This window comes from Oceanobacter sp. 3_MG-2023 (genome assembly GCF_030688925.1).
Lineage (GTDB): Bacteria > Pseudomonadota > Gammaproteobacteria > Pseudomonadales > Oceanobacteraceae > Oceanobacter.
Window position 1 is genome coordinate 57,672 of record NZ_JAUYVX010000007.1, and the last position, 115,343, is coordinate 173,014.

General features: G+C 53.9%; 94 protein-coding genes (1 of these 94 only partly in view). 60 read left to right on the forward strand and 34 right to left on the reverse strand.

Translation table 11 applies throughout. The annotated features are described in order from the left end of the window. The 11 genes from Q8W32_RS08260 to rpoS all read left to right on the forward strand — a co-directional run. Positions 1–831 carry the 3' portion of a CTP synthase gene (locus tag Q8W32_RS08260; protein ID WP_303432211.1) on the forward strand. The gene continues 798 nt to the left of window position 1, outside the view, so the window shows 831 of its 1,629 coding nt (coding positions 799–1,629); the start codon falls outside the window, past its left edge; the stop codon is at positions 829–831. A gap of 75 nt (positions 832–906) precedes the next feature. Continuing rightward, positions 907–2,199, forward strand: coding sequence for a phosphopyruvate hydratase (eno, locus tag Q8W32_RS08265; RefSeq protein ID WP_303432209.1), 1,293 nt, complete (start codon positions 907–909; stop codon positions 2,197–2,199). 69 nt (positions 2,200–2,268) lie between these two features. Continuing rightward, a complete protein-coding gene (locus Q8W32_RS08270) occupies positions 2,269–2,562 on the forward strand; it encodes a septum formation initiator family protein (protein WP_303432208.1) in 294 nt (97 codons plus the stop codon). Further along, positions 2,559–3,290, forward strand: a complete 732-nt coding sequence (gene ispD, locus Q8W32_RS08275) for a 2-C-methyl-D-erythritol 4-phosphate cytidylyltransferase (protein WP_305414483.1) — start codon at positions 2,559–2,561, stop codon at positions 3,288–3,290. Before Q8W32_RS08270 ends, ispD begins: the two co-directional genes overlap by 4 nt. Then, on the forward strand, positions 3,287–3,766 hold the full coding sequence (gene ispF / locus Q8W32_RS08280; RefSeq protein WP_303432206.1) for a 2-C-methyl-D-erythritol 2,4-cyclodiphosphate synthase: 480 nt from the start codon (positions 3,287–3,289) through the stop codon (positions 3,764–3,766). The genes ispD and ispF overlap by 4 nt, the downstream gene beginning before the upstream one ends. A 103-nt stretch (positions 3,767–3,869) precedes the next feature. After that, positions 3,870–4,964: a tRNA pseudouridine(13) synthase TruD gene (truD, locus tag Q8W32_RS08285; RefSeq protein WP_305414487.1), complete on the forward strand. Its 1,095-nt coding sequence runs from the start codon at positions 3,870–3,872 to the stop codon at positions 4,962–4,964. Continuing rightward, positions 4,961–5,701 (forward strand): 5'/3'-nucleotidase SurE, encoded by a 741-nt coding sequence (surE, locus tag Q8W32_RS08290; protein WP_303432203.1) that lies wholly within the window; start codon positions 4,961–4,963, stop codon positions 5,699–5,701. Before truD ends, surE begins: the two co-directional genes overlap by 4 nt. 43 nt (positions 5,702–5,744) lie before the next feature. Continuing rightward, complete coding sequence (locus Q8W32_RS08295; RefSeq protein WP_370693674.1) at positions 5,745–6,380, forward strand: protein-L-isoaspartate(D-aspartate) O-methyltransferase; 636 nt, start codon at positions 5,745–5,747, stop codon at positions 6,378–6,380. Between the two features lie 27 nt (positions 6,381–6,407). Next, on the forward strand, positions 6,408–7,313 hold the full coding sequence (locus tag Q8W32_RS08300) for a DUF368 domain-containing protein (RefSeq protein WP_305414491.1): 906 nt from the start codon (positions 6,408–6,410) through the stop codon (positions 7,311–7,313). A gap of 142 nt (positions 7,314–7,455) precedes the next feature. Continuing rightward, positions 7,456–8,370, forward strand: a complete 915-nt coding sequence (locus tag Q8W32_RS08305) for a peptidoglycan DD-metalloendopeptidase family protein (protein WP_305414493.1) — start codon at positions 7,456–7,458, stop codon at positions 8,368–8,370. A gap of 89 nt (positions 8,371–8,459) precedes the next feature. Next, complete coding sequence (gene rpoS, locus Q8W32_RS08310; RefSeq protein WP_303432197.1) at positions 8,460–9,383, forward strand: RNA polymerase sigma factor RpoS; 924 nt, start codon at positions 8,460–8,462, stop codon at positions 9,381–9,383. A gap of 145 nt (positions 9,384–9,528) precedes the next feature. Here the strand turns inward: rpoS and fdxA are convergent, their stop codons facing one another. The 4 genes from fdxA to Q8W32_RS08330 all read right to left on the reverse strand — a co-directional run bounded on the left by fdxA (position 9,529) and on the right by Q8W32_RS08330 (position 14,155). Then, on the reverse strand, positions 9,529–9,852 hold the full coding sequence (gene fdxA / locus Q8W32_RS08315; RefSeq protein ID WP_303432195.1) for a ferredoxin FdxA: 324 nt from the start codon (positions 9,850–9,852) through the stop codon (positions 9,529–9,531). 204 nt (positions 9,853–10,056) lie between these two features. Then, positions 10,057–12,651 carry a DNA mismatch repair protein MutS gene (gene mutS / locus Q8W32_RS08320; protein ID WP_303432194.1) on the reverse strand — a complete coding sequence of 865 codons (2,595 nt, stop codon included), beginning with the start codon at positions 12,649–12,651 and terminating at the stop codon, positions 10,057–10,059. A 279-nt stretch (positions 12,652–12,930) separates the two neighbouring features. Then, entirely contained in the window at positions 12,931–13,371 is a 441-nt protein-coding gene (gene arfB, locus Q8W32_RS08325; protein WP_303432192.1) for an alternative ribosome rescue aminoacyl-tRNA hydrolase ArfB, read from the reverse strand. Between the two features lie 76 nt (positions 13,372–13,447). Then, complete coding sequence (locus tag Q8W32_RS08330; RefSeq protein WP_305414499.1) at positions 13,448–14,155, reverse strand: hemolysin III family protein; 708 nt, start codon at positions 14,153–14,155, stop codon at positions 13,448–13,450. Between the two features lie 67 nt (positions 14,156–14,222). Here Q8W32_RS08330 and Q8W32_RS08335 point away from each other — a divergent pair, with 67 nt between their 5' ends. The 4 genes from Q8W32_RS08335 (at position 14,223) to gspD (ending at position 18,243) form a co-directional block, all read left to right on the forward strand. Beyond that, a complete protein-coding gene (locus Q8W32_RS08335) occupies positions 14,223–14,561 on the forward strand; it encodes a GIY-YIG nuclease family protein (RefSeq protein ID WP_303432189.1) in 339 nt (112 codons plus the stop codon). 141 nt (positions 14,562–14,702) lie between these two features. Beyond that, positions 14,703–15,464: a type II secretion system protein N gene (gspN, locus tag Q8W32_RS08340; protein ID WP_303432186.1), complete on the forward strand. Its 762-nt coding sequence runs from the start codon at positions 14,703–14,705 to the stop codon at positions 15,462–15,464. Between the two features lie 27 nt (positions 15,465–15,491). Next, positions 15,492–16,355, forward strand: coding sequence for a type II secretion system protein N (locus tag Q8W32_RS08345; RefSeq protein ID WP_303432185.1), 864 nt, complete (start codon positions 15,492–15,494; stop codon positions 16,353–16,355). 4 nt (positions 16,356–16,359) lie between these two features. Then, positions 16,360–18,243 (forward strand): type II secretion system secretin GspD, encoded by a 1,884-nt coding sequence (gspD, locus tag Q8W32_RS08350; protein ID WP_303432184.1) that lies wholly within the window; start codon positions 16,360–16,362, stop codon positions 18,241–18,243. 117 nt (positions 18,244–18,360) lie between these two features. On the opposite strand, the gene Q8W32_RS08355 is transcribed toward gspD, so the two are convergent. Continuing rightward, complete coding sequence (locus tag Q8W32_RS08355; RefSeq protein WP_303432182.1) at positions 18,361–18,969, reverse strand: nucleoside triphosphate pyrophosphatase; 609 nt, start codon at positions 18,967–18,969, stop codon at positions 18,361–18,363. A gap of 138 nt (positions 18,970–19,107) precedes the next feature. Continuing rightward, entirely contained in the window at positions 19,108–19,692 is a 585-nt protein-coding gene (gene sodB, locus Q8W32_RS08360) for a superoxide dismutase [Fe] (protein WP_303432180.1), read from the reverse strand. Between the two features lie 390 nt (positions 19,693–20,082). Here sodB and Q8W32_RS08365 point away from each other — a divergent pair, with 390 nt between their 5' ends. The 4 genes from Q8W32_RS08365 (at position 20,083) to Q8W32_RS08380 (ending at position 26,501) form a co-directional block, all read left to right on the forward strand. Further along, a complete protein-coding gene (locus Q8W32_RS08365; protein WP_305414506.1) occupies positions 20,083–20,838 on the forward strand; it encodes a hypothetical protein in 756 nt (251 codons plus the stop codon). A gap of 163 nt (positions 20,839–21,001) precedes the next feature. After that, positions 21,002–22,513, forward strand: a complete 1,512-nt coding sequence (locus tag Q8W32_RS08370) for a fumarate hydratase (protein ID WP_303432177.1) — start codon at positions 21,002–21,004, stop codon at positions 22,511–22,513. A gap of 365 nt (positions 22,514–22,878) precedes the next feature. Then, positions 22,879–24,741, forward strand: coding sequence for an alkaline phosphatase PhoX (locus Q8W32_RS08375; protein ID WP_303432175.1), 1,863 nt, complete (start codon positions 22,879–22,881; stop codon positions 24,739–24,741). Between the two features lie 344 nt (positions 24,742–25,085). Continuing rightward, on the forward strand, positions 25,086–26,501 hold the full coding sequence (locus Q8W32_RS08380; RefSeq protein ID WP_305414507.1) for a hypothetical protein: 1,416 nt from the start codon (positions 25,086–25,088) through the stop codon (positions 26,499–26,501). A 22-nt stretch (positions 26,502–26,523) separates the two neighbouring features. Here Q8W32_RS08380 and ppnN read toward each other — a convergent pair whose 3' ends face one another. After that, positions 26,524–27,906 carry a nucleotide 5'-monophosphate nucleosidase PpnN gene (ppnN, locus tag Q8W32_RS08385; protein WP_303432172.1) on the reverse strand — a complete coding sequence of 461 codons (1,383 nt, stop codon included), beginning with the start codon at positions 27,904–27,906 and terminating at the stop codon, positions 26,524–26,526. 424 nt (positions 27,907–28,330) lie between these two features. Between ppnN and Q8W32_RS08390 the strand changes: the two genes are divergently transcribed. The 3 genes from Q8W32_RS08390 to Q8W32_RS08400 are packed head-to-tail and all read left to right on the forward strand — an operon-like array spanning position 28,331 to position 34,375. Further along, positions 28,331–31,054: a hypothetical protein gene (locus tag Q8W32_RS08390; RefSeq protein ID WP_305414508.1), complete on the forward strand. Its 2,724-nt coding sequence runs from the start codon at positions 28,331–28,333 to the stop codon at positions 31,052–31,054. Between the two features lie 51 nt (positions 31,055–31,105). Further along, a complete protein-coding gene (locus Q8W32_RS08395; RefSeq protein ID WP_303432168.1) occupies positions 31,106–32,980 on the forward strand; it encodes a DUF1302 domain-containing protein in 1,875 nt (624 codons plus the stop codon). A gap of 33 nt (positions 32,981–33,013) precedes the next feature. Then, positions 33,014–34,375 (forward strand): DUF1329 domain-containing protein, encoded by a 1,362-nt coding sequence (locus Q8W32_RS08400; protein WP_305414509.1) that lies wholly within the window; start codon positions 33,014–33,016, stop codon positions 34,373–34,375. Between the two features lie 134 nt (positions 34,376–34,509). On the opposite strand, the gene Q8W32_RS08405 is transcribed toward Q8W32_RS08400, so the two are convergent. The 3 genes from Q8W32_RS08405 to Q8W32_RS08415 form a co-directional block, all read right to left on the reverse strand. Further along, positions 34,510–35,007 carry an outer membrane beta-barrel protein gene (locus Q8W32_RS08405; RefSeq protein WP_303432164.1) on the reverse strand — a complete coding sequence of 166 codons (498 nt, stop codon included), beginning with the start codon at positions 35,005–35,007 and terminating at the stop codon, positions 34,510–34,512. A gap of 105 nt (positions 35,008–35,112) precedes the next feature. Next, positions 35,113–36,096 carry a serine/threonine protein kinase gene (locus tag Q8W32_RS08410; RefSeq protein ID WP_303432161.1) on the reverse strand — a complete coding sequence of 328 codons (984 nt, stop codon included), beginning with the start codon at positions 36,094–36,096 and terminating at the stop codon, positions 35,113–35,115. Between the two features lie 30 nt (positions 36,097–36,126). Beyond that, a complete protein-coding gene (locus tag Q8W32_RS08415) occupies positions 36,127–36,945 on the reverse strand; it encodes a ComF family protein (protein ID WP_305414511.1) in 819 nt (272 codons plus the stop codon). 452 nt (positions 36,946–37,397) lie between these two features. Here Q8W32_RS08415 and Q8W32_RS08420 point away from each other — a divergent pair, with 452 nt between their 5' ends. Continuing rightward, positions 37,398–39,206, forward strand: a complete 1,809-nt coding sequence (locus tag Q8W32_RS08420; protein WP_305414512.1) for an acyl-CoA dehydrogenase C-terminal domain-containing protein — start codon at positions 37,398–37,400, stop codon at positions 39,204–39,206. A gap of 241 nt (positions 39,207–39,447) precedes the next feature. On the opposite strand, the gene Q8W32_RS08425 is transcribed toward Q8W32_RS08420, so the two are convergent. Continuing rightward, complete coding sequence (locus Q8W32_RS08425) at positions 39,448–39,810, reverse strand: HPF/RaiA family ribosome-associated protein (RefSeq protein WP_303432156.1); 363 nt, start codon at positions 39,808–39,810, stop codon at positions 39,448–39,450. Positions 39,811–40,268: 458 nt separating this feature from the next. Here Q8W32_RS08425 and Q8W32_RS08430 point away from each other — a divergent pair, with 458 nt between their 5' ends. The 5 genes from Q8W32_RS08430 (at position 40,269) to trpC (ending at position 45,201) form a co-directional block, all read left to right on the forward strand. Beyond that, on the forward strand, positions 40,269–40,946 hold the full coding sequence (locus Q8W32_RS08430; protein WP_303432155.1) for an HAD family phosphatase: 678 nt from the start codon (positions 40,269–40,271) through the stop codon (positions 40,944–40,946). A 214-nt stretch (positions 40,947–41,160) separates the two neighbouring features. Further along, positions 41,161–42,645 carry an anthranilate synthase component I gene (trpE, locus tag Q8W32_RS08435; RefSeq protein ID WP_303432153.1) on the forward strand — a complete coding sequence of 495 codons (1,485 nt, stop codon included), beginning with the start codon at positions 41,161–41,163 and terminating at the stop codon, positions 42,643–42,645. Positions 42,646–42,717: 72 nt separating this feature from the next. Beyond that, positions 42,718–43,305, forward strand: coding sequence for an aminodeoxychorismate/anthranilate synthase component II (locus Q8W32_RS08440; RefSeq protein ID WP_303432152.1), 588 nt, complete (start codon positions 42,718–42,720; stop codon positions 43,303–43,305). A 13-nt stretch (positions 43,306–43,318) separates the two neighbouring features. After that, the gene (gene trpD / locus Q8W32_RS08445) at positions 43,319–44,365 is read left to right on the forward strand and encodes an anthranilate phosphoribosyltransferase (RefSeq protein WP_305414514.1); all 1,047 of its coding nucleotides are present in this window, start codon (positions 43,319–43,321) and stop codon (positions 44,363–44,365) included. Between the two features lie 29 nt (positions 44,366–44,394). After that, the gene (gene trpC, locus Q8W32_RS08450; protein ID WP_303432149.1) at positions 44,395–45,201 is read left to right on the forward strand and encodes an indole-3-glycerol phosphate synthase TrpC; all 807 of its coding nucleotides are present in this window, start codon (positions 44,395–44,397) and stop codon (positions 45,199–45,201) included. 119 nt (positions 45,202–45,320) lie between these two features. On the opposite strand, the gene crp is transcribed toward trpC, so the two are convergent. Further along, complete coding sequence (gene crp, locus Q8W32_RS08455; RefSeq protein WP_303432147.1) at positions 45,321–45,959, reverse strand: cAMP-activated global transcriptional regulator CRP; 639 nt, start codon at positions 45,957–45,959, stop codon at positions 45,321–45,323. Between the two features lie 389 nt (positions 45,960–46,348). Between crp and Q8W32_RS08460 the strand changes: the two genes are divergently transcribed. Together Q8W32_RS08460 and speD are read left to right on the forward strand one after the other, a co-directional pair. Then, positions 46,349–46,768, forward strand: a complete 420-nt coding sequence (locus Q8W32_RS08460) for an OsmC family protein (RefSeq protein ID WP_303432145.1) — start codon at positions 46,349–46,351, stop codon at positions 46,766–46,768. 78 nt (positions 46,769–46,846) lie between these two features. Then, positions 46,847–47,641 carry an adenosylmethionine decarboxylase gene (speD, locus tag Q8W32_RS08465; protein WP_303432143.1) on the forward strand — a complete coding sequence of 265 codons (795 nt, stop codon included), beginning with the start codon at positions 46,847–46,849 and terminating at the stop codon, positions 47,639–47,641. Positions 47,642–47,754: 113 nt separating this feature from the next. Here speD and Q8W32_RS08470 read toward each other — a convergent pair whose 3' ends face one another. Genes Q8W32_RS08470 through Q8W32_RS08480 form a run of 3 tightly spaced genes read right to left on the reverse strand, consistent with a single transcriptional unit; the run spans position 47,755 to position 51,736 of the window. Next, positions 47,755–49,764, reverse strand: coding sequence for a TonB-dependent siderophore receptor (locus Q8W32_RS08470; RefSeq protein WP_305414515.1), 2,010 nt, complete (start codon positions 49,762–49,764; stop codon positions 47,755–47,757). Between the two features lie 35 nt (positions 49,765–49,799). Next, entirely contained in the window at positions 49,800–50,816 is a 1,017-nt protein-coding gene (locus Q8W32_RS08475; RefSeq protein WP_305414517.1) for a class I SAM-dependent methyltransferase, read from the reverse strand. Next, positions 50,813–51,736, reverse strand: a complete 924-nt coding sequence (locus Q8W32_RS08480) for a MerR family transcriptional regulator (protein WP_303432138.1) — start codon at positions 51,734–51,736, stop codon at positions 50,813–50,815. Before Q8W32_RS08480 ends, Q8W32_RS08475 begins: the two co-directional genes overlap by 4 nt. Before the next feature lie 223 nt (positions 51,737–51,959). On the opposite strand from Q8W32_RS08480, the gene Q8W32_RS08485 reads away from it, so the two are divergent. Beyond that, the gene (locus Q8W32_RS08485) at positions 51,960–52,424 is read left to right on the forward strand and encodes a PAS domain-containing protein (protein WP_303432137.1); all 465 of its coding nucleotides are present in this window, start codon (positions 51,960–51,962) and stop codon (positions 52,422–52,424) included. An 86-nt stretch (positions 52,425–52,510) separates the two neighbouring features. Here the strand turns inward: Q8W32_RS08485 and ppa are convergent, their stop codons facing one another. Then, positions 52,511–53,044 carry an inorganic diphosphatase gene (gene ppa, locus Q8W32_RS08490; protein ID WP_303432135.1) on the reverse strand — a complete coding sequence of 178 codons (534 nt, stop codon included), beginning with the start codon at positions 53,042–53,044 and terminating at the stop codon, positions 52,511–52,513. 155 nt (positions 53,045–53,199) lie between these two features. Here ppa and Q8W32_RS08495 point away from each other — a divergent pair, with 155 nt between their 5' ends. From Q8W32_RS08495 to Q8W32_RS08505, 3 genes are read left to right on the forward strand one after another with little or no spacing between them, the layout of a single operon-like run. Continuing rightward, positions 53,200–55,440 (forward strand): TonB-dependent siderophore receptor, encoded by a 2,241-nt coding sequence (locus Q8W32_RS08495; protein WP_305414520.1) that lies wholly within the window; start codon positions 53,200–53,202, stop codon positions 55,438–55,440. An 18-nt stretch (positions 55,441–55,458) separates the two neighbouring features. Further along, positions 55,459–56,361, forward strand: coding sequence for a hypothetical protein (locus Q8W32_RS08500; RefSeq protein ID WP_305414521.1), 903 nt, complete (start codon positions 55,459–55,461; stop codon positions 56,359–56,361). Further along, positions 56,358–58,265: a response regulator gene (locus tag Q8W32_RS08505; RefSeq protein WP_303432131.1), complete on the forward strand. Its 1,908-nt coding sequence runs from the start codon at positions 56,358–56,360 to the stop codon at positions 58,263–58,265. The genes Q8W32_RS08500 and Q8W32_RS08505 overlap by 4 nt, the downstream gene beginning before the upstream one ends. A gap of 29 nt (positions 58,266–58,294) precedes the next feature. On the opposite strand, the gene Q8W32_RS08510 is transcribed toward Q8W32_RS08505, so the two are convergent. Further along, entirely contained in the window at positions 58,295–59,263 is a 969-nt protein-coding gene (locus tag Q8W32_RS08510; protein ID WP_303432129.1) for a class 1 fructose-bisphosphatase, read from the reverse strand. A 201-nt stretch (positions 59,264–59,464) separates the two neighbouring features. Between Q8W32_RS08510 and mpl the strand changes: the two genes are divergently transcribed. Genes mpl through Q8W32_RS08525 form a run of 3 tightly spaced genes read left to right on the forward strand, consistent with a single transcriptional unit; the run spans position 59,465 to position 61,840 of the window. After that, positions 59,465–60,835, forward strand: a complete 1,371-nt coding sequence (gene mpl / locus Q8W32_RS08515) for a UDP-N-acetylmuramate:L-alanyl-gamma-D-glutamyl-meso-diaminopimelate ligase (protein WP_305414524.1) — start codon at positions 59,465–59,467, stop codon at positions 60,833–60,835. Then, positions 60,832–61,467, forward strand: a complete 636-nt coding sequence (locus tag Q8W32_RS08520) for a flavin prenyltransferase UbiX (RefSeq protein ID WP_303432126.1) — start codon at positions 60,832–60,834, stop codon at positions 61,465–61,467. The genes mpl and Q8W32_RS08520 overlap by 4 nt, the downstream gene beginning before the upstream one ends. Further along, positions 61,460–61,840, forward strand: coding sequence for a hypothetical protein (locus Q8W32_RS08525; protein ID WP_303432125.1), 381 nt, complete (start codon positions 61,460–61,462; stop codon positions 61,838–61,840). The genes Q8W32_RS08520 and Q8W32_RS08525 overlap by 8 nt, the downstream gene beginning before the upstream one ends. A 174-nt stretch (positions 61,841–62,014) precedes the next feature. Here Q8W32_RS08525 and Q8W32_RS08530 read toward each other — a convergent pair whose 3' ends face one another. Further along, entirely contained in the window at positions 62,015–62,755 is a 741-nt protein-coding gene (locus Q8W32_RS08530; RefSeq protein WP_303432123.1) for a glutathione peroxidase, read from the reverse strand. A gap of 209 nt (positions 62,756–62,964) precedes the next feature. Here Q8W32_RS08530 and Q8W32_RS08535 point away from each other — a divergent pair, with 209 nt between their 5' ends. Next, the gene (locus tag Q8W32_RS08535; protein WP_303432121.1) at positions 62,965–63,342 is read left to right on the forward strand and encodes a hypothetical protein; all 378 of its coding nucleotides are present in this window, start codon (positions 62,965–62,967) and stop codon (positions 63,340–63,342) included. A 27-nt stretch (positions 63,343–63,369) separates the two neighbouring features. Next, on the forward strand, positions 63,370–64,194 hold the full coding sequence (locus Q8W32_RS08540) for a sugar nucleotide-binding protein (protein ID WP_305414526.1): 825 nt from the start codon (positions 63,370–63,372) through the stop codon (positions 64,192–64,194). A gap of 89 nt (positions 64,195–64,283) precedes the next feature. On the opposite strand, the gene Q8W32_RS08545 is transcribed toward Q8W32_RS08540, so the two are convergent. From Q8W32_RS08545 to leuS, 4 genes are all read right to left on the reverse strand, one after another. After that, positions 64,284–64,877: a hypothetical protein gene (locus tag Q8W32_RS08545; protein WP_303432118.1), complete on the reverse strand. Its 594-nt coding sequence runs from the start codon at positions 64,875–64,877 to the stop codon at positions 64,284–64,286. A 242-nt stretch (positions 64,878–65,119) separates the two neighbouring features. Further along, positions 65,120–66,142, reverse strand: a complete 1,023-nt coding sequence (holA, locus tag Q8W32_RS08550; protein ID WP_303432116.1) for a DNA polymerase III subunit delta — start codon at positions 66,140–66,142, stop codon at positions 65,120–65,122. Next, positions 66,139–66,639 (reverse strand): LPS assembly lipoprotein LptE, encoded by a 501-nt coding sequence (gene lptE / locus Q8W32_RS08555; RefSeq protein ID WP_303432114.1) that lies wholly within the window; start codon positions 66,637–66,639, stop codon positions 66,139–66,141. The genes holA and lptE overlap by 4 nt, the downstream gene beginning before the upstream one ends. A gap of 14 nt (positions 66,640–66,653) precedes the next feature. Continuing rightward, positions 66,654–69,233 carry a leucine--tRNA ligase gene (gene leuS, locus Q8W32_RS08560; RefSeq protein ID WP_305414553.1) on the reverse strand — a complete coding sequence of 860 codons (2,580 nt, stop codon included), beginning with the start codon at positions 69,231–69,233 and terminating at the stop codon, positions 66,654–66,656. Positions 69,234–69,516: 283 nt separating this feature from the next. Here leuS and Q8W32_RS08565 point away from each other — a divergent pair, with 283 nt between their 5' ends. The 4 genes from Q8W32_RS08565 (at position 69,517) to Q8W32_RS08580 (ending at position 77,213) form a co-directional block, all read left to right on the forward strand. Beyond that, positions 69,517–70,158, forward strand: coding sequence for a c-type cytochrome (locus Q8W32_RS08565; RefSeq protein WP_305414529.1), 642 nt, complete (start codon positions 69,517–69,519; stop codon positions 70,156–70,158). Positions 70,159–70,200: 42 nt separating this feature from the next. After that, the gene (locus Q8W32_RS08570; RefSeq protein WP_305414530.1) at positions 70,201–73,986 is read left to right on the forward strand and encodes a hydantoinase B/oxoprolinase family protein; all 3,786 of its coding nucleotides are present in this window, start codon (positions 70,201–70,203) and stop codon (positions 73,984–73,986) included. 90 nt (positions 73,987–74,076) lie between these two features. Next, entirely contained in the window at positions 74,077–74,397 is a 321-nt protein-coding gene (gene grxD, locus Q8W32_RS08575; protein WP_303432107.1) for a Grx4 family monothiol glutaredoxin, read from the forward strand. A 221-nt stretch (positions 74,398–74,618) separates the two neighbouring features. Beyond that, positions 74,619–77,213 carry a LuxR C-terminal-related transcriptional regulator gene (locus tag Q8W32_RS08580; protein WP_305414532.1) on the forward strand — a complete coding sequence of 865 codons (2,595 nt, stop codon included), beginning with the start codon at positions 74,619–74,621 and terminating at the stop codon, positions 77,211–77,213. Between the two features lie 86 nt (positions 77,214–77,299). On the opposite strand, the gene Q8W32_RS08585 is transcribed toward Q8W32_RS08580, so the two are convergent. The 6 genes from Q8W32_RS08585 to Q8W32_RS08610 all read right to left on the reverse strand — a co-directional run bounded on the left by Q8W32_RS08585 (position 77,300) and on the right by Q8W32_RS08610 (position 84,670). After that, on the reverse strand, positions 77,300–78,268 hold the full coding sequence (locus tag Q8W32_RS08585) for a LysR family transcriptional regulator (RefSeq protein ID WP_303432103.1): 969 nt from the start codon (positions 78,266–78,268) through the stop codon (positions 77,300–77,302). Between the two features lie 172 nt (positions 78,269–78,440). Further along, a complete protein-coding gene (locus Q8W32_RS08590; RefSeq protein WP_305414534.1) occupies positions 78,441–80,516 on the reverse strand; it encodes a TonB-dependent siderophore receptor in 2,076 nt (691 codons plus the stop codon). A gap of 146 nt (positions 80,517–80,662) precedes the next feature. Beyond that, complete coding sequence (gene phrB / locus Q8W32_RS08595; protein WP_305414535.1) at positions 80,663–82,126, reverse strand: deoxyribodipyrimidine photo-lyase; 1,464 nt, start codon at positions 82,124–82,126, stop codon at positions 80,663–80,665. Next, entirely contained in the window at positions 82,119–83,015 is an 897-nt protein-coding gene (locus tag Q8W32_RS08600; protein WP_305414536.1) for a MerR family transcriptional regulator, read from the reverse strand. Before Q8W32_RS08600 ends, phrB begins: the two co-directional genes overlap by 8 nt. Next, on the reverse strand, positions 83,012–83,989 hold the full coding sequence (locus Q8W32_RS08605) for a DUF523 and DUF1722 domain-containing protein (RefSeq protein WP_305414538.1): 978 nt from the start codon (positions 83,987–83,989) through the stop codon (positions 83,012–83,014). Before Q8W32_RS08605 ends, Q8W32_RS08600 begins: the two co-directional genes overlap by 4 nt. Before the next feature lie 291 nt (positions 83,990–84,280). Then, positions 84,281–84,670 (reverse strand): sirohydrochlorin chelatase, encoded by a 390-nt coding sequence (locus Q8W32_RS08610; RefSeq protein ID WP_305414539.1) that lies wholly within the window; start codon positions 84,668–84,670, stop codon positions 84,281–84,283. A 595-nt stretch (positions 84,671–85,265) separates the two neighbouring features. Here Q8W32_RS08610 and Q8W32_RS08615 point away from each other — a divergent pair. The 16 genes from Q8W32_RS08615 to Q8W32_RS08690 all read left to right on the forward strand — a co-directional run bounded on the left by Q8W32_RS08615 (position 85,266) and on the right by Q8W32_RS08690 (position 107,908). Continuing rightward, positions 85,266–86,195, forward strand: a complete 930-nt coding sequence (locus tag Q8W32_RS08615; protein ID WP_305414540.1) for a TIGR01777 family oxidoreductase — start codon at positions 85,266–85,268, stop codon at positions 86,193–86,195. Positions 86,196–86,336: 141 nt separating this feature from the next. Then, positions 86,337–86,666 carry a hypothetical protein gene (locus Q8W32_RS08620; RefSeq protein WP_303432088.1) on the forward strand — a complete coding sequence of 110 codons (330 nt, stop codon included), beginning with the start codon at positions 86,337–86,339 and terminating at the stop codon, positions 86,664–86,666. A gap of 165 nt (positions 86,667–86,831) precedes the next feature. Then, positions 86,832–88,310 (forward strand): FMN-binding glutamate synthase family protein, encoded by a 1,479-nt coding sequence (locus tag Q8W32_RS08625; protein ID WP_303432292.1) that lies wholly within the window; start codon positions 86,832–86,834, stop codon positions 88,308–88,310. 480 nt (positions 88,311–88,790) lie between these two features. Beyond that, a complete protein-coding gene (locus Q8W32_RS08630) occupies positions 88,791–90,158 on the forward strand; it encodes a V-type ATP synthase subunit B (protein ID WP_305414541.1) in 1,368 nt (455 codons plus the stop codon). A gap of 1 nt (position 90,159) precedes the next feature. Then, positions 90,160–90,765: a V-type ATP synthase subunit D gene (locus Q8W32_RS08635; RefSeq protein WP_303432084.1), complete on the forward strand. Its 606-nt coding sequence runs from the start codon at positions 90,160–90,162 to the stop codon at positions 90,763–90,765. Next, a complete protein-coding gene (locus Q8W32_RS08640) occupies positions 90,762–92,618 on the forward strand; it encodes a V-type ATP synthase subunit I (RefSeq protein WP_305414543.1) in 1,857 nt (618 codons plus the stop codon). Before Q8W32_RS08635 ends, Q8W32_RS08640 begins: the two co-directional genes overlap by 4 nt. Continuing rightward, positions 92,611–93,069, forward strand: a complete 459-nt coding sequence (locus Q8W32_RS08645; protein WP_303432081.1) for an ATP synthase subunit C — start codon at positions 92,611–92,613, stop codon at positions 93,067–93,069. Before Q8W32_RS08640 ends, Q8W32_RS08645 begins: the two co-directional genes overlap by 8 nt. Before the next feature lie 57 nt (positions 93,070–93,126). Next, positions 93,127–93,816 carry an HrpE/YscL family type III secretion apparatus protein gene (locus Q8W32_RS08650; RefSeq protein ID WP_303432080.1) on the forward strand — a complete coding sequence of 230 codons (690 nt, stop codon included), beginning with the start codon at positions 93,127–93,129 and terminating at the stop codon, positions 93,814–93,816. A 24-nt stretch (positions 93,817–93,840) separates the two neighbouring features. Further along, positions 93,841–94,623 (forward strand): hypothetical protein, encoded by a 783-nt coding sequence (locus Q8W32_RS08655; protein ID WP_305414545.1) that lies wholly within the window; start codon positions 93,841–93,843, stop codon positions 94,621–94,623. Then, entirely contained in the window at positions 94,620–96,515 is a 1,896-nt protein-coding gene (locus Q8W32_RS08660; RefSeq protein ID WP_305414546.1) for a V-type ATP synthase subunit A, read from the forward strand. The genes Q8W32_RS08655 and Q8W32_RS08660 overlap by 4 nt, the downstream gene beginning before the upstream one ends. A 933-nt stretch (positions 96,516–97,448) precedes the next feature. Next, a complete protein-coding gene (locus tag Q8W32_RS08665) occupies positions 97,449–98,909 on the forward strand; it encodes a circularly permuted type 2 ATP-grasp protein (protein ID WP_303432076.1) in 1,461 nt (486 codons plus the stop codon). After that, positions 98,909–99,844, forward strand: coding sequence for an alpha-E domain-containing protein (locus Q8W32_RS08670; protein ID WP_303432075.1), 936 nt, complete (start codon positions 98,909–98,911; stop codon positions 99,842–99,844). The genes Q8W32_RS08665 and Q8W32_RS08670 overlap by 1 nt, the downstream gene beginning before the upstream one ends. Before the next feature lie 102 nt (positions 99,845–99,946). Beyond that, the gene (locus Q8W32_RS08675; RefSeq protein ID WP_303432074.1) at positions 99,947–103,324 is read left to right on the forward strand and encodes a DUF2126 domain-containing protein; all 3,378 of its coding nucleotides are present in this window, start codon (positions 99,947–99,949) and stop codon (positions 103,322–103,324) included. A 145-nt stretch (positions 103,325–103,469) separates the two neighbouring features. Beyond that, positions 103,470–106,007, forward strand: coding sequence for a circularly permuted type 2 ATP-grasp protein (locus Q8W32_RS08680; RefSeq protein WP_303432073.1), 2,538 nt, complete (start codon positions 103,470–103,472; stop codon positions 106,005–106,007). Further along, positions 106,007–106,888: a transglutaminase family protein gene (locus Q8W32_RS08685; RefSeq protein WP_303432072.1), complete on the forward strand. Its 882-nt coding sequence runs from the start codon at positions 106,007–106,009 to the stop codon at positions 106,886–106,888. The genes Q8W32_RS08680 and Q8W32_RS08685 overlap by 1 nt, the downstream gene beginning before the upstream one ends. Before the next feature lie 42 nt (positions 106,889–106,930). Next, positions 106,931–107,908, forward strand: coding sequence for a magnesium transporter CorA family protein (locus Q8W32_RS08690; protein WP_305414547.1), 978 nt, complete (start codon positions 106,931–106,933; stop codon positions 107,906–107,908). A 124-nt stretch (positions 107,909–108,032) separates the two neighbouring features. Here the strand turns inward: Q8W32_RS08690 and metG are convergent, their stop codons facing one another. Together metG and menA are read right to left on the reverse strand one after the other, a co-directional pair. After that, positions 108,033–110,150: a methionine--tRNA ligase gene (gene metG / locus Q8W32_RS08695; protein ID WP_305414548.1), complete on the reverse strand. Its 2,118-nt coding sequence runs from the start codon at positions 110,148–110,150 to the stop codon at positions 108,033–108,035. A gap of 109 nt (positions 110,151–110,259) precedes the next feature. Beyond that, positions 110,260–111,135, reverse strand: coding sequence for a 1,4-dihydroxy-2-naphthoate octaprenyltransferase (gene menA / locus Q8W32_RS08700; protein WP_303432069.1), 876 nt, complete (start codon positions 111,133–111,135; stop codon positions 110,260–110,262). 174 nt (positions 111,136–111,309) lie between these two features. Here menA and Q8W32_RS08705 point away from each other — a divergent pair, with 174 nt between their 5' ends. Beyond that, positions 111,310–112,197 (forward strand): bile acid:sodium symporter family protein, encoded by an 888-nt coding sequence (locus tag Q8W32_RS08705; RefSeq protein WP_305414549.1) that lies wholly within the window; start codon positions 111,310–111,312, stop codon positions 112,195–112,197. Positions 112,198–112,254: 57 nt separating this feature from the next. Here Q8W32_RS08705 and Q8W32_RS08710 read toward each other — a convergent pair whose 3' ends face one another. The 4 genes from Q8W32_RS08710 to Q8W32_RS08725 all read right to left on the reverse strand — a co-directional run bounded on the left by Q8W32_RS08710 (position 112,255) and on the right by Q8W32_RS08725 (position 115,239). Next, positions 112,255–113,547, reverse strand: coding sequence for an HlyC/CorC family transporter (locus Q8W32_RS08710; RefSeq protein ID WP_303432067.1), 1,293 nt, complete (start codon positions 113,545–113,547; stop codon positions 112,255–112,257). Between the two features lie 146 nt (positions 113,548–113,693). Then, positions 113,694–114,074 carry a hypothetical protein gene (locus tag Q8W32_RS08715; protein ID WP_303432065.1) on the reverse strand — a complete coding sequence of 127 codons (381 nt, stop codon included), beginning with the start codon at positions 114,072–114,074 and terminating at the stop codon, positions 113,694–113,696. Between the two features lie 53 nt (positions 114,075–114,127). Continuing rightward, complete coding sequence (locus Q8W32_RS08720; RefSeq protein ID WP_305414550.1) at positions 114,128–114,724, reverse strand: glutathione S-transferase family protein; 597 nt, start codon at positions 114,722–114,724, stop codon at positions 114,128–114,130. Between the two features lie 53 nt (positions 114,725–114,777). Then, on the reverse strand, positions 114,778–115,239 hold the full coding sequence (locus Q8W32_RS08725; RefSeq protein WP_303432062.1) for an EVE domain-containing protein: 462 nt from the start codon (positions 115,237–115,239) through the stop codon (positions 114,778–114,780). Positions 115,240–115,343: the final 104 nt, after the last annotated feature.

Below are 115,343 nucleotides of genomic sequence, written 5' to 3' on the forward strand. Positions count from 1 at the left end.
TGTAAAGACGCTGATTTGTCCGAGTGGGATGCGGTGGCCGATGCCAAGCTGAACCCGGAAAAAGAAGTCACCATTGCCATGGTCGGTAAGTACATGGATCTGCTGGATGCCTACAAATCGCTGATTGAGGCGATTGATCATGCCGGTATCCATCATCGCGCCAAAGTCCATATCCGTTATATCGATGCCGAAGATGTGGAACGTAAAGGGGTGGAAATCCTGTCGGATGTCGATGCCATTCTGGTGCCTGGCGGTTTCGGTAATCGCGGTGTCGAAGGCAAGATCCGTACGGTTCAGTATGCTCGTGAGAACAAGGTACCGTATCTGGGTATCTGTCTGGGCATGCAGGTGGCGGTAATTGAATTTGCTCGTCATGTTGTGGGTTGGGAAGACGCCCACTCATCAGAATTCAGCACCGAGACGACGCATCCGGTGGTGGGTTTGATCACTGAATGGACGACCGCTGAAGGTACAACCGAAGTGCGTAGCGAAGCCTCCGATCTGGGTGGCACGATGCGACTGGGCGGGCAGGAATGTGTTCTGCTGCCTGAGTCCACTACCTCGGCGGCCTACGGTCAGGATGTAGTGCTGGAACGTCACCGTCACCGTTATGAGGTGAACTCATCCCTGGTGCCGGAACTGGAAGCCGCGGGTTTGCGGATTTCCGGCCGCTCGGTTGATGGTGAGCTGGTAGAAGTAATCGAAGTGGCTGATCATCCCTGGTTTGTGGGTTGTCAGTTCCACCCGGAATTTACGTCCACTCCCCGTGATGGCCATGGCCTGTTTTCGGCCTTTATCAATGCAGCATTGATCCACAAAGAAAAAATATAACGACCGGCAATCCTGCCCGGCACATATGAGCCGGGTCAGGGCATCCAATTTGCCATTTACTCATGGAGAAACCTTATGGCTAAGATCGTAGACATCAAGGCACGCGAAGTGCTGGATTCCCGCGGTAACCCGACTATTGAAGCGGATGTTACCCTCGAAGGCGGTTTTTTTGGTACCGCTTGTGCTCCTTCTGGCGCATCAACAGGAACTCGTGAAGCACTTGAACTGCGTGATGGTGATAAAAGCCGTTACCTGGGCAAAGGCGTACTGACGGCCGTTGCTAACGTCAATGACATTATCAAGCCCGCTCTGATTGGCATGGACGCAACCGGGCAACGTGCCCTGGATGAAAAAATGCTCGAGCTGGACGGTACCGACAACAAAGCCAAATTGGGTGCTAACGCCATTCTGGCCGTGTCTCTGGCAGCTGCCAAAGCGGCGGCTGTGTCCAAGGGTGTTGAACTGTACGAACACATTGCTGATCTGAACGGTACCGCTGGCCAGTACTCCATGCCAGTACCCATGATGAACATCATCAATGGTGGTGAGCACGCCGACAACAACGTTGATATTCAGGAATTCATGGTTCAGCCCGTTGGCGCTGCAAGCTTTGCTGAAGCGTTACGTGCCGGTGCTGAAATCTTCCACAGCCTGAAAAAAGTGCTGGGCAACAAAGGCCTGAGCACTTCTGTTGGTGACGAAGGTGGTTTTGCTCCGGACCTGGCCTCCAACGCCGATGCCTTGGCCGCCATTCAGGAAGCGGTTGCCGGAGCCGGTTACGAACTGGGTAAAGACATCACTCTGGCACTCGACTGTGCTTCTTCTGAGTTCTACAAAGATGGCAAGTACGATCTGAAAGGCGAAGGTAAAGTCTTCACTGCAGAGGCGTTCTCGGATTACCTGTACGACCTGTGCGAACAGTATCCGATTGTCTCTATTGAAGACGGCCAGGATGAGTCCGACTGGGATGGCTGGAAATACCAGACTGAAAAACTTGGTGCCAAGGTGCAATTGGTTGGCGATGACCTGTTTGTTACCAATACCAAGATTCTGCAAGAAGGTATTGACAAGCACATTGCCAACTCCATCCTGATCAAGTTCAACCAGATCGGTTCTCTGACCGAAACACTGGAAGCCATTAAAATGGCCAAGGACGCCGGTTACACTGCAGTGATCTCGCATCGCTCTGGTGAAACGGAAGATACCACCATTGCCGATCTGGCCGTGGGTACCTGTGCTGGCCAGATCAAGACCGGTTCGCTGTGTCGCTCTGACCGTGTATCCAAGTACAACCGCCTGTTGCGAATCGAAGAGCAGCTGGGTGCCAAGGCCCCTTATAATGGCCTGAAAGAGATCAAGGGTCAGTAATCGACACCTGATCAAATAACAAAGCCGGGCGATTGCCCGGTTTTTGTTCGCCTGACTTCCGGAAATACCATGAGCACTACGACCCAGCGAGTCATGTTATTCACCGGTACCCTGTTGGTACTGGTGCTCCAGTACCGCATTTGGTGGGATGACAGTGGTATATTGGCCAGCCGGACGCTGGCGCATCTGATTGACCGTATCGCCGAAGATATCGATGTACTGGAAGGCCGTAACGATCAGTTAACACTGGAAGTCGACGATTTACGCCATGGCAGTGCCATTCTCGAAGAAAAGGCCCGTGAAGATCTTGGTCTGGTACAAGATGGCGAAACCCTGATCCTGTTTGTTGAGCCACAACCATGACGATCTGGCCATTAGTTGTTGCCGCAGGGGTTGGCCGCCGTATGCAGGCCGATCGCCCGAAACAATATTTACGTCTGAATCAGCGCCTGCTGATGGACTATACCCTTGATACCTTGCTGACCTATCCGGGCATAACACGCCTGGTACTGGTGCTGTCTGAATACGATCCTTACTGGCCTGATAGTGAATTTGCTGATAATGCGCGGATTCTGCGTGCCTGTGGTGGAGCGGAGCGGTGTGACTCGGTATTAAACGGCTTGCGCGCCTTGCAGACACTGGCAGCAGAAGATGACTGGGTGATGGTGCATGACGTGGCCCGTCCATGCCTGCAGCACAGTGATCTGGACGCCTTGCTGGAAGCGTTATGTTTTCCCGGTGCCATTCTGGCCAGCCCGACCCGCGATACCATGAAGCGTGGCCGGATCAACGCCCAGGGGCAGGCCGATATTGTCGCCACGGTGGAGCGGGAACAGCTCTGGCATGCGCTGACACCACAGGTGTTTCCGCTGGGGTTATTGATCCAGGCACTGGAGTACTGCCGGGCTGAAGGTCTGGCGGTGACCGATGAAGCCTCTGCCGTTGAACACTTGGGGTATGCGCCCAGGCTGGTCGAAGGCCGGGCAGATAACATCAAGGTCACTCGTCCTGCCGATCTGGCATTGGTGGCTTTTTATTTACAGCAGACCTCAGAGTCTGACCAGGCAATCAATAAACGAGGTGCGTTGTGAGAATTGGCCACGGTTTTGATGTTCATGCGTTTGAGGACGGTGACTGTATTACCCTGGGAGGCGTTACGATTCCTTATCATCAGGGCCTCAAGGCGCACTCGGATGGGGATGTAGCCTTGCATGCGTTAGCTGATGCACTACTGGGCGCTGCTGCCCTGGGGGATATTGGCCAGCACTTTCCGGATACCGATGCGCAGTGGGCCGGTGCCGACAGCCGCTTGCTGTTGCAACACGTGGTGAGTCTGTTGGCTGACCGAGGTTATGGCATTGGCAATGTGGATATTACGATTATTGCCCAGGCCCCGAAAATGGCGCCTCATATTGCCCGGATGCGTCAATTGATTGCCGCAGACCTGAATGTGCGGCTGGATGATGTCAACGTCAAAGCCACAACCACCGAGAAGCTGGGGTATGTGGGCCGCAAGGAAGGCATTGCGGTGCATGCTGTGGCACTGATTCTTGCGCTGCCCGGATAATCTCCGGCTATGGCTGTTGGCAAGTATATAATCGACCGTCTGTTTTAACTTCTTTGGTTTGGCCCCGGTGGCTACCAGAACTGATAACTGAGTAACTGATTCTTTGACTGATTCCATCGATAGCACTGCTGCTTCTGCTTCATCAGCAGAACCTGACGTCACCACGGCGAACCATCACTGGCCCATTGGTTGGCCTGCATCCTTACCGGACACCGCTGCCCACGGCATACTCAAGCAGGTGCCGGAGGACTTTATCGTTGATGAGCTGCCGCTGGCCTTGCCTCAGGGAGAAGGTGAACATATCTGGCTGTGGGTCGAAAAGCGTGGAGCCAATACCGCATGGGTGGCGTCGGAGCTGGCGCGTTACGCAGGTGTACGCGATATGGATGTCGGTTTTGCCGGCCTCAAGGATCGTTATGCGATCACCCGCCAGTGGTTCAGTGTGTATTTTCCCAAGGGAGAGACGCCGGACTTTCTGGCCCTGCAGCACGATGAATTCCGTGTGATGCAGCAGCAGCGCCACTCGAAAAAAATACGCCGGGGTGATTTGCTGGGCAACCGTTTTGAATTATTGCTCCGTGAGGTCGAAGGCTCCCAGGCAGCGATTGACGCCAACCTGACCGCTATTCGTGACCGGGGCTACCCCAACTATTTTGGTGCCCAGCGTTTTGGTCATGGCGGTGCGAATGTGCCTCAGGGGGTGGCCATGTTGCGCCGTGAAATCCGGGTACGGAATGCCAATAAAAAAGGCCTTTATCTATCGGCTGTTCGATCCTGGATGTTTAATCAGGTGGTGGCAGCACGAATTGTTGCCGGTGACTGGACAACGCCCATGTTGGGCGAACCCCTGACTCCAGCCGGTGAGACGACCGCACCGATGTGGGGGCGGGGCCGTTCGCTGGCCACGGAGGAGGCGCTGGCGTTTGAAGCAAAAGTCCTGGCCCCCTATAGCGACGTACTGGATGCTCTGGAACACAGCGGCTTGAGCCAGGAGCGGCGAGCGCTGGTGGTGAAACCGGAGCGCATGAGTTGGCAATGGCAGCAATGTGATGACGAGACATTGCAATTGCGAGTCTGTTTTTCGCTGGGAGCCGGGTATTATGCGACGTCACTATTACAAGAAGTACTGACAGTCCGTGAGCCGGACCGCATGGCGGCGGCTGTTATCGACACCACGGCAGCAGGAGAAATCCCATGAGCCGGTTGATGCTTTCCAACGACGATGGTGCCCATGCACCGGGGTTGCGGACTCTGGCGGAATATCTGCAACAGGCCGGCCATGAGTTATCGGTGATTGCCCCGGATCGTGATCGCAGCGGTGCCAGTAATTCCCTGACACTGGATGGCCCGTTACACCCGGTATTACTTGAAAACGGCTTTTATTGCGTTAACGGTACACCGACGGATTGTGTGCATCTGGGCACCAACGCCCTGTTTCGCGATCAGTGTGAACGGGTGGTTTCAGGCATCAATGCCGGGGCCAACCTGGGTGATGACGTATTGTATTCCGGCACCGTGGCAGCGGCGATGGAAGGTCGTTTTCTGGATAAGACACCGATTGCGATTTCCCTGGTGGGCAAACAGCATTTTGATACTGCTGCCCGTGTTCTGGTGGCATTGTTCCCCCAACTGGAACAGCTGCAGCTGCCTCCGCACTCGGTGATCAATATCAATGTGCCGGATCGACCATACGCTGAACTGAAAGGTCATCGGATAACCCGGTTGGGTCATCGCTACCGTTCGGATAACCCGGTGTTGGCGACCAATCCGCGGGGTAAAGAGTGTTACTGGATTTCTGCTGCTGGTGCTGTCGCGGATGCCGGGCCGGAAACCGATTTTTTTGCAATAGAAGCGGGGTATGTTTCGATTACCCCGATTCAAATGGACATGACTCGGCATGCGGTGCTGGAGCATATGCAATCAGTGCTTGGTTAATGGAGATAGGTGGTTGGATACGCAACAACTGAGTGGAATAGGAATGACATCCCAGCGCACCCGGAATCGGCTGGTGCAGCGCTTACGGGAAGCGGGTGTAAGTAATGAGCAGGTGCTCAGCGTGATAGCGTCAACGCCACGGCATGTATTTATCGATGAAGCCCTGGCACATCGGGCCTATGAAGACACTGCCTTGCCTATTGGTTATGGTCAGACCATCAGTCAGCCCTATACCGTGGCCCGGATGACGGAAATCCTGCTGGGTGATCAGCAACGTCTTGGGCGGGTACTGGAAGTTGGAACCGGCTGTGGTTATCAGGCGGCGGTCTTGTCACCGCTGGTGGATCGTCTCTTCAGTGTTGAGCGCATAGAACCACTGTTTTCTCGTGCCAGAAACCGTCTTTCTGAACTGGAATACCGTAATATCCATTGCTCATTATCGGATGGAAGTTGGGGACTGCCAGAAAAAGGCCCGTTTGACGGTATTATCGTTGCCGCGGCCCCGGAACAGGTGCCCAGTGCGCTACAGGAACAACTGGTCGATGGCGGCCGGATGGTGATTCCAGTAGGGGGGGAGCAGCAAAAACTGACTCTGATTACCCGTGATGGTGACACCTTTGTCACTGAGATTCTGGAAGATGTGTTGTTTGTCCCTTTTCTGTCCGGGATTCAGCGTTAGTTTTCCCTTTGTTAACAAGGATTTTACATGCACCACTTCTGGCTGTTTCTGAAAGGTATCGCGATGGGATCGGCCGATGTGGTTCCTGGCGTCTCTGGCGGTACGATCGCATTTGTCACCGGTATTTATGATCAGTTGCTGGGTTCTATCCGCAAGGTCGATGCCGAGGCGGTGAGGTTGTTGTTCAAGCAAGGCCCGAAAGCCGCCTGGCAGCATATCAATGGCACCTTTCTGGTTATTCTGGGAGCCGGGGTGCTGACTGCACTTCTGAGCCTGGCCAAAGGCATTCATTATTTGCTGGTGCATTACCCGGTCTGGTTGTGGGCTTTCTTTTTTGGTTTGATTATCGCGTCGGTGGTGCATGTTGGTCGTGAGATTCGTCAATGGAATGCGCCCACTCTGTTATTACTGGCGGCAGGAGCCGTGGTGGCAGGCTGGATCAGCATGGCCGCTCCAACCTCGATTGAAGCCACACCGCTGGTGGTTTTTCTGGCGGGGAGTATCGCTATCTGTGCCATGATTTTGCCGGGTATATCCGGCAGCTTTATTTTATTGTTGATGGGGTTGTACGAACCGATTCTGGGGGCATTAAAAAGTTTTGATCTGGGCATTATGGCTCTGTTTGGTGCTGGAGCCGTGATCGGACTGTTGAGTTTTTCCCGCTTTCTCAGCTGGTTGCTGGCCGGTTGGCGAGAGGCAACCTTTGCGATTTTGACGGGATTTATGATCGGCTCGCTGGTCAAGGTCTGGCCCTGGAAAGAAACGCTGACCACCCGCCTGAACAGCAAGGGAGAGACAGTGCCGGTGTATCAGCAGAATATTCTGCCAGATATCGGTACCGATTTACTGCTGGCGCTGTTGTTGATGGTGGCCGGGCTGGCGACGGTGCTGTTGCTTGAATGGGTCGCCAAACGTCAAGGTGATGCCGACTGACTCATCTTTGCTGATGGCCGGAACCGGCCGTCAGGGGTTAAGGGTCTATTATTACATTGTGTCGTTAGACTGGTTCAACGTGCGCCTGCTAATGAAAATCTGTCACTCCAAGGTGTCAAGAACCAACCAATCAGGAAACACCATGAAACGCCTGACTGTGATTATTGTCGCCGTGATTATTGGCACACTGGCTGGCTGCTCTTCAGGCAGCGGCTTTATTTCCACCGAAGAAAAATTCGGCGGCTCTGAAGGCTCGATCTATCAGCCGACCGGGAGCGTCAATAATTCGTCAGGCTATCATGTCGTTAGAAAAGGCGACACGCTCTACTCCATTGCCTGGCGTTACGGTCTGGATTATCAAGGTCTGGCCAGAGCCAATGGTATTTCCAGTCCCTATACGATATTTCCGGGTCAGAAAATTGACGTTCGAGCGAAGTCATCGACCGTTGCCGTGAGTAATCCACCGTCTGCTTCTACCAGCGTCAGTAAACCGGCACCTGCAGCACCAGCCCCCGTTATTTCTGCACCGACGGCTCCGGCAGCGGCCGTTTCAACCACTGTTACGTCGACACCTGTTGTTTCAACACCCTCAACACCGGTGGTCTCCGGCCCTGTTGCTACCACTCCTGTTGCCACTGCTCCGGTACCGATTGTCGTCACACCGGTAACCACCGAACCGGTTAGCAGCGCTGCGTGGCGCTGGCCTGTGCCTGGCGAGATACTGGCTCAATTTTCGACCTCAAAACCCGTCAATAAAGGGATTGATCTGGCAGGAGTGCAGGGAGAATCGGTGTCTGCCGCCGCTGGAGGCACCGTGGTGTATGCCGGTCAGGGACTGCGTGGGTACGGCAACCTGGTGATTATCAAGCACGATGAAACCTATCTCAGCGCCTATGCCCACGCCAGCCGCATACTGGTTAAGGAAAAAGATCAGGTCAAGGCCGGGGAGGTGATTGCTGAGGTTGGCTCTACCGGCACAGACAGCGTGAAACTGCATTTTGAAGTCCGTAAAAACGGTAAGCCGGTGGATCCCTTGCTGTACTTGCCAGAGCGCTAACCGCACCAATTATTCTGTGAACAGTTGTTCTGGCATGGATCATGTTTAACTCTTTGTACAATAAAAGAATTAAACAGGCGGGAAGGATTATGGCGGTACAACAGCAGCGTGACGAACGAGAAGGTTCGGACAGTCACCAGGACGGAAAACGAATTACCGACGACAGCACTTACAAGTCAATGGATGCAACCCAGTTGTATCTGAATGAAATTGGCTTCTCTCCGCTGTTATCTGCAGAAGAAGAAGTGCATTACGCTCGCCTGGCGATCAAGGGTGACGAGATGGGACGCCGTCGCATGATTGAAAGCAATTTGCGTCTGGTGGTAAAAATCTCTCGCCGTTATCTCAACCGGGGTCTGGCTTTGCTGGATCTGATTGAAGAAGGCAATCTGGGGCTGATCCGGGCGGTCGAAAAGTTCGATCCTGAGCGTGGTTTCCGTTTTTCAACCTACGCTACCTGGTGGATTCGTCAGACCATTGAGCGTGCCATCATGAACCAGACGCGGACGATTCGCTTGCCAATTCATGTGGTGAAAGAGTTGAATGTGTATTTGCGCGCCGCCCGTGAACTGACCCAAAAGCTGGATCATGAGCCAAGCGCTGAAGAGATCGCCTTGCTGATGGACAAGCCGGTAGCCGATGTAAAACGGATGCTGAAGCTGAATGAGCGGGTTACTTCGGTGGATACGCCATTGGCTGGTTCACCCGACAAGTCCTTGCTGGATACCATTGCCGATGAGCGCAGTGCTGATCCTGGTGAAGAGCTGCAGAAAAACGATATCCAGAACAATCTGGAACACTGGATTGATGAGCTGCCAGAAAAACAACGGGAAGTGTTATCCCGTCGTTTCGGGCTGCGAGGTCATGATATCAGCACGCTGGAAAAGGTCGGTCATGAGATCGATCTGACCCGTGAACGAGTACGCCAGATTCAGGTTGAAGGGTTAAAACGCCTGCGCGATATCATGGAAGGTCAGGGATTGAATGCCGAGACCCTGTTCGGCGAAGCCTGACACGCCGCCCCTGACACTCGTTCGTCGTACCGCCTGCGGTGAGCGAATGACAGGGGCAGTTCAAGCCATTCAGCCTGGCAATGGCCAGACTTGAATGCAGTGGCCGCTGGACATACGGCCGAATAATCCGCTGGATTCTTGCGCCCTAGCGCTCCAGCATGGCAATTTTGTTTTCTTTACCATCCCACTCTTCGGCATCTTTCAGCGGCTCTTTGCGCTCGGCGATGTTCGGCCATATTTCTGCCAGCTCGGCATTCAATTCAATAAACTGTTCCTGACCTGTCGGGATTTCGTCTTCGGAATAAATCGCTTCTGCGGGGCATTCTGGTTCGCATAATGCGCAATCAATACATTCATCCGGGTGAATCACCAGAAAGTTAGGGCCTTCGTAAAAGCAATCGACCGGGCAGACTTCAACACAGTCGGTGTATTTGCATTTGATGCAGTTGTCGGTGACAACAAAAGGCATGGAATATCTCCTCATGGTGCGCCAGAGACAGTGAGTTGGCGCAGGCTAATCGGTTGGATACCTGAGTTCTTTGCTCAGGCTTGGAATAAGCGTTCATTCTAGGTATCCGTCTGTCAGGTCGCAAGCCAAACAAGGGGTTGGTGTGGTTGTTGGCTTGCGCGGTGGTGGCAACACTCTGTTTTTCGACCTGTCTGTCAGCTCTGCTCAGACCAGCCGCTTGAGTTCATACAGTAACTCCAGGGCGGCACGGGGCGTCAGGTTGTCTGGGTCCAGTTCTGCCAGGCGGGTTTCGGCTGCGGAAGGGACACTGGCGAACATATCCGATTGGAGAGGTGGCTCGGCAATACCGGGTGTCACCGATGCCGGGCTGCTGGTTGGGGGCAAGCTGCCTTGTTCCAGTTTCTGCAATTGCTGCCGTGCATTGTTGATCACTACAGCGGGCACGCCGGCCAGTTGTGCGACCTGCAAGCCGTAACTTTGACTGGCCGGGCCGTCTTCTACTGAATGGAGGAAGATAATCCGGTCTTCGTGTTCTGTTGCCTTGAGGTGTACGTTCGCCACCTGGGGGTGAGACTCCGGCAGTGCCGTCATTTCAAAATAGTGGGTAGCAAACAGAGTATAGGCGGCGGTTTTTTCGGCCAGATAGGCAGCACTGGCCCAGGCCAGCGAGAGGCCATCAAAGGTGCTGGTGCCGCGTCCGACTTCATCCATCAATACCAGGCTGTTGGCGGTGGCGTTGTGGAGAATATTGGCGGTTTCGGTCATCTCTACCATAAAGGTCGAGCGACCACCGGCAACATCATCGGCCGAACCCATGCGGGTAAAAATACGGTCAACCGTGGTCAGGGTACAGTGTTCGGCGGGGACATAGCTGCCGATATGGGCGAGCAAGACAATCAAGGCCACCTGACGCATATAGGTCGATTTACCGCCCATATTGGGGCCAGTGATAATCTGCATCTTGCGGCGGTTATCCAGGTGGGTGTTGTTGGCCACAAACGGATCGTCGAGCAGGGCTTCGACCACCGGATGGCGACCCTGGCGAATATCAATTACCGCGTCACTGGTCAAGGTCGGGCAGGTCAGCTGCAGGGTGTCGGCCCGTTCACTGAGGTTGACCAGCACATCCAGCTGCGACAGTGCCGCAGCACAGGTTTGTAACCCCGGCAGTGCCAGACCCAGGTCGATGACCAGCTGATCATAGAGGTGTTTTTCCCGACTCAGGGAACGACTTTTGGCGCTTAATGCCTTGTCTTCAAAGGTTTTTAATTCCGGGGTAATAAAGCGCTCGGCGTTTTTGAGTGTCTGGCGGCGAATATATTCAGTTGGTGCATCGGCGGATTGGGCTTTGCTGATCTCGATGTAATAGCCGTGCACCCGGTTGTAACCGACTTTCAAGGTGCTGATGCCGGTGCGTTCCCGTTCGCGGGTTTCCAGTTGCAGCAGAAAATCACCGGCGTTTTCACTCAGGCCGCGTAACTCATCCAGCTCGTCATCATAACCCGGAGCAATCACCCCGCCGTCTCGAATAACGACTGGCGGGTTGTCGATAATGGCGGCTTGCAGGCGTTCAACCCATTGTGGGAACTCCTGAATCTCGCTCCACAGTTGTTGGGCCAGCAGGCTGTCGACGGGCTCAAGCAAACTGCGAACGGCTGGCAAGACGGTCAGGGCATCGCGCAGGCGAGCGAGATCGCGAGGGCGGGCCGACCCCAGAGCAACGCGGGACAGAATCCGTTCAATATCACCAATCTGGCGTAACAAGGGTTGCTGGTCTTGCCAGCTGCCGGTCTCTAACAACTGTTTGATGAGTGTCTGGCGCTGCTCCAGTAGCGTGAGGTTACGGATTGGCCGGTTGAGCCAGCGTTTCAGCAAGCGACTGCCCATGGCGGTGGCGGTTTTATCCATTACCCAGGCCAGGGTATGGCTGTTGCCGCCTTGCTGGTTGATGTCTATTTCAAGGTTTCGGCGACTGGCCGGATCAATCACAATGGCATCGTCGCACAGTTCAACCTGCAATGAGCGGACGTGGGGCAGGTCATTACGCTGGGTTTCCCGGGCGTAATTCAGCAGCGCACCGGCGGCACGTACCGCCAGGGTCATGTCTTCACAGCCAAAGCCCCGTAAATCCCTGGTTTTTAATTGCTGGGTTAACAAGCGGAAGGCGCTGTCGGCATCAAAATGCCAGGGCGACTGGCTCCGTGCGCCAGCGCGTGCTGGCAGTTCTGCGGGCAGCTGCTGGTCTTCGGCATAGAGCAGTTCGGCCGGGCGCAGGCGTTCGATTTCGGCCAGTAGCTCAGCCTCGGTGGTGACTTCCAGTACCGAAAAACGTCCGCTGGAGATTTCCAGTACCGAGAGACCATAAGTTGTGTGCTGGGCACAGACAGCGACGATCAGGTTGTCGCTGCGCTCATCGAGATAGGCTTCGTCGGTGAGGGTGCCAGGAGTGATTACCCGCACAACTTTGCGTTCTACCGGGCCCTTGCTGGCGGCCGGATCGCCAATCTGTTCAGCAATGGCAATCGAGACACCTTGTTTGACCAGTCGGGCGATGTAGTTATCGGCGGCATGGTAAGGCACACCGGCCATCGGTATCGGCTTGCCGCCGCTCTGGCCACGGGCGGTGAGGGTGATATCCAGCAGTTGCGCTGCTTTTTTTGCGTCATCAAAAAACAGTTCGTAGAAGTCTCCCATGCGATAAAACAGCATGGTGTCCGGGAACTCGGATTTGATTCGCAAGTATTGCGTCATCATCGGGGTTTGAGCGGGTTTTGAGTCTTTTTTTGCTGTGGCTTGCATACGCACCGAGGACAATAAGGGGTTTAGAGGCTGTGCCAGCGATAGCTGGAAATCGAGCCGCTAAGATTACCAAACCAGCCCCCACTAGAACACCTGCCAGTGTTCAGGCCATACCACCAGGGTGGCCGGCTGTTGTTGAATGAAGACCGGCGGCTTGCTGGATCGTGCCAGCGGCATCCGGGGGCATGAGCAGCTAGTAATGGGGCCGAGAGGGAATTCGGGTTGTTTGACGTGGTGGATTCTGGCAAGGATGCAACGTTTTTATCGTTGGCTCATTGGTTAGCCATCGTATTTGTTCACCTTGCCTCTCATGTTCTTGATCTGGCCGCGGCGGGTTTTCTGGTCGACCCGTTTACGCTGTGATGAACGCGTCGGGCGAGTAGCAACCCGGGGTGGCAAGACCACCGTGGCTTTGCGGATCAGCTCTGCCAGACGATCCAGTGCATCCTGGCGGTTTTTTTCCTGGGTGCGGTGTTGCTGGGCCTTGATCACTATGATGCCGTCCTTGCTGATCCTGCTGTCCGAGATGTTGGCAAGGCGTTCCTTGATATAACCAGGCAGGGACGATGCACCGATATCAAAGCGCAAATGGATGGCACTGGATACCTTGTTGACGTTCTGGCCACCGGCACCCTGGGCACGGATGGCTTGCAGGTCAATCTGATACAGTGGAATGGAGAGGCGGCTGGAAATTTCCAGTTCGGTTTCGGAATCAGTCATGGCGTTCTGTTGGTTGAGAATGGGTCAGCCCGTGGTGATGGCAGAGTTGCTGTTCGCATTGGTCATGGTCGCTTTCTCATGCAGGCGACGATGGAGGAACGGGTAAATCCGCGAGGCCAAAGGCAATCGCCCCAAAATGACAGAATACGCCGGCCAGTACAAATAAATGCCAGATTTCATGGAACCCCAGATGATCTGGCCACGGGTTGGGCCACTTGAAAGCGTAAATCATTGCACCAACGGTGTAGAAGCCGCCGCCAGCGGCCAGCCATAACAGGGCGTCAACCGGGATACGTTCCATGGCGGGCTGCGCTGCGACAACCACCAGCCAGCCCATGGCAACATACACCAGAGTTGATAGCCAGCGTGGTGCGGTAATCCAGACCAGTTTCAGTACCACGCCAAATCCCGCCAGCGTCCATACGATTGCAAACAACCACCAGCCCATCGGGCCATGGAGTGGAATCAGGCAAAACGGGGTGTAGGTTCCGGCGATCAGTAAAAAAATCGCGATATGATCCAGCCGCTTGAGCCGGGTGATTGTTTGCCCGGAGCCTTGTACCAGGTGGTACAGGGCACTGCTGGCAAACATCAGCAGCATGGTGATGCCAAAAAGACTGAAAGATACAATGTGCCAGAGGTTGCCGTACTGCGCTGCCCGGCTATACAGAATATAAAGTGCTACCAGCGAAAGAAGAGCGCCGGCAAGATGGCTAAAGCCGCTGACTGGCTCACGAAAAAGGGCCTGGGGGCTGGCAGATGAGTGCGCGAGTATCCGGGTCATGGAGCATTCCTTGACGTGCAGGGCTGATAGCACCGGCATCGTCATGATCAAAGCAGAGAGTATATCGATGGCAGAGTTACAGTATGACGCCAATGTTGCGGCCGGTGCCAGTGCTGCCGACACGCGCTGGTTTCTGTATTTTATCCGTACTCGCCACGATACCTTGTATTGTGGCGTCAGTACGCATGTGATCCGGCGTTTCCGTGAGCACAGTGCCGGAGGCGTGCGGGCGGCGCGGGCGTTACGGGGCAAGGCACCCTTGCAGCTGGATTTCAGTTGGGAACTGCCAAACAAGTCTGTCGCCTTGAAAGTCGAGTATCGGGCCAAGCAATTGAGCCGTACGCAAAAGGAGCGGTTGATTGCTGGCGATGCGGCGATGCGGCGGCGTTTGTTGGCAGGTTTATAGAAACGAGACGAACGGGAGCAGAATGTTTGTTACCGTCACATTGTGTAATTGTTACATGGATGTCATAACTTCGCTTTAGACTCCGGCGTCCTGTCAGTAGAATGGCATGCAATTTGTAGCGATACGGACACAATAATCATCATGTTTTCAGCTATTTGGGCAGCTCGCTGGTATCTGCTGCTTGGTTTGTTTGCCTTCTTGATCTTTCTGGTCGTCAATGCGCCATTACATTTTGTCTGGCGCATGTTGGAACCCGAGCTAAAGAATTTGCCGGTTGATGTCAGGTCTGTGTCTGGAACGATCTGGCACGGGCAAGTACAGGCTGAGCAACGGGATTTGGGTTTGTTGGATGCCGAGTGGCGTTTATCGCCTGCTTCGCTTCTGGTGGCGGCACCCGAAGTGGATTTGACCCTGACATCACCTTTCGTGCGATTGCAGGGTCTGGCTCGTCTGGGGGCTGATCAAGCGCTGCATATCCGTGGCCTGGATGGTTTTCTGGATACCGAGCTGTTACGGCCGCTGCTGAGACCGTCACGGGTGGAATTGTCTGGCAATATCGAAGCCAGCGACCTGTCGGCGGTGATCCATCTGGATACCCGGGTAATCAGTGCTCTGGATGGTCGCCTGGTGTTTGGTGGCGGTAGCGCAGTATTTCCGGTACAACGCAAGCGTATCTCTGCCGACGTGCCGATGCTGGTCGGACAACTGGGCATGACACAGGAACAGGCGGTGCTGGATGTGACAACCGTTGAAGGCCAGCCGCTGGTACAAGGATTTGTGCAGCCCGATGGCTGGGCGGGGGTGGCAGTACGACGCCGGATGATTGATGTATTGGGGCAAACCTGGCCGGACAAAGCCGAAGTAGACACCGTGATTTTTGAAGTGTCGCGAAAGATTCTATAACCTTGGCGCCGATTCGGAGCAGTCGATTTGGAAAAGAATGTGGTAGAGCCGCTGTTATGGCAAAAGTGGACATTACTGACGGGCAAGCTGGTGCTGACGGTTTTATTGAGCTGGCAGAGTGCACAGTTGGCCTGGATGGTTATCGCCCCGACGCCGTTAGTGTTGAAAGCGCCGGCTCAGGCAAGTACTGACAGTGACGATGGGCAGGTGCGCGGAACGGCGGCTTACCATCTGTTTGGCGAGGCAACGGCAGTTGCCCCCCGAGTCGTACAAAAAGCGGTGGAAGCACCGGATACCCGCTTGAAGTTAACCTTGATGGGGATCAATCAGTCCTCTCGGGAAGAGTTATCCAGTGCGATTATCTCGGCTGCCGGTCGTTCCGGCGAATTTTATCGTATGGGTGATACGGTACAGGGCCGCACCCGCCTGGCCGGGGTGTACCCCGACAAGGTCATTCTGGACACCGCTGGCAAGCTCGAAACGCTCAAGTTTGAAGAGCACACCAGTCGGGGGTCCGATGTGCGGGCGGTGCCGGAGGCCAAATCAAGGTCCGGCGCCAGCTCGTTGAAAGAACGCTTCAGTAAGGTCCGTAATGCCACCGAACTGGTCGACCTGGCAACGTCCGAGCTGGAGGATGATCCGCTGGAAGCACTGGGTCGTATGGGGCTGGCAGCACAAGGGAGTGGTCAGGGGTATCGGGTACAACCCGGCTCGCCCCTGATGCAGTTCAAACTCCGACCCGGAGATTTGCTGTTGTCCATTAATGGCCAGTCACTGGGCGATCCGGCCAGTGACCAGAGTCTGTTGGCTGACTTGCAGAATACTGAAAGTGTGCGTATCGAAGTACAACGCGGCAATGATCGTTTTACCGTTAACCACAGGCTGAATTAAAGATATGGGTGTGTTTAAACATTGGGTAGTGGCTGTCCTGGTCTCGCTGAGCTTTACGGTCAGTGCCCAGGAAAGCTGGCAGATCAATCTGAAAGAAGCCGATATCGGTGCTTTTATCAGCCAGGTGGCGGACATTTCCGGCAAAAGCTTTGTGGTTGACCCGCGTGTCAAAGGCAAGGTCAACGTCCTGACCAGTGAAGCACTGGATTCTACCGGGGTGTATGAACTGTTTCTTTCCGTGCTGCAGGTACACGGTTATGCCGCGGTTCCGGCAGGAGACGTGGTGCTGATTGTGCAGCAAAACGAGGTCAAGCAGGTTGGCCGTGACCTGAATACGCAATCAACCAACGACAGCCAGGAAATGCTCACCAAGGTGATCATGATCAAGAATACCCCGGCTCTGGATCTGGTGCCTATCTTGCGTCCGCTGGTGGCCAAATACGGCCATCTCGCCGGGGTAAAGTCTGCCAATGCGCTGATTATTTCCGACCATGCCATGAATATTCGTCGTATCGAGCAGATCATCGACCGGCTTGATAAATCCGGCAACGATGAGCTGGAAGTGGTGCAGCTGAAAGAGGCCTGGGTGGGGAATGTTGTTACCATGTTGCAAAGCCTGGACCCATCCAAGGTGGTGCAAGGTAACGGAGAAAGCGATAACACCGCAGGCACCATCCGTGTTGTGGCCGATGAGCGCAGTAACCGGTTGATTATCAAAGGTGAAAAAACCGCCCGTGACCGTATTCGGGTATTAATTGAACAGCTCGACCAGCCGTCGTATTTCAGTGGTACGGCCCAGGTGATTCGCCTGCAATATGCAGATGCCACCAAGTTGGCTGATTTGTTGAAAAACCTGATGAGCGAAGCCACCAGTAGCGATAAAGACGCCGAACAGGTGAAAGGTACGGTGGGTATCCATGCGGATGAAGAGCTGAACGCGCTGGTCGTACGTGCAGAGCCATCATTGATGAAAGAAATCCAGGAGCTGGTGGCATCGCTGGATGTGCGCCGTGCCCAGGTGCTGATTGAGTCTGCAATTGTGGAAGTCACTGGTGACGTCAGTGATGCAATGGGGGTGCAATGGATATCCGGCGATTTGGATAACCCGGTCGCGATGACCAACTTCAGCAATGCCGGGCCGTCGCTCAGTACCATTGCCACCAGCATTGCGTCGGAGACCTACACCAGCGCCGTCAGCAGTGGTCTGACCCTGGGGGCTTACAGCGAGGACAATGGCTTGCTGGACTTTGGCCTGATTCTGCAGGCGCTGCAAAGCGACAGCAATACCAATCTGCTGTCGACGCCGAGCATCATGACCATGGACAATCAGGAAGCGGAAATCATTGTTGGCCAGAACGTGCCCTTTATTACCGGCTCGACATCATCCAGCAGTAATTCCAACCCTTTTACCACCATCACCCGCGAAGATATTGGTGTGACGCTGAAGGTAAAACCACATATTCATGATGGCACTGCCATTCGTCTGGAAGTGGAAGCCACCGCAGAGTCGGTATCAACCACGACCGTTTCGGGCAGCGCCGATTTGATTACCAACAAGCGTTCGATCAAAACCATGATTCTGACCGGTAACGAAGAAACAATCGTACTGGGGGGACTGATTCGTGATGATATCGTCGAAAGCACCAGCAAGGTGCCGCTGCTCGGGGATATTCCGGTACTGGGCTGGCTGTTCCGTTCATCCAGCAGTGAGCATGTCAAAAGTAACTTGATGGTGTTCCTGCGTCCGACCATTGTGAACAGTGCCGAGACATCCCGTGACGTGACCCGTGAGAAGTACAATGGTATCTGGGAGTTTGAGTTATCCGATCAACTGGGTAGTGATGATATTGATGCCTCGCTTGAACGTTTGTTTGATGGACGTCCTTAACAACCGTTAGCCAAACAACCATTAGTCGATAATTGTTGATAGAGCGTTCCCCGTGCCGGGGAACGGCTTGCCGTTATTCTTGTTGCCGCTGATGCTGTTTGTTGATGTCGCTTGCTGTTATGCCAAACGAGTCGTCTTGCGGTAATGGGCAGCCAGACCCAGAGGATTCAGCCCGGCCGCACGCATCAGGTCACACAAGCGAATCAACGGCAGTCCGATCAGGCTGTTGATATCGCGCCCGTGCAAGGCATCAAACAAATGGATACCCAAGCCTTCAACCTTGAAACTGCCAGCACAATCGTACGGCTGTTCAAGCATCAGATAATCCTCAATCTCTTCCGCAGACAATGGCCGGAACTGCACCTCAACATGCTCGACTGCGCTGGTGATTTCACCGGCACGCCACAAGGCCACACCGGTCGAAAAACAAATACGCTGGCCTGAACTGGCCAACAGTTGTTGCCGGGCTTGCTCATGATTCCCCGGTTTGCTGACCACTTCGCCATTGAGAGAACAGGCCTGGTCGCTGCCGATGATCCAGTGTTGCGGGTATTGTGCTGCCAGTGCCCGTGCTTTTTGTTCGGAGAGCCGCTGCACACAGGCATCAACGCTTTCATCAGGGTATGGGGTTTCGTCAATATCTGGACTGGCCCAGTCAAACGGCAGGCCCAGCTGGGCCAGCTGTTGGCGTCGGTAGGGGGATGAAGAGGCGAGTAACAGTTGCATGGAAACTCCGGCAGCGTGATAGAAAACAAACAACGCCAGGACGTCAGCGTAGTGGCTGGTCGCTGATGGTATGCCTGTGTCAGTAACGTGTTGACATAAAAAAAGGAGCCGAAGCTCCTTTTTTTATTGGCGTGGTGATCAGGCAGCGAAGTTAGCGTTCGCAAATTCCCAGTTCACCAGAGCCCAGAAACCTTTCAGGTAATCCGGGCGTACGTTGCGATAGTCGATGTAGTAGGCGTGTTCCCACAGATCAACCGTCAGCAGAGGCGTCAGGCCTTCTTCTGTGATTGGTGTAGCGGCGTTGGAAGTGTTGACGATGTCCAGAGTGCCGTCTGCTTTTTTCACCAGCCAGGTCCAGCTGGAGCCGAAGTTGTTGACAGCCATGTCGTTGAACTTGGCTTGAAACTCTTCGAAAGAACCAAAGGCAGCGTTGATTGCATCTGCAATTGCACCTGTTGGAGCACCACCGGCATTAGGTGCCAGGCTGTTCCAGTAGAAGGTGTGGTTCCAGATTTGAGCGGCGTTGTTGAATACGCCACCGGAGGAAGACTTGATGATCTCTTCCAGGGTTTTACCTTCAAATTCGGTACCACCAATCAGGCCGTTCAGTTTGGTGACGTAGGTGTTGTGGTGTTTACCGTGGTGGAACTCGAGGGTTTCTGCGGAAATGTGAGGTTCCAGAGCAGTTTTTTCGTATGGCAGAGCAGGCAGTTCGAAAGCCATGAGCGTTCTCCATTATCAGGCTGGGTGGTTGCATTCAGGGGTAGATGGGGCTTTATAAAAATAATTCAACGGCTCCATCCCGCCTTCCGAAGTCGCAGCATGATAACACCGGCGCGGGCAGAGGGGCTATGTGTTACTGATAGTGAATATCTATCGAGCATGGTTGCCATGAATGATGGTGAGTTTATGTTGTCGTACCGCCTGTCGCCGTCCTTCGTGCTGTTGCTTGGGGTCTGTTGCTCCGGCTGTGGTCGTGGCTGCTGGCGTGGTGGTGAGCTGGCCGCCCGGGCGGCAACGCGGAGGAAAAATTCCAGTCCCATCAGTATTTCAGCGCTAATGTTTGTATACTGCGGGCCATTTATTTTTTGATCTCCAATTGCGGAAATCCTTATGGACAACGTTAAAGAACCGCTTATTCCTGATATCAAACCATCGCAAGACGATATCGAAATGCGTCAGCGGCAAACCAAACCGCGCCGTACATCACCGGCCAAAGCTGACAGTAAACCCAGTGGCTCCTCCGGCTTGGCGGTGGTCGCTGTGTTGCTGGCGCTGGCTGCCCTTGGGGGTGGTGCCTACCTTTTTAAAATGCTGCAGGCACAGCAATATGAACTGCTGGAAGCCCGACAGATTATCGAGGAGCAGTCGAGCAATCTGAAGCTGCTGAACGAGCGATTATCTGCTACTGGTGAAAACGCCAGTTTGTCGCTGGATGCGCTGAAGGTGTTGTTAAAAGAACACGATTCCGAAATTCGCAAATTGTGGGATGTGGCCAACAAGCGCAACAAAGGCCTGATTGCCAGTAATGAAAAGGCCATTGCTGCAAGCATTGCGTCGCTGAAGGCGCTCCAGTCAAGGATAGAGACCAGCCTGACAGAACAACAAACGCTGCTGGAACAGCAGCAACTGGCGAGCAGTGCCTTGTCTGAGCGAGTCTCGGCCAACGAAGCGGGGCTGCTATCCTTGCCGGAATCCGAGCTGCGTATCGCCCAGAACAGCGAGGCCGTACAAATGGCGAGCCGGAATGTCGCCAGTCTGAAAACATCGCTGGCCAGTCGTCAGCAGGAAATCGACAGCCTGCGTAAGCAATTACGTCAGGTCGAGTTACGTATCACCACGTTACACGCGCCCGCCGCCACGAAGTGATATGTGACTAAAGGCGTTGTCTAGCGCATTTGAGCCGCTTGTTCCTTCGGGTACAATCGGCCACCGTTCGCGCCAGCATCGGTCTGGCGCATTGCACTGCTGAGCGTTTTGTCGCAAGACGGAGCCAGGGCACCCGTGAGAGAGCACAGAGAGAGAACCCACCATGACAGTGATCAAGCAAGAAGACCTGATCCAAAGCGTCGCTGATGCGTTGCAGTACATTTCCTACTACCACCCAAAAGACTTTATCGATGCGGTTCACGCCGCGTACGAGCGTGAAGAGTCCAAGGCCGCCAAAGACGCCATGGCCCAGATTCTGATCAACTCTCGTATGTGTGCCATGGGCAAGCGCCCGATCTGTCAGGACACTGGTATCGTCACCGTTTTCCTGACCATTGGTATGGACGTCAGATTTGAAAGCGACATGTCGGTAGAAGACATGTGTAACGAAGGTGTGCGCCGTGCTTACCTGAACCCGGACAACGTCCTGCGCGCTTCCGTGCTGGCGGACCCGGACGGCAAGCGGACCAACACCAAAGACAATACGCCTGCCGTGATTCACATGAAGCTGGTACCCGGTAATACCGTTGACGTGCACGTGGCAGCCAAAGGCGGTGGTTCTGAGGCCAAGTCCAAGTTTGCCATGCTGAACCCGTCTGACGATGTGGTGGAGTGGGTACTGAAGCAAATCCCGACCATGGGCGCTGGCTGGTGTCCGCCAGGCATGTTGGGAATTGGTATTGGTGGCACAGCAGAAAAAGCCATGGAAATCGCCAAGGAATCGCTGCTGGAGCCGGTCAATATCCAGGAGCTGCAAGCGCGTGGTGCCAGCAATCGTGCCGAAGAACTACGTCTGGAATTGTACGAAAAGGTCAACAAGCTGGGGATTGGTGCCCAGGGGCTGGGTGGTCTGACCACGGTTCTGGATGTGAAAGTGGCAGATTATCCGACACACGCAGCCAACAAGCCGGTTGCCATTATTCCTAACTGCGCAGCAACGCGTCACACGCATTTTGAGCTGGATGGCTCTGGCCCGGCAGTACTGCCGGTACCGAAGCTGGAAGACTGGCCAGAAATCAGCTGGGAAGTGGGTGACAGCGTACGTCGTGTGGATCTGAACACAGTGACACCAGAAGACGTAAAAGACTGGAAAACCGGCGAAACCGTACTCTTGTCCGGCAAGATGCTGACTGGCCGTGACGCGGCCCACAAACGTATGGTGGAAATGCTGGCCCGTGGTGAAGAGCTGCCAGTGGATCTGAAAGGCCGCTTTATTTATTACGTGGGTCCGGTCGACCCGGTACGTGAAGAAGTGGTTGGCCCGGCTGGCCCGACTACCGCAACCCGTATGGACAAGTTTACCCGCACCATTCTTGAAGAAACCGGACTGCTGGGCATGATTGGTAAATCCGAGCGTGGCCCTCTGGCGATTGAGGCCATCAAGGACAACGAAGCGGTGTACCTCATGGCCGTAGGTGGTGCTGCTTATCTGGTATCCCAGGCGATTCGTGCGGCCAAGGTACTGGCATTTGATGACCTGGGTATGGAAGCTATCTATGAGTTCGACGTGGTGGATATGCCGGTGACAGTTGCCGTGGATACCAAAGGTGAATCTGTTCACATGACTGGCCCGATTGAGTGGGCAGCCCGTATTGCGGCGAAAGAAGTGGATTGATCACGCTTATGTGACCGAATAACCGGCTTTGCGTGTTCGCAACGCCGGTTATTTTGTGTTTGACATATGTTGACAAAACTGACACCCGTTGTTTATTTCTTTACTCTTCTCTGGCTTCTACAGTATCGTTGATCCGATCAAGTCCTCTCGCCACTGTGTTGCTCTGAGAGGTAAATCAGATCCGGGGGCATTTGCCTGTTCCGCGTCCACTGCCACATGAGTCCATCCACTTTCGTCAGCAGGTACCTGCTAACGACCGTCACAATAATGTCTTTTTTTTGACATGAAATCTCACTTAATTTGTCATTTTTCGAAGCTAGCCTGTGCCGCACTAAACATCCATATAAAAGATGAGAGAGAGCGTTATGGAACTAAAGAAAAATGCACTGCTACAAGCATTGCTGATGGCCGTTTTGGCTACTGGCTTGTCTGCTTGCGGTTCAGATGGTGATGACGGCACTGATGGTGTTGACGGTACCAATGGTGTTGACGGTACCGACGGTGTTGACGGTGTTGACGGTACCGATGGTGTTGATGGCACCGATCTGACCGTAGCCGATCATACTACCGCAACCTACGGCACTGAGCTGACGTTTGAAGGTGTTGATGCACCTGCAACCGATGCTGACAAGCGCGCTATTTTCGCTGCTACAGCCACTGTTGGAGAAGGCACCTTTGGTGGCTCTTTTAACACGCTGGCACGCTCCGGTACCGATTATAATGGTGTGACTTTTGGACAGCTGATTAATGAATCCGGCACTGTGCTGCAAAGCACTGACGGTAGCATCAACGTCACCAACAGCAACGAACACACGTCACTGTTGCCTATCGGTGACAAGTTGTTCTCTGTTTCTCAAATGGAATCTACTCCTGGAGCCATGTTCCTGATGGAACTGAATCAGGATGACGATACTGGCGCTCTGTCTGTTAAAAGTATGAAGCAGATTGATCAGTCTGGTGTGAACGGTGGTTGGGTACATTGTGCAGCTTCTGTTACTCCATGGACCACTCACTTGGCCTCTGAAGAATATGAACCGAATGCCCGTAACCCGGATAGCGGCCAACGTAGCATGCTGTCCTACTACGAGGACGAAGCTTCCTGGAACCCGTACTTTTACGGCTGGAATATCGAAATCGAAGTCTCTGAAGATGCATCTACCGATCTGACCAAGCATTACGCCATGGGTCGTCTGGCATTTGAGCTGGCTTATGTAATGCCAGATTCCAAAACAACTTATATGACAGATGACGGCACCAACGTTGGCTTCTATATGTTTGTTGCGGATACCGCTGGTGATCTGACCGCTGGTACTTTGTACGCCGCCAAGTGGACACAGACTTCTGCTGATAATGGCGGAACGGCAGACATCAGCTGGATCGACTTGGGCCACGCATCTGATGATGATGTGAAACCTTATGTTGTTGGTACTGATACACAAGAACAGCTGACCTTCACTGACCTGTTTGACAGCGAAGATGTCACGGATGGTGCTTGCGCAACTGACGGCTTCACTTACGTGGATACTGCTAGCGGTGGTGCTGAGTGTTTGAAAGTGATCGAAGGTATGGAAACTCAGGCCTCTCGTATGGAAACCCGTCGTTATGCTGCGATAAAAGGTGCTTCCATCGAATTCAAGAAAGAAGAAGGCGTTACGTTCGATCCAACTCGTAGCAAGTTGTACGTTGGCATGTCCAGTGTTGGTAGTGGCATGAGCGATAGCAGCGGTGACATTCAGCTGGCTGAAAGCAATGATTGTGGCATCGTCTATCAGCTGGATGTAGCAGCAGATACAGACATCGGCTCTGACTACGTTGCCAACTCTATGTACTCACTGGTAGAAGGTGTTCCTGTTTCTGAGTCAGAGCAAGTGACTGGTTTCGCAGATAACAACTCTTGTCATATTGATGGCATCGCCAACCCGGACAACGTGACGTACATGTCTGGCTACGACAAGCTGATTATCGGTGAAGACACGGGTTCTGGTCACCAGAATGATGTGATCTGGTCTTATGAGTTTGATGATGAATCACTGACTCGTATCCAGACTACGCCTTACGGTGCAGAAACCACGTCTCCTTACTGGTACCCGAACATCAATGGCTGGGCTTATCTGATGTCGGTTATTCAGCATCCATATGGTGAGTCTGATCGCGATATGGACACAGGTGCTGGTGAAGACATGGCTTATACCGGTTATGTTGGTCCTTTCCCTGGTATCGCTGAGTAATAATATCAGTATGAGTTTATAAGGGCGGGGAGACCCGCCCTTTTTCCGTTTGTGAGGTTGTTGTGAGAATTTTCCATTTGTTGTTAACGTCCGGTTCTATGGTTGCTGGATTACTAGCGTTTGATGTCGTTGCTGAAACCTCGTCAAATAGCAGTCTTGTAAAAAAGCAGGTGAGTGATTACCTGACCGCGGATCGCCTTGATAACAAGACTCCTTATTTACTACCTCAGTGTTATACCGACCCGGTAGATGACAGTGGATCTTATAACCCTTGTTATGCCTGTCATACCGAGAGCAAAGAACCTAATTATTTTAGTGATATTGATGTTCAGGTGGCCTATAACATGCCCGAACCCGGGGTTAATAACCCTTGGATGAATGTCTTTAAAGATCGTACCCAAGCTATTCAAAATATCAGTGATGAAGATATCCTGAGCTATGTACGAGAGGATAACTACGCCAGTCGTCATGGTGAGATTTATCTGGCAGAGAAATTGAAGAATGTCCCTGCAGAATGGGATCGCAACAAAAACGGTCAATGGGATGGCTATATCCCGGATGTCTGGTTCGATTTCGATAATCAGGGATTTGATCATGACCCTTCTGGCAACCCGACAGGCTGGCGTGTATTTGCTTACTATCCGTTTCTGGGTACCTTTATGCCAACCAACGGTTCAACGGACGACGTGTTGATTCGCTTGCCTGAAGCGTTTCGTGAACTCAAGCCGGGGGAATATGATCAGGAAACCTACATAATCAACCTGGCCATTGTGGAAAGCCTGATGAAGCAGCAGGATGTGGTTATCCCTGAAGTGGATGAAAATCGCTATGGCGTTGATCTGAATAAAGATGGAAAGCTTGGTAAAAGCCATCTAATTCGTTATGAATGGGCCCCACTTGACAAAATCTATATGAGCTATGTGGGTCAGGCCAAAAAACAGCTGGAAAATAAACAGGTGCATTTGGCGGCACGTTTATATCCAGAAGGAACAGAGTTTGTACATACCGTGCGTTATATCGATGTGGATGATCAGGGTAAAACCAGTATTGCTCCACGGATGAAAGAGCTTCGATATGGCCGTAAAGCCAGCTGGCGCACTTATTTTAATTTGCAGCGCTATGTGGAAAAAGAAGAGAAAGAACGCTACGACTTCCCGGAACGTACCAAAACGGTTATTGGTAATATGGAAGAAGGCCTGATTGTTCCTCTGGGCTGGGTGTATCAAGGATTTATTGAAGACAAGGCCGGTGACCTAAGACCACAAAGTTACGAAGAAAACTACTTCTGTGTTGGCTGCCACTCCGGTATTGGGGCGACCAATGACTCAACTTTCGCCTTTACGCGCAAACTGGATTCCGGGCATTCATTCCAGAATGGCTGGTACCATTGGATGGAAAAAGGCTTTGAAGGCGTTAAGGATCATGTCCGTGAAGACGGTCAGGGAGAGTACGCTTTTTATCTGGAGCACAATCCAACGGGGAATGAATTCCGCACCAACGACGAGGTGCTCAACAAGTTCTTCCATTCGGATGGCAGCAAAAAACCAGAAGCGTTCGAGCGTTTGAAAACCGATGTCAGCTATCTGCTGATGCCAAGTCGTGACAGGGCCCTGACGTTGAACAAGGCGTATAAGGCCATTGTCGACGAGCAAAGCTACAAGCTGGGACGGGATGCGGTAATCACTCCTATGAATGTGGTGCATAAAGAAGTGGAGCTGTACGGCCCTACTGGTATCACTGAAGTATTGAACCTCTATTGACTGAGCGTGTGTGCAGGATGGCCTAACGGTCGTTCTGCACAGCATCGTCAGCGGTTGTAATTTCATAACACGGGGTATATTCCCCGGTCATCTTCATACGTCCACTCGCGACCATATGAGCCAGCAAGGCGTTCATTTCTTCCATGATTTTCGGGTCACCCTGTAACTGATACGGGCCATGCTCCTGTACCCGTTGAATGCCAGCGGCCTTAACATTGCCGGCGACAATACCAGAAAAGGCACGGCGTAAATCCGCGGCCAATTGGTGCCCCGGTGCATCGAAGGACAGATTCAGAGCAGACATGGCCTTATGAGTGGGGTCGAACGGGTGTTGGAATTCGGCCGGGATGTGCAAGGACCAGTTAAAAAAATAGGCATCCTTTTGTTGCTGGCGCCAGAGCTGGACACTGTGAATCCCTGTCTTCATGGCCTGGGCAACCGCTTGGGCGTCATTAATGATCAACTGGTAACGGGCCTGGGCCGGTGCCCCCAGAGTGGTACCGATAAAACGGTCAATGGCACGCAGGTAGTCACCACTTTCTTCTGGCCCGGTGATGATAACGGGGAAGGGCAGTGTGATGTTCTTCGGGTGCGTCAGAATGCCCAGCAAATACAGCAATTCTTCTGCCGTGCCTGGCCCGCCAGGGAAAATAACAATGCCGTGCGCCATGCGCACAAAAGCTTCCAGACGTTTTTCAATATCCGGCAAAATGACCAGTTCATTAACAATGGGGTTGGGCGCTTCGGTGGCGATAATACCAGGCTCGGTAATGCCGATATAACGACCGTCGCGATTGTGCTGCTTGGCATGGCCGATGGTGGCACCCTTCATCGGGCCTTTCATGGCGCCCGGGCCACAGCCGGTACCGATGTCGAGGCCTCGCAGGCCGAGGTGATAACCAACTTCCTTGCAGTATTTGTATTCATTGCGGGGAATGGAGTGTCCCCCCCAGCACACCACCAGGTTGGGCAGCCGGTCGGCGCAGAGTACATCGGCATTTCGCAGCAAGTGAAAAATCGCATTGGTGATGCCATCGCTGTCGTTCAGATCAAAGCGCTGGGGCTTGATAATGGAATCTTGCGCATAGAGGACATCGCGCAAGACCGAAAACAGTTGCTCCCGCACACCGCGGATAATGTCGTTGTCGACAAAGGCACTGGGAGGCGGGTTGACCAGTCGTAATACCAGCCCACGATCTTCCTGTTCAAAATGAATATCGAACGGCTGATAGGCCGCTTCCATATCAATATAGCTGTCACTCTGGCTGCCAGCATTCAGGACGGCGTAGCAACAACGGCGTACCAGATCGTGCTCCTGGCTGCTGACATCGCGTAGCTGTTGAATTTCGTAGCGCGATAAAACACGCAGGTGAGTTTTCGGGTGAATCAGTTCGTAGCTGCTCATAATGCGATTATTTCCTGCCGTCGGTCGTATTATTACTATACGACACCTGTGAGGAATCGGCCGTATTTGTGTTCCGTGCATGGTGTTGCCGGCGGTGTTGCAGGGGGTGTGTGGTTACGGAGCGCGGTTTTAGCGTCGGATGACGGCCGAAATCCAGCAGATTTTTTCCCGAATCAAGGTTCTTTGTCTACGCTTGTAGATACTGCTGATGATCCTTGATGATCATTTGTGTCGTCAGATCGCATTACTTTTGTTACATATAATTACAAAAGGAATGGGCATTCTCAGCGGAATCATACTTTGGAGGGATGAGTGTGGTTGCTTGGGCAGATTATATTCCTCTTACAGTTGTGACATCGCTGTGACAGAGGATGTTTCCTTGCTGGGTCACAGCACTAATAACAATAAAACGACAGGTAGTAATATGGTTAACAAGACGATTCTCAGTCTGGCCATGGCGGCAGCAACCGCAGGCTTGGTTGGCTGCAACATCAGCAGTGTGGATGGTAACAGTGACGTTGATCAAACACCGGTGCAGGCCGGTAGCGGTGACAGTCTGGATGCCTTTGTTTCTCCGGTGTTTAATCCGGCGACGTCAGAACTGCCGCTGAATATCGATTTTCTGTTCCAGACCTACCCAACCAATGATGATGGTTCGGCTGTTGATGCCACCGATGCCGATGGCACGCTGTATTATGAAGCGGGTAAAGACATTGAGCCGCTGACGGCGACAGGCAGCATCAATCCAGACTACAACCCGGTCTATGATGCCATTAACGATCTGGATGGATTCTCGGCAACGGCTCCGTTTGATATCGCTTTTGATGGTGAATTATCGACCGAGGTACCGAGCGGTTCGGTTTATCTGGTACCACTGAACTACGACGGTGGCCCCAAACTGGGCAGCCTGGTCAGTAGTTCGCCGTATTTGTATCAGGATATCCCGGCCATTCGTGCCGAGGTGGTGAGTTATACCGATGGCAGCCTGAATAACAACGTGCTGCGTATCAGCCCCGAAGAACCGCTGCTCGAAAGTACCCGTTATCTGGTGGTTGTGCTCGACAGCCTGTTGGGTGCCAACGACAACCAGATTGATGCCTCGACGCAATACAAATATTTGTCTGACCCGGATCTGGATGCCTACGTTGATGAGCTGGCCTCCGCCAAAGTCGCGATTGAAGGCTGGCAGCAGCTGGCAGAGGGTTTTGTCGGTAGCGTATTGCAACGTAACGACGTGAATGTCGCTCTGGCCTATACCTTCACTACCGGTGGTTCAACGTCGGTGATGAACGCGATGGCCGCACCGGGCAATGCCAACAGCGCCTTGAGTAACAAGGATATTCCGGCGTTGGTGCAGCATTACCTGAATACCACCGACGATGATGCCACAACCCAAATGGCCACTGTCACCATGATGACCAGTGGCGACACCGAAGCAGCGACGGCCCTGATTCAGGGGAATGCGCTGTTATCGACCTTACCGGCCCCGGCCCCCCGCAAAACCGATTTCAGCAGCAGCGCTTCAGTACCTTCTGCGTTGCTGGCCGACGGCTTGCAGGCGACTTTCCGTAGTGGTCGTATCGAATTACCTTATTATCACAGCGCGCCGGATGGTGCTTACAGTGGCGAAGACCCAACCAGTGGTTATGCCTGTACGCCGACAAGCGATACAGATGATAGCTGTTTGTCGCAACAGCTGAGCGCCGCCAATGTGATCACCTCCCAATGGCAGTCGGATGCGGAAGTGATCAGTAATATCCAGCTGGCGCTGGGCGCTGATGCCGCTACCGCTGCGACTTATACCGCACCGTCAGAAAACGTCACCGACCTGTTTCCGTTTGCTGCTGCCCAAGGCACGGTATCGGCCCCGGTACTGGTGGTTGAACCTGTCGCCAGTTGTGAAAAACCGGCCACTGGCTGGCCGGTGGTGATTTACCAGCACGGCCTGAACTCCCAGCGACTGGATACTCTGCCGCTGGCCGACCAGTTCGCCCAGAACTGCTATGCCACTGTCGCGATTGATCTGCCCTTGCACGGTGTGATGCCGACCGACACCGTCGATTTGTCTGCGCTGTTGGGGGCTGAATTTGCCGCCGTACCGGCTCTGGCGGTTGTCGAAGGCAGTGAGAACAGTGACAACAGCGCTTCCAGCCTGTACGCGCTGGCACAAACCGACGGCACGACGGCATTACTGGAAAAAGTCACCGAGATAGTAACGGCGCAAACCTACAGTCAGCGCCACTTTGGCTTGACCGCAGATGGCGTGGCGCCGACAGCCGTCAGCGCCACCGATGCTTCGGCCAACAGCTCCGGCTCCTTGTATATCAACTTTGTCCGCTTCCAGACCACCCGGGATAACACCCGTCAGGCAGTGATGGACTTGCTTAACCTGAATGCCTCGATTCCCTTTATGGATATTGATGGCGACGGCAATGGGGTGTTAAACAGTGCCCCGGATTTTGATGCCAGCCATATCTATTTTGCCGGTATCTCACTGGGTGCCATTGTGGGGACGGAATACGTGGCGATTAATAACGCCAACACCCTGACGGCTAACGCAGCTGGCAACAGCGCGCTGAATCCGATTCAAGCGGCAGTGTTCGGGGTGCCCGGGGGCGGATTGGCGAAGATGCTGGAAAGCTCAGACGCTTATGGCCCGACGATTGTGGCAGGACTAACCGACCCGGACAGCTTTAATCTCACCCAGGGCGGGTCAGATTATGAATCCTTGTTGTACGTGTACCAGGCTACCGTCGATGCGTCTGATCCGGTTAACTATGCCGCGCAACTGACTGCGACCGGAACGCCTTATACGCTGATCGAAGCCGTCGGTGATCACGTGATTCCCAATGCGGTGGATGCTGCGCCGTTGGCGGGTACCGACCCACTGATCGATGTACTGGGTGCCACATTGGTGGATACCTCCTCGGATTTGTCGGCCAGCAGTCCGGTACAGATTGCCTTCCGTCTTGCCGATGAGTTGAGCAGTCATAGCTCCATGGCAGTACCGGATAGCAATGATGCATCGACAGAAACGGCGGCGACCTTTGGTGTTATCGCCAACCATATTGTGAGCCTGTTTGACGATCCTGCTGCTCCGACTCTGGTCGATGACGGCGCGGGTATTGTTGAAGCAGTGACAGAATAAGGCTGAGAAACCGAGGCGACTATGAATAATAAGAATACAGGCGGGCACGCTATGAAAAAGCTTCCATTGGCTCTGGCCATTTCGGCTCTTGCAGCCACTTCAGCCCAGGCTACCGAGTTTTCGGTGGGCGCGGTCGACATGCGTCTGGACAACACCATTAGCGCCGGGATTGCCTGGCGACTGGAAGAGCCGGGGGCAGAGCAAATCATGCCGGGTAACGGCGCGGCTACGGGCAACAGTGCATCTGGCTCATCGTATAACTATGACGACGGTACGCTGAATTATGGCAAAGGTGATGTCTACACCCGGGTGATCAAGTGGACATCCGACCTCGAAATGAGCTACGAAAACTATGGTGGCTTCTTTCGGCTGCGGGCGTTTTACGATGACGCCATCATGAATGACTCAACCGATTTCAAAGACCTCAGTGATGAAACCAAAGACGCTGCCGGTAGTGGTTACGACCTGCTGGATGCCTACGTCTGGGGGGATTTTGATTTCGGTGAAACACCGGTATCGGTGCGCCTGGGGCGTCAGGTATTAAGTTGGGGTGAGAGCACCTTTATCCAGGGTGGTATCAACAGCATTAACCCGGTGGATGCCTCGGCCTTCCGCAAACCGGGCGCTGAGCTGAAAGAAGGCTTGCTGCCCGTCAATATGCTGTATACCTCAGTCGGTTTGACGCCAGACCTGTCGGTAGAGGCTTTTTATCAGCTGCAGTGGGAAAAAACCCGTACTGACCCTTGCGGTACGCTCTTCTCAAGCTCGGACTTTGTCGCTGATGGCTGTGGCCCGGTGATCTTGTCGGGCACGTCCAGCGAGCTGGATATTCTGGCGGCACGGGATCAGGAAGTGGCCGACAACCAGCCGTTGTCTGAGCGTGTGGCGCCGGTGGCCGAACGCTTGCCAGATGGTGAACCCAAAGACTCTGGCCAGTACGGTCTGGCCTTTCGCTGGTATTCCGAAGCGCTGGGTGACACGGAATTTGGTGCTTACTACATGAATATTCACAGCCGCTTGCCGTTTATTAATGGTGTGGTGGTGAATAAATCCGACAGCAGTTATTACAACGCCGATGCCACCTACGAGAGTAACTATCCGCTCTACCAGATCGCCTACCCGGAAGACATTCAGGTCATGGGGTTAAGCTTTGCAAGGGCCACGGAAGGCGGCGCTTCCATATCCGGTGAGGTCAGCTATCGTCCAGATATGCCTTTGCAGTGGAATGCCTTCGAGCTGTTGTTGGCGGGTAACGCCGCACCTTATAGCCGTTTGTATCAACAACGACTGGCGGAAGCCGGTGGTGATCCAACGGATCTGTCGGGTGAGTTTGCCATTGGTTACGACGAGTTTGATATGTGGCAGGCCCAGGCAACCTATATCACCTTCCTGGACCGGATACTGGGTGCTGATCGGGCGGCGCTGGTGGCCGAAGTGGGGGTGAGCTTTATTCCTGATCTGCCCGATACCGATGATGCACGTTATGGCCGTTCCGGTGCCTATGGCATCGGTAACAACGATGGCGTTTACAGCGCCGCCGGAGATACCAACTTCTGTACGGCCGATACCGTTCCAGGGACGGACGAAGCCAACAGCGGCCAGAATGCCAACACCGACAACTGTACTGACGATGGTTATGTGACCCAGTTGTCCGGGGGCGTGCGCTTCCGTATGTCGTTCGACTACAACAATGCCTTGGCCGGGGTGAATATCACTCCGATTATCTCGTTGGCGTATGACAAGGGGTATGGCCCGGAGCCGGGTGCCCAGTTTATTGATAACCGCCTGACCACAGGTTTGGGGCTACGCTTTGTATACCTGAACACCACGTCGGTTGACGTGAGCTACAGCAACTACTCTGGTGGCGATTACAACACCATGAAAGACCGCGACAATATCAGCCTGTCTGCAGCCTACTCATTTTAATTGGCAGCCAGCGGAACAAGCGAGGAATACAGCATGATCAAATCAACGATTCGCGTACTGGGCAGTGCCTTGATTCTGTCACTGCCGATGTTGGCAGTTGAAGCAGCCGTCCCGGCAGCAGAAGCGGCCAAACTGGGTAAAGAACTGACACCGGTGGGAGCCAACAAGGCCGCATCCGGCGATATTCCAGCCTGGACAGGAGGGCTGTTACAGCCTCCTGCGGGGTACACCAAAGGCGGCAAACTGGTCGATCCTTTTACCGATGAAAAGCCGCTGTTTGTGATCGACAGCAGTAATTACAAACAGTATGCCGATCACATATCGGATGGCCAGCAAGCCATGTTCGAGAAATATCCGGATAGTTATCGCATGCCGGTGTACCCGACTCACCGGACTGCGGCCTACAGCGACAGCATTTATCAGGAAACCGCCCGTAACGCCACAGCCACCAAGCTGGTGGATGGCGGTAACGGCCTGGAAAATTACGTTCAGGGGACACCATTCCCGATACCGTCCAATGGTCTGGAAGTTATCTGGAACCATATCGTCCGTTATCGTGGTGGCAGTGTTGAACGTACCATTGGTCAGGTGACACCACAGGAAAACGGTGCCTATACACTGGTACGCTTTCAGGAAGAGTTTACCTTCAGGGACAAGCTGACCGACTATAATCCCGACAAGGATGACAACGTCCTGTTCTACTTCAAGCAGGATGTACTGTCACCGGCGCGTTTGGCGGGCAATGTGCTGCTGGTGCATGAGACTCTGGATCAGGTTAAAGAACCCCGTAAAGCGTGGATCTATAACGCCGGATCGCGCAAGGTGCGCCGTGCTCCTGCCATCGCCTACGACAGCCCCGGAACCGCGTCTGACGGCATGCGTACCTCGGACAACTTCGATTTGTACAACGGTGCGCCTGACCGTTATGAGTGGAAGCTGGTGGGTAAACAGGACATGTACATTCCCTATAACAGCTACAAGCTGAAGTCTGGCCAGCTGAAATATGACGATATCGTTCAGCCCGGTCATATCAACCAGGATGTCACCCGTTACGAATTACACCGGGTCTGGAAGGTGGAAGCGACGCTGAAAGACGGTATGCGCCATGTCTATGCCAAGCGGGTGTTCTATATCGATGAGGATTCCTGGCAGGCGGCAGTGATTGATCATTATGACGGTCGTGGCCTGTTATGGCGGGTAGCAGAAGGGCATGGCGTGATGTACTACAACGCCACTGTGCCATGGTACGGACTGGAAGTGTTGTACGACCTGACTTCTGGCCGTTATCTGGCACTGGGACTGGATAATGAGGAAGAGGGTTCGTTTGTATTTGGTGGCGAGCGCTCATCCCGGGACTATTCAACATCGGCCTTGCGTCGTTCTGGTCGCCGTTGATTGTATAGGCCAAAGGTAACCACCGCTTGCAGATGACCCCGTGGTCATTGCTGGCAATACGATCCATAACGTTTGCTTAACAGCGCCGTGTGAGTACTCACACGGCGCTGTTTTTTTTGGCGGAAACCTGAGCGTCAGAGATGAATCACCAAGCTGGCCAGGTATTGATTGGAAGCATCCTTGTTTACAAACTCTCCGCGTACTTGCAGTTGGCTGTTCAGCCGATAACCCACTCCGACGCCGGTCAGAATGCCATCGTCATCGCCGACATCAATACCAACCCGACCAATCAGGGATAACTCCGGATTGATTTCCGGCAGGTCTTTTTCCACAACCGCCGCAATCCACAGGCCGCTGATGCTCTCATCGGTGTTGTCAAAGTCATCGGTCTGGCTGATACCCAGCTCCATGCTGGTGTGAATGCCCCCATCGATTGACCCCATGTCATACCCGACCAATCCCTGCAGGCCTCCAGCATCGGCACTGCTACCGCCGAACGGAGAATCAATGGTGTTATAGGAGAGACTGCCACCGAGATACAGTTTGCTGGTGTCCATGCCATCGGCTTGAACGGCCGTTGCCGCGCAGAACAGCGTGGGCAGCAGGAGAGTGGGTAGCATTAAACGAGTCATAATAATTCCTTAACACGTGTTAGATAACAATAAGTGAGCGTATCACTGCCATAACAGACCCGGCTGGCCCGGCGCTGGTTCAGGCAAACAGTTCAGGCAAACAGTTCAGGCAAACAGTACTAACGGCTCCTGTTGCAGCGCGGCCTGCTGTTCGCGCAAGGTCAGGATGTGTTCAGACCAGAAGCGGTGGCTGTCAAACCAGGGAAAGGCGATAGGGAAGGCCGGGTCATCCCAACGCTGGCACAACCAGGCGGCGTGTTTCATTACGCGTATGGTTCGAAGGCACTCCACCAGTGAAAGTTCCGTATAAGGGAAGGGGCGGAACATCTCGTAGCCGTTACGAATCACATTGAGCTGGGACACCTGTTCGTCACGGGCGCCGCTCAACAACATCCAGATATCCTGCATGGCCGGGCCTTGTAAACAATCATCGAAATCGACCATCCACAGCTGTTCATTACGTAATAACAGATTGCCGGGGTGTAAATCGCCATGTAACCGGATGGTACGGAACGACCTGGAAGACATCTGTTGCTCCAGGCTTGCTACCAGTTGCGGCCAGATGCTTTGGTAAACAGCGTGGTAGTCCAGAGGCATATGACCTGAGGCCAGTACCGTGTCGGCGGCCTGGGCCAGATCCTCAGCTCCCAGAATCAGTGGGCGATGATCAAAGTTCTTCCAGCTGCCTACCTGGTGCAAGCGCGCCAGCCAGCGACCGAGCAACTCCAGGTCGGCATTGGAGGACAGTTCCGGGGCATGACCACCACGACGTGGAAACAAGGCAAACAGAAACGGCTCGCTGTAGAACAGGCTTTCGCCATCGATTTGAATCGGGGCAACCACCGGAATTTCTTCTTCGACCAGATCAAACATGAAGGCGTGTTCTTCCAGAATCGCCGCACGGCTCCAGCGATCGGGGCGATAGAACTTGGCGATCAGTGGTTCGCTGTCTTCGATGCCGACCTGGTATACCCGGTTTTCATAGCTATTCAGCGGGAATACCCGGGCGTCACAGAGATAGCCTACGGACTCAATGGCATCCATCACCCGCTCCGGGGTCAGGTTGGCGTAAGGATGTGTGGTAGACATAATCGGCCCTCGTCTGGATTCAACGGGCGATTATGCCTGACTCTCTGGCAAGCCACATCCATGCAATGCTAACGGCATGGTCATTCCGGGGGGTGGTGTTCGCGCCAGAGCCCAGACGCCAACAATGGCTGCCCCTTGCTGCTTCAGCAAGGTCGCTACCGCATCGGCCGTGGCACCGGTGGTGAGTACATCGTCAATCAGCAGCAGGTGCATGCCGTGCAGGGATTGCTGGCCACTGTCGAACTGTTGCCGGGCTTGCTGCAAGCGGGAAGCGCGGTGCTGGCCTCGTTGTGGGGTACTGCCTCGACGGCGTAGCGCCTGGTGTAATATCGGTTTGTGATGACGGGAAGCCAGTTGTTCACAAATAATCCGGGCAGGGTTAAAGCCGCGCCAGAGACGCTTGCGCCAATCGGATGGTACGTACACCAGCGCATCGACCTGGGTAATTGCTGCGGGTGGATGATGGGCCATCCAGTGACCCAGGCGTAACAGCCACTCATAACGACGGCGGTCTTTGGCCTGGCGTAACCAGTGACTAACCGGTGTTTGGTAAGGTAAAAAAATGTGAGTGTAATCGAAAGCCGGTGGCGTTTGTTGGCAATGCTGGCAGCGGCGTTCGTTGTTATTGAGTAACTCACCACACTGGCTGCACGCCGGATAGGGGGTGCGCAGCACTTCTTCACAGTGGTGACACAAAAAACCACTGATGCTCTTGCTGACCGAGCTCTGGCACCATTCACAACGAAAGTCCGACAGCGGCCCGGCGGCTGATTGACGGGACAGAGACCGCTGTCTGGGTAGCTGGTTTTGCTGCTGTTTTTGTTGCTGCTGCTGTGGGTTGCCTGCCATCGTCTTCCCTGACTCTGATTGGGTATTGATTGAATACTGATTGTTGATAAAACGCAGCCACTATCCTGCTTGGAGGGTGATATCGGGTCAATGGTTGCTAATCCGTATTGTGCCTTCTCGGTGGTGGAATTTGTGTCCTATGCTGGGTTGATAGCCGTTGTTGTATTGGCGTGGGATTTTGCCTGCTGCCAGTGTCGGGATGACAAGTCATTGTTGTGTGTTTTTGCTTGACAGAGCTATAAAGCAAACGTATGTTTCAAACAGTTGTTTTAAAACATCAAGTGATACACCACGGCAACACACGCGCATGACGCGGTCACCGGGCGATCAAGAAACAACGGAACAACGAAATAGCAACAGCGTACTGGTTCATTGATTGATGGCCGGTACGACTACTAATAAACAGAGCGCCATCAGGCGACCCAAACCAGTCAGGCGACGAGGTATCCCTAATGCCAGAATACAAAGCCCCCCTGCGTGAAATTAAATTCGTTATGGACGAGCTGCTGGATATGCCGTCCCATTACGCCAATATTCCTGCTTACGCCGACGTGGCGACTCCGGACATGGTGGATGCCATCCTTGCTGAAGGCGCTCGTTTTTGTGAACAAGAGCTGGCACCGCTGAACCGTGTCGGTGATATCGAAGGCTGTCAGCGTCACGAAGATGGCACCGTCACCACACCGACCGGCTTTAAAGAAGCCTACGCCAAGTTTGTTGAAGGCGGTTGGCCGTCTCTGGCCCATGACGAAGAATTTGGTGGTCAGGGTTTGCCTGAATCACTGGGGATTGTGATTTCCGAGCTGGTTGGTTCATCCAACTGGTCTTGGGGGATGTACCCCGGTTTGTCTCACGGTGCCATGAACACCATTGAACAACACGGTACCGATGCCCAGAAAGCCACCTATCTGACCCGTCTGGTCTCTGGTGAGTGGACCGGCACCATGTGCCTGACTGAGCCGCATTGTGGTTCTGACCTGGGGATTCTGAAAGCCAAGGCAGAGCCAAACCCGGATGGCAGCTATGCTATTACCGGCACCAAGATCTTTATTTCTGCCGGTGATCACGATATGGCAGACAATATTATCCATATCGTGCTGGCCCGTTTGCCTGGTGCTCCGGCTGGTACCAAGGGTATCTCGCTGTTTATTGTGCCCAAGGTACTGCCGAATGAAGACGGCACGCTGGGAGATAAAAACGCTGTTGAATGTGGCTCGCTGGAACACAAAATGGGCATTCACGGCAACTCTACCTGTGTCATGAACTTTGATGGTGCCCAAGGTTGGTTGATTGGGCCGGAGAACAAAGGCCTGAACTGCATGTTCACCTTTATGAACACCGCCCGTATCGGTACTGCCTTGCAAGGTTCTTCTGCGATGGAAGCGTCTTATCAAGGTGCTCTGGCGTATGCCAAAGAACGGTTGGCGATGCGTTCACTGACCGGGGCAAAAGCGCCGGAAAAAGCCGCCGATCCGATTATTGTGCACCCGGATGTCCGTCGTATGTTGTTGACGCAGAAAGCCCTCAACGAAGCGAGCCGGGCACTGGTGTATTTTGCCTCGCAGCAAAACGACATTGTCAAAAAAGCCGAGACCGAAGCCGAACGTAAAAGTGCTGAAGAGCTGCTCAGTTTCCTGACGCCGATTGCCAAGGCCTTCCTGACCGAAGCCGGTTGTGAAGCAACCAACCTAGGTATGCAGGTGTATGGTGGCCATGGGTATATTGCGGAATGGGGAATGGAGCAGTTGGTGCGGGATACCCGGATTGCGACTATCTATGAAGGAACCACGGGTATTCAGGCGCTGGATTTGCTCGGCCGTAAAGTATTGATGACGCAAGGGGCGAGCCTGCGCACCTTCACCAAGATCGTGCACAAGTTCTGCAAGGCGGAGTCGGGTAATAAAGCCTTGTCCAAACTGATCAAGCCCTTGATGGAAGTGAACAAGGAGTGGGGCGACCTGACCATGAAAGTGGGGATGGGGGCGATGAAAAATCGCGATGAAGTAGGTGCCGCTGCTGTCGACTATCTGATGTACTCCGGTTATATCGTGCTGGGTTACTTCTGGGCGCGTATGGCCAAGGTAGCTCAGGACAAGCTGGCTGCAGGTACCAGTGAAGAGGCCTTCTACAAGGCCAAACTGACCACGGCAAACTTTTACTTCCGCCGCATCCTGCCCCGTACCCGGATGCATGCTGCCACCATGACAGCAGGAGCCGCCAGTCTGATGGATATGGCCGAAGAGGATTTCTCTTTCCTGTAAGTCGGTCGCGATTGCGCTGATGGATACCAGCCACTCTTCGGAGTGGCTTTTTTATGCCTGGATTATGTGTCTGGGTTGTTCGGCTGGATTGTACGGCTGGATTGTACCGTGTGGATATGAAACCGGCTTGCATGGCGCTTGGCCAGTGCTGGATGTTGGGTAGCCACAAAAAAGCCGCTGGTATCAGCGGCTTTCAGAGCTATTAACAGGGTTTTAATGGAGACTACTCTAACGACAAGGTTCAGGTTGCCTGAGCAACAATCGAGGCCGTGCGACGATTACGATTAACCCGTTTTTCATGAATCTTGCGGATTTTACGCTGGGCCTTTTCAAACGCATCCCTGACAGCAACATACATATCTTCGTGGTCAGAGTTGTCGTGATTGTCATGGGTGATCGCGACAGTTTCTCCAGGCAAGCCAACCTCCAGCGACACATGAGCCAACTTGCCTTTATAGCTGTGGTTATGTGGCATGGCGACAACCGCACGAATCCCGGTGATGTCGTCAAAGGTGGAGATAAGTTTGGTGGCTTTCTCTCGGATAGATGCTTCTATACCGTCTGAATGTTCGATGTCACGAAAACTGATTGCCAGACCTTTCATAAACGCTCCTTGGTTAAAATAAGCATGAGGCTACGCCGGGAAATCCGGCGGACAACATCGCGATGGCGCTGTTGTCTTTACGCACGTGCCAAAGGGCAGATCCGTATTGGTATACAGACCGGTTTCTGGATCTTGCCGAGTGCGCCTGGATCGGTATATTTACCTCCCTTCAACGTAACGGTAGTCTTTAAAACCTTTATAAAACAATAAGTTGCCATTAACACTGGCGAACTGGAAAACATCTTTTGCCAGTTCTTGTTGCCGTGTCTCTGTCATTTCCTTATGTCTTCAGACTACATTAACTTGTCACAAGGTCAATCATCTGGATGTAACATTTTTATGTTTTTTTTTGCGGAACTTTTTGCCTTGGATGCAACAGTGAATGGACGCGACGAATTCGCATTGGGCAGGGTTTGAATGCGTGTTAGTCTGAGCGACAGCATCGTGGGCGGAGTGTCATGCAGGTATACAAGGTAAAGGTCGTTTTTTTTGATCTGGACGACTCACTGATTAACAAAGACGCAAACAGTCTCTGGATCAAATGGCGAGTACGCCGTGAGCGCTGGGCTTTGGTCGAGGCGACGCTGGCGCTGGCTTCCTTGTATCGTGCCTATAAAAAGGGTCGGGTAACACACTGGCGCTTGTCCAACTATTACAAGACCCGTGCTCGCGGGATGGCTTTGTCTGTATATCAGCAGCGGGTGGCGCAATTTTTTGCCGAGCGTGGGCACCTGCATATTTATCCGCAAGCGGCTTCGCTGTTATTTGCCTACCAGCGCCAGGGGGTTGAACTGGTTATGATTACTGGCGCTGATGATTATGTTGCCCGTGCTTACGCCGATGCGCTGGGTATCACTCATGTGATCAGTAATCGCCTCAAGGTGGTGAATGATCGTATCGTCGGCTTGCAGCGCCCCTTGTGTTACGGCAGTGGCAAGGTTGGCCTGGCCAGGGCATTTTTGCGTGAGCGTGGCCTGAAATTCAGTGATGCCGCCTTTTATACCGACAGTCATGCAGATTTACCCTTGCTGGAAAAAGTCGCCCAGCCAGTGGTGTTGAATCCGAACGCTCGTTTACGTGATGCAGCGGCCTTGCGCAGTTGGCCTTGTCTGGACTGGCGACCACTCAAAAACTGAAATCAACCATTGTAAGGCTTGCCGGAGGTGGGCCTTCTGGTATGATCTATGCTCGATTAAATCACGACTAGGGAGCCCGTGGTGTTCTACCCTCTGGATCGTCCTCAGCAACAGGGCCAGCTACTCGCCCGTCGATGGTGATAAACGCCTGATTTCCTGCATCACACAAAAGGATGCATCCGTTATTGCGTTTACTCACACTCAGGTTCCTATTATGACTCCGCAAGAATTTGAAACTCTGGTTGCCCAGGGCTACAACCGTATCCCTGTGTCGCGCCAGGTGTTGGCCGACATTGATACCCCTCTCAGTACCTACCTCAAATTGGCCGACCGGCCTTATTCCTACCTGTTCGAATCGGTACAGGGTGGGGAGAAATGGGGGCGTTATTCAATGATCGGATTACCCGCCCGCCATGTTATCAAGGTAACGGGCCATCGGATTATCCGGCAAGAAAACGGTGACACGGTCAGCGAGCTGGAAGTGCGTGACCCGCTGCAATACATCAGCGAGTTACAGCAAAGCTACAAGGTCCCGGACTTGCCCGGCTTGCCGCGTTTTCAGGGTGGGCTGGTCGGCTACTTTGGTTACGATACCGTGCGCTATATCGAACCCCGGCTGGAAAAAGGTTGCCCCGCTGATGAGCTGAATACCCCGGATATCCTGCTGATGGTGTCCGAAGAAGTGGTGGTGTTCGACAACCTCAGTGGCACCTTGCATCTGATCGTGCTGGCCGATCCGCAACAGCCCAACGCGCTGGCGGTGGCTGAACAGCGTATCGAGCAACTGCGCGAACAGTTGCGTCAGCCCTATCAGGGGGAAATAGGCCAGCCGTTGGCGCAGCCGCGCGAGGTCGAGGAAAAAGATTTTCGTTCAATGTTTGGTGCCGATGAATTCCGTGCGGCAGTCGCTTCGATCAAGGATTACATCTTCGCTGGCGATATCATGCAGTGCGTGATATCCCAGCGGATGCAGATTCCGTTTGCCGGTGATCCGGTCAATATCTACCGCGCCCTGCGGACGCTGAACCCGTCACCCTATATGTATTGCATGCATCTGGGTGACTTTCATGTGGTCGGTTCTTCACCAGAGATTCTGGCCCGGCTGGAAGATGGTGAAGTCACGGTGCGGCCGATTGCCGGTACACGCAAGCGTGGTCACAACGCCGCTGAAGATCTGGCGCTGGAGCAGGAATTACTGGCCGATCCGAAAGAAATCGCCGAACACCTGATGTTGATCGATCTGGGGCGTAATGACGTTGGCCGGGTTGCCCAGACGGGCAAGGTAGAGCTGACCGACCGGATGGTGGTGGAGCACTACAGTCATGTGATGCATATCGTTTCCAATGTCACCGGGCAAGTGAAAGAAGGCACCACGGCCATGGATGTACTGAGAGCCGTACATCCGGCCGGTACTTTAAGTGGTGCGCCCAAAATCCGGGCAATGGAAATCATTGATGAGATGGAAAGCACCAAGCGTGGTGTGTATGGCGGTGCGGTCGGTTATCTGAGCTGGAATGGCAATATGGATACGGCGATTGCCATTCGTACCGCGGTCATCAAGGACGGCATGCTGAATATTCAGGCGGGAGCCGGGATCGTGGCCGACTCGGTGCCGGAAATGGAATGGCAGGAAACCCTGAACAAGGGTCGCGCCATGTTCCGTGCCGTTGCTCTGGCTGAAGCCGGGCTGGATCAATAACGACCTGCAGACAGGTCGCTACCTACCGAATGAATGACAGGGGCCTGATGCCGGGCGCCGTTGGAGTACAGCATGCTGGTAATGATAGATAACTACGATTCTTTTACGTACAACATTGTGCAATATTTCGCCGAGTTGGGCGCAGAAGTACGGGTGTTTCGTAACGACGAGGTGACGTTGGAGCAAATAGAGGCTCTGGCTCCTGATCACCTGGTTATTTCCCCGGGGCCTTGCACGCCGAATGAAGCCGGAATGTCGATGGCCGCTATCCGGCACTTTGCCGGCAAGGTGCCAATTTTGGGAATTTGTTTGGGCCATCAATCGATTGGGCAGGTATTTGGCGGCACCATCGTACGAGCCGGACAGGTCATGCATGGTAAATTATCGGCCATTCATCATGGCGATGTCGGTGTATTCAAGGGCCTGACCAATCCCTATCAGGCGACCCGTTATCATTCTTTGGTGATTGATAAAAACACCTTGCCGGATTGCCTTGAAGTGACGGCCTGGACCCAGAATGACGATGGCAGCCAGGAAGAAATCATGGGGATTCGACATCGCGAGCTGGCGATTGAAGGGGTTCAGTTCCATCCTGAATCCATTCTGACTGAGCACGGCCATGACTTGCTCAACAATTTTTTGCACATGCGGCTGAACTGACCAGGAGACTGATATGGAAATGCGTGCTGCCCTCGCTCGGGTTGTCGAACGTAATGACCTGACGACGGACGAGATGACCGACGTTATGGGACAGATAATGGCCGGACAGTGTGACGATGCCCAGGTCGGTGCGTTTCTGGTTGCCTTGAGAATGAAAGGCGAAAGCATCGATGAAATCGTCGGAGCCGTCCGGGTTATGCGAGAGCTGGCCCATGGCGTCACCATTCATCCGTTACACGCGGTGGATATCGTCGGGACCGGTGGTGATGGATCGAACCTGTTTAATGTCTCGACGGCTTCATCCTTTGTGGTAGCGGCGGCCGGCGGCAAAGTGGCCAAGCACGGTAATCGCGGAGTGTCATCAAAATCCGGCAGCGCCGATTTACTGGAAGCTGCAGGGGTCAAGCTGACGCTGGATGCCACTCAGGTGGCCCGTTGCATAGAGGAGCTGGGCGTGGGCTTTATGTTTGCGCCTCAACATCACAGTGCCATGAAACATGCGATTGGTGTACGCAAGTCGCTGGGTATGAGGACAATTTTTAATATTCTCGGGCCAATGACCAATCCGGCCAGTGTCCCGAACCAGTTGATCGGTGTGTACAGCAAAGAGCTGGTACGGCCGCTGGCAGAAGTGATGCAGCGGTTGGGCGCGGGCCATGTCATGGTGGTACATTCAGACGATGGGTTGGATGAGATCAGTCTGGCGGCTCCAACCTTTGCGTGTGAACTGTATATGGGTGAGTTGCGGGAACGTATCATCCGTCCGGAAGAACTTGAGATTGAACCTCGCAGCCTGAGTGGTCTGACGGTCGATGGCGCCGAGGAAAGCCTGGCACTGATTCAGGATGCACTGGGCAAGCGTAAAACCGAAGCCGGTCAAAAAGCCGCCGATATGCTGGCGCTGAATGCCGGTGCTGCGATTTATGTTGCCGGTCTGGCGTTGAACCTGAAAGATGGTGTCAGCATGGCGCAAGACGCGATTTATTCGGGTCTGGCACTGGAAAAAATGAAAGAGCTGGTCAGCTTTTCAGTCTGTCTGGCCGAAGATGGTGCGGCCTGACGGCGGCGAAACCAAAGGCGAATAACGCAGTGAATAACGAAACACCAACCGTACTCCGAAAAATTCTCGCTACCAAGGTGGTGGAAGTCAGACAACGGCAGCGTGAGCTGCCGGTCGTCGAGCTGAAAGCGCAGGCACAGGACCAGGACCCGGAACAGTTGCGAGGCTTCTGTCAGGCCATGCGTACCCGTATTGATGCGGGTGATCCCGCGGTGATTGCTGAAATCAAAAAGGCATCACCCTCCAAGGGCGTGATACGAGAAGATTTTGTGCCGGGTGCGATTGCCGAATCTTACGAGCAAGGCGGTGCAGCGTGTTTGTCGGTGCTGACAGATCATGAGTATTTCCAGGGCCATGAAGATTTTTTGCAGCAGGCGCGTCAAGCCTGCTCGCTGCCGGTGATCCGCAAGGATTTCCTGGTCGACCCCTATCAGATTTATGAAGCCCGCATGCTGAATGCCGATTGTGTTCTGCTGATCGTCTCGGCGCTGTCGAGAATGCAGCTACAGGATCTGGAAGGCCTGGCTCATGAACTGGGAATGGATGTGCTGGTAGAAGTGCATGACCACGATGAGCTGGAATCAGCCTTGACGTTGACCACGCCGTTGCTGGGAATCAATAACCGCAACCTGCATACGTTTGAAGTAACGCTGGAAACCACTTATGGATTATTGGCGTCGATACCCGATAACCGCTTGCTGGTGACGGAAAGCGGGATTCTGCAGCGTGCCGATGTGGATGCCATGCGTCAGCGTAACGTGCACGGTTTTCTGGTTGGCGAAGCCTTTATGCGGGCACAAGATCCGGGTGAGGCATTGAGTCAGCTGTTTTTCTGACTAACACCGGTTATCCTGATACGTGTTACAAACAAAAAAGCATTGCCACAGGCAATGCTTTTTTTGGTCGCAGCTTTGGCTGGCGTAGCGCACAGCCTGCTCAATGATTGTATGTACAGCTAGCGGGTGCCGTAGACCACCATGGTTTTGCCTTTGACTGATACCAGGCCACCATCTTCAAGGTCTTTTAATACACGACCAACCATCTCACGGGAACAGCCAACGATGCGGCCAATTTCCTGACGGGTAATCTTGATTTGCATACCATCGGGGTGCGTCATGGCATCTGGCTCCTTGCTGAGTTCCAACAGGGTGCGGGCCACTCGACCGGTTACATCCATAAACACCAGATCACCTGCTTTGCGGGTGGTATGGCCAAGGCGATGTGCCATTTGACGGAACAGGCGGAACAGTAATGACGGGTTCAGTTTGACCAGTTCTTCAAATTTGCTGTAGCTGATTTCGGCCACTTCGCATTCGGTTTTGGATTTTACCCAGGCGGTGCGGGTTTTGTGTTCTTCATCAAACAGGCCCATTTCACCAAAAAAGTCACCCGGATTCAGGTAGGCCATGATCATATCGCGGCCATCTTCGTCTTCAATGATGACGCTGACGGAACCTTTAACCAGATAGTACAAGGTATGACTTTCTTCTCCAGCATAAATCAGAGTGCTGCGCGCCGGATAACGGCGTCGGTGACATTGAGACAAAAAGTCTTCCAGGTAGGGATCCTTTTGGGGCAGTCTTACCAGGCTCATAGTTGGGCTTCCAATCCGGTACTGATGCAATTATTGCTCATGAACAGAATAAGTTAAACAGTATGTCAGTTTGTGACGCGGTGCGTTAGTGCTTTTACCATTACAGAGCGTATGGTTTTCAGTTCCGTGAACCAGATCATTAATATTGGTCATATAGGGTAAATATCGCGTAAGCCGTTGATTTATATGTTAGATCGATTTTTTCAAAAGGCAGAGGATACTACTTTTTGCCGGACTGCTGACGTCTGCAGGAGCAGTTAAATTGTATCTTATTGTTAAAATGACAAAATACGGCAGTAGGGTGACACGTCTGACTGAGACAATTTAACCGGGCGTGCTGGTTATGATACGCTCCGCGCCTTCCTCCAATAACTGTGCTGGTTGATAAGATGAAAGCAGAAATCAAGTGGGTAGATGGGGCCATGTTCCTGGGTGAATCTGGCAGTGGTCACACAGTTGTCATGGATGGACCAGAAGATCACGGCGGCAGAAACATGGGCGTCCGGCCAATGGAAATGCTGCTGCTGGGGCTGGGCGGTTGTACCAGTTTTGATGTCATGAGTATCTTGACCAAGCAGCGCCAGCAAGTGACCGATTGTGTGGCCGCCATTGAAGCGCAGCGGGCCGATACGGTGCCGTCGGTTTTTACGCGCATACACGTACACTTCAAGGTATCTGGCAAGAACCTGAAGGCGGGCAGTGTCGAGCGGGCTGTGGCTTTGTCGGCAGAAAAATATTGTTCAGCATCGATTATGCTCGAACAGGCTGGGGTTGAAATTACTCACAGTCATGAAGTGATTGAAGCCTGATATCAGGTATTCAGACCGAAGGTTAACCTACTTAACATCCACACCACCGCATCAGGCGGGGTTGATGAGGATACGCTATTGAACGACAAGTTGCGCCTGCACGGCTTCAACAACCTGACCAAGTCCTTGAGTTTTAATATCTACGATATTTGTTATACCCAGACCGAGAAAGAGCGCCAGGAGTATATTGAATACATTGATGAGCTTTATAACGCCGATCGCCTGACCCAGATTCTGGGCGATGTGGTGGATATTATTGGTGCCAATATTCTGAACGTGGCTCGTCAGGATTATGAACCCCAGGGTGCAAGTGTAACCATTCTGATTGCTGAGCATGAAGTGCCGCCCAGCGATGACCTGATGGAAGAGAAGCCGGGGCCGCTGAGAGATTCTGTGGTGGCACACCTCGATAAAAGCCATGTGACCGTGCATACCTACCCGGAAAGCCATCCGGATGGCGGGATCAGTACTTTCCGGGCGGATATTGATGTATCGACCTGTGGGCTGATTTCACCCCTGAAGGCTTTGAACTATCTGATTCATGCGCTGGACTCCGATATTGTGACGGTGGATTATCGGGTGCGCGGTTTTACCCGCGATGTCGATGGCAACAAGCATTATATTGATCATGATATCAACTCGATCCAGAACTACCTGACCGAAGATACCCGTAACGCCTATCAGACCATCGATGTGAATGTGTATCAGGAAAATACCTTCCATACCAAGATGCTGCTGAAGGATTTTGAACTGGATAACTATCTGTTTGGTGAAGCTGCGCTCAGCCTGAGTGACGCTGAACGGGATGTGATCGAAAACAAGGTGCGCAAGGAAATGCTGGAGATTTTCTACTCCCGTAATATGCCAGATTAAAGCAGTTCTGCAGTACTCCGGGGGCGGCTGTGATCAGCGCGCTGCCCGGTATCAGCCAGCGGCTGTTTCGGCTGCCCCGTTCTGGTGTCAGTCTCTTGATCTTTTGGGGTGATTCAGCTTTCTTTGCGTAGCTGTAATTGCCAGCGCCATTCGTTGTCGCTTTCCATGTGGAAGGCCGGGGAGTCACTGTCATAGTCGCCGGCCTGGCGCTGATTGATGGAAACACCAATCCGCCAGCCTCCTTTCCATGAATAATCCAGATAGCCGCCAGCATTGTGGGTCGATGTATTGTGGACGGTGATATCACTGCTGTCGCCAATCGCCAGATGCGTCGACGGGCCCTGATAACACCAGTAGGCACCGATACGGGCATGGCGCAGGTACCAGTACTCGACACTGGCTTTGACCACTGAATCCGGGGTCTGGTCCAGTCGTCGCCGTTGTTCAATCACCTCGCTACCGCGAATGTCGGAGTCATACAGATTGACTCCCAGCTCGATGATCAGCGGATTGTCTCCCCGTTGTAACGGCTTGCGCATGGTCAGGCTGACGCCACGTAATACCGCCGGGACGGCGCTGTTGACCGGAGTGACCTGAAATTGCCCGGAGGTGGTGGCACTGTAAAGATAATGAATCGGCTGATAGATGCTGCGCTGAAACAATGACAGCACCACACCTTCTTCTTCGGCCCGGACGCCGGTCTGGAACTGGCGTTGGTAGCGGATCACATAAGACGTCATTTGTTCGTCGACCAGGTCGGCATTGCCGATCCATACCAGCTCTTCGTCGTCCAGGTTATGGGGCACGCGGTCGCTGGCACGGGCCGGGCGGATACTTTGACCAAGGCTGATTTGCAGCTGTTGGTGATAGTCGAGGCGGCGGCTTAGAATTGCACTGGGTAACCAGTAACTGGCGGTGGCGATTTCAGATTGCTGGTCCAGATTCTGGCTCCCGGCGTTATCCTGGCTGAGCTCATAAGACTCGAGGCGTAACCCCAGGGTCAGCCGAGTGCCGGGAGTGACCTGCCAGGCATCCTGCACAAATGCAGAAGCCCGATTCTCCTTGAACTTGAGCCGTTGCTGGCCGGTGCCAGAATAAAAAGTGTTTTGTTTGCGTTGCTGATAGCCAAGGCCCAGGGACCAGCGATGTTCATCGCGAGTTTCTGCCAGTGTCCAGTGGAGTCGATAACGGCTGGCATTCTCGTCGTTATTGGTGGTGTCGCGCTGCTGTTGTTGCTTGAACTGTTCGCCCGCCAATGACACTTGGCTGATGAGGCTATCACGGCGATGACTGGCATTCAGGCGCAGGTGCTGGTTTGTCCGGTTATGCTGGTAAGACGTATCACTCAGACCTGGGTGAGTGGCATCGTAACGCAGGGTGAACGGCAGTGGCTCGTGTTGGCGGTCATAGTCGCTGTTCATCAGAATCAGTTCACTGCTCAGGCGAGTGGCGGTGGACCAGGTCATTTGGTGGGACAGCCGGAAGGTGTCATCCTGTTGCTGACGCCGTTGTGACCAATCCTGATTCAGGTCAGCAGTGGTGAACGAGCCCTGGCTGTGGCTGACCTGACGGATGCGGGAGAGCCCGACGCGCAGGTTCGGGGATGGTGAGGCATCTGCCAGTAGCTGATAACCCTGGTAAGGGCCGCTGATACCAGCCAGATAAGTATCGGGGCTGAACTGGTCTTTGAGAATAAGATTGATGGCCCCGGCGGCACCGCCTCCCCAGTCCTGATCTGCCTGGCTGTTTTCACTGATGTCGATACGCTTGATCATGGCTGCGGGAATACGTTCCAGCGCCACTCGTTGAGCATTACTGTCGCCCAGTAATGGCTGGCCATTGATCAACAGGCTTTGATAGCTGCCGCTCATGCCGTAGAGAAGTACGTCATCTTCCAGATTAAGGTTCTTGCCCAAACCGGCTGTCGGGAGTTGACCGAGCAGGTCGAGGGCGGTCAGAGGCAGGAAGCGATTATAATTTTCCGGGTCGTAGGACAGTGTGGCGTCATTGGCCTGGGCTGTCGTTGCTGCTCCGAATAGCAGCAGCATCAACAGCTGAATAACCCCAGACCCAGGGAGATACTGATGCTGTTTGATCTTGGCCACTGGTGCGGTGCGGAACATGAAACATCTCCCTGGCATCTGGCTCTGGTCTGACATTAATGGCTGATGCGCAGTATCTTGAAGCCATTGGCGGTAGCGACTTCCTCGACCTGGCTGAAGCAGCGCGCGGCCCACTCTTCGTAAGGTAGATGACGATTGGCCACAATCCATAGTTTGCCTCCTGCCCGTAATTGCTTGCGCGCATTGGCAAACAGCTGTTCGGCAAACTGATAATCGGTTTCCTTGCCGGCGTGGAACGGTGGGTTGCTGATGATGGTATCGAAGTAGCCATTGACCTGGCCCAGTCCGTCACTGGCCACAATATCTGCTTTTACGCCCATACGGGCTGCGTTCAGGGCACTGCTGCGCAAGGCGAAGGCATCGGTGTCTGCCAGCGTAAGATTGATGTCGGTGCTGCGTAATGCCTGACTGATTCCGAGCAGGCCAGAGCCGCACCCCAGATCCAATACGTTGCCATGCAGTGGCTTGAGCTGGGCCAGCAGTAATTCGCTGCCCTTGTCGAGGGAACCTTGGCTGAACACTCCGGGCAAGGAGAGGTAATCCCGGCCGTCATAATGGGTAGCCTTGGCGAGAGCGAGCCAGTTGAAAGACGCTTGTTGGGGCCGTAACAACGCTGACCACAAGCTGCAGCGGCGGGCACTATCGTGTTTCATGGTATCGGCCAGATGCTTGATCGCATTGTTGATGCTTTTGCCGCCGCTGTCGTTGGAGCCAACCAGCCAGACTTCTGGCAGATGTCGGTGAGCCGGAATCCGGGTCAGCATCTGTACCAGGGCGATGGCCAGCTGTTTGGCTTTGGGCCAGACGATAATGACGCGTTCGGTATTGTCTGGCAGTTCAACTTCGGGGATGGCGAAGGTGACCTTGTCTTCTCCGAGGGTGGCCAGCATGACCTGATAGCAGCGCCAGTCCCAGGTTTGCACACGGCATCCGGCACTGCGTACCATGGCTAGCCAGGCCGGGTCGGTCTCACTTTCACTGGTCAGAATCAGTGTGTTGGCAGTCAGTAAATCCGGGTGGCGGGTCAATAACTGATAGGGGGCCTGGTTCATGCCGTCATTCCTTGCACTATGTCTCGTACGTTTAATGCTGCTATTTGGTAATCGTCACCAAGCGGGACCAGCCCTTGTTGGCGTAGCGGACCATCAAATTCACTGGCCTGCCCGGTAACAAACAGCGGGCAGCCGGTTTCTGCGGCAATGGTGTGTAATTGCTGGATACGTTCTGTCGAAGGAATTACTTCTATTTGTAGAACTGCGACGGGCCAGTGTCGGCACTCGTTCAGTAACAGAATAATCTGATCCAGCGCCATCAGGCCGGACAGACGGGTGGCTCCAAGGCCCAGCTGGCGGATCAATAACCCCAGCAACAGCAAGTTGATTTCGCTGTCTCTGGTGCAGTTGGCCAGCAGGATTCGAGGTTGTGTGGTGACGGCCGTGGTGTCGCTTTCTGACAGTCGCCAGGCCAGTCGAGCCTGTAGAAAAGAACTGAAAAAACACAGTCTGGCGTCGCCCAAAGGCTGGGATTTGCTCTCTTTAAGTTGACGATAAAAGGGTACAAACAGAAATCTCAGGGCCAGTTCAACCGGAAAAAACTGGCTGACTTCATCAAAGGTGGAGGCCAGCAAGCGGTCGTCAAAATGTTGGGTTGCTTGTTGCAGCAGCTCCCGGTAATGCTGCCATTGAGAGGGTTTGGTCGCCGTCAGGGGACTATCGTTATTGGAGTCGCCATTGGCCAGCATGGCCTGTGCCTGGGAGATGGGGATACCACGATTCAATAAGGTGGTTACTTGCTTGATCAGTTGTATGTCTTGCTCGGTGTAGAGGCGATGGCCCTTGGCGGTTCGTTTCGGTTCAATCAGCCCGTAACGCCGTTCCCAGGCGCGCAAGGTGATGGCATTCACGCCTGTTTCCGCAGACACTATCCGGATTGGATAATACGCAGCATGGGAGTCAGAACCATTGCCTGTCATGTTAGGAGCTCTTGCGTTATCTGGTAACAATCAGGCTGTCACCTCGGGTGGACGGTTACCGGGCCAGTGGAGAAAATCCGCACACTTGCCAATGGTATACAAAGGTGTACAGATTCTATTCTTACATTGCTACAAAGTAAAAGTCGCCTTCCAAGTCTGTCAATTACTTGACCAGGACAGAGGGGCTGCTTAACTTGCCGGAATGATAACTTGGAGAGTGGGTATGTTTGCTGATGCGTCAGATCCTCAAGGGCCGATCAGCCTTGAGCTGTTGAAAAAAGCGATTGATGTCTCCAACGATGGCATTGTGATTGCCGAGCAGGAAGGTGACGATAATATTCTGGTGTACGTCAACAGGGCGTTTGAGCGTATGACGGGCTATCAGGCGGATGAAATCCTTTATCAGGACTGCCGTTTTTTGCAGTTGGGCGACAAAGACCAGCCTGCTCTGGAGGAAATTCGCCAGGCGATGGCGGCAGGGCGTTCTGCCCGCGTGGTGCTAAGGAATTATCGCAAGGATGGTTCGCTGTTCTGGAATGAACTGAGTTTGTCGCCGGTATTCAGTGACGAAGAACAACTGATGTATTACATCGGTGTGCAGAAGGACGTAACCTCGACGATAGACGCTTTGCAGCGAGCCGAAAAAGCGGAAGCGGAGCTGGCCGAATTACGCCAGAAGCCGGCTTGAATCATCACCCGGCGACATAAAAAAAGCAGAGACGCGATAGCGCTCTGCTTTTTGGGGAACATTAAAGCGCTGCCTTTGGACGCCGATTATTTGGCGTTGTTGTAGGCTTCGGCAGATTCCATGATCAGGCGACGTGCTTCATCGGCATTACCCCAGTCACGCACCTTGACCCATTTGCCAGCTTCCAGATCCTTGTAATTTTCAAAGAAATGGGCGATTTGGTTGCGCAGCAGTTCAGGAACGTCATTTACGTCCTGTACGTCATCATAAATTTTGCTGAGTTTTGTGTGAGGCACGGCCAGCAACTTGACGTCTTCGCCACCTTCGTCTTCCATGTTAAGTACAGCAACCGGACGCGCGCGAATAACGGAACCAGGTTGTACCGGATACGGTGTGATGACCAGCACGTCCAGAGGATCGCCGTCACCCGCCAGTGTATTTGAAATGTAACCATAGTTGGCTGGGTAGAACATCGGTGTGGCCATGAAACGATCGACCATCAGACAATCCATGTCCTTGTCGATTTCGTATTTGATCGGGGCGTGGTTGGCTGGAATTTCAATAACGACATAAACATCGTTTGGCAGGTCTTTACCTGCGGAAATGGCGTTGTAGCTCATTTTATTTTCCTGGGATTGTTGAGTTATTTGAGCGGATTATAGCCAAGCAGCTCTTGTTCTGTCAGGTCTACATCAGTATAAAACGGCAGGCATCGACCAAAGATGCAGGCACGATGGTTTGATAGCTTGAACAACGAGAAAAAGAAATACAACTTATGGCGGTATTAGTCTGGACCCTGATGGTTATCTCCTTGTTCTGTAACGCAGACAAGGCGATGGCCAATAATCTTGATGAAGAGCTGATTCCAGGCTTGGCGGAATCATATCGTCTGGATGATGAGGATCTTCCGGTTGTTCTGACTGCGACCCGATTGCGCCAACCCCGTGCCGAAGTGCCTGCCAGTGTAACGGTGATCGATGCTGAGCAGATTGAGGCCTGGAACGTCACCACCTTGCCGGAATTGATGCGTTTTGTTCCCGGCATGTTTATTGGTCATGGGGATGACGAAAATAATGCCTCCCTTGCCTATCATTCTTCCAGCCCCAGTGTGATGCGGCGCTTGCAGGTGCTGGTGGACGGCCGTTCGGTCTTCCGGGCGGGTATTGCATCGGTGGTTTGGGATGATATTCCCATTGCGCTGGAAGATATCCAGCGTATCGAAGTCACCCGAGGTCCGAGTTCGGCGACCTATGGATCGAACTCATTTCAGGGAGTGATCAATATTATCAGCAAACATCCTGGGGATACGCTGGGTGTGCGCCTGCGTTACCGGAATGGTAATCAGGGTGAAGACGACAGTTTTGCCAGTTATTCCTGGCAGCAGGGGCGCAGTGCCAACCGTCTGACCGTACAGATCAATGCATCCGATGGCTTTGACGGGGCGGGCGCTGAAAACGGTGCAGATGAGTTACGAGACAGCAAGCGCCACGGCTTTATCAATTTTGATCAGCAGCGGAACTTCGATGGCGCTTGGCAGTTGCATACCCAGGCTGCTTACAAGAGTGGTCATACAGATATTCGCAAAAGTGATTACGATCAGGTCGCCCCGGATCAGGACACACGTCAGGGCATGCTGATGGCAAAATTGTCGCGGGATTTTAATGCCAACCACTCCGCCTCATTACGAGCCTACTGGCAGCATGACCGGCGCACGCAAGAAACCTTTGTGCGGGTGCCGACTGCCTTGCTGGACCCGGCTCTCTATGATCTTTATCGTGATAATCCGCAACTGGCCTCGCAGGGGGTGAGTGTTCCGGTGGTCAGTGCGGTTGCATCCGGGGCGTCGGCAGAGCAGCTGGAAGCGTTGGCGGCATCTGCGGGTTATGCGCTGGATGTCAGTGAGTCTGACCTGGCCTATTTACAGGAGATAGTGGCTAACACGGGTGGCGACCTCTCCAATCTGTCACAGCAGGTAAACGGTTATACCGACTCCAATATAACCGACGAGCGGTTTGATATTGAATTTCAGGATACCCGTCGCTGGAACCGGTCACTGCGTACCGTCCTGGGTGTCAGTATGCGCCGCGACCAAGTAACTTCCGAGACCTACTTCGGCGGCAAGGTAAATAACGATACCTACCGGTTTTTCGGTAATCTGGAGTGGCGTCAATCCGATCGCCTGATTGTGAATATGGGGGGGACCTACGAGCGTGAAGACGCCAACAAGGACGCCTTTTCTCCGCGAGTGGGCCTGAACCTGTTGTTGGCGCCACAACAAGGAATTCGCCTGATTCATTCCGAGGCGGTGCGCTCACCCGATTTGCTGGAGCAAAATCCCAACTATAATGTAACCATCAGTGGCTTGGATGATAATTATCTGGGCATTTCGGAAGGGACGTTTTTTATACATCAATGGCCGGAGTCCCGGGATCTCGATCATGAACGAATTATCAGTACGGAACTTGGCTACTATGGCCGTTTTTCAGGCCCTGATATTGAAGTCGATCTGAAGTTGTTCCAGGAGCATATGACACATTTGATTGCGGACTCCATCCAGCTGCGGAGCCTGGCTATCGGCTCGGATAGCCAGATTGATATCGACGGTGCTGAACTGCAGGTTAACTGGCGCATCCGGCCAACCGACTGGATCTGGTTGTCGTCGGCCTATATTAATGTTGAACTCAAGGGCGAAGAAGGCGAGCGGCGTCAGCAGCGTGTGGATACCAGACTCAGCGCCCAGGACAGTGTGGTGGCCAGCTGGCATCATAAAGCGCATAACTGGAGTCTGACGGCTTCTCATTTCTGGTACGACGCCTACAACAGCAAGTACAGCCGTCACGGAAACCGTTATCGGCGTTACGAGATCAGTATGAAGGTATTTGACCGGGTTGGTCGCTTTAACCCCTGGCTGGGTTTCCACTTGCAGCATTTGGTGGATGACGGCAGTCTGGTGTACGTGAATCAGCAGTACTCGACCACTAATCTGTACAATGTACAGGTTGGTCTTAATTTCTGACAAGGAGTGGATGCTTGCATGGATGCATGGTCTTTCAGGCAATGGCTTAGATTATTGGCTCTCCCCTTGTTGATCGGGCTGAGTGGTACTGCCAATGCATTGGAATTACTGTTTATTACTCACAAGATTGTTGGGTTGGTCAGTGAGTTGGCAGAAAAAACGGCGACCGGTTCGGACGCCCGTTCGACAGTGTTGTTGTTAACGGACCCGGCTATCAATACTGCGGTTGCCAGCGCTGATGTGGTCGTGCTGGTTGGCCCTGTGGCGATACAGCAGGTGGCATCGCTGCCGTTGCCAGACGATATGCCGGTGGTGGCAGCACTGATCACACGTGAAGACAGCATCAATGCCAATTATCTCTCCAGTGCGCTGTATCTGGAACCACCGCTGATGCGTCAGGTAGCACTCGCACACGAGATTATGGGCCGCAAAGTACCGCTTGGATTACTGGCAAGCAGTCCTGAACGGTTACAGACCTTATGCTGTTCTCCTCAAGCTCTCCGCGAGCACGGTGTCAGTGCGTATTTTATCAATGACTATCCCAGCATGAATCGCGCCCTGGTCGACCTGTTACAAGATAATCAGGCGCTGGTGGGTATCTATGACCCGGAATTGTTCAGTGCGGCCAATATCAAGAATATCCTTATTACCGCCTACCGCCAGAACCGGCCACTGATTGGGCCATCCAGTGCTTATATTCGTGCCGGAGCATTGGCGACCACTTATAGTGATATTGATGACATCGTGCGCCGTCTGGTGGAGATTATTCAGCAAGGGTTGCGCTCCGGCCACTGGCCTGAGCCGGGTTATAACCCGTATTTCAATGTACGCTACAACGGGCAAGTCGCTCGCTCGCTGAACCTGGTGCTGCCGGATGAACAAGAGATGGTCAATCGTCTCCGAGACCGGGAACAACCATGATTTCGGTTCGACGCTGGTCGATCCGTCTCAGAATCCTGCTGGTGGCAACCATTCCTGTGGTGCTGGCAGCAATGCTGATTACCAGCTATCACATGGTGCAACGCTGGAAAGAAGTGCAGCGTGAAACCGATAGCCTGTCGAGTATTGCGCTGGATCATTTGGCCGTTGGTGCCGAGTATCCGATTTTTTCGGGTAACTATCAGTTACTGGACCCTGTGGTCGCCGCGGTACTCAAACAGCCATTTATCGTCGTGGTCGAGATACTGGATGTGAATGGCCAGACGCTCTATTTTCAGCAGTCCGAGCGTTATGGCGACATTCCGGCGGATGATATCCGTATTCTGGTTCGGGATATTGTGCCTGAGATGCCCGCTCTGGATGGCTTCGCTGAACTGGATGCCCGGAGAGCAGTGAATCCTGCGCGGATTGGTCAGGTGCGTATGCAGGTGGCCAATACGATCATGAGCCAGCGCCAGCGGGCCATTATGTACCAGTCGCTGTTTACCGGACTGGGCTTTATCCTGATTTCGATACTGGTGGCGGGGGGGATCTCGACAACGATTATCCCGCCGTTGGAGCGGTTGGTTTCTTTTATTGGTCATTTGGCCCGAGGGGAGGTCAAACAACGTCTGGTGGTCGATAGTGGCGCCGAGATCGGTAATCTGCAAAAGAGTGTCAACCAGTTGGCGGCGTCACTGCAACAGGCTCAACAGGCGCACCGTCGCTATACTGCACAGCTGCGCCAGGAACAACACAAAAGCCAGCAAGCCAGTCAGGCCAAAAATGAATTTCTGGCGATGATGAGCCATGAATTACGCACGCCACTGAATGGTGCTGTGGGAATGTTGCAGCTGATTGACCGGAACAACAGCCCGGATGAGTTTGCCGAGTACAAGTCGACGGCCGAGCAGTCACTGACCAATCTGACGCAGCTGTTGGAAGATGTTCTGGTGGTGGTGGATACAGATAAAAACAATTTGCCAGTGGCATTTGCCGAGCATTCCCTGCCTGCAACACTGGATGCCCTGACACACGAGTTCAGCCTGCAGGCGCTGGAAAAGCGTTTGTCGTTTGTCGTCGAATATGACGACGAGCTGTTACAAAACAAGATTCAGATAGACCCTTCGTTAGTACGGCAAATCGTGCGACATCTTGTTGATAATGCCATCAAGTTTACCGAGCAAGGGTATGTGGTGGCGCTCCTCTCAATACATCATCAAGCGCTGAAACACTGGTTATGTATTCAGGTGCATGACACTGGTATTGGTATTCCGCCTGACCAGCGTCAGCAGGTGATGGAAGCCTTTTCCCAGATTAACTCATCGTTCAGTCGCCAGCACAGTGGTGCTGGCCTGGGGCTGACGATTTCCCAACATATCTGTCAGATACTGGGTGGCAGTATCCAGATTCAGGATAACGATGGAGGCGGCACCAGGGTGATGGTCAATCTGCCCGTCAAGCCGGTGGCTTCTGCTGAGCCTGAGGATGCTGGCCCGATCAGTACTGCACTCAGCGTTCTGATTGTTGAAGATAATGACATCAACTATCGGGTGGCTAAAAAGATGATTATCAAGGCTTTCCCGGAGACGGAAGTCGTGGTGGCAGAAGACGGGGAAAAATGTCTGCAGCGCGTGGAAGAACAGGATTTTGACCTGATTCTGATGGATTGCCAGATGCCGGTTCTGGATGGTTTTGAGACCACTCGTTGTTTACGGGCCAGGGGAGTGACAACACCGATTGTTGCCTGTACGGCAAATGGCTCGGAAGTGGTATTCCGCCGCTGTATTCGTGTTGGAATGAACGACTATCTGAGCAAGCCGGTTTCATTGGCTGCGATGAAAGCTATCCTGATGAAATGGGGACAACAGCAAACCGACGCAGAGGCCAACACAATCGATGGTTGACCTCTGGTATAACGCAGATCCGGGCAGTGTTACTGGTGATACTGCTCGACGATCGTGACTTCAGCGGCAGAACCCATAACCACCGGGACGCGTTGATGAATACCCTCGGGTTGAATCGACATAATGGCGTCACTGGCAGTGCTGCAGCGGCCACCAGCCTGTTCCATCAGCATGCTCATGGGGTTGGCTTCGTACATCAGACGGAGCTTGCCAGGCTTGCCAGGATCGCGGTTATCAAACGGGTACATGAAAATACCACCGCGGGTCAGGATACGGTGAATCTCCGCCACCATGGCCGCCACCCAACGCATGTTGTAACGCTTGCCCAGTGGGCCGGTTTCACCTTTCAGCAGGTCATCAACATATTGCTGCATGGCCGGATCCCAAAAACGCTGGTTCGACATATTGATGGCGAATTCGGCGGTTTCTTCCGGTACCTGGATGTTTTCTTTCATCAGCAGGAACTCTCCCATACGGGTATCCAGTGTGAATGAATACACGCCATGACCAATCGTCAGCATCATGATGGTGGATGGCCCATACAGTACGTAGCCAGCCGCTACTTGCTGATTGCCGGGTTGCAGATAGGCTGCCTCATCTCCGCCGAGCGTGCCTTCTGGCGCTTTCAGGATAGAGAAAATGGTTCCAACGGTGACATTGATGTCGATGTTGGAGGAGCCATCCAGTGGATCAAACAGCACCAGATAGGAGCCGTCGTCGTTGCAGGCAACGGGGTCTGGTTCTTCTTCGCTGGCGATACCTCGAACAGCGGGCACCTCGGCCAGTGAGTCCTTCAGCAGATCGTTGGCAATCACATCCAGTTTTTTCTGGCATTCACCTTGTACGTTTTCTTGCTCGGCGCTGCCAAGGATACCGGCCAGTTCACCGAGGGTGAGCTGGTGGGCGATATCTTTGCAGGTCACCGCTAACTGGTCGATGACATCGATCAGTTCTGCCTGATCGCAGTGCTGCTGTAAAAAAGTCCTCAATCTAAGCATGGGTCGCTAGGCCTCGTTGGTCACATTCTTTCCGTTGCGGCGATACTACCGGAATCAGGTGCCAATTGCAGTGTTGGCGGCTGGTGACGACCTGATTTCGCCTTCTTGTAGCGACAGACAGGTCGATTTATCTGTGCTTGGGTCAGCGAGAGGCAACGGCTACACTAGCGGCCTTTTGTTAGTTTGCAGGGGTAGTTGGCCATGCGTGTTCATATTTTGGGAATTTGTGGCACCTTTATGGGGTCGCTGGCGCAGTTGGCCAAAGCGCTCGGGCATCAGGTGTCGGGCAGCGATCATGGAGTGTATCCGCCGATGAGTGAACAACTGGCGGCAGCGGGTATCGAGCTGATTGAAGGCTTTGATCCTGCGGCGATTCCTGTGGATACCGATCTGGTGATTATTGGTAACGCCATGTCGCGAGGCAATCCATCGGTCGAATATGTGCTGGAACGGGGGCTTCCCTATTGCTCCGGTCCGCAATGGATGAACCAGCACTTGTTGCAAGGGCGCTGGGTCGCCGCTGTTGCGGGCACACATGGCAAAACCTCAACGGCCAGTATGCTGGCCTGGATTCTTGAATGTGCCGGCATGGCTCCGGGATTTCTGATCGGTGGTGTACCCGGGAATTTTCCGGTATCTGCGCGCTTGGGTGACAGTCCGTTTTTTGTGATTGAAGCGGATGAATACGATACCGCCTTTTTTGACAAGCGCTCCAAATTTGTTCACTACCTGCCACGCACTGTGATCATGAACAATCTGGAATTTGACCATGCGGATATCTTTGACAACCTGGCCGCCATCGAACGCCAGTTTCATCATCTGGTACGACTGGTTCCGGCCTCTGGACGGATTATATTACCGCGCTCCGAACCCGCACTGGAGCGGGTGTTGGCGCAAGGCTGCTGGAGTGACGTTGAACGCTTTGGTGAGCCGACTGGCTGGCATGTCCGCAAACAGCGGGAGGATGGCGGTGAGTTCTCGCTGTGGCAGGGTGAGCAGTGTCTGGGTCAGGTTCAATGGACCTTGAACGGTGATCACAATGTGAATAACGCCTGTGCGGCGGTGTTGGCAGCCCGGCATATGGGGGTGCGTCCAGAGCAGGCATTAGAGGCGCTGGCGTCGTTCCGCTTGCCGCGGCGACGGATGGAATGCCTGGCTGATACCGGTCAGGTGAGTGTGTATGACGATTTTGCTCACCATCCGACAGCCATCAAGACCACACTGGCTGGAGCCAGAGCCGCCATGCCTGCTGCTGGTCGTTTGATTGCGGTGCTTGAACCGCGCTCCAATACCATGAAAATGGGGTTGCACAAGGATACCCTGCTGCCTGCGGTGGCTGACGCTGATCTCTCTTTCTGGCTGGAAGCGGAAGGACAGGGATGGAGTTTGGCCGAGCGTTTGCCTGAGTCACAAGGGCAGTGCTTCCATGGTACCGAGGCGTTGTTGGCGCATTTGCAGCAGCACGTGCAGTCGGGTGACCGCGTGGTATTTATGTCCAACGGGGGCTTTTCCGGCTTGCCTGCCCGCTTTGCCCGTTGGCTAACACAACAAGCCGAGAGTACTCCCTCGTGACAGAACGTCGTATCTGTATCGCGGTGACCGGTGCTTCCGGTTCGCCCTACACCTTGCGGTTGATCGAAGTGCTGCTGGCCGCTGATCAGCCGGTAGATCTGATCTTTTCGAAGGCGGCCTTGCTGGTGATGGCAACCGAGACCGAATTACAATTACCGGGCCGGCCTCAAGGACAGGCCCGGGTGTTACAGCAATATTTTCAGGTGGACGAGCAACGTTTGCGCGTCTTTGGCCGTGATGACTGGATGTCCCCCTGGGCCTCTGGCTCTGGCCAGCCGGGCACGCTGGTGATTTGTCCGTGCAGTACCGGTACATTGTCTGCGATTGCGGTGGGTGCCAGTGATAACCTGATTGAGCGGGCGGCTGATGTGGCATTAAAAGAGGGCCGCCAACTGATTCTGGTGCCACGGGAAAGTCCGTACTCAGAGATTCATCTTAATAATATGCTGACCCTGAAACGTATGGGGGCGACGATTTTGCCGGCCAGTCCGGGGTTTTATCATCAGCCACAATCGGTGCAGGATCTGATTGATTTTGTGGTCGCCCGTATTCTTAATCAACTTAATATACCCCAGTCGCTGATGCCGCTGTGGGGAGCAACTTACCAGCCAGGAGAAGTACCCGGTGACTGAAGCCAATAACGAATCAAATCAACAGGCGGTCGAGCCGCCGGACATGACCCGCTGGGCATTAATCGGCTTTGTTGCCGGTGTCATCCTGGCTGTACTGGCGATGGAGTATTACGGTTTTGTCAAACATCCCTCAACGACTGACAGGGCCCGTATCGATGAGTTTGTGCTGATGTCTCTGGAGCCGGGTTATGACGTCAAGGTATCGCACAAGGCATCCGGAAAAGAAGCCTTCTGTGTGGATGGCTATTTATTGCTGCGACCCACCAATGGTCATGAAGTGGCCGGTATCCTGGTTGATAGTAAAAACCGGCCGGTTGCGTGTCGGGAGACGCTGGGACACGGGCAGCCAGAGGCTGATAAAGCTGGGGAATAAGCGGAAAAGAGTGTGATAGGCCGATTGTTATCGGCCTTTTGACTGGTCGCAACCATCAAACAGAAGCGGTCAACAGAACCATCAAGCTACAACTAACAACTAATCAAGACAACCAACAAGATACACAACCCACAAGACTGGCTGGTGGCAGCCTGCGGGTTGTTGATCGCCGGCCTATTTGCCAGACAGGTATTTGATCAGCTCATCCGAACCACCGATGTGCTCACCACCAATGTACACCTGTGGCACGGTTTCGTTGCCAGTAATCGCCCGCAACGACACAATGCTGGCATCGGTGCCCATAACGATCTCTTCGTAATCCATACCGGCCGCTTCCAGTGCACCCTTGGCACGGGCACAGAAAGAACAGCCCGGTTTGGTGAAGAGTGCTACCGATTTGGGTTTTGCCGCATCGGCATTGATATAGTCAAGCATGGTATCCGCATCGGACACTTCAAACGGGTCGCCTGGCTTTTGTGGTTCAATAAACATTTTTTCGATGATGCCGTTTTTCACCAGCATGCTGTAACGCCAGCTGCGTTTGCCAAAGCCGATGTCATTCTTGTCGACCAGCATCCCCATACCTGAGGTGAACTCACCGTTACCGTCGGCAATCATGCGAATGTTGCCTGCTTCCTGATTGGCAGCCCAGGCATTCATAACAAAGGTATCGTTGACACTGATACAGATGATTTCATCAACACCGTTGGCCTGAAACACGCTGGCCAGTTCATTATAGCGAGGCAAATGTGTGCTGGAGCAGGTTGGCGTGAAAGCACCGGGTAGTGAAAAAACAACAACGGTACGGTCTTTGAAAATATCATCACTGGAGATTTGTACCCAGTCATCGCCGACACGGGCGGGCCAGCTGACGGATGGTACTGGCTGGCCTTCTTTGTTGATCAATGTAGTCATGGTTGCTCCTTGAGCTGGATGTTCACAAGCGGATAATGTCTGTCTGGATCATGTTTAGCACTGTCTGGTCAGTATGGTATGTTCTTTTTGGTTATAAAAGTTCATTGGTTTGTTTTTTCATGATCCAGATGCGCTATCTGCTTTCATCGCTTTTCGCGTATCACTTTGACGTATGATAGCGGCTTGGCCGTCATGTTATGGTGAACCGTATGTTGATAGAAACCAGTTCGGATCTGATTGTCTCGAGTCATGTTACTCAGCTGGCGAATGGTACCTGTGTGGATGCCGCGACCCTGCTAAATGGTTGTGTTCTGACCATCAGTTGTGATGGGTTGGCTTTGTATCGCCATCTGGATGCCCTGCAAGATCCTTTGGGGAATGGCCTGATCCGTAGTGTGGCCCTGACAGCAGAGGCGTGTCTGCCTGATTGCTCGCCCCTGATTCTGGAATACCGGGCGGGTTATGTCGGTCTGGAGGGCGGGTTTGTGCTGCTGATCGGGTTGAATGATGTGCGCCTGTTTGCTTGCAAACAGGATGCATTGAGTAATACAAATGAATTGCAGCGACTGTCGTTGCAATACCAGTAATAACGCAATGGGCGGGGAGTCACAGGTTTGTCGGTAAATCCTTTTTACAGCTATGTGATTGGTGCAGACCGCTCGATTGGTCAGTGTCTGACCAGGGTGCTGGCAGCAGAAAACTATGTTTACAAGGGCCTGGCGATTGAACGGCAGGAGCGCCTGTCGGTGCAGTCGACTGGCCAGCCGTTTTTTGTGCTGGTGCCGTCGCTGTATCATCCCGGTGATCTGAGTGAGGTGCTGGCCTGGGTCGATCTGGCAGACAAGCATGATGCGCCGGTGGTGCTGGTATCGTCACTGGCATTGTTTGCCGCCGACGATTCGCATCGGTTTTCAGAGTCAGACGAGCAGTACAGTTCGTCTGAGTTGGGTATGCTCCTGCAAGAAGTGGAGCAACGAATCCGCCAATGTCGCCGACACCTGATCTTACGGGTGGGCCAGACGTTTTCGGTACAGGCCGGGGACTTTGCTCATGCCTTGCTGACCCGTATCCGCGACAGTGGTCAGATTGAAGTTGATGATCAGCGTACCTTCAGTCCGACACCGGATGATGATATTGCCAGTGTATTACTGGCGATGCTGAAGCAAGCGGACTGTAGCGATGAGTTGTGGGGGACGTACCATTTTTGTGGTGTCGAGCCGGTGACATCCTACGCCTTTGCCGAAGCCCTGCTGGCTGAAGCCGGGCAGTTTGAAGACTTGTCTTGTGCTCGCCTGATAGAACACAGCGATGGAATATCGCCCGCTATCTGGACTCCAAACGGCGATGTTGCACGACTGTTCCACACCTTCGGGATCAAGCGCAAGCCATGGCGAACCGGGTTGGGGCGTCTGGTACGGCGTTATTATCGGGCAGCATGATATATCGCAGGAATGCGGTGGCTGTCAGATATAAAAAAACAGGCCAGTGGGCCTGTTTTTTTATGTCTCCTGACTCAATCACATCAGACTTATGACAGATTCAGGGCACTGGATTCCTGATACAGCGTCATCAGCTTGTCGGTGATAACCGTGCGGATACTTTCGCGATCGAGAGATGACAGGGATTGTAATTCATTCAGCCTCAGGCGGTGCAGATGGAGACAAGGCAGCTGATCGTTAAACTCGCGCAGATCGCCTTTCATCAGTACTGGCAAGAACGGATCTTCGCTATTGGAGCGCCGCAGAATCTGTCGAATGCCTTCCTGGAAAGGAATAGGGACTGAGCGTACGTTTTTATCCCGGTGAGAAATAATCAGATACAAACCACTTTTGCCAATCAGGTTGCCGGGAATCACGTGCAAGCCGGTGGATTGTACCGCGGTTGGATTCAGGTGGTTAAACGTATCGTGGAATGCATAAGGGTCCGGCAGGATCACCAGCTGGCGATGCGCTTCTTCAGGGAAGAAGACATTGTAGTTGGTATAAAGCTGACGCACGGAAGAAGAAAACACACAGAAGTGGTTCTCGAACTGTTTGACAAAATTGACGGCCCGCTTGTGCTGGTGGATTTTTTGAAGATCCCACACCAGGTCCGCGTTACGTTGTTGTTTCACAGAATTCATCCTGTATACCTTACGAGTAATATGCAGTTTAACGTATGGGCCCAACGTTACTAGATTTTTCGGTAACGGGGCAGACTAATATGCCGCATTTTGTATTTTGTGGACAAAAATTGTCAGTGATCAAGCCAGAGTGAGCATTTGTCGACGGCCTTTATTTCTGACAACGTCTTGTCAACTCCCAACGAGCATCAGTATGGCAGCTTGAATAGCGGGAAACTGTGCGTTGGTCGGAGGGTGTGCTGTTAACTCTGTCCCAAACGGGGAGGACAAAACAGTTGGGTCGAAGTGACCAAAAGTGTCAGTTCACTCATCAGCAACCAGGCATTGCCCCCCTGGCCTTTGGCAGCAGCATCCACTTTGGCGGCGATGATCAGTGCTTGCTGTAGCTCTTGCCGGGTCAGTCGGGAGAGTGCTGTCTTGTAGCTGCCCTGTTGCCGTGGCCAGACCCGTGCTTGCTTGAACGCTTCTGCCAGGGCTTGGCCGGTCTTGCCAGAGAGGGTGAGCAGCTGGCGAATTTTATGGGTCAAGGCTCCGAGAATGGAGAGCACTTCAACCCCCTCGGCGCGCAAATGCGACAGAATCCTGCTGGCATCCTGGACACTGCCATCGAGGCAGGCATCAGCAAAGCCAAACGCCGTGAAGCGGGCATTGTCTCCCAGTGCGTCCAGCAACAAGTCTTCTGTAATACGGCTCGCACCACTCATGCGCAGCTTTTCTATCTCTTGTACCGCAGCCAGCAGGTTGCCTTCGGTCTGGTGGGCCAGCAATGCGATCGCGGTCGGGTCGGCCTGCAAGCCGGCTTGCTGCAGGCGATGGCGTAGCCAGCCAGCGTACTGGTTGCGTTCAATCGGCCAGATTTGCACCAGCGCGCCGTGCTTGTCGACGGCTTTGTGCCAGGCGGTATTTTGTGACTTGCTGTCGAGACGTGGGCAGATAATCAGCAGCAGGTTGTCGGGATTGGGTCGTTGTAACAGGGCTTTGAGGGTATCGCCCTTATCGCTGGGTTTGCCATTGGGAATCCGGATTTCCAATATTCGGCGACTGGCAAACAACGACATGGCATCGGCTTCATCCCGGAGCTGGCTCCAGTCGAACCCGGCTTCTGCATGAAAAAGCTGACGCTCCTCAAAACCTTGCTGCCGGGCGGCGGCCCGAATCTGGTCGCAGGCTTCCATCACCAGCAAGGGTTCGTCACCAGATACCAGATACACCGGTAGCAAGGGCTTGCCCAGATGTGCGAGTAGCTGGTTGCTATGCAGCTTCAAGAGTCGCTCCGAATGTGCTGAAGACGGATCAGCAATAGCTCCACCATACGCTCGGTGAGGCGTTCACGAGTGGCGTCTTCTTCCAGATCGGTGGCAATCACCCGGGTGACGTCATTGTCAAACCAGGATTGGGTTGACAGCGTGATGGGGTCGGCAGCGTCGGTCGAGGTGACCAACCGTCCCTGAAGTTCGGCTTCCAGTTGGTATTCCGCCACCTGGCCTTCACTGTTAATCGTCAGGGTGCGGCGACTGATCGTGAAGGATTGGATGTCCAGCACGGCCTGGGCGCTGTCACCATGACTGACCAATAGCCAGCCCTGATTTTCCAATGCCTGTTGCAGGCGCTGGTTAAACAGGTTGCTGGCCTGGCTCTGCAACATCAGGACGGTGGTGTCTGCGGGAGGCTGGTAAGCCCCGCGCAGTTGCCAGCCGCAACCACTGACCAGCAAGGTCAGTAGCAACGGCAGGAGGCTGTATGGCCGACGAAAATAGCTCAAGATAGTGTGCCTGTTCAGTTCGCGACGATATTGATCAGCTTGCCGGGTACAACAATCACCTTACGTACCGTTTTGCCTTCCAGCTGCTTCTGGACTGCTTCGTCAGCCATGGCCTGAGCCTGCAATTCATCCTTGCCGATCGTGGCACTGACATCCAGTTTGGCGCGTAACTTACCGTTTACCTGCACAACGACCTGAATGGTATCGGCAACCAGTGCGGATTCATCAACCACTGGCCAGCTGGCATCAATCACCAGCCCTTCGTTGCCGAAGGCAACCCAGAGTGCCTGGGTAATATGCGGCGCCATCGGGCTGAGCATACGAATCACTGCGTCCATGGCTTCGGCAGCCACAGCACGGCTGGACTCAACCGCAAGGTCGAGTTTGGTCAGGGTTTTCATCAACTCCATGATGGCCGCAATGCCAGTATTGAAGTTGTAACGGCGACCAATGTCATCGGACACCTTGGCAATGGTTTCGTGCAGCTTGCGACGGGCGTCCTTGTCGGACTTGCTCAAGGTAACGGCTGCCACTTCGACCGGGTCGAGCTGTTGCAGCTCGTAGGCCAGACGCCATACCCGCTGAAGGAATTTCTGGGAACCCTGGACGCCGGAGTCTGACCATTCCAGTGTTTGCTCCGGGGGCGCTGCAAACATGGTGTAGAGGCGGACGGTATCGGCACCGTATTGGTTGATGGCTTCTTGTGGGTCGACGCCGTTGTTTTTGGACTTGGACATCTTGCTCATGCCGGAATGTTGTAATTCCAGCCCGTCGGAGGTGCGTTTGGCGGCGATCATGCGGCCCTTTTCATCACGCTCAACGGTGACTTCCAGCGGATTGACCCATTCCTTGCCGCCATTGGGGTTGGTGTAGTAATAGGCGTCCGCCAGAACCATGCCCTGGCAGAGCAGGCTTTTGAAAGGCTCATCACTATCAACCAGGCCGGCATCACGCAGCAGCTTGTGGAAGAAGCGGGCGTACAACAAATGCAAAATGGCGTGTTCGATACCACCGACGTATTGGTCTACCGGTAACCAGTAGTTGGCTTCGGTCGGGTCAAGCATCTGGTCGGCCTTGGGCGAGCAGTAGCGGGCGTAGTACCAGGACGACTCCATAAAGGTGTCGAAGGTATCGGTTTCACGGAAAGCAGGAGCACCGTTGAACTCGATGTTTTCGAATGCCGGATTATTCTTGATAGGAGAGTTCACACCATCCATCACCACATCGGTAGGCAGGATCACGGGCAACATGGAAGCCGGTGCCGGCACTGATTCGCCGTTTTCGGTACGGATGATCGGAATGGGCGAACCCCAATAACGCTGGCGGCTGACACCCCAGTCACGCAGGCGATAATTGGTGGTGACTGTGCCTTTGCCAAGCTCGGCCAGTTTGGCGGCGATGGCATCGAACGCCTGTTCGAAGTTAAGGCCATCAAATTCACCGGAATTGATCAGGGTGCCTTTTTCGGTATAGGCAGCCTGACTGAGGTCGATTGCATCGCCCTCGTTGGCGGCAATCACCTGTTTGATATCAATGCCGTATTGGGTGGCAAATTCAAAGTCGCGCTGATCATGGGCAGGAACGGCCATAACCGCGCCGGTGCCAAATTCCATCAGGACAAAGTTGGCGACCCAGATGTCGACCGTTTGGCCGGTCAGGGGATGGATGGCACTGAAACCGGTTTTCAGACCCTGTTTGTCCTTGGTGGCGACGTCGGCTTCGGCGGTACCGGCTTTATTGCAGGCTTCAATAAAGGCTGCCAGTTCCGGATTGTGGGCCGCGGCTTCACGTGCCAACGGATGGCCTGCAGCTACGGCAAGATAACTGACACCCATCAGGGTGTCCGGACGGGTGGTATACACTTCCAGCTCATCGTCCCGGCCTTGCAGACCAAACGTCAGCTGTACGCCACGGGATTTGCCAATCCAGTTGCGTTGCATGGCTTTGACCTGATCCGGCCAGCCATCCAGCTGGTCGAGATCGGCCAACAGTTCTTCTGCGTAGGCGGTGATGCGGATAAACCACTGTGGAATTTCCTTGCGCTCAACCGGGGTGTCACAACGCCAGCAGCAACCGCTGATCACCTGTTCGTTTGCCAGTACGGTCTGGTCGTGAGGGCACCAGTTGACCGCGGATACTTTTTTGTACGCCAGGTCTTTTTCAATTAACTGGGTGAAAAACCATTGTTCCCAGTGGTAGTAATCCGGGTCACAAGTGGCAATTTCACGTTTCCAGTCGTAACCAAAACCCAGCGATTTCAGCTGGTTTTTCATGTAGGCGATATTTTCTTTGGTCCACTTGCCTGGCGCGACCTGGTGTTTGATGGCGGCATTTTCTGCAGGCAGACCAAAGGCGTCCCAACCCATTGGTTGCATCACATTCTTGCCTAGCATGCGCTGGTAGCGGGAGATGACGTCACCGATGGTGTAGTTACGGACATGGCCCATGTGCAGTCGGCCGCTGGGGTAGGGGAACATTGACAGGCAGTAGAATTTTTCTTTGCTGGCATCGGCCACTGCGCGGAATACCTGATTTTCTTGCCACTGTTTCTGGACAGCGGGTTCAATGTCGTGGGGAGCGTAAGTCTCTTGCATCATGTTGGTTTTGACGTCGGGTACGTGATTGGGAAAGTAGGAAAGGGAGTTTAACCGAATGCGCCCGGCGCGAACACCGACTGAACCGCGGAGTCTGTTGATTGGGCCAAAGGACAATGCGTGACAATGTCGCGTTCGACGTATTCTGAACGACCGTGCTCCAATAGACCTGTTGACTCAGGTCAGTAGCTGTCCGACAAACTGGCAAAACAGCCCATTCAGGGGTTGGAGCAACGCAGCCGGATCGGTATTTTATCGGATCATCACTGGGACTGTTATGGCAATGAAAAATATCATCCAACCTGTACTGTGTTTGCTCCTGTCGTTGGGGCTGTTGTCCGTCTCTGTGCAGGCGGAGACTGTTGACGAATTGTTGGCCGATATGGCTCGTATCCAACAAGACCCGGTAGCACTGAAAGCTGCTATTCAGCAGGGAGAATATCGCGGTACCTTGTGCTTTTCCTGTCACGGCAAGGATGGCAATAGTACCCGGACATATATTCCCAATCTGGCCAGCCAGAATCCGTCCTACCTGTTTACCCAGTTTGAGCACTTCGCCAGCGGCGAGCGCAAGGACTATGTGATGAGCAAGCTGGCCGGGCAGATCAGTGATTCGGATCGGGTCGCGATCGCGCTGTACTTTGCCAATCGCCCGGTTATGGAAAGAGAGGCACCGGTTGCGTCTTCTCCTGAGGGCAAGGCGCTGTTTGAGGCGGTGTGCTATGTCTGTCATGGAAAAATGGGTCATGGTTCCCGCGACTATCCCCGGATTGCAGGCCAGCCTTATGAGTTTCTGGAAACAACCCTGCTGAACTTCAAGAACAAGAATGTGGATCGGAAAACATCGCCAATGATTGGTGTGGTCCAGAATCTGACCGAGCAGCAATTAAAAGACCTGGCAGCGTATGTGACCCATATGCCCTGATTATTAACAGCAGTCCGACTTCGCATAACCGGATACCGGGTTATGCGAAGATTTTCTCGCCCGCTGGCTGCTCTGCTAGACTGGTCTGCCCGACAGACCAGTGACCTCGCCATGACACATTCTCCCATTGATTCTTCTGCCTTATGTTCCTCTGCCCGTCGTTGGCAATTCTGGGTTGATCGTGGTGGCACCTTTACCGATCTGGTGGCGTTACGCCCGGACGGTCAACTGGTGACGCACAAATTGCTGTCTGAAAATCCGGATCATTATGACGATGCCGCGATTGAAGGCATTCGTCAGTTATTGGCGCTTTATCCAGACCAGGGGCGTCTTATTGGTCAAGTAAAAATGGGTACTACGGTCGCCACCAATGCACTGCTGGAGCGCAAGGGGGCGGCGGTGGCGCTGTTCATCAGTCGTGGCCTGCGCGACCAGTTGCAGATTGGCTATCAAACCCGCCCGGATCTGTTTGCCGTTGCCATCGAACAACCCGAGCTGTTGTATCAGGCGGTGTACGAAGTGCCAGAGCGGATCTTGGCCAGTGGTCAGGTTGACTGGCCGCTGGACCTGGACGCTGCCCGTGTGCAACTGCAGGAAGCCAGGGACAACGGTATTCGTGCGGTCGCCGTGGTGCTGATGCACGCTTACAAATACCCGCAGCATGAACTGGCACTGGCGGAACTGGCGCTGGCGCTGGGCTTTGAACAAATCTCCCTATCCCATCAGGTCAGCCCACTGATCAAACTGGTCGCCCGAGGCGAAACCACTCTGGCAGATGCCTATCTGACGCCGGTATTACAGCGTTATCTGATACATGTTGAACAGCAGCTGCAGGCGATTTGCCCGGATGCGACATTGTCATTGATGCAGTCGAATGGTGGCCTGGCAGCGGCGGCCTTGTTATCCGGCAAGGATGCCGTTTTGTCTGGTCCGGCCGGTGGTGTGGTGGGCATGGTACGTACCGCCAGTGCCGATGGATTTGAGCGCCTGCTCGGTTTTGATATGGGTGGCACCTCAACGGATGTCAGCCATTTTGCCGGTGAGCTGGAGCGCGAGACCAGCACCCGTATTGCCGGTGTCGGTTTGCGGGTGCCGATGATGAATATTCATACTGTGGCGGCTGGTGGTGGTTCCATCGTCAAGTTTGCTGACGGTCGGTTACAGGTCGGACCGGAGTCTGCCGGTGCCAATCCAGGGCCGGCTTGTTATCGTAATGGTGGGCCGTTAACCGTCACCGATTGCAATGTTTTGTTGGGGCGTATCCAGCCACAGTATTTTCCCAGTTTGTTTGGGCCGAATCAGGGTTTACCCCTGGATGTGGACAGCGTCCGGCAACAGTTTCAACAGTTGGCACTTGAAGTGAGTCAGCAGACCGGGCAAGTGCAGACCGCAGAATCACTGGCGCAGGGTTTTCTGGCCATCGCCGTTGATAATATGGCCAGTGCCGCCAAAAAAATCTCGGTACAGCGCGGCTATGATGTACGGGACTACGCCTTGGTTGCCTTTGGTGGTGCCGGCGCCCAACACGCCTGTCAGGTGGCAGAGGCAATGGGCGTGACACAGGTCTACCTGCACCCGATGGCTGGGGTATTGTCCGCTTATGGTATTGGTGTTGCGGATCAGCGTTGGCTGGGAGAACAGCCGGTCGAAGTGGTACTGACCGAGATGGACACCGTTCGTGAACGGGTTTGTCAGCAATTGAGCGATCAAGCCCGACAAGCGTTGCCGGATTCTGCCGGGGTGACGGATCAGTGGCGTGCTTATCTGCGTTACCAGGGTGCCGATACGCCCTTGTTGGTAACGCTGGCTACGCCAGACAAGATGACCGCCGAATTTACTGCCCGACACCGGCAACTGTTCGGGTTTGCGGCTGCGGATCAGGCCTTGATCTGTGACGCCATTCAGCTGGAACGTATTCAGCCCGGTGAGCCATTACCCCGGTTGCTGCCGACAGCCAGGGCCACTCCCGAGCCATTGGCCACCATCGACATGGTCTTTGCTGATGGTCGGCAGTCGGTCACTGTCTATCCCCGCGCCCGTTTGCCCGATGGCTTTTGTGCTGCCGGGCCACTGCTCTTGACCGACAGTAACAGCACGTTGATCGTTGAGCCGGGCTGGGTGTGCAAGGTGATTGCCAGCGGTGCACTGGTACTGGAAAAGATGCCAGATACCGTGCAGAAACAGGCGCTCCTATCCGTGCCGCTATCGGATATGGCACTGACTGACCCGGAACCATCCAGGGCTGATCCGGTACAACTGGAAGTCTTTAATAACCTGTTTATGGCCGCCGCAGAGCAGATGGGGCTGGTGCTGGAAAAAACCGCCAGCAGCGTCAATATCAAGGAACGGCTGGATTTCTCCTGCGCCATCTTTGACCGTCATGCTGAACTGATCGCCAATGCGCCTCATATTCCGGTGCACCTTGGCTCCATGAGTGACAGCGTGCTGGCCGTCGTCCGTCGCCACCCGGAAATGGAAGCGGGGGATGCCTTCGTGCTGAATTCGCCCTATGAAGGAGGCACACATCTACCAGATATCACCGTCGTCAAACCGGTTTTTATTGACGGTAACCGTTCCGGAATGGCGGATTTTTTTGTGGCGGCCCGTGGTCATCATGCTGATATCGGTGGCATAACCCCAGGATCGATGCCCGCCAATAGCCAGCATATTGAGGAAGAAGGTGTACTGATCGATAACCTGTTGCTGATGCGACACGGAGTATTGCAGACGGATTCAATGCTGGATGTGCTGACGAACGGCCGTTACCCGGCGCGTAACCCAGCGCAGAATATGGCCGACCTGAAGGCCCAGCTGGCGGCTTGTGAAACCGGTGCCCGAGAGCTGGCGCGTCTTTGTCAGCGTTATGGTCGGGAACGGGTACATCAATACATGGGCCATGTGCTCGACAATGCCGAATATACTCTGAGAGCGTGTTTGGCCCAGTTGCCATCGGGGCAGTTCGAGCAGCGGATGGATGATGGCACCCGCTTTGCGGTAACGATCAAGGTTGATCAGCAGGCGCGCAGTGCCATGATTGACTTTACCGGCACCGGTTATCGGCCGGACCAGGCCATGCATCCGGGCAACTTTAACGCGCCCACATCCGTGGTCCGAGCTGCCGTGTTGTATGTATTCCGGGTGCTGGTGGCTCGGCCGATTCCGCTGAATGCTGGCCTGTTCCGGGCGTTAACCATTCGGGTACCGGAGGCATCGATTATTGCCCCTTGCTATCCGGCGGCAGTGGTCTCCGGCAATGTCGAAACCGCCCAGTATCTGGTTGATACCTTGATGGGCGCACTGCAGCTGATGGCGGCCTGTCAGGGCACCAATAACAATCTGACCTTTGGTAACAAACGTTACCAGTATTACGAAACCTTGTGTGGTGGCGCCGGTGGCAGTGCTTCGGGAGCCGGTGCCAGCGCAGTGCACAGTCATATGACCAACTCACGGCTGACCGACCCGGAAGTGCTGGAGCAACGTTACCCGGTGGTGCTGGATCACTTTCATTTACGCCGTGGCTCGGGTGGCGCTGGCCAATACCCGGGCGGCATGGGCGTTGAGCGGCATATCCGTTTTCTCGAACCGATGACCGCCAATATTATCAGTGGCCGCCGCCAGGTAGCCCCTTTCGGGATTCAGGGTGGGGATGCCGGTCGTTGCGGAGTCAATCTGGTGATGCGCGGTCGTACCGCCGCCGGAGAACCGCTATCGGTATTGCCTGTCGCCGGTTGTGCCCGACTGGAGTTGCAAGAGAACGATACCTTGGCGATTCATACACCGGGTGGTGGTGGTTACGGTACCGCCACTGTGCCAGTGGCTGGACGCTAAAACCCAAGTGCGGCTGTCGGGATTAGTCAGGATTGTGGTAATCTGGCCGCTGTTTATTCACCTTATTCACCTGATGAGAGATTTGTCACCATGGATATTATGGAAGTCATCAAAGACCAGATCGCAAGCAACGATATTCTGCTGTACATGAAGGGTTCACCCAATCAGCCCATGTGTGGCTTCTCGGCCCGCACAGTGCAGGCCGTGATGGAGTGTGGCCAGAAGTTCGCGTATGTCGATATTCTGTCCAACCCGGAAATTCGCACCAATTTGCCCAAGTATGCCAATTGGCCAACCTTTCCCCAGTTGTGGGTTAAGGGTGAGTTGGTCGGTGGTTGCGATATCATCACCGAGATGTTTGAAAAGGGCGAATTAAAAGCTCTGCTTGACGAAGCAGCGGCAGAGTCCTGATCGTTACGAGTGCGAAGCCGCTCGGCTTCGCACCGGTTGTGCTTGCCGCCATTCGCCATGACGCGCTTGCGTTGTTGCTCGTCTGCATGGCTGTTGCTGTCGCTGGAGAGCGTTGGCCCACGTTATCAAACGTGGCGCGATGGTTTGCATTGCCGTTGACGGCGGTTGCTGTACGTCGACAAAACTCGCCATAATGCTGCAAATGGTCACAGCAGTCCGTTATGTCAGCTTCTGAACACTATTCCGATAACACATCACTTGCACCGTTAGTGGATATTCTTGCGTCTCCGCTGTTACTGGCCCGGCGACGTCCTCCCTTGTCCTTGTCTCCATCTATCAAACGTCTCGATTATGCGCTGGATATGGCGGCACCAGGATTGGTGTGGATTCATGCCCCGGCGGGTTTTGGCAAGACGCAATATCTGCTGGAGTGGTATCAGCGCTGGCAGGGGCAAGGGCTGAATGTCCTCTGGTTCAATTGTGAAGTGACGGATGATGCCGCCTTGTTGCTGCAGGCATTATTGGCCGGTGATGGGTCGGCAGAAGCCATGGCGCTGGCGCGGCGTTGCTGGCCTCTGGAGGAACCTCCGACCTTTGCTGTCGAGCAGTTGGAATCCATTCTGCTCAACTGGTTGGCGCTGATCGACCGGCCGCTGTGCCTGTGTATCGATAACCTGCAGAACCTTGATGACACTGGCTGGCAACTGGTTCAGCTTCTGATCCGGCGGGCTCCTGAGTCTTGTTTCCTTGCTTTGGCGACCCGTCGCGCTCCCCGAGGTGCCTGCGCCGTGTTCCAGCACCCATCCATGTTGGCCGTTGGTATGCATCAGCTCAGCTTTACCAGGCAACAGCAACAGCGCTGGCTGGAACAGCATGGGCTGCAGCTGGCTCCGGAGGAACAGGCACTGCTGGATCGCCGCCTGGCCGGTTGGCCGGCAGCGATGAGTATCTGGCTGGCCTGTGTCCGTGCCTATGCCACGCTGGATGTAATGGCCCCAGGCCTGGGGGTTTTTGAGTTGCAGGACTATTGGCTCAGTGAGGTGGTCGCCGAGCAGTCGGCAGAGTGCCGTTTGCTGTTACAGCAGCTGTCGGTGCTGGAACAGGGCTGTGAGGATTTGTTGCGGCGATTGAATCATCAGGATGCCAGTGCCGGGATTAAAGAGCTGGTACGGAATGGTTTTTTGCAGCCTCTGGAGCAAAGTGGCTGGGTATCGATTGCGGCACCGTTCCAGCGGCTGGTGGCTGCCACGGTCACGGAAGTGCAGCGTGAACAATGGCATCGACAGGCCTTTTATTGGTACGGCGAGCATCAGCAGCCGGTACGGGCGCTGGAACACGCGCAGAAAACGGCGATGGTGGCAGAGTTGGCGCCGTGGATGGAATCCCAGGCCGAGGCATTGATGGCCAGTCTGGATATTGCCGGTCTGATTGATTGGTGTGAGCTGGCAGGGGAGCAGGTGCTGAATCGGTCGCCACGGCTGATGCAGTTGGCCTGTTGGGCCTGGCTGGTCAGTCACCGCCAGCGCCGGGCCGACGCGATGCTGCGCCAGCTGATCCACCGGCAGTTGCTGAATGAGGCCGACCTGGCGGCGTTGCAAGGGTATCAGGCGCGACTGAAAGGACAGCACAAAAGTGCGATGAATTTGTGTAAAAAAGCGCTGGCCGGGTTGCCGGGCGATCGTTACAGCAGCCGTTTTCTGATGTGCAGTACGTTGACGTATTTGAGTCTGGGTGAGACCGACCTCGACAATGCCCGTGCCTGGAACCGGCAGGCGATGCAACTGGCGCGACAGCATGGCGTCTGGGCACTGGAAGCCCTGGCCATGTTTGATCAGGCGCGTATCGAGCTGCACCGGGGACATCTGGAGTTCAGCCTCGATATCGTCGATGCCAGCATTCAGCTGCTACGGGACAAGCCCGGACGTATCCCGGTTGTGCCGATGGGGCGACTGATGGTCTACCGGGCTTTTTTATTGTGGGTGACTCGTCGCGAAACCGAGACCCTGCCCGAGTTGTTGCAGCAGGGCAGTCGTTATTGTCGCGAAGGTGCGGATGTCATTGTGTGTTATGGCTATGGTTTGCAGGCGATGATGGCCGCCGCTGACGGTGAGTATCACCGGGCTCTGGGTATGCTGGATGAGGTTGAACGGTTGATGCATGGCTGGGGGGTTGAGTCTGATACCTATCTTTGGCTGATTCTGGTAAAGGCGAATGTCTGGATCTCCCAGGGCAAGCACCATCGGGCCCAGGGCTGTCTGGTTGAACTGCTGGATGGGCAGCCGGTAGCGCAGCTGTCACGACCGGATGTGTTTCCGTTATTACCGGATTTTGCTGCCGCGACCCAGGCCAGGTTGTATCTGGTCTGTGGCCGTTTTAATGAGTGTCTGGCGGAAGTGGATGAATGGCTGCGTTGTAACTCCAGCCCAATGATCATGATGTTGATTCAGCTGATTCGTGCCGCGGCGTTACGTGGCCGTAATCAGATTGCTGAAAGTCAGCATATTTTTAATCAGGTCGGGCACCAGTTGCGGCAAGAAGGTATCAGTATGAGCTTCAAGGCCTGGCTGCCAGAGTTGTATGCTCCGGCCAGAGAAACAGAAGCGTCGATTACCGAGCCGGTACGGGTCCAGCTCAGTGATCGGGAGCACGATGTGTTACGCAAGATTGCGGAGGGATTATCGAATCAGGACATTGCTTCGCAGCTGTTTATTTCCTTGCATACTGTCAAGACCCACGCCCGCAAGATCAATATCAAACTGGGGGTGAAAAACCGCACTCAGGCGTTGAATAAGGCGAAGGAACTGCTGCTGCTATAACAGGCAGATGGAGATTCACCCACCGGGCATGATTGCTCTGGTGGGTGATGATTTGTTGATCGGTGCGGAATAGTTCAGAGCGGAATCTAGTGTTCGGTCACTTTGGGCACTTCACATTCCCTGGAGGCGTGTGGCATGTCCACTTCCCAGGGCGGGTTCGGACGAATGTGATCAATCACGAAGTCAACAAAGCTGCGTACCTTGGCAGACAGATGGCGGTTACTCGGGTACAGGGTATGGATCGGGTTGGCTTCAAACGGATAGTTACAGCAAATGGGTACCAGGTCGCCAGACTGAATGGCCGGTGCTGCAATCAGCACAGGTAGCGGCGTAATACCGCTACCGGACAAGGTCAGGGCATACAGTGAGGCAAAATCGTTGGCCTGTAACTTGGGTTTGACCTGTACCGTCAGCTCTTTGCCTTCCGGGCTGGTCATATTCCATTGCAGCCAGCGTGATGCTGAAATCAGTCGGTGATTGGCGAGGTCATCCGGATGTTTCGGTGTACCGAAGCGTTGCAGATAGTCCGGGCTGGCGCATAACAGCATGCGCACATCGCCGAGATAACGGCCAATCAGGGAAGAGTCTTCCAGCTGCCCGATGCGGAAAGCCACGTCGATGCCTTCCTGTACCAGATCCAGCAGTTGATCAGACAGCACCAGGTCGATGGTGAGCTGGGGATGTTGATCCATAAACTCGGCCACCAGACTGGATAATACCGTTGAGCCAAACAGCACCGGTGCCGTAATACGCAGGGTACCGGTTGGTGTGGTCTGCATCTGGGTAACTGCGATATTGGCCTCTTCGATTTCACTGAGGATACGGGAGCAATGGCCATAATAGGCATTGCCGGTATCCGTCAGACGCAAGCTGCGGGTGGTACGCTGGATCAGTCGCACACCAAGACGCTCTTCGAGTTGGGTTATTTTGCGGCTGACAGTGGACTTGGGCAGTCCGAGATTTTTAGCGGCACCGGTGAAGCTGCCAGCGTCCACAACATGGACAAAAATCGCCATTTCATTGAGGTCAAATTCTTCGCGCTTGCCAATCTGCATTAGGCTCTCCTGGTATTGGCGGTTGGTCTTCGAACACATAACGTTTGAAGTAGCATTTCGGGCCTTACCGTGCCATAAAGCCTGGAACAATGGTAGATTAAAAATATCGATTGTTCTTTATTTCGGTGTATATATCCATGCGTTATTGGTTATGTTAAGACATTATTCTTATCTATAGGCGTATTTTGACGCCCAGAGAAACAATGGTTGGCAAGTCAGTCACGTCTTCCCGCTCGCTGTAATCAGCATTTTTGTAGCGATAGTCAGTGACATTATTACGGCCATACAGGTTGAGAATTTCACCGTACAGGGTCATTTCCCAGTGGCTGTAAAAGAAGTTGCGATCGGCCCGGACATCCAGGGCGTGATAAGCCGGTAAACGTTCGGAGTTCAGTGCGCCATAAATCGGATTGTATAGCTCCGGGTCATTGGCGTCTTGTTCTGCCCCAATAATCGGTGTCACCAGTTGACCGGATTGGTAGCGCCATTTGAAGCCCAGGGACAATACATCGCTGTAATCATAGCTGGCGACCAGATTGACGATTAAGGGCTGATCATAGCTGTAGCGGAAATCTTCATTGGTCAGCTCATTGGTGCGGCGGGTACGGGACCAGGCAACGGAAGCCCAGCCGTACCACTGTTCACTCAGGTCCTTGTTGATAAACAGTTCCATGCCCCAGGCCTCGCCACTGGCATCGTTGGTGTAACGGGGCAGGTCGAGATATTCCTCATCCGACAGATCAGGGTAAACCGTTTGCTGGTCGGCCCGGGCAATCACCAGCCGCTGCATGGTTTTGTAGTAGCCTTCGAGGCGAATCAGCAGATCATCCCGTAGCTCATGTTCAATGCCGGTTTCGTAGTGGGTTGCCGTTTCCAGTTTGAGATCGGGATTACCAAAGTTTTTGGCGTATTGGCCAAAGTTGTCGGGGAAGTTGTGGTAGCGGCCATAGGCGGCTGTCAGATTCCAGCCGGGAGCAACCTGCCATTCAGTGCTCAGTTTGGGTTCAATAAACAGTTCGTCAGTATAGTCTTCCTGAGCCACCAGCACGCCGGGGGTTATGGTCCAGTTGTCTGTGGCTTGCCAGCTGTCGGCAACGTTGAGGTTGACGCTGGTGATAACGATATTTTCATGGAGGGTGACCGTTTCTTCGCCATCAACAAGGCGGCAGTCCGGGTTGTACTCGTCGCAGGGTGGGCCGGAATAGCTGCCTTTGATAGAGGCATGGGATTCGGACAGCTCAGCTCCCCAGTGTAAATAGTGATTTATGCCCAGCGGTTGGGAAAACTGGCTGCGCAGTATGTAGTCATTGGTTTTGACGTCAACAAAATTTCCCTGGCCGATAGTGAGCTGGAACTTCTCCTCCAGTTGGGAAAGGCCGCTCTGGTGTTGCAGGCCATTGCCATAAAACTTGTCCCAGACAATCGCCTGGCTGTTGAAGTAGCGTTCAGAGCTGATGCCACCCTCCAGACCCGGGTCTTGCGCCAGCTCGTCAGAATCTTCGTCGAATTTGAGACCGGCCTTGTCCCGTGAGCCAATGACCTGAACCACCAGGCTTTCTGTAAGACTGGGCTGATATTCATACTTGCCCTGATAGTCGTAATATTCGGGCAAGGTCGTAAACTGGAAATCTTCATCGTCCAGCAAGGCGTCGATATAGTACTGGAACAGGCTCTGCCGGCCCGATAAATAAAAGCCCTGTTCACTGTTGATAGGCTGTTCGATAAAAAGCCCGGCCTTGAGCAGGCTGACATCGATGACCGCCTGGGGAGTGGCAAAATCCGGAGAACGTGAGCTGGCATCAATCACCGCGGCGGTCGAACCATTGTATTCTGGCCCGAAGGCGGCGGCTTCGAGAATAAAACCATCAATGACGTTGTCGTTGAGAATGCTCGATGAGTCGCTATGAAAGATATAACCAACCGGGAAAAAATCGATGTAATAAGCGTTGTCATCCGGTGACGAGCCACGCACTGCGGGGGCGGATTCCCGGCCACCGCTGAAGACAACACCGGGCAGGCTTTCGATGGCTTGCAGTGGATCATTACCCGCACCCGGGACGCGCAACAATTTGCGCGGACTGACCGATGTTATCGGTTCGGTGACCCCCAGTACCTCGACCACCTCAATATCAGGATCATCAGCCAGAGAGGGCTCTGAGAATTCGTCTTGTGTTGCCGCGACCACAAGAGGAGAGGCAAACATTGTCGCGACGAATGGCAGAAGTCGGGATGAAGAAAGCGCTTTCATGACGGCGTCCTGTGTCCATGGAAGGTGCATTGATAGGGCGGTCAATGACATTGATGGTGAAGCTAATAATAGCGTTAATCAATATCAACTTACTGCCAGTGAGTGAAGTATCTGTGACATGAGTGGGTCTCTTTTGACCACTTCCGTCATTCCATTTCCGTCTGCATGATCTTGAGTGACTTGAAAGCTTGCAGGGCACGCTGACGGGCAAAGGCGTGGTCGACGATCGCTGCCGGGTAGCCACACTGCTGGCGTTCGAGGGTATTGGGCTGATGGCGGCGGGCGGCGGGCAGTGCGGCCAGCTCCGGTAAATAACGCACCAAGAACTGGCCGCTGGCATCAAACCGTTGCGATTGGGTGGTGGGGTTAAAAATACGAAAATAAGGCACCCCGTCAGCACCGGTGGAAGCACTCCACTGCCAGCCACCGTTGTTGGAGGCAAAATCCGCATCCACCAGATGACGATTAAAAAAAGCCTCGCCGCGACGCCAGTCGATCAGCAGGTGTTTGGTCAGAAACATGGCGCTGACCATACGCAAGCGGTTATGCATCCAGCCGCTGGCGAGTAATTGTTTTTGGGCAGCATCCACCAATGGATAGCCAGTACGGCCCTCGCACCAGGCCTGGAAGTCGGCCTCCGCATCGCGCCATGGCAGCTGTTCTGTGTCTGCCTTGAACGCCTTGTGTTGACACAGCCGGGGGAAGGCGACCAGCAAATGGCGGTAAAACTCACGCCAGGTCAGTTCGTTGATCCAGCTGTCCAGACCGGCCTGTCCTCCTGCCAGCAAGCCATTGTTCATCTGACTGGCAGCAAACAGGCATTGACGGGGCGACAGCAAACCGAGTGCAAGGGCAACGGATAATTGGCTGGTGGCATCCAGTGCTGGCAGGTCTCGTTGCTGGTGGTAAAGCCGGCCTTGCTGCTGCAGGAAGTCCTCCAGTGCATCATGTGCACTGGCTTCGTCGTCAAACCAGAGAGCGTCCGGGGAGCAATCAGTGTCAACCAGCCCATGGCGCAGTGAGAGACTTGGGCGGGTATGTGTTGGCAAGGCATCTGGGCAGGGCAGCGGGGTAAGCTGCGCGCCTTCGGCCCGGGCTAGCCAGGCTTTGCGGAACGGGCTGTAGACCTTGAAAGGTGAGCCGCTTTTGGTGGCCAGGTCGCCGGGAGGAATCAGGCACTGGTCATGAAAACGATGAACCGAAATCTGGTGTTGCCTGGCCCAGCGCTCCCAGTGGCGATCACGGTTGCTTTCGTTAACTTCGTATTCGTTGTTGAAACTGACGTGGCGAATATCCAGCTCAGTTACCAGCTGTTGCAGTTGCTGCAGGCTATGACTGAAAGTATCCGCCTGTAATACCAGCAGTTCGACACCCAGCCTGGCCAGTGATTGTTTGAGGTTATGTACCGCGTTCTGTATCAGGCGGATTTTACGTTGCCCGAGGCCGTGTTGTTGCCATTGCCGTGGTGTGACGAAGTACAGCGCCAGTACGGATGCTGATTCATCGGCGTTACTGGCCGCTCGCATGGCATGGTGCAGCGCCGGGTTGTCATGTACGCGCAGATCGGTTCGAAACCAGACCAGATGGCGGATTGGGTGGTCGTTACGCATTGGTTGCCCTGCCGGTGTTCAGTACATAGTGCTGTATCTGTCGTGGTAATGGCGTTCGTAAACGCTGCATATTGGGTCGGCCACCCTCATGGTTGGGTGGTGTGCCGGTAATAATGTTGCTGCGTTCGGTGTGAGAGAGGTAGCGCTGCCAGCGTGTCTGTTGGTCGGTCGTGGTCGCGATAAAATGAATCCAGATCTGTCTGGCTTCCAGAACGGAGGCGGCCAGGCACAGATCATTGGGGGTGAGGTTCGGACCAAGGTATTCGACCCGGAGGCCGACAGCCCCAATGGCGCAGGCTCGTACCAATACGTCCAGTTCACCGCTGGGGTGATTGGTCGCCATTAACAGAGTGGGGCTGCTGGCCCGGCGCTGTTGCTGATAAAACAGGCAGTTCAGCTTGCGCTGTAGCAGATGTTCCATGGTATGTAGCAGCATGGGATCGTCCAGCTTGCTACCGGCACGTAACTGCTGCCGCAGGGGTGCCAGGCAATGCTGGTAATACAGTGCAATCGGATAGGTCGAGAATGCCTTGCACCAGAGCGCATCGAGACGTTTGAGGTCAAGTGCCATCAGGTTGTCGATCACGTCTTGTTGCTGTTGCTGCCAGTGATCCGGGTTGCCAGCTGAGCCATGTCCTTCGATATGTTCATGATGGCCAAGCAGCAACAAGCTGATCTGGCGTATCGGGTAGCCCTGCTCCAGCCAATAGAGGATACGCCGGACATGACGGACGTGTTCTTCACTGAAAAAGCGATGGCCTTGTTCGCTACGAAAGGGATGAATCAGGCCATAGCGTCGCTCCCAGGCCCGCAAGGTTGCCGGGTTAACCCCTGTGCAACGGGCAAACTCCCGGATCGGGTAGCTGCCCTGAGGAATCGACGAGCTCACAGGGTGTTCCTCAATCCCATTTCATACGGATGTGGATTGAGGTAGACCTGCTGGCGAGCGTAAGCGTTGACTGTTTTGTCGTGATTAAGGTGATGCTTCAGCAACATCAAGGGCACCACCAGAGGGACAATGCCCTGGCGATATTGTTGAATAACTTCCGTCAGCTCCGCCTTGTCTGCTGGTGTGATCAGACGTTTCAGGTAGCCCTGCAAATGCATCAGGGTATTGGTGTGCATTTTACGGCTGGCGGGGGTGGCCAGAGCCGTCATTAACTGGGTGAAATACTCGTTGGCAATATCGTCCAATGATGCATGGTGCAGGTCGGCCAGCAGCTTTCCCATGGACTTGTAATGCACCAGGCTGTGGGCCATCACCAGATATTTGTAGCGACTGTGAAAATCGATCAGTTTGGTGGCCGTCATACCGGCTGCACGGCAGGTTTGCCATTCCTGATAGGCAAATACCCGCACCATAAAATTTTCTCGCAAGGCATCATCGTTCAGTCTTCCAGCTTCTTCCATAGGCAGTAGCGGGTGACGTCGCCGGAATTCCCGTGCAAATACGCCGGTGGTGGTACCTTCGGGGTGGCCGTTGGCGAGATAGCGCTTGACGCCAAACAGGCCACAACTTGGACTTTTTTGCATCAGAATAAAGCCACTCAGATCGTTCATCTCCAGAGCTTGCTGCTGCGCATACTGTTTAAGTGGTTCAGTGACATCCTGTTCTGCGTCGGCACTGGCCAAGGCACGTACGGTTGTATCATGGCTGTTGTCACTGACCAGGCGAATAGGCTTTCTCGGGGTACCCAGACCAATTGCGACCTCCGGGCAGACCGGCACAAACTCTGCGTATTGGCTTAATACATCGGTGCAGAAACGTGACTGTTTGTGGCCGCCGTTAAACCGTACTGGCTGACCAAGAAGACAAGCGCTGATGCCAATTTTGAGAGTGGCGGTTTGCTGGGTATTAGTCATTTGTATAACCTTTGTTAAGGTTTTTTGTATAGATTTGATTTTGAGGTGATTGCCGCACTGTTGTCAATAGAAGTTATGCAATTATGGTTATTTGCATAGGTTTTTGTATAAGTATTGGTGTGCAAGAGACAAAATGACATAACGCACAGCCTGACTGTCAGGCGGATTCTGGCGGGGCGGAAGCAAAGGCAAAAGGCAGGGAGTCGATAAGGAGTTCAGGGACAAACTCAGGGGCAGGTATCGAAATACCATGGCCCTGAATGGAAGGTGTTCTACATCAAGCCGGGCTCTTTATTCTCCCATTAGTTTTCGCACTACTACATTGCTGATGGCGGTGGCGACTTCTGGCTCGAGGCCGACTGGGGGATGAAGGGTCAGCTTGACCAGGTGTTGTCGTTGCAAGGCTTCTATTTGCTCTGGCACATCCTGACGCAAGTGGCGGCCAGCAGCAAAAAACAACGGCAATATATCAATGTGAGTGACGCCGTCATTGGACAGGGTAGCAATCATATTCTCGAGGGAAGGTTCAGCCAGCTCCATATAGGCCAGCTGTATCTGATTGGGTTTGGCCATGCCTGCGCAAATATTCCCTGTCAGCTGTTCAAAAGGCTTGAGCCAGTTTGGATCGCTACTTCCGTGCGCCAATAAAATAGTGGCGTGGTTATTAGATCGGGTTTGCATAATGCAACCTCCTGATTGATAGCGAAATTCAATACAGACCATGTCCATAGAGCAAGGCCTTGTCGACGGCTCTGTCGCTTGGCCAAGCATCTTCTATATCCGCAGAATGTAACCAGTTTCTGCAGATTGCCAGAATTAGTTGCCGGTGAATGTGAAAATACTGTTTCAGTTTCTTTTCAGGAATGGCATATCACTGGTAGTGAACGATTAACTCCTTGTGAACAAGCACCGCCGTACATTGTACCGACTGGTCCGGGCTAAGGTGGCGGTGCTGGTTTATCTTATGCCATATCGGTCATGGGGAACGGCGATGTCATTTGTGAGGCGGTCGTCAAATACGCATGGCTGTCTGTGAGCAATTCCCCAGAGAGGGCGAATCTTTCAGCAATGCGGTGTGGTTGCTGTCATTCTGGATGGAGTCCGCCCATGTCAGCATCATCTCTGTTTATGCCAGCAACAATAATCATGCTGGGATTGGTGTTGTTTGGCTGTTTTTTGCATCCGCTTTTGATTTTGGCCTTGGATATACTATTGTATAAGTATTGTATATATAAATGTACTTGCTGATCACAAGGCAATTTCTCCGGAGTGAAGTATGAGCAAACGTATACTGATAACGGGTGGTAGCGGATTTATAGGCTCTCGCCTGGTGAACGGATGGCTCGCGGAAGGCTATGAGATTGCCGTATTGACCCGACGCCCTGACTGGGTGGTTAAACGATGGGCTGGTCGCGTGATGGCGGTGAATGATTTGTATCAGTTGGTTGGGCCCTTTGACTGGCTTGTCAATCTGGCGGGAGAGGGGATTGCCGACCAGCGCTGGAGCCACTCACGCAAGCAGGCGTTGCGCGAGAGTCGCATCGGTGTGACCAATCGTCTGGCCGAGTGGGCAATACAAACCGGTCGGCGCTTTGATGTTGTGGCCAGTGGCTCAGCGATCGGGGTCTATGGTGCCCTGAGCGGAACTGCCACCCAGCAGACCGTGGCTGAAACCAGCCCGGCAGGCGAAGATTTTGCCGCTCAGCTGTGTGCCGATTGGGAACAGGCTGCGCACCCTTTGTTTGCCTTGTCGCGGCGGTCGCTGATCTTGCGGACCGGTGTGGTGCTGGGAGAGCAGGGGGGTATGCTAAAGCGTTTGTGGACGCCATTTTCTCTGGGGCTGGGAGGACGTATTGGCTCCGGCGAGCAGTATTTGTCCTGGATTCATATTGAGGATTATCTGGCAGCGCTGAACCATCTGCTGGCCTCGGAGGCAGAGGGGATTGTTAATATGACGGCGCCAGAGGCGGTGACAAACCGTGATTTTACCCGTGTGCTGGCGACTTGCCTGAAGCGTCCGGCACTGTTGCCCATGCCCGCAGCCGTGGCGCGTATCGTGTTTGGTGAGATGGCGGACCTGCTGCTCAAGGGGCAGCGAGTATTGCCTCTTCAGCTGCAGGAGCAGGCGTTTTCGTATCGGTACACTACACTATCTGAAGCATTGGCCAGTATTGGCCGTAATTGGACCCACTATCGTCAAGTCTAGAGGTTGACCGTGTTTGTGCCATGCCCGGATGCCCGGAATGACGTCAGTGAGTGTGATCCATTGGTATCCGCTTCGTTGTTTTGGCCAGGTTGGCACCGACACGTTTATTGGCCGCTGGTCAGCATTGACGCAGGATATATCATGAGTACAAGCCGCCAAACCATGGAACCTTACCTGTATGAATTTGGTCAGGAATACCGTATCAGCTACATCAATTTCTTGCGTGCCGGTGAGTTGACCGATGCGCGGCTGTTATTGGCGCTGGAACGCGGTTGTGAGCGCCACTCCTTTGTTTTCTCGTTGCCCTTGTTTAATGACATAGAGAAGAGCCTGGTGGCCTGTCGCAGCCTGTATATTGCCGCCATCAAACATTCTCCCTTGTCCCCGTCTCAAGTAGAAGTGGGAGATGCTGAAGGTAAATTCGTTTATTTCACGGCCCATGCCGTTAGAGACATCACGCCCACCGCCTGACCTGAATTGCCCTGCCTGTTTTATCTCCAGAACAGTCTGATGGAACGATCATGGCTTTTTTCAGCCGTGCCATCAGGTTAGTCTAGCCTCCTTTCGAACCATGTACCGAGGCTGGATGTGACCGAGACCCTGTTTGAGCTTGCTGCATATAGTGTATTAACCCTGATGGGCCTGTTGGCGTTATTAGCGTTGCTGCTGGGCGCCTGGGTGATCTACGCCTGGGTGGTGGATGTGCGACAGACGCAGCACACAGTCCGGCGTAATTTCCCCGTGATTGGACGTTTCCGCTACTTGTTTGAACACCTGGGTGAGTTCTTTCGGCAATACTTTTTTGCCATGGATCGCGAGGAGATGCCGTTCAACCGGGCGGATCGTACCTGGGTATATCGCGCCGCCAAACAGGAAAGTACCACCATCGCCTTTGGTTCTACCCGTCGTCTGGATGTGCCGGGCACCGTTATCTTTGTCAACAGCCCGTTTCCGGCATTGAAGCAGGATTTTGCCAGCTCAGGCCCCTTGACCATTGGTGAGCATTGCCGCAGCCCCTATACCACCAGCTCACTGGTGAATATCTCGGGCATGAGTTTTGGTGCGCTGTCGAGTGTGGCAGTTACCGCCTTGTCCCGTGGCGCCGCCATGGCAGGTAGCTGGATGAATACCGGTGAAGGCGGTTTGTCTCCGTATCATCTGGAAGGCGGCTGTGATCTGGTGTTCCAGATCGGCACGGCCAAGTACGGTGTGCGGGATGAACGTGGCATGCTGGACGATACCAAGTTGAAGGCCATCGCCGAGCACTCACAGGTACGCATGTTTGAAATCAAGCTCAGTCAGGGGGCCAAGCCAGGCAAGGGGGGTATCTTGCCGGCTACCAAGGTGAATGAAGAGATTGCCCGTATTCGTCATATTCCCCTGCACGAAGCCTCAATCAGCCCCAATGGCCACCCGGAAATCCGCTCGGTTGATGACTTGCTCGATATGATCGGTCATGTGCGGGCGGTGACTGGCAAGCCGGTGGGCTTCAAGGTCGTACTGGGAGATATTGGCTGGATTCGGGACTTGTGTCGTGCCATCCAGTTGCGCGGCAAACAATCTGCGCCGGATTTTATCACTCTGGATGGTGCCGAAGGTGGCACGGGAGCGGCACCCCAGTCGCTGATGGATTATATGGGGCTGCCTTTGAATCAGTCCTTGCCCATGCTGGTGGACACGCTGGATGAATTTCACTTGCGACCACGTATCCGGGTGATTGCTTCGGGCAAACTGATTACCCCGGACCGGGTCGCCTGGGCGTTATGTGTGGGCGCTGATTTTGTGGTATCAGCCCGAGGCTTTATGTTTGCTCTGGGCTGTATCCAGGCGTTGCAATGCAATAAAAACACTTGTCCCACTGGCATCACTACTCACAACAAGCATTTGCAGAGTGGTTTGGTACCTTCGGACAAGGCCGTCCGGGTACAGCACTTTGTCGAGAGTCTGGTACAGGAAGTCGGGGTTATCGCCCATTCCTGCGGTGTTGATGAACCGCGTGGCCTGAGTCGTCGACACGCCCGTATTGTGCAACCGGATGGTGAGGCTCGCTGTATGACGGATATTTATCAGCCCGTCTCTTTTCATCCGGGTAATGACCTGATGCCGGAAGACTGAGTCCCCGATCTGTCTGCTCGCTGTTACTTGCCGGTTCGATAACCAGCTCCCTATGGTCTGGTTATCGAAGGGCGAGTTGAGTGAAGTGCTCTTTGCCGGTGTTGGGATAGGGAAAATGCCATTGGCAGGGAAAGTGACATTTTGTTGATTTATATCACCTTGAGATTGTAATGATCGTCAAAAATCACAGTCATATGGCGCAATATGTTGAACCTCGTCGTAGTGGTACCGCGACGAAGTGACGGCTGCCTTGTGATATAGCCAGCCAGGGTCGGGCGACTCTCTGGTGCGGGTGACGTACCGTATTACCGCATGAAATACCGTGACACTTCCGTGAAAGAAGTTTAATCCTGAGCGGGGTCAAGGTGATGTGTTTCAGGCCCGTCATGATGATGTCCCCAGAGATATTGTCCTGGTGACAACTATATCTGTTGGTAATACATACCCGCCCCTTGGTGGGCAGGGTTCAGGAGGTTGGAAATGGGTTCAGACAGTACGTCCTATCGTTCGATTGTTGCGATTGTGGGGGATCTGGTGCGGTTGCGCGTTGCAACCCCTGAATCAGGTAAATCAACCCGGGTGCGGCTGGATGACCTGGCCGTACTGGTCAGTGGGGATGGCACCACCCGCCGTCTGGCGCAAGTGATCGACATCCGCGATGAGCAAGTCTCGATGCAGGTGTTTGATGGCACCAAAGGGCTGGCGACCGATGCCAGTGTGCAATTCCTGGGTCACCCGATGCAGGTGACTTACTCCGCCAATATTCTCGGGCGTATCTTTGATGGTCGCGGCAAGCCGATGGATCATGGCCCGGCGCTCGATTTTGACAGCCAGGTCGAGATCGGCGGACCAACCGTCAACCCGATGCGACGGGTGCTGGCATCCCGCATGATTCGTACGGGTGTTCCCATGATCGACCTGTTTAATTGCCTGGTCGAGAGTCAAAAAATTCCTGTTTTTTCCGTTTCTGGAGAACCATACAACGCCTTTCTTGGCCGTATTGGTACGCAGGCCGATGCCGACATTATCGTGTTTGGTGGCATGGGGTTGGGGTTTGACGACTTTTATTCATTCCGCCAGACCTTTGAAGATCAGGGTTCTTTTGCCCGTACCGTTATGTTTGTTAACCAGGCCTCGGATTCGATCGTCGAACGCTTGTTGGTGCCGGATATGGCGCTGGCTGTAGCGGAACGTTTTGCGGTGGAAGAAGGCAAACGGGTATTGGTGCTGCTGACCGATATGACCGCCTACGCCGATGCCCTGAAAGAAATCGGTATCGCCAATGAGCGGGTCCCCTCGAACCGTGGCTATATGGGGGATCTGTACTCACAGCTGGCCCGTCGCTACGAAAAAGCCTGTGATTATGCCAAGGGTGGATCGGTCACGATTCTTGCGGTTACAACCATGCCTGGCAACGACGTCAGTCACCCGGTACCGGACAACACAGGTTATATCACCGAAGGACAATTCTATTTGCACGATGGCCAGCTGGATCCGTTTGGTTCCTTGTCGCGCCTGAAACAGCTGGTGATCGGCAAACAAACCAGGGAAGACCACAGCCAGGTGATGAATACCATGATCCGGCTTTACTCCGGCGCCGTCGAAGCCGAACAGAAACAGGCCATGGCCTTTGATCTCAGTGATTACGATCAGCAGCTACTGCAATACGGGCAACTGTTCCGTCAGCATTTTATGTCTCTGGATGTGTCGATGCCGCTGGAACAGGCGCTGGACAAGGGGTGGCAGCTGATGGCGCAATGTTTCCGTGCCGAGCAATTGCTGATGAAGCCCGAACTGATCGACAAGTATTACCCGACCGAGATGGCGGGCAGCCTGGAGACGGTCTGATATGGCACGTTTGCTGTTGTCGAAGGCCACCTTGTCGGCCCAGCGGCAAAAGCTGGCGGCTTACCAGCGCTTTTTACCGGCACTGGATATGAAACGCCAGCAGCTGCAAGGAGCCATCAAACAGGTGGAAGTGCAGCAGCAGGAGCTGGTACAGCAACGGCAGCAACTGGCACAACGTATTGGCGAACAGATGCCGATGCTGGCGGTTACCTCAATCGATTTAAAGGGATTATGCACCGTGCGGAGTTTACAGCTGCGGCGACGTAACATCGTCGGTGTCTGGATCAACGAGCTGGAAGCGATTGACTTTGATCTGGCCACCATTCCCCTGATGGCAAAACCGCACTGGGTTGCACCTCTGCAACAATGGTTACAGGAAGGCATGACTCTGGACGTCAAACACCAGTTGTTGCAGCAGCAACACCGCGTGATGGCGGCGGCTCTGCGCAAGGTGACCCAGCGGGTAAATCTGTTCGACAAGGTACTGATACCCGAGACCCGATCCAATATCCGCCGTATTGGTATCTATCTGGACGACAAGGACAGGGAGTCGGTAGTGACATCGAAAATAGCTAAAAACAAACGTCAGGCTGCGGGTGGATCATGACAATCGTCGCGTTAAAAAAAGTGGCCATCGCCGGGCGTGAAAAAGACAAGGAAGCGGTCATTGCCCGTTTGCAGGCATTTGGTCAGCTGCATCTGATTGATGGCCATGAGAGCGGCGAGGAAGTGCCAGAAGGGGTTCGTCATTTGAATCAGGCGATCCGTTTTCTGGAGCAAGGGGAAAGTCGCCGGCGGCCGTTAAAAAAATTTACCGGTTTTCATTTGCAACCGGTCGTTAATGAAGCCATTGACGTACAGCACCAGCTGCGGCAACTGGAAGACCAGCGTGACGAAGTCCAGGCCCGGATACAGCGGATGCTGCCCTGGGGTGAGTTTCATTTCCCCGACGACGCGTGGGTTAACCATGTACGGCTGTGGTTTTATTGCTTGCCTGTGAACAAGCGCAGCTGGCTGGATCGGCTCTACAAGGCCGGAGCGGCAATCCGGCTTCCTGACCAGAGCCAGAATCCGGATGATATTCATTGGGGCATCCCCTGGCAGCTGGTCGGCCGTGACAGTCGCCATCTTTATGTTGTCCTGTTATCTGCAACGGAACCACCATCGGCCTGCATGCCTGTGCCCCGGGAACATTTGGGTTCACGTACCCTGGAGCAGCTGACCGAAGCGTTGGAAACCATTGAGCAATCGCTCGACTCACTGCAATCGCGACGGGAAGAATTAACCCGTTATCTGTTGTTGCTCAAACGTCATCAGGCAAGGACGCACAATCACACACTCTGGCGTCAGGTGGTGGATCGATTGTCCTCGGATGGCCAGGTGTTTACGCTGCTGGCCTGGGTGCCGGTATCTTCCTTGCCGGCGTTATCAACCCTGGCTCGGGAAACCGGTTTTGCCTTTGTTGCCAGTGACCCTGCCGCTGATGAATCCCCCCCTACCTTGCTGAAGCCGCTGGCGGGTTTTGCTGCTGGCGGGTTGCTGACCCGTTTTTATCAGTTACCGGCCTACCGTTCCTGGGATCCTTCCGTGCACCTGTATCTGTCGTTTATGGTCTTTTTTGCCATGATTCTGTCGGATGCCGGTTATGCCCTGGCACTGGGCGGGTTATTGGCGTTGCGCTGGAAAGCGATGGGTAAGAGTGAAACCGGTCGCGGTCTCCGCCAGCTGTTTTTGTCTCTGGTCGGGGCCGCGCTGGTATGGGGTGTTATGGCGGGCGAGTACTTCGGGGTGGAGCTGGCGGACGATAACTGGCTGACCAGTCTGGTGGTCATGGATATCGAGGATTACAACACCATGATGAAGGTATCGATCCTGACCGGGGTTGTGCATCTGCTGCTGGCGAATGCCAGCCTGGCCTGGCATCGCCGCCATGAACACTGGTTTGTGGTTAGCCGGGCGGGCTGGGCCGGGGTCGTACTACTGGGCTGCTGGGCCGGTTTTATTGGTATTTCGGCCACAGTAGTGGTGTTGGCGGTTGTCGCGGTGCTGGCCATTATGGTGGGTTCTGGCTGGGCCAAGCCGATATCAGCCTCTGCCAGTCCGCTGCAACGAGGCGTACAGCGGCTATTGCGCGGGTTGATGGTGTTGCCGGGCCTGAGTCAGCTGTTTGGCGATGTGCTCAGTTATATGCGCCTGTTTGCGTTGGGGCTGGCGTCGGTATCACTGGCGCTGACATTTAATCAGCTGGCAGTACAGGTGATGGCTACCGAAGGTGGGCTGGCCTTGCTTGGTGGGGTGCTGATCTTGCTGTTGGGGCACGTAGTGAATATTGCTTTGGGAGTGATGAGTGGTGTTGTACACGGCCTGAGGCTGAATTTTATTGAATTTTACAACTGGGGCGAGCCGGGTGAAGGTTACGCTTTCCAGCCGTTTCAATTAAAGGAGTTGGAAGATGAATGAGCTGGTCATAAGCCTGGGCTGGATTGGAATGTTTTCTCCCATTGCACTGGGCTGTATGGGCAGTGTGATTGGCTGTGGTCTGGCTGGTCAGGCTGCCATTGGTGCCATGCTGGATACAGACAGTGGCCATGGGCGTTTTATCGGTTTGTCGGTGTTGCCGTCGTCGTTTGTGATTTATGGCATCGTCTTGCTGTTTACCTTGCAACGAGAGGTCGGTATTGAAAACGCTGCCGGGTTGTTTGGTATCGGACTATTATCCGGGCTGTCTTTGATGGTCGCCGGGATCTGGCAAGGACGAGCGTGTGCCGCTGCGATCAGTGCTTCAAAAGAGAAGCCGGAGATTTTTGGTATGTCGATTGCTCCGGCGGCCGTGGTTGAAGGTTTCGGTGTGTTTGTCTTTATTTTTGCACTGGTGCTGTCGGGCGGTATTCCTGCTCTGGCGGCTCAGTAACAGGCTGATGGATGTTTATCTGTTGCTTGATAAACGGGTAAACGCAGGAGGAATTGGATGAAACAATCAGGCAGTGACGTCGTTTCCGCCGGGATTGACGAACTGGTTAGCCGTTTGCGTCAGGATGGCGTTGAGGCGGGGGAAACAGAAGCCGAGGCAATTCTGGCCGATGCCCGCCAACAGGCCGCGGCCTTGTTGGCTGATGCTCGCCAACAAGCCGACAAGCTGATTGCCGAGGCGAAAGAAGACGCCCGTCGTGAGCAGCAGGCCGCCAGTGAAGCCATGCAAATCGCCTTTCGGGATCTGGTTCTGGATATGAAATCCATGCTGGAGCAGCGTTTTTCAGCGGATGTTTCGCGCTTGGTGCGCCAGCAACTGGATCAGCCGCAACTGCTGGCCAAGCTGATACGGGCCGCCGCAGGACGGCTACTGGAGCAGGCCGAATTACCCGCCGAGAGTGAGCTGGATTTGCTGTTACCACCGCAGATACTGGCGCTGGATGATATTCGGCGATCACCGGAGTCCGCCATGCAAGGGCCGCTGGCCGATCTGGCTTTTGCGTTACAGATCGACATGCTGCGTGATGGTGTGACCCTGGCCGCCGGTTCGGCTGATCACCATGGTATTACGCTGGTACTGCGTGACGAGAAAATTGAAGTGGATCTCAGTGACCGGGCCATTGCCGGGTTGTTATTGGGTTATTTACAACCCAGATTTCGCGCCATTCTTGATGGCATTATTCGTTAGTTGTTGGTTGCACTAGGGGTCTGAATGGACTGGCGTGATCGCTACACCCTGTTGATGTCGAGTTTACCGGCCCATGAGCGCTGGGGAAGCCGTCATCAGACACCGCTTTCCCGCTTGAAACTGGAGCGCCGATTGCGACTGTTAAGTCAGCCGGATGCTGACCTGCTGGCACGTATTGAATCCTTGCTGCAATGGCGTGAACTTCCCATTACCAGCGATAACCAGCAACTGGTATTGCGGCAACGAAAACTGCTTGAGACGTTGCGGCATGACGATACCCGCCCGAGGGCCGAAGCAACGGCTCTGCTGGCGTTGATTCAGCAGCGGCTGGATGTCCGGACGCTGGTTGCCGCACTGTGGCGACGGGAGTATCAGCAGGACAACGATCCACCGCCATCCGGCCTTTGGAGTGTGAGTCGTTATCGTCAGACCATAGAGCAGTACTGGCATGAGCCAACGTTCCGACTGGAGGTCGCCCAGCCCTGGTTGCCACAAGCGCTGACCTGTATCCGCTCTCATCAACCCTGGGAGCTGGAGCAGATGTTATTGCAGCATAACTGGATCCTGACCGGGCGCTACCTGTTGCCTGGAGACAACAGCCTGGTGGCTGTCGTGGCGTATGTCCTCAAATGGGACATGCTGGATCGTCGTATCGGTTATGACGCTACCCAGGCCCAGGCCCGTTTCAGTGACTGGGTGGCGGTGGACATTGCTGCGGTAACAGCCGTTGAGCCAAGCCCTCTTGACCCCAAAGCCAGTAGCAACTTTACCCAATCATCGACCATGGCCAGTGGAGCACCGTTATGACGATGGAGACAGCCGCAGACAAGGCGGACTCAGGTCAGCAAGCAACAGCACGTATTGTCGCAGTACAGGATGATCTGGTGACAATAGAAAGCATCGAAACCGTCGCCGGGTCTGGAGACTACCGGCCATTGTCCAAAAATGAAGTGGTGTTTGTCTTGCCCGGCCGCCTGACTGCAGATGGCAGACAGGAATGGCTGAAAGCCGAAGTCCTGAGGATTCATGGCCGCCGGGCCGACGCGCAAGTTTACGAAAGCACCCGGGGTGTTGGTATTGGTGATCCGGTACTACAAACCGGAGAGCTGTTGTCGGCTGAACTGGGTCCAGGTCTGCTGGGTATGGTCTACGACGGCTTGCAAAACCCGCTGGAGCAACTGGCGGCCAACTACGGCACTTTTTTGCCGCGGGGTGTGGATATTCGCGGTCTGGATCAGGCTCGACGCTGGTCCTTCAAGCCGCTGATCAAGGAAGGCGAGAAAGTCCGGGCGAGTGATATTGCCGGCGTGGTGGCAGAAGGACGGTTTGAGCACAAGATCATGGTGCCGTTTGACTGGCCAGGAGAATGGCAGCTGGATTGGATTCTGGAGGGCAGCTTCAGTGTTGCCGATCCGGTTGCCCGCCTGACGCCACTGTCGGCTGAAGGAGTGGCTGACCCGCATCGCAGTCGTAACCTGACCCTGAGTCAGCGCTGGCCGATTCGACTGCCGATTTCTCGTCGATTGATGGCGCTGGGAGAGGCTGAACGTCTCTATCCGAGCCAGCCGTTGTCGACCACCATTCGTCTGGTGGATACCTTTTTCCCCTTGGCCAAAGGTGGTACTGGTTGTATTCCGGGGCCATTTGGCGCAGGGAAGACCGTGCTGCAAGGGCTGATTTCCCGCTACTCCGATGTGGATATTGTGATCGTGGTGGCTTGTGGTGAGCGGGCCGGTGAGGTGGTTGAAACCATTCAGGAATTTCCCGGTATGACGGACCCCAAAACCGGCGGCAGCCTGATGGATAGAACCATTATTCTCTGCAATACCTCATCGATGCCGGTGGCTGCCCGGGAAGCCTCTATTTATATGGGTATCACTCTGGCGGAGTATTACCAGAGTATGGGTTATGACGTCTTGCTGATCGCCGATTCGACGTCGCGCTGGGCCCAGGCAATGCGGGAAACTTCCGGTCGGCTGGAAGAGATTCCAGGTGAGGAAGCCTTTCCGGCTTATCTGGACTCTTCGATTCGCAATATTTATGAGCGCGCTGGGGTGATTCGTCGTACCGATGGCGTTGAAGGTACCTTTACCATGGTAGGGACCGTCTCACCGGCTGGTGGTAACTTTGAAGAGCCAGTGACCCAATCCACGCTGGGGACGGTCAAAACCTTTCTGGGGCTGTCTGCGGATCGGGCTTATCGGCGCTTTTATCCCGCGGTTGACCCGTTGATTTCCTGGTCGCGTTACCTTAAACAGTTACAGCCCTGGTTTGATACCCATTTATCCCCGGGTTGGACGCGGCGGGTCGAAGTGTTGTCGGAACTGCTGGTACGAGGTGATGAAGTCAGCCGCATGATGCAGGTGACTGGTGAAGAGGGGGTAACGCTGGACGACTTTATCGTGCAACAGAAAGCGCTGCTGCTGGATATGGTGTATTTGCAGCAGGATGCCTTCGATGATGTGGATGTGTCGGTGCCGATGGATCGTCAGCAACGGTTGTTTGAATTGATGGAAGCCGTAGCGACTCATCAGCCGCAGATGGATGCGGATTCCGACTCACAAAGGAAAGCTGCGGTACGCACTTTCTACACACGCCTGACCGGCCTGCTCAAGAACCTCAACTACGCCGTGGACGGCTCTGGCGAATACAATCGTTTGCTGGAGACGATAACTGACCTGTTGGGGGCACCTGTTTAATCCTTACCCCGGGCTACTGGATGGTTTCGAATCACGAAGCCGACTTGCAGGCCTGACGGGTCAAGTCAAAAGTCGGGGTGCATTCGGTAGCCCCCGGCACCCTCTGTTTGAAATACGCCCCAGAGCGGAGAATAACCGGTCTGTTTTGCTGGGCTAATGCGCATAAAGATGTATAGCGCTCTGGTTGTTATTATGTTTTTGCTATTGGCGGCTTGTTATTTTAATGGCCTGCCATGATCTGTTCAGAATTAAACAGAATGAGATTGCGGAAAGATTATCAGGAAAAGTTATTGATATGGATTGGCCATTTCTTGCCATTGTTTATTGGTACTGTGTTTTTATCAGACCGTGCTGTTATTGATTATTCGTGCTGATAATTCACTAATCTCTCTTGTAGGAGAAGACTGCCCATATCAAGGATATTGAGACTGATCAAATAATAAACGTCTGTCAAAAAATAAGTCTGTGACGATAGTCTGAGCTGACAAAGGCCAGGCCTGCTGTATGAAATGATGGTGTGAAGACTGCTCTGCCCTGAGCCATAGGGCCAACAGCTCGCTGTGTTTCTGGGCGGTGTTGACGGATGCTCACGGGTTCAAAAGATTACCTTCAGATTTGGCTGGTTAATAAATCTGGCCCTATCTTGCAGCATGGGTGTTTCTCTATGAGGCGGGTTTTGGCGGATTAATTGATATGCTGCACATTAATGGTGCGCGAGGGCGCTAAAAGTCTGGAATTGGTGCCTTTGTAGCAAGGGTTAATTGCGGTTGCCTGATATGGCGTATGATGCGCCAGAATGGCCTCTGTGGCGGCTTGCAGTCATGCATGGGTAATGGTTTACTTTGAGCACTTTGTAGTCTTTTCAGAGTGACCCAGTGCTTGCCAGCCTGGCGTCAATTCCTCATTAACCTGATGGCAAATTTCAGGAGCTGTATGTCTATCGAGTGGAAGGATTACGCACCGGGCGAGTTCTACGATGAACTTTTCAGCGCACCCGGATGCGCGCGTGAACCTGCTGAAGCACTTATTTCCTATCTGGAATCATTCTCGGATGAAGATGTGAATTCGCGCAAAATTGCGGCCGAATCGACCATTAAGGAAATGGGTGTTTCATTTACGGTATACACAGAAGGTGGGAATATCGACCGGGCCTGGCCCTTTGATATTCTTCCCCGGGTAATTTCAAAGAATCAATGGGATAAGACGGCCGCCGGTCTGAAACAGCGTTTGCGGGCATTAAACCTCTTTATTGATGATTTGTACCACGATCAGAAGATTCTCAAAGATGGTGTGGTACCGGAATTTATACTTAAACAGTCGGTCAATTATCGCAAGGAATGCGAAGGCATCAGCCCTCGTTTTGGTGTGTGGGCCCATATTTGTGGCACCGATCTGGTGCGTGACGGGGATGGCCAGTTTTATGTGCTGGAAGATAACCTGCGCGTACCATCGGGCGTATCCTATATGCTGGAAAACCGCTCCATCATGAAGCGGGTTATTCCGGAAGTATTTGAAAAAGTCAGCATTGCTCCTGTGGGCGATTACCCTGAGCACTTGTTTGAGACCCTGGCCGCCCTGTCACCACGTGAAGTCGAAAAACCGGTCGTCGTGGTTCTGACGCCAGGGATTTACAACTCCGCGTATTTTGAACACGCCTTTCTGGCACAGCGCATGGGTGCCGAGCTGGTTGAAGGCAGTGACCTGATGGTGACTGAAGACGACTGCGTCTACATGAAAACCATCGCCGGTCTGGAACGGGTCGACGTGATCTATCGCCGTATCGATGATTTGTTCCTCGATCCGGAAGTGTTCCACCCCGATTCAACGCTGGGTGTTCCTGGTCTGATGCGTGCCTGGCGTGCCGGTAATGTCGCCCTGGCGAATGCACCGGGCGCAGGTGTGGCGGATGACAAGGTGGTGTATGCCTTTGTTCCGGCTATCATCAAGTATTATCTGGGTGAAGAGCCATTGATTCCCAATGTGGAAACCTTTTTGTGTTATGACGATGTCCAGCGTCAGCACGTGTTGGAGAACCTCGACAAACTGGTGGTTAAACCCGCCAATGAGTCCGGTGGTTATGGCATGTTGATTGGGCCACATTCCACCAAGAAAGAGCGCGAAACCTTTGCCGATCTGATCAAGGCCAACCCGCGTAACTACATTGCCCAGCCAACGCTGGCCTTGTCGACCTCGCCAACACTGGTGGGCAAAAACAAGGTTGAACCCCGTCACCTGGATCTGCGGCCGTTTGTACTGCAGTCCCGCGACAGCTATGTCACTACCGGTGGCTTGACCCGGGTTGCCATGAAAAAAGGTTCTCTGGTGGTTAATTCTTCTCAGGGTGGCGGCAGCAAGGACACCTGGATTGTCGATACAGGAACAGGAATCGAATAATGCTATCGAAAGTTGCAGAACGTATTTACTGGTCCGCTCGCTATCTGGAGCGGGTTGAAAGCACAGCGCGACTGCTGAGCATTTATGACAAGCTGTTGTTTGACATGCCTCGGCGGGTCAATCTGGGCTGGTACAATCTTATTGTGATCAACAGCCTGGAAGACGACTACAATAGTCGGTATTCCGTTCGTGATGAGCGTAATGTGGTGAAGTTCCTGCTGGGTGATGACACCAACCCTTGTTCGATAGTGAATTCTTTGCGAGCGATTCGTGAGAATATCCGTACGACACGGGATGTGATTCCAGCGGAAGCCTGGGAACTGGTCAACGAGCTGAGCATGTTTGTGCAAGAGAATCTGTCTCTTGGCATTAACCGCAGTATGCGTCACGAGTTCCTGGAGAGCATCATCAAGTCCTGCCAGCAAATTGTTGGCTTGCTGTACGTCAATATGACCCGGGACGAAGGCTGGGACATGTTGTTGATGGGGCAAAACCTGGAACGGGCAGACATGACTTCCCGTAACCTGGATGCTGCTATTGCTGCGATCCATCAGGTGGCTGATGATGAATACGCCGTTAACAGTCGTCAGATTATCTGGGGTAATGTGCTGCGCTCATTAAATGCCGACCAGCCGTTCCGCCGTACCATGCGCTCAGCCATCAAGGGAACGCCGGTGGTCACGTTTCTGTTGGGCGATGAGCAGTTTCCCCGGTCCATTGCATTTTGTTTGAAAAAAATCGTGGCAAGCTCGGATTGTTTGCCTAAAGGTGAGGGTGTGATTGCTCGCACCCGACTGATTTGTGACGAAGTGGCGGCGGACCTGGAAGCTGAAGAATTTAATGTCGCTTTCCGTGAAGATCTGAATGAACTGCAATTGTCACTGGCAGATGTTCATGACCTGATACAAAAAACCTGGTTCCTGTCGGATCAATAGCGAAGTCCCAACCGGCATCAGGGATGAAAATGAAATGCTGGTCTGGCGATGCCGGCCAGCATTTATAATGATATTCAGAGATTTCCTATTTCGGGAGCAGTTATGACTATCCGTGTTGCGATTCAGCACAACACATACTACGACTTCGACCGGCCTGTTTCACTGTCACCCCATGTGGTTCGACTGCGTCCAGCGCCTCATTGTCGTACACCTATTGAAGCGTATAGCCTCAAGGTTCAGCCAGAAGAGCATTTTATCAACTGGCAACAGGATGCTTATGGCAACTACCTGGCTCGATTGGTATTTCCCGAGAAGACCCGCAAGTTCTCGGTAGAGGTTGAAGTCATTGCCGATATGACGGTTGTGAATCCGTTTGACTTTTTCCTGGAAGAAGACGCGGAAGAGTTTCCATTCGAATACGACAAGCAAACCAAAAAAGAACTGCAGCCTTATCTGGAGCTGGAGCCACAAGGGCCGGCTTTCGAAAAGTTTCTGGCTGGTATCTCGACAGAAAAACGCCGCACCATCGACTTTCTGGTCGACGTCAATTCCCAGCTGGAACAGCTGATTGACTACACCATTCGTATGGAGCCAGGCGTTCAGACACCGGAAGAGACGCTGGAAAAACACCTCGGCTCCTGTCGTGACAGTGCCTGGCTGATGGTGCAAGCCGTGCGTCATCTGGGTATGGCGGCGCGGTTTGCTTCCGGTTATCTGGTGCAGTTGACCTCAGACGAAAAGTCGCTCGACGGCCCTTCCGGCCCGGAAGAAGACTTTACCGACCTGCACGCCTGGTGCGAAGTTTATCTGCCAGGAGCAGGCTGGGTTGGTCTGGATCCTACTTCCGGGCTGTTTGCCGGTGAGGGCCATATTCCTCTGGCCTGTACACCACACCCGGTATCGGCAGCCCCGATCAATGGTTTCACCGACAAGTGCGAAGTGGAGTTTGACTTCAAGAACGACGTGACCCGCTTCCATGAAGACCCTCGTGTCACCAAGCCGTACACCGATGCCGAATGGGCCGATGTGCTGTCACTGGGCGACAAGGTCGACGCCTTGCTGGAAGAAAACGATGTCCGGCTGACCATGGGGGGTGAGCCAACTTTCGTATCGATTGATGACATGGAATCGGCCCAGTGGAACACCGAAGCCCTGGGTGCCCACAAGCTGAGTCTGGCCAAAACCCTGCTGTTGAAATTGCGTGACCGTTTTGCTCCGCAAGGCATGCTGCATTACGGCCAGGGCAAATGGTATCCCGGCGAAGAAGTTCCCCGTTGGGCACTGGGTGTGTTCTGGCGGACCGATAACGAACCGATGTGGACACGCCCCGAGCTGTTGGCCCGGGTCGATAAAGACTACGGCCACACCGAAAAAGACGCAGGCCGGTTTGCTACCCTGTTGTCGGAAAAACTGGGTCTGTCTGACGAATATGTGCAAGCGGCGTATGAAGACGGCTTGCATTACCTGCTTGAAGAACAGAACCTGCCGGTCAACCTGGATTCTGAAATTGCAGAAGCCAAGGATGAGCTGGCCCGTCGCCGTCTGGCTCGTGTGCTGGATCAGGGGCTGAATACCCCCACCGGTTTTGTTGTGCCGGTTGAGTGGGACTTTTATGGCCAGAGCTGGCGCTCCAGCGTGTGGGAATTACGCCGTGGCCGCATTACGCTGATACCGGGTGATTCACCCATGGGTCTGCGTTTGCCATTGCAAGGGCTGCCATGGTCAGAAGAAGTACCGCTGCCACAGGAAGCCGACCCGTTCCGCACCACAGAAGCGCTGCAAAGTCGCGAAGACATTATCAGCAACTTTACGGCAACAGTTGCGGAGCCGATTGCGGAACAGGTTGTCTCGGACGAACAGTCACAGCAACAACGCACTGACGATGACGACCAGTCCGAAACCTACTGGCGTAATCTGGTACGGACGGCAATGTGTATCGAGGCCCGTGGTGGCAAGATTCATATTTTCCTGCCACCACTACCGTATCTGGAAAGCTACGTTGCCTTGCTCACCATGATCGAGGAAACCGCTGCTGAGCTGGAGATGCCGATCATTATCGAAGGCTATGAGCCTCCACGTGACTGGCGGATGCAGAAATTGCTGGTTACACCGGACCCTGGTGTTATCGAGGTGAATATTCACCCGGCCGACAACTGGCGCGATATGATGCATACCATGAACGAACTGTATCAGGCGGCTCGTGAGTCGCGCCTGGGAACAGAGAAATTCATGTTGGATGGCCGTCACTCCGGTACCGGTGGTGGTAACCACATCACTTTGGGTGGTAAAACACCGGCAGACAGCCCGATGCTCCGCCGTCCCGATCTGCTCCGCAGCTTCGTGACCTATTGGCAGCATCACCCGAGCTTGTCCTACCTGTTTTCGGGTGCTTTTATCGGCCCGACCAGTCAGGCACCTCGTGTGGACGAAGGCCGTGATGAAGGCTTGTATGAGCTGGAAATCGCTTTCCAGCAAATGCCGGAAGGTGAGTCCGCCTTGCCATGGCTGGTCGATCGTATCATGCGTAACCTGCTGATCGATGTGACCGGTAATACCCACCGGGCTGAATTCTGTATCGATAAACTGTTTGCACCGGGTAGCCCGTCAGGCCGTTTGGGGATTCTGGAATTCCGTGGCTTTGAAATGCCACCGCACAGCCGCATGGGTCTGGTGCAGGCGTTGCTGATCCGGGCCTTGCTGATCCGTTTCTGGAAAGATCCATACAAGCATGATCTGGTGCGCTGGAATACCCAGTTACACGACAAGTTCATGTTGCCGCACTACGTCTGGGAAGACGTCAAGGAAGTCGCCCAGGACCTGCAGGAACATGGTCTCGATTTCCGCGCCGAGTGGCTGTTGCCGTTTGAAGAGTTCCGCTTCCCGCACTACGGTCGGGTTGAACTCGGTGATATCAAGATCGAATTACGCTGGGCCATCGAGCCATGGCATGTATTGGGTGAAGAAGTCTCCAGCTTCGGTACATCCCGTTATGTGGATTCTTCCGTGGAACGTTTGCAGGTCAAGGTCTACGGCATGACCAACAAGCGCTATGTACTGGCGTGTAATGGTCGTCGTGTACCACTGACCAGCACCGGTCGCCATGGCGAAATGGTTGCCGGGGTGCGTTACAAGGCATGGGCGCCACCGTCGGCGTTGCATCCAACCATTGGCGTGCAATCACCATTGGTGTTTGATCTGATTGATACTTGGAACGGTCGCTCCGTGGGTGGCTGTAGCTACCACGTATCGCATCCGGGTGGCCGCAGTTACGACACCTTCCCGGTGAACTCCTTTGAAGCGGAATCACGTCGGGTCAATCGTTTCTCGACACTGGATCATAGCCACGGTGAGTATTCACCCCGTCCGGATGTGGATGCTATTCGGGAGTTTTTCCCTCATAGCGAGCCACGTCCAATGGCTCCGCCACCGGAAGAGTCTCCGAACGACTATCCTTGTACGCTGGACTTGCGGCGGAAATAAATCAGGCTGGCTCCCCTCGCTGCTGAGGGGAGCAAACAAAGCTGAGACAATTTCCCCAATCTGACATAATGGTCGCTAATAAGCGGCCATTTTTTTGGCCTGAATTTTTAACGAGCATTTATTGAAATCCGCAGCGAGAACAAGCATGTCGCAGACTATGTCACAGGCCTCCGGGCCAGACAGCGATGATCTGATCTATCGTCATAATCCGGCGCTTCAGGATGAAGCTGTCGATGCCAATGGAGAGCTGCGCCCGCACTGGTCCTATCTTCTCGACAGCCTGAAAGAGCTGGGGCCAGCGTTATTTGATGAACGACAGTCAAAAGCGTTGCGTATTCTACGGGACGATGGGGCGACCTATAACATCTACAGCGACTCCAGCACGCCATCTCACACCTGGAATATGGATCTGGTTCCGTATGTGATTGGCAGTGAAGAGTGGGGCCGGATCGAGGCAGGCTTGCTGGAGCGGGCGGAGTTGTTCAATCTGCTGCTGCGTGACCTGTACGGTAATCGGGAGCTGATTCGCTCCGGTGTGATTCCGCCGGATGCCTTGTTTTGCCACCGTGGTTTTTTACGGGCCTGTAACGGTATCAAATTACCCGGTGAGCACGACCTGATTTTGCACTCGGTTGATCTGGTGCGTGGTGCCGATGGCCAGATGATGGCCATGGGGGATCGCGCCCAAAGCCCGAGTGGAGCCGGGTATTCGTTGGAAAACCGCAACGTGATGTCACGGGTTTTTCCTAGCCTGTTTCGCGATAGCCATGTACATCGGCTGGCGGCCTTTTTTCAGCGTTTACGTACCAAGCTGAATTCCTTGTCACCCAACAGCGCACCGCGTGTGGCTGTGATGACGCCAGGTGCCCATAACGAAACCTATTTTGAACATGCCTACCTGGCCAACTACCTGGGTTTTCATCTGGTTCAGAGTGATGACCTGGTCGTCCGTAATGGCTTTTTATGGATGAAATCTCTGGATGGCCTGAGCCGGGTCGATGTCTTGCTGCGCCGGGTAGACGACTGGTTTTGTGATCCGGTCGAATTACGGGGTGATTCCCGTCTCGGGGTGGCCAACCTGCTGGAAGTAGTGCGTGCCGGTAATGTGGTAGTGGCTAATCCACTGGGCTCCGGTATTCTCGAAAATCCGGTTTTTTTGCGTTATCTGCCCGGTATTGCCAAACATTTTCTTGGTCGTGAACTGCGTTTGCCATCGGTCGAAACCCACTGGTGTGGCCGTGAGGACGATCGGGCGTATGTGCTGGATCACTTGCATGAGCTGGTGGTCAAGCCGGTGTATCGTAATCTTGATAACCGCAGTTTGTACGGCCCGGAGCTGAGCGCAGAAGAAGCCCGCTCGCTGAAAGCCCGGATTGAGGCGGACCCGACCCAGTATGTGGCTCAGCCGGTCATGGAAGCCGCCCACGTCCCGTCATTTGTTGACGGTGTGCTGAAACCACGTCCGGTAATTTTGCGCAGCTTTGCCGTCGCAACGGATACCTCGTATACCGTGATGCCCGGTGGCCTGACCCGTATCGGTCAGGACGAACGTTCATTCATGATTTCCAACCAGACCGGTGCCAAGAGCAAGGACACCTGGGTGATCGCTTCTGAGCCGGAGCGTATGGTGCATGATGAGCAGGTCGATGAGCCGGTCAGTCGCGAAGCCGACCTGATCAGCTTGCCCAGTCGGGTGGTGGAAAACCTGTTCTGGATGGGGCGTTATGCCGAGCGTGCCGAAGCCGCGCTGCGAATCCTGCGTACCGCCTTTATGATGTTGAACGGCGAAGAGCGAATCAGTGATATAACCCAGCATCAGTTGCTGCATGCGGTATCGATGATTACTGCCACACCGTCACGCTCCACTGATGAACAAACCGCAGAAGAAGCCTTGCGCGGCATTATCGAAAACGGCTCAGTATTACGCAGTATTTCCGGCAACCTTAATGCCATGCTTTATTGCGCAGAAGAGACCAAAGAGCTGTTGTCATCGGATACCTATCGTGTCATCAACGACATTCGTGATGCCCTGAATATGCTGGGGGTCAGTTTCTCGGGCAGCCTGGCATCGGCACCGGAAGAAGCCCTCGATCCCTTGGTAACCGCCTTGATGGCCTTGTCTGGCCTGACCCAGGAAAGCATGATCCGAGGCTTTGGCTGGCGCTTTATGGATATGGGACGGCGTCTCGAACGGGGTTATCAGATCGCCATTGCCATCGACAGTCTGATTGTTCCGGTGTTGTCGGAGTCGGATCAGAGCAAGCTCTGTGAGGCACTGCTGTTATCGCTGGAAGCCCTGATCAGCTATCGTCGCCGTTATCGTGCCCGTGTCGGTATTCAGACCAGTCTCGATCTGGTGATGATGGACCCGACCAATCCACGTTCGTTGATGTATCAGGTTGAGCAATTACGACAACATATCGGGGCGTTGCCAAAAACACCGACCCAGATGCACGAGTTGTCTGCGGATGAACGTCGTATCCTTGAATGTGAAACCTTGCTCAAGCTGTCATCACTGGCAGAGCTCAGCAAGGCTGACGGCTTCCAACGCAGCCATCTGGGTGAGCAAATGACCAAAATAGCCGACCAGTTAAGCGGCCTGAGTGAAATGATTACAGACAAATACTTTGATCACCGGGAAGCGTCACAGCAACTGGTTAACAGTACCTGGGAAAGCATCTAGTGTTATATCGCATTCGTCATACCACAGAATATGTGTACCACAGTCGGGTTTCCCACTGTTACAACATGGCCCACGTGACGCCACGGGACACCCTGCGTCAGCAGTGTCTGTCGACCCGTGTTGACGTCTTGCCCGGTGCGGCTTTTACCTCGAACCGGTGTGATTATTTTGGCAATAATGCCTATCACTTTGAAATACAGAAACCGCACAAAAAACTGGTGATCACCTCGACCAGCGAAGTGCGTACCAGTCTGCAAAAAGCCGCTCCAGAGCTGGAGCTGGGTATCAGCTGTCGTGATGCGCGGGAGGCGATGAGTTCATCCCGGGCACCGGAAGTCTTGTTGGCGCGGGAGTTTTTGCTGGACTCGCCGATGCTCAAGGCATCACAGACCCTGAAAGAATATGCCGATAGTCTGTTTGACGACAATACGCCGTTACTGACTGCCGTTATGAACCTGACCAGCAAGATCTATCAGGAGTTTGAATACTCTCCGGCGTCCACCACCATCGCCACTCCCTTGCAGGAAGTTCTTGAAAGCCGTCGTGGCGTTTGCCAGGATTTTGCGCATCTGCAAATTGCCATCTTACGATCGTTAGGTTTTGCAGCCCGTTACGTTTCTGGCTATCTGGAAACCCTGCCGCCACCGGGGCAGGAAAAAATGGTGGGTGCCGATGCTACCCACGCCTGGCTGGCGGTATACGCTCCCGGAGAAGGCTGGTTTGAATACGATCCAACCAATAACTGCATGGCCCATGAACAGCATATTGTCACAGCCTGGGGCCGCGACTTTTATGATGTGACGCCGCTGTGTGGCGTTATTTATGGTGGCGGCAGTAATCCGGTATTACGTGTTGCGGTTGATGTAACGCGCCTGACCTGAACGCCACTTTTTGTTGAATGTTTTCTCGTCGCAGGACAGAGCATGATTCGCACCCTGATGATCAACAGCAGCGGCCAGTCGTTCAGTGGCGGTGAAGAGCTGATACACGATTGGTGTGGCGACAATAACAGCCGACTCTGGCTGGACCTGACGTCGGAGGGGGCTGAAAAATATCATCAGGAACGGCAGTTGTTACTGGGCCTGGGGTGTCATGCCCTGGCTATCGAAGACGCCCAGCGCGATCGCCACCCGCCCAAATACGAAGCCTTTGAAGATCACGTCTTTATTCTGTATCGCGGTATTGCCCATTTCGACAGTGAGCTGCACTACCAGCCCCAGTCCGTGGCATTTTTTATCAGTGAGCGCTTGCTGATCAGTTACCATCCGTTGCCGACCGAAAGTATTAATCTGCTGATGACAGGTCATGGCGGCATTCATTTACAACGCTGCCCGGCCCAACTGGCGTTACGCATCATGCATACCTCCGCCGGTATGTACCTGGAGCATGTGCTGGCTTTTGAAGACCAGCTCAGTGATCTGGAAGATGCCTTGTACGAGCAGGGCACTGACGCCTTGATGCGTCAGTTAATGGGGTATCGTTCCCGGTTGGTGAAATTGCGGCGGGTGTTTAATTATCACCAAAGCATCACCGATGAATTAAAAACCAGTGATCTGGCGTTGTTTACACAACCAGATCTGGAGCTGGACCACACACTGAACGACTTGCATGACCGCTTTGAGCGGCTGGCCAGCCTGGTAGCGATGTTTTATGACATCTGTGGTGATCTGATTGATGGTTATCTTGCTGTTGCATCACACCAGCTTAACAACACCATGCGGGTGCTCACCGTGATTACCGCGATATTTATTCCGCTTGGGTTTCTGGCCGGTTTGTACGGCATGAACTTCGATTATATCCCCGAGCTGAAAGTCGCAAACGGCTATTTTATTTTGCTGGGAGTGATGGCGACTCTGGCCGTGGGGCTGTTGGTCTGGTTTCGCAAGTTACGCTGGTTATAACGCAGAGGTCAGGAGGCAATACCTGGATACCTGTCCGGTACCCATGGGACTGCGCTGAACAGGCCACGACTCTGCCCCAGCCTTGGGCCGGGACATGAAGCGTGGCGCTGAACGATTGCCAGATTTACATCACTCGCATGCCTGGCTGTGAACCTTCATTGGGTTCCAACAGGTAGATCTCGGAGCCACCTGGCCCGGCGGCCAACACCATACCTTCAGACAGGCCAAACTTCATTTTCCGGGGTGCCAGGTTGGCAACCATAATGGTGAGTTTGCCTTCAAGGTCTTCTGGCTGGTAGGCCGCCTTAATACCAGAGAAAACGTTGCGGGTCTCGCCGTTACCAATATCCAGCGTCAGTTGCAGCAGTTTGTCGGCACCTTCAACGTGGTCAGCCTTGACGATGCGGGCAACGCGCAGGTCGACCTTGGCGAAGTCGGGGAATTCGATGGTGTCGGCAATCACTTCGTTGCCATCTTCCCTGAGTTCAGGCCCTTTGGATTTTTTCTTCTTCTCTTGTTTACTTGTTTTGGCCGGGGCCGTGCTGGTTTCCGGCGTTGGTTGTTCACCGTTTTCGATCGCCAGTTCGGCCTTGGTTTCTTCCAGAATCGCAGTGACCTTGTCCATCTCGGCCCGGGCCAGCATGGGTTTGAACTTGTTGATCTCGTGGCCCAGCAGGATATTGCTGCGGGCTTCCCAGTCGAGGGAGTCGAGGTTCATGAACTGGCAGGTTTTTTCTGCCAGCTCAGGTAATACCGGAGTCAGGTAGGTCATCAGCTGGCGGAACAGGTTGAGGGCAACGGAGCAGACGTCGATAACTTCTTGCTGACGGCCTTCTTCCTTGTTCATGGCCCAGGGGGCTTTTTCCTGAATGTATTCGTTGGCACGATCGGCCAGAGCCATGATGTCTTTCATGGCTTTGCCGAAATCGCGTGCTTCGTAGTGGGCGGCAATCGGGGTTCCGGCGTCGATAAATTCCTGCACCATGGCTGGCTCAGCACAGCTGTCGCTGAGCTTGCCTCCGGCTTTGAAGACAAAGTTGGCGGTACGGCTGGCGATGTTGACCAGTTTGTTGACCAGGTCGGTGTTGGCGCGCTGGACGAAGTCTTCGAGATTGAGATCGAAGTCATCAACGCTGGAGCCCAGTTTGGCAGCAAAGTAGTAACGCAGGTAAGTCGGGTTCAGATGGTTGAGATAGGTGCGGGCCTTGATAAAGGTGCCTCGCGACTTCGACATTTTGGCACCGTTGACGGTGACAAAACCATGGGCGTTGACTGCCGTTGGAGTGCGGTAGTCTGCTGCACTGAGCATGGCTGGCCAGAACAGGGCATGGAAGTTGACGATATCCTTGCCGATAAAGTGGTACACCTCAGCGTCGGAACCAACTTTCCAGTAGTCGTCGAAGTTCAGGCCACGGGCCTGACCGGCGTCGGAGTTGCAAAGGTTTCTGAACGAGGCCATGTAGCCAATCGGTGCATCCAGCCAGACGTAGAAGTACTTGCCTGGAGCATCAGGAATTTCAAAGCCGAAGTAAGGAGCGTCACGGGAGATATCCCACTCTTGCAAACCGGAGTCCAGCCATTCAGCCAGCTTGTTGGCAATTTCCGGTTGCAGGGTGCCGGAGCGTGTCCAGTCCTTCAGAAAGGCATCAAAATCTTGCAGCTTGAAGAAATAATGCTCGGACTCTTTTTCAATCGGTGTGGCGCCCGAGATGGTGGAGTACGGGTTTTTGAGCTCTGCGGGTGTATAGGTTGCGCCGCACGCTTCGCAGTTGTCACCGTATTGGTCTGGCGTTGAACACTTGGGACAGTCACCCTTGATGTAGCGGTCGGCAAGGAAGATTTCTTTTTCCGGGTCGAATGCCTGCTTGATCGAGCGTACGGCAATGTGACCCTTGTCGCGCAGACGGGTGTATATCTGACAGGACAACTCACGGTTTTCTTCACTGTGGGTGCTGTGAAAGTTGTCAAAACCGATCTGGAAAGCGGCAAAGTCGGCTTCGTGTTCCGCCTTGACGGCAGCAATCTGGTCTTCCGGTGAGCGGCCTTCCTTTTCGGCGCGTAGCATGATCGCGGTGCCATGGGCGTCGTCAGCACAAACATAGGTGCACTGGTGACCACGGGACTTCTGGAAGCGAACCCAGATGTCGGTCTGGATGTATTCCAGCAGATGGCCGAGGTGAATGGAGCCGTTGGCGTAGGGCAGGGCGCTGGTGACCAGAATTTTGCGAGTGCTGTTTGTCATGGAAAGGGCTACCGGTGGAAAAACGGGTGGAAATCAAAGGGCGACATTGTAGCGGGTACAGAGAGGAGGTTCACCCTCGATGGTGAGGGTAATCCGTTGGCGGTGCGATTTATGGTGATGCCAGGAGTATCAGCAGGGTGGCACTGGCGCCACAATAAATCAGCCCCGCTTGCGCGGTCTGGGCCAGCAGGCTGTTTAATGCCCGACCGCGGAGGCTGTCGATACGGCGAATCAGATTCAGCACCGGTTTCAGACACAGTCCTGCTGGAAGCAGCATCAGCCAGGGGCAGGGCCAGGCGGCGACCAGGTGTACAAGCAAGGCCGCTATCATAACGCCAACAAACAGCCGCCGGGTGCGTGTTTCTCCCAGTCGGGCTGGCAGGGTGAGTTTGCCACTGGCCAGGTCGGTGGGAATATCACGCAGGTTGTTGACCAGTAATATGGCGACACTGAACAGTCCGGCGCTGGTGCCATACAACCAGGCGGTGACGGTCAACTCACCGGTTTGCAGCCAGTAGCTGCCCATTACCGCAATCCAGCCAAAAAATACCAGAACCGTAACCTCCCCCAGGCCCATGGAGGCCAGTGGCGCTGGCCCGGCACTGTAGGCAAAGACGGCGAGTAAGCAGGCGATGCCGATAAACAGTAAATTCCAGCTGGTCAGGGCAGCCAGTGTCAGACCGAACAAGGTGGCCAGCAGGGTAAAAATGGCCAGTGCAACCGCCATGGCCGCCGGAGTAATAAAGCCGGATTGCACCATTCGGGCCGGGCCGAGGCGGGCTTCGGTATCGACACCGCTGAGGCCATCAAACAGATCGTTGGCGAGATTGACGGCAATTTGCAGGGCAACGGCACAGAGTATGGCCAGGCCAAACAGCAGACCGTTGAGCTGGGTCTCGGTCGATGCCAGTGCAGTGCCCAATAGAATCGGGCCAATGGAAGCAGGGATGGTTTTCGGGCGAATGGCTAGCCACCAGTACGACACGCGGGATTCCTCAGAATATGGGGCTGTTATCGGAGTATGGTTGCGCGGAGTTATCAGGCCGCAGAAATGCAGAGCTTATAACAAAACCTTGAGTCAGGTGGCTTCTGGATTAATTGAATGAAGGCTAGAGTGGCACTTATATCAATCTGATCGTGAATAACAAAGAGAATCAATATGCAGCAGCTGGTCGCCCCTGTCATCCTTCCCATCGTCCTTGCCTTGATTATGTTTACCATGGGGTTGGGGTTGGGGTTGACCCGTCAGCATTTTGTCGCGGTGTGGCGTCAGCCAACAGTGTGCCTGATAGGCTTGTTCTTGCAGATAGTCTTGTTACCTGTCATTGCCCTGATCATTATTGTGTTGTTCAAATTACCCTTGATGGCCGGTGCCGGCCTGTTTCTGGTGGCGCTTTGCCCTGGTGGTGCCACGTCCAACATGCTGACTTTCCTGGCGCGCGGTAATGTGGCGCTGAGTATTTCTTTGACGGCGATGACGAGCCTGCTGGTGCCGTTTACCTTGCCGGTGTTATTTGCTGTGTATATGCAATTCGCCGGTGCGGAGATCAACCAGTTTGGTTTGCCGGTTGGTTTAATGATTGTTCAGTTGATGGTTGTGACACTGGTACCGGTTGTTCTGGGGATGACCTTGCGCCATTTCTGGACGCGGCTGGCGATGCAGGCCGAGCGACAGGTCAAGTTGGTGGCGACCTTCCTGATGTTACTGGTGATTGGGTTGTTACTGGTGGACAACTGGGGCGTTGTTGAAAAAATGGTGTCACTGACGGGCGTCGCGGTCATGACGTTAAGTGTGTCTGCGTTACTGCTGGCCTGGGTGATTACCCGGCAGTTATCTCTGAATGCGTCAGACAGTCGTGCGATTACGATGGAAGTCGGCGTGCAGAATGCAGGAACGGCGATGATGGTGGCGTTAACGATATTGCATCAACCCGAGTTGGCCATTGTACCGCTGATGTATGGTTTGCTGATGAATATTCCGGTGTTTGGATTTATTGGCTGGGTGATCCGGGACGATGGTTCCGAACTGCAGCAAAAGGTCAGTTGATAGCTGGTAACTGTTGCTGCACCCGACCGGTGGCAGAGTGCCACCGGGGGACGTTTGTTATGACGTGACGGGTTCTTTACGCGGGCTGTCCAGGGTGACTCTGACGGCCTTGACCATATTGTCCTTGAGCTGCAGGATCTCAAAACGATAGCGGCCAATACGCAGGCAGACCGGAGATTCCGGGATGTTTTCCAGAATTTCGACGATCAGGCCGTTAATGGTTTTTGGACCATTGATCGGCAAGTCCCAGTGCATGGTCTTGTTCACATCACGAATAAAGGCCGTGCCATTGACAATAAAACTCCCGTCTTCCTGGGGATGTACATCGGGGGAGCTGGTCGACAGCACATCGGTGGTGAATTCACCGACGATTTCTTCAAGAATGTCTTCCAGTGTGCAAATGCCTTGTACATCACCGTATTCATCAACGACCAAAGCAATACGGCGCTGGTGGCTCTGAAAGTTGAACAATTGGGTGTGAAGTGGAGTGCTTTCCGGAATAAAGTACGGCTCGCGCGCTGCTGTTTCGATGTCTTCGCGGGTGAATTCGCCCTGACTCATTACCCGTGCCAGGGAGCGGGCATGAAGAATACCAATGATGTTATTGATATCGCCCCGGTAGATGGGCACCCGGGTATGCTGGGTGGTACGCAGTTGCTCGATAAGGATATCCATATCGTCATCGAGATCGATACCAAAAATTTCGTTGCGAGGCACCATGATGTCATTCACGGTCATCTTTTCGAGATCGAGAATGCTTAACAGCATGTGCTGGTGACGCTTGGGAATCATTGACCCGGCTTCCCGCACCACGGTGCGCAGCTCCTCGGTACTCAAATGATCGGAATGGGTATTGTGGACGTCGATACGAATCAGCTTCAGCAGACTGTTGGCAATGGCGTTGACAAACCAGACAAAGGGGTGCAGAAGCCACTGCAGTCCCAGCAGGATGGGAGACGCAGGAAAGGCAATTTTTTCCGGCGCAATCGCCGCAAGGGTTTTGGGTGTCAGTTCGGCAAAAATCAGTACCACCAGAGTAAACAGGATGGTGTTGACGAATACCGCAAGATCGGGGTTATCGGGCCATAGTCGTTGGCTGATAATAGTCGCCAGTGCCGCTGCGGCAAAGTTGACCAGGTTGTTGCCTGTGAGGATGGTGCCAATCAGACGATCGGGCTTTTCGAGTAGTCTGGCGGCCAATTTGGCGCCCTTGTGATTGTTTTTCACCATATGCCGCAATCGGTAGCGGTTGAGCGACATCATGCCGGTTTCTGAACTGGAGAAGAATCCTGAAAAAATGATCAGTACCGCGAGTATGCCAAACAGCACACTTAAGGGAACTTCGTTCAAGACTGCGTCCTTTGACTATTATGATTCCGTCATCATAGGGTGCCCAAGTGGGCTGTCAACTGCAGAACGATACCGGCTTGATACAGCGGCTGTGTTTGGCTGCTGTCTACGGTGTATCTGGCGCTTTGCCAGACGGGGTACTCCGGTCAGTCACGCCCTGAGTAGGACCGGTTTGAGGTCAGTTGGGATAACCCTTTGACAATCCTGAATACCGTCCAGATAAAAGTCCCCATAATAATCAGCCAGCCAATAATAATAAAAGAGGTCACAATCCCTATCACCATCATGCCCAGCCCCCACCAGAATACCTTGATGATATTGGCAAAGTGGTCTTCAAACAGAGAGCCTTGAAAATCACTGATTTTGGCCATGGCCCAGACGCCACCAATTACCCAGAACACGCCGGTAAAATAGCCGGCACCTAACAGGCAATAAGCAATCAGTGCCTGGGTTTTGGCATCATCGTCCAGTGGTGACAAAGGGGGACGAGGGGGCTTGGAAGACGAAGTATCTGGATAGCCTGACATGGAAATCTCCTGAATGGTCTGTCTGGGATATTGGCAGCGGTTATTGGTTCATATCATGCCATGGCAATCCAGCCGGGTGTTGCGGCCAGACGCTGCAACCAGGCCTGAATGGCGGGATAGCGGTCAAGCTCAAAGCCGCCTTCATGTGCCACATGAGTATAGGCATAGAGGCTGATATCGGCATTAGTGATTTGGTCGCCACAGAGCCAGGGGGTGACGGCCAGTTGCTGTTCCATGATATCCAGGGCCCGGTAACCTCCCGATTGTTTGGCGCTATATTCGTCCTGTCGTTCGGCGGGCATTCCCTGATATTTGGCAATAAAGCGGGCAACGGCAATATAGGGCTCATGGCTGTATTGTTCAAAACATTGCCACTGCTGCATCTTGGCTAGGGTAAAGGTATCCGTTGGTAACAGGTTGGAACCGGCTGCCAGGTAGTTGATGATCGCGTTGGATTCACTCAGGGTGCGACCATCATCCAGCTCCAGGACCGGAATCTTGCCATTGGGGTTTTTGCGTAAAAAGGCCTGGGAGTGAGTATCACCGGCCAGGATATCCATCCGGACCCATTGATGCGGGATATTCAGCAGCGCACATACCAGCTGGATTTTGTAGCAGTTACCGGACTGGCTATCGCCGTAGATTTTCATCAGTACTCCTGATTGTCTGTGTTGTTTGGATCTGTTCGGAGGGTTGGCTGTTGTCAGCTGGCTCGCTGTCGCAAAATATCAAACTCACGGGGGCTGACAGGCATAACGGACAAACGGTTGCCGGTTTTTATCAGCCCCAGCTCGGTGATCTCCGGCATGGCCTTGATGTCTTGCAACGGCAACACCCGTGGAAAAACCTGCGCCAGCTGGATGTCGACCTGATACCAGCGCGGCTTTTCCTGCGTGGCTTTCGGGTCGTAGTATCTGGATTCGGGATCAAACTGGCTGGGATCGACATAGCCAGCCCGCACCACTTCCGCCAGCCCGGCGATGCCAATTTCCTTGCAGCTGGAATGGTAAATAAAGACTTGATCACCCGGCTGTATCTCATCACGTAGAAAGTTGCGGGCTTGATAATTACGTACCCCGTCCCAGGGCTCTGTCTGTTTCGGTCGCGATGCCAGATCCTGGATGCTGAACGCTGTCGGTTCTGTTTTAAATAGCCAATAGTTCATAACGTGTCTGATGGGCAATGGTCGTCAGTCCTGATCATGACGGTGTTGTATGTCCAAGTACAGAACCAACCGTTGCTGGTTTGTGGGTCGTGATGACGGGAGTG

What these genes read in the sequence shown, in the direction of transcription:
- Q8W32_RS08645 (WP_303432081.1), top strand. Translation starts at nt 92,611, where the DNA reads ATGAATGAGCTGGTCATAAGCCTGGGCTGGATTGGAATGTTTTCTCCC.
- Q8W32_RS08570 (WP_305414530.1), top strand. Translation starts at nt 70,201, where the DNA reads ATGCGAAGATTTTCTCGCCCGCTGGCTGCTCTGCTAGACTGGTCTGCC.
- Q8W32_RS08405 (WP_303432164.1), bottom strand. Translation starts at nt 35,007, where the DNA reads ATGACTCGTTTAATGCTACCCACTCTCCTGCTGCCCACGCTGTTCTGC.
- Q8W32_RS08330 (WP_305414499.1), bottom strand. Translation starts at nt 14,155, where the DNA reads ATGACCCGGATACTCGCGCACTCATCTGCCAGCCCCCAGGCCCTTTTT.
- Q8W32_RS08625 (WP_303432292.1), top strand. Translation starts at nt 86,832, where the DNA reads ATGGGCCTGTTGGCGTTATTAGCGTTGCTGCTGGGCGCCTGGGTGATC.
- phrB (WP_305414535.1), bottom strand. Translation starts at nt 82,126, where the DNA reads ATGCGTAACGACCACCCAATCCGCCATCTGGTCTGGTTTCGAACCGAT.
- Q8W32_RS08365 (WP_305414506.1), top strand. Translation starts at nt 20,083, where the DNA reads ATGGACAACGTTAAAGAACCGCTTATTCCTGATATCAAACCATCGCAA.
- Q8W32_RS08395 (WP_303432168.1), top strand. Translation starts at nt 31,106, where the DNA reads ATGAAAAAGCTTCCATTGGCTCTGGCCATTTCGGCTCTTGCAGCCACT.
- Q8W32_RS08475 (WP_305414517.1), bottom strand. Translation starts at nt 50,816, where the DNA reads ATGAACCAGGCCCCCTATCAGTTATTGACCCGCCACCCGGATTTACTG.
- ppnN (WP_303432172.1), bottom strand. Translation starts at nt 27,906, where the DNA reads ATGAGCAGCTACGAACTGATTCACCCGAAAACTCACCTGCGTGTTTTA.
- metG (WP_305414548.1), bottom strand. Translation starts at nt 110,150, where the DNA reads ATGACAAACAGCACTCGCAAAATTCTGGTCACCAGCGCCCTGCCCTAC.
- Q8W32_RS08295 (WP_370693674.1), top strand. Translation starts at nt 5,745, where the DNA reads ATGACATCCCAGCGCACCCGGAATCGGCTGGTGCAGCGCTTACGGGAA.
- Q8W32_RS08620 (WP_303432088.1), top strand. Translation starts at nt 86,337, where the DNA reads ATGAGTACAAGCCGCCAAACCATGGAACCTTACCTGTATGAATTTGGT.
- Q8W32_RS08535 (WP_303432121.1), top strand. Translation starts at nt 62,965, where the DNA reads ATGTTGATAGAAACCAGTTCGGATCTGATTGTCTCGAGTCATGTTACT.
- Q8W32_RS08335 (WP_303432189.1), top strand. Translation starts at nt 14,223, where the DNA reads ATGGCAGAGTTACAGTATGACGCCAATGTTGCGGCCGGTGCCAGTGCT.
- Q8W32_RS08425 (WP_303432156.1), bottom strand. Translation starts at nt 39,810, where the DNA reads ATGAAAGGTCTGGCAATCAGTTTTCGTGACATCGAACATTCAGACGGT.
- Q8W32_RS08370 (WP_303432177.1), top strand. Translation starts at nt 21,002, where the DNA reads ATGACAGTGATCAAGCAAGAAGACCTGATCCAAAGCGTCGCTGATGCG.
- Q8W32_RS08300 (WP_305414491.1), top strand. Translation starts at nt 6,408, where the DNA reads ATGCACCACTTCTGGCTGTTTCTGAAAGGTATCGCGATGGGATCGGCC.
- Q8W32_RS08650 (WP_303432080.1), top strand. Translation starts at nt 93,127, where the DNA reads ATGAAACAATCAGGCAGTGACGTCGTTTCCGCCGGGATTGACGAACTG.
- Q8W32_RS08495 (WP_305414520.1), top strand. Translation starts at nt 53,200, where the DNA reads ATGGCGGTATTAGTCTGGACCCTGATGGTTATCTCCTTGTTCTGTAAC.
- Q8W32_RS08690 (WP_305414547.1), top strand. Translation starts at nt 106,931, where the DNA reads ATGATTCGCACCCTGATGATCAACAGCAGCGGCCAGTCGTTCAGTGGC.
- sodB (WP_303432180.1), bottom strand. Translation starts at nt 19,692, where the DNA reads ATGGCTTTCGAACTGCCTGCTCTGCCATACGAAAAAACTGCTCTGGAA.
- Q8W32_RS08545 (WP_303432118.1), bottom strand. Translation starts at nt 64,877, where the DNA reads ATGAATTCTGTGAAACAACAACGTAACGCGGACCTGGTGTGGGATCTT.
- Q8W32_RS08470 (WP_305414515.1), bottom strand. Translation starts at nt 49,764, where the DNA reads ATGTTCCGCACCGCACCAGTGGCCAAGATCAAACAGCATCAGTATCTC.
- Q8W32_RS08680 (WP_303432073.1), top strand. Translation starts at nt 103,470, where the DNA reads ATGTCGCAGACTATGTCACAGGCCTCCGGGCCAGACAGCGATGATCTG.
- Q8W32_RS08505 (WP_303432131.1), top strand. Translation starts at nt 56,358, where the DNA reads ATGATTTCGGTTCGACGCTGGTCGATCCGTCTCAGAATCCTGCTGGTG.
- Q8W32_RS08510 (WP_303432129.1), bottom strand. Translation starts at nt 59,263, where the DNA reads ATGCTTAGATTGAGGACTTTTTTACAGCAGCACTGCGATCAGGCAGAA.
- Q8W32_RS08580 (WP_305414532.1), top strand. Translation starts at nt 74,619, where the DNA reads ATGTCAGCTTCTGAACACTATTCCGATAACACATCACTTGCACCGTTA.
- mutS (WP_303432194.1), bottom strand. Translation starts at nt 12,651, where the DNA reads ATGCAAGCCACAGCAAAAAAAGACTCAAAACCCGCTCAAACCCCGATG.
- Q8W32_RS08670 (WP_303432075.1), top strand. Translation starts at nt 98,909, where the DNA reads ATGCTATCGAAAGTTGCAGAACGTATTTACTGGTCCGCTCGCTATCTG.
- Q8W32_RS08305 (WP_305414493.1), top strand. Translation starts at nt 7,456, where the DNA reads ATGAAACGCCTGACTGTGATTATTGTCGCCGTGATTATTGGCACACTG.
- ppa (WP_303432135.1), bottom strand. Translation starts at nt 53,044, where the DNA reads ATGAGCTACAACGCCATTTCCGCAGGTAAAGACCTGCCAAACGATGTT.
- trpD (WP_305414514.1), top strand. Translation starts at nt 43,319, where the DNA reads ATGGAAATGCGTGCTGCCCTCGCTCGGGTTGTCGAACGTAATGACCTG.
- surE (WP_303432203.1), top strand. Translation starts at nt 4,961, where the DNA reads ATGAGCCGGTTGATGCTTTCCAACGACGATGGTGCCCATGCACCGGGG.
- Q8W32_RS08630 (WP_305414541.1), top strand. Translation starts at nt 88,791, where the DNA reads ATGGGTTCAGACAGTACGTCCTATCGTTCGATTGTTGCGATTGTGGGG.
- Q8W32_RS08530 (WP_303432123.1), bottom strand. Translation starts at nt 62,755, where the DNA reads ATGACTACATTGATCAACAAAGAAGGCCAGCCAGTACCATCCGTCAGC.
- Q8W32_RS08610 (WP_305414539.1), bottom strand. Translation starts at nt 84,670, where the DNA reads ATGCAAACCCGATCTAATAACCACGCCACTATTTTATTGGCGCACGGA.
- crp (WP_303432147.1), bottom strand. Translation starts at nt 45,959, where the DNA reads ATGAGCCTGGTAAGACTGCCCCAAAAGGATCCCTACCTGGAAGACTTT.
- Q8W32_RS08635 (WP_303432084.1), top strand. Translation starts at nt 90,160, where the DNA reads ATGGCACGTTTGCTGTTGTCGAAGGCCACCTTGTCGGCCCAGCGGCAA.
- ispD (WP_305414483.1), top strand. Translation starts at nt 2,559, where the DNA reads ATGACGATCTGGCCATTAGTTGTTGCCGCAGGGGTTGGCCGCCGTATG.
- leuS (WP_305414553.1), bottom strand. Translation starts at nt 69,233, where the DNA reads ATGCAAGAGACTTACGCTCCCCACGACATTGAACCCGCTGTCCAGAAA.
- fdxA (WP_303432195.1), bottom strand. Translation starts at nt 9,852, where the DNA reads ATGCCTTTTGTTGTCACCGACAACTGCATCAAATGCAAATACACCGAC.
- Q8W32_RS08440 (WP_303432152.1), top strand. Translation starts at nt 42,718, where the DNA reads ATGCTGGTAATGATAGATAACTACGATTCTTTTACGTACAACATTGTG.
- Q8W32_RS08615 (WP_305414540.1), top strand. Translation starts at nt 85,266, where the DNA reads ATGAGCAAACGTATACTGATAACGGGTGGTAGCGGATTTATAGGCTCT.
- Q8W32_RS08375 (WP_303432175.1), top strand. Translation starts at nt 22,879, where the DNA reads ATGGAACTAAAGAAAAATGCACTGCTACAAGCATTGCTGATGGCCGTT.
- arfB (WP_303432192.1), bottom strand. Translation starts at nt 13,371, where the DNA reads ATGACTGATTCCGAAACCGAACTGGAAATTTCCAGCCGCCTCTCCATT.
- Q8W32_RS08380 (WP_305414507.1), top strand. Translation starts at nt 25,086, where the DNA reads ATGCCCGAACCCGGGGTTAATAACCCTTGGATGAATGTCTTTAAAGAT.
- Q8W32_RS08485 (WP_303432137.1), top strand. Translation starts at nt 51,960, where the DNA reads ATGTTTGCTGATGCGTCAGATCCTCAAGGGCCGATCAGCCTTGAGCTG.
- gspD (WP_303432184.1), top strand. Translation starts at nt 16,360, where the DNA reads ATGGGTGTGTTTAAACATTGGGTAGTGGCTGTCCTGGTCTCGCTGAGC.
- Q8W32_RS08605 (WP_305414538.1), bottom strand. Translation starts at nt 83,989, where the DNA reads ATGACTAATACCCAGCAAACCGCCACTCTCAAAATTGGCATCAGCGCT.
- Q8W32_RS08410 (WP_303432161.1), bottom strand. Translation starts at nt 36,096, where the DNA reads ATGTCTACCACACATCCTTACGCCAACCTGACCCCGGAGCGGGTGATG.
- Q8W32_RS08500 (WP_305414521.1), top strand. Translation starts at nt 55,459, where the DNA reads ATGGATGCATGGTCTTTCAGGCAATGGCTTAGATTATTGGCTCTCCCC.
- Q8W32_RS08725 (WP_303432062.1), bottom strand. Translation starts at nt 115,239, where the DNA reads ATGAACTATTGGCTATTTAAAACAGAACCGACAGCGTTCAGCATCCAG.
- Q8W32_RS08665 (WP_303432076.1), top strand. Translation starts at nt 97,449, where the DNA reads ATGTCTATCGAGTGGAAGGATTACGCACCGGGCGAGTTCTACGATGAA.
- Q8W32_RS08720 (WP_305414550.1), bottom strand. Translation starts at nt 114,724, where the DNA reads ATGAAAATCTACGGCGATAGCCAGTCCGGTAACTGCTACAAAATCCAG.
- Q8W32_RS08565 (WP_305414529.1), top strand. Translation starts at nt 69,517, where the DNA reads ATGAAAAATATCATCCAACCTGTACTGTGTTTGCTCCTGTCGTTGGGG.
- Q8W32_RS08675 (WP_303432074.1), top strand. Translation starts at nt 99,947, where the DNA reads ATGACTATCCGTGTTGCGATTCAGCACAACACATACTACGACTTCGAC.
- grxD (WP_303432107.1), top strand. Translation starts at nt 74,077, where the DNA reads ATGGATATTATGGAAGTCATCAAAGACCAGATCGCAAGCAACGATATT.
- Q8W32_RS08590 (WP_305414534.1), bottom strand. Translation starts at nt 80,516, where the DNA reads ATGAAAGCGCTTTCTTCATCCCGACTTCTGCCATTCGTCGCGACAATG.
- Q8W32_RS08585 (WP_303432103.1), bottom strand. Translation starts at nt 78,268, where the DNA reads ATGCAGATTGGCAAGCGCGAAGAATTTGACCTCAATGAAATGGCGATT.
- Q8W32_RS08660 (WP_305414546.1), top strand. Translation starts at nt 94,620, where the DNA reads ATGACGATGGAGACAGCCGCAGACAAGGCGGACTCAGGTCAGCAAGCA.
- Q8W32_RS08415 (WP_305414511.1), bottom strand. Translation starts at nt 36,945, where the DNA reads ATGGCAGGCAACCCACAGCAGCAGCAACAAAAACAGCAGCAAAACCAG.
- Q8W32_RS08460 (WP_303432145.1), top strand. Translation starts at nt 46,349, where the DNA reads ATGAAAGCAGAAATCAAGTGGGTAGATGGGGCCATGTTCCTGGGTGAA.
- Q8W32_RS08705 (WP_305414549.1), top strand. Translation starts at nt 111,310, where the DNA reads ATGCAGCAGCTGGTCGCCCCTGTCATCCTTCCCATCGTCCTTGCCTTG.
- gspN (WP_303432186.1), top strand. Translation starts at nt 14,703, where the DNA reads ATGTTTTCAGCTATTTGGGCAGCTCGCTGGTATCTGCTGCTTGGTTTG.
- Q8W32_RS08270 (WP_303432208.1), top strand. Translation starts at nt 2,269, where the DNA reads ATGAGCACTACGACCCAGCGAGTCATGTTATTCACCGGTACCCTGTTG.
- Q8W32_RS08640 (WP_305414543.1), top strand. Translation starts at nt 90,762, where the DNA reads ATGACAATCGTCGCGTTAAAAAAAGTGGCCATCGCCGGGCGTGAAAAA.
- eno (WP_303432209.1), top strand. Translation starts at nt 907, where the DNA reads ATGGCTAAGATCGTAGACATCAAGGCACGCGAAGTGCTGGATTCCCGC.
- Q8W32_RS08390 (WP_305414508.1), top strand. Translation starts at nt 28,331, where the DNA reads ATGGTTAACAAGACGATTCTCAGTCTGGCCATGGCGGCAGCAACCGCA.
- Q8W32_RS08715 (WP_303432065.1), bottom strand. Translation starts at nt 114,074, where the DNA reads ATGTCAGGCTATCCAGATACTTCGTCTTCCAAGCCCCCTCGTCCCCCT.
- Q8W32_RS08420 (WP_305414512.1), top strand. Translation starts at nt 37,398, where the DNA reads ATGCCAGAATACAAAGCCCCCCTGCGTGAAATTAAATTCGTTATGGAC.
- mpl (WP_305414524.1), top strand. Translation starts at nt 59,465, where the DNA reads ATGCGTGTTCATATTTTGGGAATTTGTGGCACCTTTATGGGGTCGCTG.
- Q8W32_RS08430 (WP_303432155.1), top strand. Translation starts at nt 40,269, where the DNA reads ATGCAGGTATACAAGGTAAAGGTCGTTTTTTTTGATCTGGACGACTCA.
- Q8W32_RS08480 (WP_303432138.1), bottom strand. Translation starts at nt 51,736, where the DNA reads ATGACAGGCAATGGTTCTGACTCCCATGCTGCGTATTATCCAATCCGG.
- Q8W32_RS08655 (WP_305414545.1), top strand. Translation starts at nt 93,841, where the DNA reads ATGGACTGGCGTGATCGCTACACCCTGTTGATGTCGAGTTTACCGGCC.
- trpE (WP_303432153.1), top strand. Translation starts at nt 41,161, where the DNA reads ATGACTCCGCAAGAATTTGAAACTCTGGTTGCCCAGGGCTACAACCGT.
- Q8W32_RS08355 (WP_303432182.1), bottom strand. Translation starts at nt 18,969, where the DNA reads ATGCAACTGTTACTCGCCTCTTCATCCCCCTACCGACGCCAACAGCTG.
- Q8W32_RS08400 (WP_305414509.1), top strand. Translation starts at nt 33,014, where the DNA reads ATGATCAAATCAACGATTCGCGTACTGGGCAGTGCCTTGATTCTGTCA.
- rpoS (WP_303432197.1), top strand. Translation starts at nt 8,460, where the DNA reads ATGGCGGTACAACAGCAGCGTGACGAACGAGAAGGTTCGGACAGTCAC.